The sequence below is a fragment of the Mesorhizobium sp. WSM3224 genome (genome assembly GCF_000427725.1).
In the GTDB taxonomy this organism is placed as follows: Bacteria; Pseudomonadota; Alphaproteobacteria; order Rhizobiales; family Rhizobiaceae; genus Mesorhizobium.
The window spans coordinates 57,672-169,772 of sequence record NZ_ATYO01000008.1; the positions used below are offsets into that span (position 1 = coordinate 57,672).

Annotated in this window: 105 protein-coding genes and 4 tRNA genes (1 of these 109 cut by a window edge); 48 read left to right on the forward strand and 61 right to left on the reverse strand. The window is 63.7% G+C overall.

Annotated features, from left to right (window positions below):
- Positions 1-143, forward strand: the 3' portion of a protein-coding gene (locus YU3_RS0115715) for a VWA domain-containing protein (RefSeq protein ID WP_027167154.1). It extends 2,029 nt beyond the left edge of the window; only the last 143 of its 2,172 coding nucleotides appear in the window; its start codon lies off the left edge, out of view; the stop codon is at positions 141-143.
- A gap of 139 nt (positions 144-282) precedes the next feature.
- A complete protein-coding gene (locus YU3_RS36605) occupies positions 283-561 on the forward strand; it encodes a hypothetical protein (protein ID WP_245273520.1) in 279 nt (92 codons plus the stop codon).
- Positions 562-584: 23 nt separating this feature from the next.
- On the opposite strand, the gene bmt is transcribed toward YU3_RS36605, so the two are convergent.
- From bmt to YU3_RS0115735, 3 genes are all read right to left on the reverse strand, one after another.
- On the reverse strand, positions 585-1,607 hold the full coding sequence (gene bmt / locus YU3_RS0115725) for a betaine--homocysteine S-methyltransferase (RefSeq protein WP_036258643.1): 1,023 nt from the start codon (positions 1,605-1,607) through the stop codon (positions 585-587).
- A gap of 113 nt (positions 1,608-1,720) precedes the next feature.
- Entirely contained in the window at positions 1,721-2,323 is a 603-nt protein-coding gene (locus YU3_RS0115730; protein WP_027167156.1) for an urea carboxylase-associated family protein, read from the reverse strand.
- A 70-nt stretch (positions 2,324-2,393) separates the two neighbouring features.
- Positions 2,394-3,251, reverse strand: a complete 858-nt coding sequence (locus YU3_RS0115735) for a helix-turn-helix transcriptional regulator (protein WP_027167157.1) — start codon at positions 3,249-3,251, stop codon at positions 2,394-2,396.
- 228 nt (positions 3,252-3,479) lie between these two features.
- Here YU3_RS0115735 and YU3_RS0115740 point away from each other — a divergent pair, with 228 nt between their 5' ends.
- Together YU3_RS0115740 and YU3_RS0115745 are read left to right on the forward strand one after the other, a co-directional pair.
- Entirely contained in the window at positions 3,480-4,490 is a 1,011-nt protein-coding gene (locus tag YU3_RS0115740) for a fatty acid desaturase (protein WP_027167158.1), read from the forward strand.
- Between the two features lie 75 nt (positions 4,491-4,565).
- On the forward strand, positions 4,566-5,393 hold the full coding sequence (locus tag YU3_RS0115745) for a PhnD/SsuA/transferrin family substrate-binding protein (protein ID WP_027167159.1): 828 nt from the start codon (positions 4,566-4,568) through the stop codon (positions 5,391-5,393).
- Here the strand turns inward: YU3_RS0115745 and YU3_RS0115750 are convergent.
- From YU3_RS0115750 to YU3_RS0115765, 4 genes are all read right to left on the reverse strand, one after another.
- On the reverse strand, positions 5,358-6,698 hold the full coding sequence (locus YU3_RS0115750; protein ID WP_027167160.1) for a Xaa-Pro peptidase family protein: 1,341 nt from the start codon (positions 6,696-6,698) through the stop codon (positions 5,358-5,360). The genes YU3_RS0115745 and YU3_RS0115750 overlap by 36 nt on opposite strands.
- Before the next feature lie 14 nt (positions 6,699-6,712).
- Positions 6,713-8,221, reverse strand: a complete 1,509-nt coding sequence (locus YU3_RS36610) for a glycosyltransferase family 39 protein (RefSeq protein WP_198021671.1) — start codon at positions 8,219-8,221, stop codon at positions 6,713-6,715.
- Positions 8,222-8,304: 83 nt separating this feature from the next.
- Positions 8,305-10,875 carry an FAD-dependent oxidoreductase gene (locus YU3_RS0115760; protein WP_027167161.1) on the reverse strand — a complete coding sequence of 857 codons (2,571 nt, stop codon included), beginning with the start codon at positions 10,873-10,875 and terminating at the stop codon, positions 8,305-8,307.
- A 113-nt stretch (positions 10,876-10,988) separates the two neighbouring features.
- Entirely contained in the window at positions 10,989-12,566 is a 1,578-nt protein-coding gene (locus YU3_RS0115765) for a trimethylamine methyltransferase family protein (RefSeq protein ID WP_027167162.1), read from the reverse strand.
- A gap of 297 nt (positions 12,567-12,863) precedes the next feature.
- Here YU3_RS0115765 and YU3_RS0115770 point away from each other — a divergent pair, with 297 nt between their 5' ends.
- The 3 genes from YU3_RS0115770 to YU3_RS0115780 all read left to right on the forward strand — a co-directional run bounded on the left by YU3_RS0115770 (position 12,864) and on the right by YU3_RS0115780 (position 17,753).
- Complete coding sequence (locus YU3_RS0115770) at positions 12,864-14,024, forward strand: MFS transporter (RefSeq protein ID WP_027167163.1); 1,161 nt, start codon at positions 12,864-12,866, stop codon at positions 14,022-14,024.
- 73 nt (positions 14,025-14,097) lie between these two features.
- Positions 14,098-16,167, forward strand: a complete 2,070-nt coding sequence (locus YU3_RS0115775) for a prolyl oligopeptidase family protein (protein ID WP_027167164.1) — start codon at positions 14,098-14,100, stop codon at positions 16,165-16,167.
- Between the two features lie 206 nt (positions 16,168-16,373).
- Positions 16,374-17,753 carry an aspartate aminotransferase family protein gene (locus YU3_RS0115780; protein ID WP_027167165.1) on the forward strand — a complete coding sequence of 460 codons (1,380 nt, stop codon included), beginning with the start codon at positions 16,374-16,376 and terminating at the stop codon, positions 17,751-17,753.
- Positions 17,754-18,062: 309 nt separating this feature from the next.
- On the opposite strand, the gene mmsB is transcribed toward YU3_RS0115780, so the two are convergent.
- Together mmsB and YU3_RS0115790 are read right to left on the reverse strand one after the other, a co-directional pair.
- Positions 18,063-18,947, reverse strand: coding sequence for a 3-hydroxyisobutyrate dehydrogenase (mmsB, locus tag YU3_RS0115785; RefSeq protein ID WP_027167166.1), 885 nt, complete (start codon positions 18,945-18,947; stop codon positions 18,063-18,065).
- 22 nt (positions 18,948-18,969) lie between these two features.
- Positions 18,970-20,136: an isobutyryl-CoA dehydrogenase gene (locus YU3_RS0115790; RefSeq protein WP_027167167.1), complete on the reverse strand. Its 1,167-nt coding sequence runs from the start codon at positions 20,134-20,136 to the stop codon at positions 18,970-18,972.
- A gap of 139 nt (positions 20,137-20,275) precedes the next feature.
- On the opposite strand from YU3_RS0115790, the gene YU3_RS0115795 reads away from it, so the two are divergent.
- Positions 20,276-20,881 (forward strand): dimethylsulfonioproprionate lyase family protein, encoded by a 606-nt coding sequence (locus YU3_RS0115795; RefSeq protein ID WP_027167168.1) that lies wholly within the window; start codon positions 20,276-20,278, stop codon positions 20,879-20,881.
- On the forward strand, positions 20,881-22,356 hold the full coding sequence (locus tag YU3_RS0115800; protein WP_027167169.1) for a cobyric acid synthase: 1,476 nt from the start codon (positions 20,881-20,883) through the stop codon (positions 22,354-22,356). The genes YU3_RS0115795 and YU3_RS0115800 overlap by 1 nt, the downstream gene beginning before the upstream one ends.
- A 175-nt stretch (positions 22,357-22,531) precedes the next feature.
- On the opposite strand, the gene YU3_RS0115805 is transcribed toward YU3_RS0115800, so the two are convergent.
- From YU3_RS0115805 to YU3_RS0115820, 4 genes are all read right to left on the reverse strand, one after another.
- Positions 22,532-22,951: a VOC family protein gene (locus tag YU3_RS0115805; RefSeq protein ID WP_027167170.1), complete on the reverse strand. Its 420-nt coding sequence runs from the start codon at positions 22,949-22,951 to the stop codon at positions 22,532-22,534.
- A gap of 85 nt (positions 22,952-23,036) precedes the next feature.
- Positions 23,037-23,870, reverse strand: a complete 834-nt coding sequence (locus YU3_RS0115810) for a helix-turn-helix transcriptional regulator (RefSeq protein ID WP_027167171.1) — start codon at positions 23,868-23,870, stop codon at positions 23,037-23,039.
- Between the two features lie 139 nt (positions 23,871-24,009).
- Positions 24,010-24,180 (reverse strand): hypothetical protein, encoded by a 171-nt coding sequence (locus tag YU3_RS40595; protein ID WP_156913483.1) that lies wholly within the window; start codon positions 24,178-24,180, stop codon positions 24,010-24,012.
- Positions 24,181-24,231: 51 nt separating this feature from the next.
- Positions 24,232-25,017, reverse strand: a complete 786-nt coding sequence (locus YU3_RS0115820; protein WP_027167172.1) for a TSUP family transporter — start codon at positions 25,015-25,017, stop codon at positions 24,232-24,234.
- Positions 25,018-25,214: 197 nt separating this feature from the next.
- Between YU3_RS0115820 and YU3_RS0115825 the strand changes: the two genes are divergently transcribed.
- Positions 25,215-25,646 carry a TerB family tellurite resistance protein gene (locus tag YU3_RS0115825; RefSeq protein WP_027167173.1) on the forward strand — a complete coding sequence of 144 codons (432 nt, stop codon included), beginning with the start codon at positions 25,215-25,217 and terminating at the stop codon, positions 25,644-25,646.
- Positions 25,647-25,732: 86 nt separating this feature from the next.
- On the opposite strand, the gene YU3_RS0115830 is transcribed toward YU3_RS0115825, so the two are convergent.
- From YU3_RS0115830 to YU3_RS0115850, 5 genes are all read right to left on the reverse strand, one after another.
- Complete coding sequence (locus YU3_RS0115830) at positions 25,733-27,355, reverse strand: dipeptide ABC transporter ATP-binding protein (RefSeq protein ID WP_027167174.1); 1,623 nt, start codon at positions 27,353-27,355, stop codon at positions 25,733-25,735.
- Positions 27,352-28,221, reverse strand: a complete 870-nt coding sequence (locus tag YU3_RS0115835; RefSeq protein WP_027167175.1) for an ABC transporter permease — start codon at positions 28,219-28,221, stop codon at positions 27,352-27,354. The genes YU3_RS0115830 and YU3_RS0115835 overlap by 4 nt, the downstream gene beginning before the upstream one ends.
- Positions 28,218-29,165: an ABC transporter permease gene (locus YU3_RS0115840; protein ID WP_027167176.1), complete on the reverse strand. Its 948-nt coding sequence runs from the start codon at positions 29,163-29,165 to the stop codon at positions 28,218-28,220. The genes YU3_RS0115835 and YU3_RS0115840 overlap by 4 nt, the downstream gene beginning before the upstream one ends.
- 37 nt (positions 29,166-29,202) lie before the next feature.
- Positions 29,203-30,684, reverse strand: a complete 1,482-nt coding sequence (locus tag YU3_RS0115845; protein ID WP_027167177.1) for an ABC transporter substrate-binding protein — start codon at positions 30,682-30,684, stop codon at positions 29,203-29,205.
- Positions 30,685-30,814: 130 nt separating this feature from the next.
- Positions 30,815-32,092, reverse strand: a complete 1,278-nt coding sequence (locus YU3_RS0115850; RefSeq protein WP_027167178.1) for an acetylornithine deacetylase/succinyl-diaminopimelate desuccinylase family protein — start codon at positions 32,090-32,092, stop codon at positions 30,815-30,817.
- 262 nt (positions 32,093-32,354) lie between these two features.
- Between YU3_RS0115850 and YU3_RS0115855 the strand changes: the two genes are divergently transcribed.
- On the forward strand, positions 32,355-32,786 hold the full coding sequence (locus tag YU3_RS0115855; protein ID WP_027167179.1) for a L,D-transpeptidase: 432 nt from the start codon (positions 32,355-32,357) through the stop codon (positions 32,784-32,786).
- Positions 32,787-32,810: 24 nt separating this feature from the next.
- Here YU3_RS0115855 and YU3_RS0115860 read toward each other — a convergent pair whose 3' ends face one another.
- The 9 genes from YU3_RS0115860 to YU3_RS0115900 all read right to left on the reverse strand — a co-directional run bounded on the left by YU3_RS0115860 (position 32,811) and on the right by YU3_RS0115900 (position 40,407).
- On the reverse strand, positions 32,811-33,803 hold the full coding sequence (locus tag YU3_RS0115860) for a lipid A biosynthesis lauroyl acyltransferase (protein ID WP_036258648.1): 993 nt from the start codon (positions 33,801-33,803) through the stop codon (positions 32,811-32,813).
- A 6-nt stretch (positions 33,804-33,809) separates the two neighbouring features.
- Complete coding sequence (locus YU3_RS0115865) at positions 33,810-34,838, reverse strand: zinc-binding dehydrogenase (protein ID WP_027167181.1); 1,029 nt, start codon at positions 34,836-34,838, stop codon at positions 33,810-33,812.
- A 38-nt stretch (positions 34,839-34,876) separates the two neighbouring features.
- Entirely contained in the window at positions 34,877-36,148 is a 1,272-nt protein-coding gene (locus tag YU3_RS0115870; protein WP_027167182.1) for a beta-ketoacyl-ACP synthase, read from the reverse strand.
- Between the two features lie 72 nt (positions 36,149-36,220).
- Positions 36,221-37,408, reverse strand: a complete 1,188-nt coding sequence (locus YU3_RS0115875; protein ID WP_027167183.1) for a beta-ketoacyl-ACP synthase — start codon at positions 37,406-37,408, stop codon at positions 36,221-36,223.
- A gap of 74 nt (positions 37,409-37,482) precedes the next feature.
- Complete coding sequence (locus YU3_RS0115880) at positions 37,483-37,764, reverse strand: acyl carrier protein (protein WP_027167184.1); 282 nt, start codon at positions 37,762-37,764, stop codon at positions 37,483-37,485.
- Positions 37,765-37,997: 233 nt separating this feature from the next.
- Positions 37,998-39,143 (reverse strand): slipin family protein, encoded by a 1,146-nt coding sequence (locus YU3_RS0115885; protein ID WP_051333960.1) that lies wholly within the window; start codon positions 39,141-39,143, stop codon positions 37,998-38,000.
- A gap of 348 nt (positions 39,144-39,491) precedes the next feature.
- Positions 39,492-39,561: transfer RNA gene (locus YU3_RS0115890), tRNA-Arg, on the reverse strand.
- Between the two features lie 2 nt (positions 39,562-39,563).
- A tRNA-OTHER gene (locus YU3_RS0115895) sits at positions 39,564-39,637 on the reverse strand.
- A 221-nt stretch (positions 39,638-39,858) separates the two neighbouring features.
- Complete coding sequence (locus tag YU3_RS0115900) at positions 39,859-40,407, reverse strand: histidine phosphatase family protein (RefSeq protein ID WP_027167186.1); 549 nt, start codon at positions 40,405-40,407, stop codon at positions 39,859-39,861.
- A 161-nt stretch (positions 40,408-40,568) separates the two neighbouring features.
- Here YU3_RS0115900 and YU3_RS0115905 point away from each other — a divergent pair, with 161 nt between their 5' ends.
- From YU3_RS0115905 to YU3_RS0115915, 3 genes are all read left to right on the forward strand, one after another.
- On the forward strand, positions 40,569-41,519 hold the full coding sequence (locus tag YU3_RS0115905; protein WP_027167187.1) for an AEC family transporter: 951 nt from the start codon (positions 40,569-40,571) through the stop codon (positions 41,517-41,519).
- Between the two features lie 171 nt (positions 41,520-41,690).
- Positions 41,691-43,148, forward strand: a complete 1,458-nt coding sequence (locus tag YU3_RS0115910) for an NAD-dependent succinate-semialdehyde dehydrogenase (RefSeq protein ID WP_027167188.1) — start codon at positions 41,691-41,693, stop codon at positions 43,146-43,148.
- 99 nt (positions 43,149-43,247) lie between these two features.
- Positions 43,248-44,267, forward strand: coding sequence for an aldose epimerase family protein (locus YU3_RS0115915; RefSeq protein ID WP_027167189.1), 1,020 nt, complete (start codon positions 43,248-43,250; stop codon positions 44,265-44,267).
- 44 nt (positions 44,268-44,311) lie between these two features.
- Here YU3_RS0115915 and YU3_RS0115920 read toward each other — a convergent pair whose 3' ends face one another.
- Positions 44,312-45,229 (reverse strand): sugar kinase, encoded by a 918-nt coding sequence (locus YU3_RS0115920; RefSeq protein WP_027167190.1) that lies wholly within the window; start codon positions 45,227-45,229, stop codon positions 44,312-44,314.
- A gap of 162 nt (positions 45,230-45,391) precedes the next feature.
- Between YU3_RS0115920 and YU3_RS0115925 the strand changes: the two genes are divergently transcribed.
- Positions 45,392-45,835 (forward strand): FixH family protein, encoded by a 444-nt coding sequence (locus YU3_RS0115925; protein ID WP_027167191.1) that lies wholly within the window; start codon positions 45,392-45,394, stop codon positions 45,833-45,835.
- Between the two features lie 7 nt (positions 45,836-45,842).
- On the forward strand, positions 45,843-47,051 hold the full coding sequence (locus YU3_RS0115930; protein ID WP_027167192.1) for a cytochrome c peroxidase: 1,209 nt from the start codon (positions 45,843-45,845) through the stop codon (positions 47,049-47,051).
- Here the strand turns inward: YU3_RS0115930 and YU3_RS0115935 are convergent.
- Entirely contained in the window at positions 47,048-47,500 is a 453-nt protein-coding gene (locus YU3_RS0115935; RefSeq protein ID WP_027167193.1) for an Lrp/AsnC ligand binding domain-containing protein, read from the reverse strand. The two genes, YU3_RS0115930 and YU3_RS0115935, sit on opposite strands and share 4 nt — an antisense overlap.
- A gap of 164 nt (positions 47,501-47,664) precedes the next feature.
- Between YU3_RS0115935 and putA the strand changes: the two genes are divergently transcribed.
- Positions 47,665-51,273: a bifunctional proline dehydrogenase/L-glutamate gamma-semialdehyde dehydrogenase PutA gene (putA, locus tag YU3_RS0115940; protein WP_027167194.1), complete on the forward strand. Its 3,609-nt coding sequence runs from the start codon at positions 47,665-47,667 to the stop codon at positions 51,271-51,273.
- A 177-nt stretch (positions 51,274-51,450) separates the two neighbouring features.
- Here putA and YU3_RS0115945 read toward each other — a convergent pair whose 3' ends face one another.
- From YU3_RS0115945 to YU3_RS0115960, 4 genes are all read right to left on the reverse strand, one after another.
- Entirely contained in the window at positions 51,451-51,765 is a 315-nt protein-coding gene (locus tag YU3_RS0115945) for an antibiotic biosynthesis monooxygenase (RefSeq protein ID WP_027167195.1), read from the reverse strand.
- Positions 51,766-51,814: 49 nt separating this feature from the next.
- Complete coding sequence (locus YU3_RS0115950) at positions 51,815-52,777, reverse strand: energy transducer TonB (RefSeq protein WP_027167196.1); 963 nt, start codon at positions 52,775-52,777, stop codon at positions 51,815-51,817.
- A gap of 128 nt (positions 52,778-52,905) precedes the next feature.
- Positions 52,906-53,370 (reverse strand): hypothetical protein, encoded by a 465-nt coding sequence (locus YU3_RS0115955; protein ID WP_027167197.1) that lies wholly within the window; start codon positions 53,368-53,370, stop codon positions 52,906-52,908.
- Between the two features lie 6 nt (positions 53,371-53,376).
- Entirely contained in the window at positions 53,377-55,500 is a 2,124-nt protein-coding gene (locus YU3_RS0115960) for a TonB-dependent hemoglobin/transferrin/lactoferrin family receptor (protein ID WP_245273521.1), read from the reverse strand.
- A gap of 289 nt (positions 55,501-55,789) precedes the next feature.
- Here YU3_RS0115960 and hemP point away from each other — a divergent pair, with 289 nt between their 5' ends.
- From hemP to YU3_RS0115985, 5 genes are read left to right on the forward strand one after another with little or no spacing between them, the layout of a single operon-like run.
- Positions 55,790-55,996 (forward strand): hemin uptake protein HemP, encoded by a 207-nt coding sequence (gene hemP / locus YU3_RS0115965; RefSeq protein ID WP_027167199.1) that lies wholly within the window; start codon positions 55,790-55,792, stop codon positions 55,994-55,996.
- A gap of 52 nt (positions 55,997-56,048) precedes the next feature.
- The gene (locus YU3_RS0115970) at positions 56,049-57,110 is read left to right on the forward strand and encodes a hemin-degrading factor (protein ID WP_027167200.1); all 1,062 of its coding nucleotides are present in this window, start codon (positions 56,049-56,051) and stop codon (positions 57,108-57,110) included.
- 11 nt (positions 57,111-57,121) lie between these two features.
- Complete coding sequence (locus YU3_RS0115975) at positions 57,122-58,009, forward strand: hemin ABC transporter substrate-binding protein (protein WP_027167201.1); 888 nt, start codon at positions 57,122-57,124, stop codon at positions 58,007-58,009.
- Positions 58,010-58,015: 6 nt separating this feature from the next.
- Positions 58,016-59,116 carry an iron ABC transporter permease gene (locus YU3_RS0115980; protein ID WP_027167202.1) on the forward strand — a complete coding sequence of 367 codons (1,101 nt, stop codon included), beginning with the start codon at positions 58,016-58,018 and terminating at the stop codon, positions 59,114-59,116.
- A gap of 7 nt (positions 59,117-59,123) precedes the next feature.
- Entirely contained in the window at positions 59,124-59,912 is a 789-nt protein-coding gene (locus tag YU3_RS0115985) for a heme ABC transporter ATP-binding protein (protein WP_027167203.1), read from the forward strand.
- Position 59,913: 1 nt separating this feature from the next.
- Here YU3_RS0115985 and rirA read toward each other — a convergent pair whose 3' ends face one another.
- Entirely contained in the window at positions 59,914-60,375 is a 462-nt protein-coding gene (gene rirA / locus YU3_RS0115990) for an iron-responsive transcriptional regulator RirA (RefSeq protein ID WP_027167204.1), read from the reverse strand.
- Between the two features lie 206 nt (positions 60,376-60,581).
- On the opposite strand from rirA, the gene YU3_RS0115995 reads away from it, so the two are divergent.
- From YU3_RS0115995 to YU3_RS0116015, 5 genes are all read left to right on the forward strand, one after another.
- The gene (locus YU3_RS0115995) at positions 60,582-61,877 is read left to right on the forward strand and encodes a DUF445 domain-containing protein (protein WP_027167205.1); all 1,296 of its coding nucleotides are present in this window, start codon (positions 60,582-60,584) and stop codon (positions 61,875-61,877) included.
- Positions 61,878-61,943: 66 nt separating this feature from the next.
- Entirely contained in the window at positions 61,944-62,372 is a 429-nt protein-coding gene (locus YU3_RS0116000; RefSeq protein ID WP_027167206.1) for a phasin family protein, read from the forward strand.
- A gap of 178 nt (positions 62,373-62,550) precedes the next feature.
- Positions 62,551-63,048: a MaoC family dehydratase gene (locus YU3_RS0116005; RefSeq protein ID WP_027167207.1), complete on the forward strand. Its 498-nt coding sequence runs from the start codon at positions 62,551-62,553 to the stop codon at positions 63,046-63,048.
- Between the two features lie 170 nt (positions 63,049-63,218).
- Complete coding sequence (locus YU3_RS0116010) at positions 63,219-63,833, forward strand: hypothetical protein (RefSeq protein ID WP_036258702.1); 615 nt, start codon at positions 63,219-63,221, stop codon at positions 63,831-63,833.
- A gap of 2 nt (positions 63,834-63,835) precedes the next feature.
- Complete coding sequence (locus YU3_RS0116015) at positions 63,836-64,918, forward strand: XRE family transcriptional regulator (protein ID WP_027167209.1); 1,083 nt, start codon at positions 63,836-63,838, stop codon at positions 64,916-64,918.
- A 27-nt stretch (positions 64,919-64,945) separates the two neighbouring features.
- Here YU3_RS0116015 and YU3_RS0116020 read toward each other — a convergent pair whose 3' ends face one another.
- Entirely contained in the window at positions 64,946-66,364 is a 1,419-nt protein-coding gene (locus YU3_RS0116020; protein WP_027167210.1) for a PLP-dependent aminotransferase family protein, read from the reverse strand.
- Between the two features lie 101 nt (positions 66,365-66,465).
- Here YU3_RS0116020 and YU3_RS0116025 point away from each other — a divergent pair, with 101 nt between their 5' ends.
- The gene (locus YU3_RS0116025) at positions 66,466-67,329 is read left to right on the forward strand and encodes a DMT family transporter (protein ID WP_027167211.1); all 864 of its coding nucleotides are present in this window, start codon (positions 66,466-66,468) and stop codon (positions 67,327-67,329) included.
- A gap of 8 nt (positions 67,330-67,337) precedes the next feature.
- Here YU3_RS0116025 and YU3_RS0116030 read toward each other — a convergent pair whose 3' ends face one another.
- Together YU3_RS0116030 and YU3_RS0116035 are read right to left on the reverse strand one after the other, a co-directional pair.
- Positions 67,338-68,378, reverse strand: coding sequence for a zinc-dependent alcohol dehydrogenase family protein (locus YU3_RS0116030; protein ID WP_027167212.1), 1,041 nt, complete (start codon positions 68,376-68,378; stop codon positions 67,338-67,340).
- A 100-nt stretch (positions 68,379-68,478) separates the two neighbouring features.
- Positions 68,479-68,937 carry a helix-turn-helix domain-containing protein gene (locus tag YU3_RS0116035; RefSeq protein ID WP_027167213.1) on the reverse strand — a complete coding sequence of 153 codons (459 nt, stop codon included), beginning with the start codon at positions 68,935-68,937 and terminating at the stop codon, positions 68,479-68,481.
- Positions 68,938-69,033: 96 nt separating this feature from the next.
- Here YU3_RS0116035 and YU3_RS0116040 point away from each other — a divergent pair, with 96 nt between their 5' ends.
- The gene (locus YU3_RS0116040; RefSeq protein ID WP_084508096.1) at positions 69,034-70,263 is read left to right on the forward strand and encodes an MFS transporter; all 1,230 of its coding nucleotides are present in this window, start codon (positions 69,034-69,036) and stop codon (positions 70,261-70,263) included.
- A 6-nt stretch (positions 70,264-70,269) separates the two neighbouring features.
- On the opposite strand, the gene maiA is transcribed toward YU3_RS0116040, so the two are convergent.
- Together maiA and YU3_RS0116050 are read right to left on the reverse strand one after the other, a co-directional pair.
- The gene (gene maiA / locus YU3_RS0116045) at positions 70,270-70,920 is read right to left on the reverse strand and encodes a maleylacetoacetate isomerase (RefSeq protein ID WP_027167215.1); all 651 of its coding nucleotides are present in this window, start codon (positions 70,918-70,920) and stop codon (positions 70,270-70,272) included.
- Complete coding sequence (locus YU3_RS0116050; RefSeq protein ID WP_027167216.1) at positions 70,917-71,615, reverse strand: fumarylacetoacetate hydrolase family protein; 699 nt, start codon at positions 71,613-71,615, stop codon at positions 70,917-70,919. Before YU3_RS0116050 ends, maiA begins: the two co-directional genes overlap by 4 nt.
- Before the next feature lie 225 nt (positions 71,616-71,840).
- On the opposite strand from YU3_RS0116050, the gene YU3_RS0116055 reads away from it, so the two are divergent.
- Entirely contained in the window at positions 71,841-72,524 is a 684-nt protein-coding gene (locus YU3_RS0116055) for a response regulator transcription factor (RefSeq protein ID WP_027167217.1), read from the forward strand.
- A 10-nt stretch (positions 72,525-72,534) separates the two neighbouring features.
- Here YU3_RS0116055 and YU3_RS0116060 read toward each other — a convergent pair whose 3' ends face one another.
- On the reverse strand, positions 72,535-73,872 hold the full coding sequence (locus tag YU3_RS0116060; RefSeq protein ID WP_027167218.1) for a hybrid sensor histidine kinase/response regulator: 1,338 nt from the start codon (positions 73,870-73,872) through the stop codon (positions 72,535-72,537).
- 5 nt (positions 73,873-73,877) lie between these two features.
- Positions 73,878-75,116, reverse strand: coding sequence for an FIST signal transduction protein (locus tag YU3_RS0116065; RefSeq protein ID WP_027167219.1), 1,239 nt, complete (start codon positions 75,114-75,116; stop codon positions 73,878-73,880).
- A 203-nt stretch (positions 75,117-75,319) separates the two neighbouring features.
- On the opposite strand from YU3_RS0116065, the gene YU3_RS0116070 reads away from it, so the two are divergent.
- From YU3_RS0116070 to YU3_RS0116085, 4 genes are all read left to right on the forward strand, one after another.
- The gene (locus YU3_RS0116070; protein ID WP_027167220.1) at positions 75,320-75,820 is read left to right on the forward strand and encodes a (2Fe-2S)-binding protein; all 501 of its coding nucleotides are present in this window, start codon (positions 75,320-75,322) and stop codon (positions 75,818-75,820) included.
- Between the two features lie 119 nt (positions 75,821-75,939).
- A complete protein-coding gene (locus YU3_RS0116075) occupies positions 75,940-78,288 on the forward strand; it encodes a xanthine dehydrogenase family protein molybdopterin-binding subunit (protein ID WP_027167221.1) in 2,349 nt (782 codons plus the stop codon).
- Between the two features lie 102 nt (positions 78,289-78,390).
- On the forward strand, positions 78,391-79,188 hold the full coding sequence (locus YU3_RS0116080) for a xanthine dehydrogenase family protein subunit M (protein WP_027167222.1): 798 nt from the start codon (positions 78,391-78,393) through the stop codon (positions 79,186-79,188).
- A gap of 211 nt (positions 79,189-79,399) precedes the next feature.
- Positions 79,400-80,422 carry an acyltransferase gene (locus YU3_RS0116085; RefSeq protein WP_027167223.1) on the forward strand — a complete coding sequence of 341 codons (1,023 nt, stop codon included), beginning with the start codon at positions 79,400-79,402 and terminating at the stop codon, positions 80,420-80,422.
- Here the strand turns inward: YU3_RS0116085 and YU3_RS0116090 are convergent, their stop codons facing one another.
- The 3 genes from YU3_RS0116090 to YU3_RS0116100 all read right to left on the reverse strand — a co-directional run bounded on the left by YU3_RS0116090 (position 80,423) and on the right by YU3_RS0116100 (position 82,288).
- Positions 80,423-80,905 (reverse strand): SRPBCC family protein, encoded by a 483-nt coding sequence (locus tag YU3_RS0116090; protein ID WP_027167224.1) that lies wholly within the window; start codon positions 80,903-80,905, stop codon positions 80,423-80,425. It abuts the gene before it with no gap.
- Between the two features lie 76 nt (positions 80,906-80,981).
- A complete protein-coding gene (locus YU3_RS0116095; protein ID WP_027167225.1) occupies positions 80,982-81,479 on the reverse strand; it encodes a GNAT family N-acetyltransferase in 498 nt (165 codons plus the stop codon).
- Positions 81,480-81,490: 11 nt separating this feature from the next.
- Complete coding sequence (locus YU3_RS0116100; protein ID WP_084508098.1) at positions 81,491-82,288, reverse strand: copper homeostasis protein CutC; 798 nt, start codon at positions 82,286-82,288, stop codon at positions 81,491-81,493.
- A 161-nt stretch (positions 82,289-82,449) separates the two neighbouring features.
- Here YU3_RS0116100 and YU3_RS0116105 point away from each other — a divergent pair, with 161 nt between their 5' ends.
- Both YU3_RS0116105 and YU3_RS0116110 read left to right on the forward strand, forming a co-directional pair.
- A complete protein-coding gene (locus YU3_RS0116105; protein ID WP_027167227.1) occupies positions 82,450-82,878 on the forward strand; it encodes an SRPBCC domain-containing protein in 429 nt (142 codons plus the stop codon).
- A gap of 118 nt (positions 82,879-82,996) precedes the next feature.
- On the forward strand, positions 82,997-83,452 hold the full coding sequence (locus tag YU3_RS0116110; RefSeq protein ID WP_027167228.1) for a carboxymuconolactone decarboxylase family protein: 456 nt from the start codon (positions 82,997-82,999) through the stop codon (positions 83,450-83,452).
- Between the two features lie 71 nt (positions 83,453-83,523).
- Here the strand turns inward: YU3_RS0116110 and YU3_RS0116115 are convergent, their stop codons facing one another.
- From YU3_RS0116115 to YU3_RS0116135, 5 genes are all read right to left on the reverse strand, one after another.
- Positions 83,524-83,955 (reverse strand): cupin domain-containing protein, encoded by a 432-nt coding sequence (locus YU3_RS0116115; protein WP_027167229.1) that lies wholly within the window; start codon positions 83,953-83,955, stop codon positions 83,524-83,526.
- Positions 83,956-84,009: 54 nt separating this feature from the next.
- A complete protein-coding gene (locus tag YU3_RS0116120; protein WP_027167230.1) occupies positions 84,010-85,614 on the reverse strand; it encodes a DHA2 family efflux MFS transporter permease subunit in 1,605 nt (534 codons plus the stop codon).
- Complete coding sequence (locus YU3_RS0116125; RefSeq protein ID WP_027167231.1) at positions 85,611-86,816, reverse strand: HlyD family secretion protein; 1,206 nt, start codon at positions 86,814-86,816, stop codon at positions 85,611-85,613. Before YU3_RS0116125 ends, YU3_RS0116120 begins: the two co-directional genes overlap by 4 nt.
- A 104-nt stretch (positions 86,817-86,920) precedes the next feature.
- Positions 86,921-87,244, reverse strand: a complete 324-nt coding sequence (locus YU3_RS41270; protein WP_280796676.1) for an SDR family oxidoreductase — start codon at positions 87,242-87,244, stop codon at positions 86,921-86,923.
- A gap of 7 nt (positions 87,245-87,251) precedes the next feature.
- Positions 87,252-88,160: a dihydrodipicolinate synthase family protein gene (locus YU3_RS0116135; protein ID WP_027167233.1), complete on the reverse strand. Its 909-nt coding sequence runs from the start codon at positions 88,158-88,160 to the stop codon at positions 87,252-87,254.
- An 11-nt stretch (positions 88,161-88,171) separates the two neighbouring features.
- Here YU3_RS0116135 and YU3_RS40605 point away from each other — a divergent pair, with 11 nt between their 5' ends.
- The gene (locus YU3_RS40605) at positions 88,172-88,399 is read left to right on the forward strand and encodes a hypothetical protein (RefSeq protein WP_156913485.1); all 228 of its coding nucleotides are present in this window, start codon (positions 88,172-88,174) and stop codon (positions 88,397-88,399) included.
- Between the two features lie 891 nt (positions 88,400-89,290).
- Here the strand turns inward: YU3_RS40605 and YU3_RS0116155 are convergent.
- Together YU3_RS0116155 and YU3_RS0116160 are read right to left on the reverse strand one after the other, a co-directional pair.
- Entirely contained in the window at positions 89,291-90,127 is an 837-nt protein-coding gene (locus YU3_RS0116155) for an alpha/beta fold hydrolase (RefSeq protein ID WP_027167237.1), read from the reverse strand.
- Positions 90,128-90,444: 317 nt separating this feature from the next.
- Positions 90,445-91,089: a hydrolase gene (locus YU3_RS0116160; protein WP_027167238.1), complete on the reverse strand. Its 645-nt coding sequence runs from the start codon at positions 91,087-91,089 to the stop codon at positions 90,445-90,447.
- A 153-nt stretch (positions 91,090-91,242) separates the two neighbouring features.
- Here YU3_RS0116160 and YU3_RS0116165 point away from each other — a divergent pair, with 153 nt between their 5' ends.
- Both YU3_RS0116165 and YU3_RS38655 read left to right on the forward strand, forming a co-directional pair.
- Positions 91,243-92,136, forward strand: a complete 894-nt coding sequence (locus YU3_RS0116165; RefSeq protein WP_027167239.1) for a LysR family transcriptional regulator — start codon at positions 91,243-91,245, stop codon at positions 92,134-92,136.
- Between the two features lie 468 nt (positions 92,137-92,604).
- Entirely contained in the window at positions 92,605-93,213 is a 609-nt protein-coding gene (locus YU3_RS38655; protein WP_210163527.1) for a hypothetical protein, read from the forward strand.
- A gap of 130 nt (positions 93,214-93,343) precedes the next feature.
- On the opposite strand, the gene YU3_RS41670 is transcribed toward YU3_RS38655, so the two are convergent.
- The 5 genes from YU3_RS41670 to YU3_RS0116200 form a co-directional block, all read right to left on the reverse strand.
- Positions 93,344-95,233 (reverse strand): hypothetical protein, encoded by a 1,890-nt coding sequence (locus YU3_RS41670; RefSeq protein ID WP_245273522.1) that lies wholly within the window; start codon positions 95,231-95,233, stop codon positions 93,344-93,346.
- Positions 95,234-95,677: 444 nt separating this feature from the next.
- On the reverse strand, positions 95,678-96,262 hold the full coding sequence (locus YU3_RS40610) for a hypothetical protein (RefSeq protein ID WP_156913487.1): 585 nt from the start codon (positions 96,260-96,262) through the stop codon (positions 95,678-95,680).
- Positions 96,263-96,289: 27 nt separating this feature from the next.
- Positions 96,290-96,439: a hypothetical protein gene (locus tag YU3_RS40615; RefSeq protein WP_156913488.1), complete on the reverse strand. Its 150-nt coding sequence runs from the start codon at positions 96,437-96,439 to the stop codon at positions 96,290-96,292.
- A 444-nt stretch (positions 96,440-96,883) separates the two neighbouring features.
- Complete coding sequence (locus YU3_RS40620) at positions 96,884-97,087, reverse strand: hypothetical protein (RefSeq protein ID WP_156913489.1); 204 nt, start codon at positions 97,085-97,087, stop codon at positions 96,884-96,886.
- A gap of 612 nt (positions 97,088-97,699) precedes the next feature.
- A tRNA-Asn gene (locus tag YU3_RS0116200) sits at positions 97,700-97,774 on the reverse strand.
- Between the two features lie 211 nt (positions 97,775-97,985).
- On the opposite strand from YU3_RS0116200, the gene YU3_RS0116205 reads away from it, so the two are divergent.
- The 9 genes from YU3_RS0116205 to YU3_RS0116245 all read left to right on the forward strand — a co-directional run bounded on the left by YU3_RS0116205 (position 97,986) and on the right by YU3_RS0116245 (position 109,328).
- The gene (locus YU3_RS0116205) at positions 97,986-98,246 is read left to right on the forward strand and encodes a hypothetical protein (protein WP_027167241.1); all 261 of its coding nucleotides are present in this window, start codon (positions 97,986-97,988) and stop codon (positions 98,244-98,246) included.
- A gap of 163 nt (positions 98,247-98,409) precedes the next feature.
- Positions 98,410-98,483, forward strand: a tRNA-Cys gene (locus YU3_RS0116210).
- A 91-nt stretch (positions 98,484-98,574) separates the two neighbouring features.
- On the forward strand, positions 98,575-99,249 hold the full coding sequence (locus YU3_RS0116215; RefSeq protein ID WP_027167242.1) for a protein-L-isoaspartate O-methyltransferase: 675 nt from the start codon (positions 98,575-98,577) through the stop codon (positions 99,247-99,249).
- 185 nt (positions 99,250-99,434) lie between these two features.
- Positions 99,435-100,814: a TolC family outer membrane protein gene (locus tag YU3_RS0116220; protein ID WP_027167243.1), complete on the forward strand. Its 1,380-nt coding sequence runs from the start codon at positions 99,435-99,437 to the stop codon at positions 100,812-100,814.
- A 252-nt stretch (positions 100,815-101,066) separates the two neighbouring features.
- Positions 101,067-101,894 (forward strand): PopZ family protein, encoded by an 828-nt coding sequence (locus YU3_RS0116225; RefSeq protein ID WP_027167244.1) that lies wholly within the window; start codon positions 101,067-101,069, stop codon positions 101,892-101,894.
- 223 nt (positions 101,895-102,117) lie between these two features.
- The gene (locus YU3_RS0116230; RefSeq protein WP_027167245.1) at positions 102,118-104,901 is read left to right on the forward strand and encodes a valine--tRNA ligase; all 2,784 of its coding nucleotides are present in this window, start codon (positions 102,118-102,120) and stop codon (positions 104,899-104,901) included.
- Positions 104,902-105,263: 362 nt separating this feature from the next.
- Positions 105,264-106,499, forward strand: coding sequence for an OmpP1/FadL family transporter (locus YU3_RS0116235; protein ID WP_027167246.1), 1,236 nt, complete (start codon positions 105,264-105,266; stop codon positions 106,497-106,499).
- A gap of 290 nt (positions 106,500-106,789) precedes the next feature.
- On the forward strand, positions 106,790-108,514 hold the full coding sequence (ilvD, locus tag YU3_RS0116240; protein WP_027167247.1) for a dihydroxy-acid dehydratase: 1,725 nt from the start codon (positions 106,790-106,792) through the stop codon (positions 108,512-108,514).
- Positions 108,501-109,328: a tetratricopeptide repeat protein gene (locus YU3_RS0116245; RefSeq protein WP_027167248.1), complete on the forward strand. Its 828-nt coding sequence runs from the start codon at positions 108,501-108,503 to the stop codon at positions 109,326-109,328. Before ilvD ends, YU3_RS0116245 begins: the two co-directional genes overlap by 14 nt.
- Before the next feature lie 320 nt (positions 109,329-109,648).
- On the opposite strand, the gene YU3_RS0116250 is transcribed toward YU3_RS0116245, so the two are convergent.
- From YU3_RS0116250 to erpA, 5 genes are all read right to left on the reverse strand, one after another.
- Entirely contained in the window at positions 109,649-109,942 is a 294-nt protein-coding gene (locus tag YU3_RS0116250; RefSeq protein WP_027167249.1) for a hypothetical protein, read from the reverse strand.
- Positions 109,943-110,014: 72 nt separating this feature from the next.
- Positions 110,015-110,809, reverse strand: coding sequence for an exodeoxyribonuclease III (gene xth / locus YU3_RS0116255; RefSeq protein ID WP_027167250.1), 795 nt, complete (start codon positions 110,807-110,809; stop codon positions 110,015-110,017).
- A gap of 7 nt (positions 110,810-110,816) precedes the next feature.
- Positions 110,817-111,209 carry a VOC family protein gene (locus YU3_RS0116260; RefSeq protein ID WP_027167251.1) on the reverse strand — a complete coding sequence of 131 codons (393 nt, stop codon included), beginning with the start codon at positions 111,207-111,209 and terminating at the stop codon, positions 110,817-110,819.
- A gap of 2 nt (positions 111,210-111,211) precedes the next feature.
- Positions 111,212-111,724 (reverse strand): hypothetical protein, encoded by a 513-nt coding sequence (locus YU3_RS0116265; RefSeq protein WP_027167252.1) that lies wholly within the window; start codon positions 111,722-111,724, stop codon positions 111,212-111,214.
- A gap of 4 nt (positions 111,725-111,728) precedes the next feature.
- The gene (erpA, locus tag YU3_RS0116270) at positions 111,729-112,076 is read right to left on the reverse strand and encodes an iron-sulfur cluster insertion protein ErpA (RefSeq protein ID WP_027167253.1); all 348 of its coding nucleotides are present in this window, start codon (positions 112,074-112,076) and stop codon (positions 111,729-111,731) included.
- Positions 112,077-112,101: the final 25 nt, after the last annotated feature.

Consider the following 112,101-nt stretch of genomic DNA (forward strand, 5'->3'; position numbering starts at 1 on the left):
GCGACGAGGACCAGACGGCGAATTTCGGCTACGGCCGGATCGCGGAGATCGCCAATGCCGCGCGCGGCGCGGATCCGTTCGGCTACAGGGCGGAGTTCCTGTCGCTGGTGCGGCTGGCCTCATCGCTGGACGGAAACAAGTAGACATTGCGAATTGAATGAAGGGCCGGTGGGACAAATCCCGCCGGCCTTTTTGCGATCGTTAAATTGCGTGGCTTTTCCGGAACCTCGTCGCAATGACCCTCTGTTAGTCCATGCTGATAGAGGGGTTGAGGGAATAGCAGTGCATATCACGACAACCGGGAACGCCCATTCGACGGCGACGAGCGCGCCGCTCCAGCGAGAGGCCGCTCCGTCGGCTGAATCCACACGCATCAGAAATGATGTCGACGCGGCCCGCAACACGGCGCTTTCGGCGCTCAACAACGACCGCTTCCGTTCGATGCTGGAGCAGATCAGCGATCCGCGTTCCTCGGGCGCTTTGATGACGATGAGCGCCGAGGGCAGCGCCGGCACCGATCTCAACACCGCGCTGTCGAGCTACGCCGAAAATAGCAAATAAGCAGGCCCGTCAGGAAAACCTTGTCAGGCGCGGTTGCGCCTGCGTTCGCGGCGGCCTTCGCTGGTTTCGGCAGTGTTTGCCGTCGCCACCTTGTTGCGCATCGGGCCGATGCGCTCGACGATCGTCCCGATGGTCGGCCGCTCAGCCTTGGTGTGCGCGTCGAGCGCCTTGCGCATGGCGGCAAGGTGAGCGAACGAGGTGCCGCAGCAGCCGCCGACGATCTTTGCGCCGCCGTCGACCGCCAGCCGGACATAGTCGGCCATCAACTCCGGCGTGCCGGAATAGTGAATCTCGGCGCCGCGGAATTCCGGGATGCCGCAATTGCCCTTGACGATCACGGTCGCCTCCGGCTTCGCCTCAGTCATGTCGAGGAGCGAGGCGAGGATATCGGAAGCGCCGACGCCGCAATTGGCGCCGACACCGAGGGGAGCCTGCGACAGCCCGTCGGCGACGGCGTGGATGTCCTTTGGCAGCAGACCCATCATGGTGCGGCCGGCCGTGTCGAAGGAACCCGTGTAGGTGTAGGGCAGGCCAACGCGGATAGCGGCTTGCGCCGCGGCACGGATCTCGTCGGGCGCCGACATGGTTTCGATCCAGGCGACTTCGGCGCCGCCGGCCTTCAGGCCCTCGATCTGCTCGGCGAAGGCATCGACCGCGTCGTCATAGGTCATGGCGCCGAGCGGCACCAGCAGCTCGCCCGTCGGACCGACGGAGCCGGCGACGATCACCTTGCGGCCGGCCTTGTCGGCGACGGAACGGGCAATCTCGGCGGCGCGCTTGTTCAGCGCGTGGACGCGGTCCTGCGCATGATGCAGCTTGAGCCGGTGGCGGGTGCCGCCGAAGGAATTGGTGAGGATGATATCGGCGCCGGCGTCGACGAAATTCTGATGCAGGCTGACAATGGTCTCGGGCGAAGTCTCATTAAGCAACTCGGGCGCTTCGCCGGCCTCGAGACCCATCGCGAACAGATTGGTGCCGGTGGCGCCGTCGGCCAGAAGCACGCCCTTTTCGGCCAGCAGTGCGTCGATGGGATTGCTCACGGTCATAGCCTGAATTTCCTGCCTCGAATGGCTTTCGTGTTCCGAATTCAAATAACGATATAAAGAAGTCTTTATGTCTAGTCAATGAATTTGCCGCCTCAAATAACGGTCTCTCGCCTCTACGGTCCGGGAGTGATCTCCACCATGATCTCGGTGCAGGCGTCGCCATTGGTCGGATGGTGATCGACCGAGCACGCGGTGACGACAAGCAAGAGGTCCTGTTCGGCGCGCAACGTCACGGAGCCACCCGGTGGATTGATCGAGGCCTCGACCACCAAGGTTCCGTCAGGCTGCGGCAAGGAGTTCTGGAACAGGTCGACCGGATCGGGCGCGAAGGGGAGTTCGATGCCTTCGGAGGCGAGCGCCTTCATCAGATTGTCGCGGCAGTTCGGGTGGTTCGGCAGGCCGGCCCGTTCGTAGAGCGCGCTGTCGCAGGCCGGGTAAAGCATGTCGTGCGGTCCGGGCGAGGCGTCCTCGACCAGCGTCAGCATGATCTTGCCGGCCGCGCTGTAGAAATGGTCGCCAGGTCTCGGAAACAGCCGCTCGGTAATGTCGCGGGTCTGCGATGTGCTCAGCCAGTCGAGCCTGCCCTCGGTCGAGAAGGCCCAGAGGTCGGAGACCTGCCGGCCCTTGGGATCGATGATGCGGACCAGATCGCCGCGCCTGACGCGCATGGAACGGCCCGATTGAGGAGGAACGACGATGCGACCTGGTTCTTGCATGGGTTTCCCTGAAATGATGAGCGGCGGCCAGGATTGTCGCCGACCGTCAAGATGATGTCGATGCGCGCGATCAGACAGAGCCTGACGGGAAGGACATTGCGGCCAGTTTCTGCGCGAAACTCGCCGCCTCGTGCGCGTTGATGTCGGCGGCCCGGATCAGATTGTCGAAATGGCTGGTCAGGGTGCGGATCGGCTGGGTCGCGTTCAACACCAGATACATGTCTCCGACATAGATCGCGGCGCGGTAGGGGCCGAAGATCGTATATGGGATCGAATAGCGCATGCGTCCGTCATAGAGAAACAGGCGGAAGGTCGGGTAAAGATCGTCGAGGAGCGCTGCCATGTGCAGCAGTTGCTCACGGCGGTCGGCTTCGGGGAAACGATCCCAGACGCCGAGACCGCGCGCAAAGATCTCCAGGGTGTGGCGCGGCATGCAGACCTCCATGTCGGTCTCCGGCCGGCGGTTGTAATCGATACGGTACTGCGTTTCGCCGGCCTGTGCTTCGCGGCTCTTGTTGGTGATGCCGGCCTCATATTCGACCAGCGCCTCGGTGCGCAGAAGGTCGGGAATACCGGCGGGCACATAGCGGATCTTCGTGCCGGCCGCCTCCGCATGCCATTTGGCGAGCAGCGTGCGGTCAAAACCGTCGGGCGCCTCCTCGATCTCCAGGCTCTCTCTTATCTCGCCGGTGACGCCCTCGTCCTGGGACAGGCCGAGCAGCCAGTCGAGCGACACCTTGAACTCGGCCGCGATGTTGAGAAGCGTCTCGGCACGGGGCAGGCGGGTCGAGGCGCCCGACAGGAGCTGCGACAGCGCCGAACGGTCAATGCCGACGGCCGTCGAGAAGGCGGACTGGTTCAAGTCGGACCGTGTCAAGAGCAATTTCAGCCGCTCTCGGAAGAGGGTCGACAGATCGCGCTTGTCCATGACGCTGCTCCTGCTTCGGGGAGGAAAAATTTGCGCCGGAGCTGGTCTGAACGTGGCTCAAGCGGAAATGAATCCCCATGTTTGTTTACAATGTATAACATATGCGGCGATAAATGCGCATTCGCAACAGTTTGTGCGCTTTGTCGCGTTGCGACAACGCCAGGCTCCTGACACAATGTTGTCAGGAATCAAAGTGGTTCCGGCGACTGGAAGGCAGTGGTCGATAGCATGACGAGCATGAACAAGAGACGTAGCAGCGCACCGTCGGTCGAATGGCCGACCGTCTTCCTCACCCTCTTCTGCTACGCTGCCTGGCTCGCCACCGGCTTCCTTCTCTGGCCATCCTATCCGCTTCTCGCCCTCATCCTTCTGGCCTTGATCGCGGCACTGCAATCCTCGTTGATGCACGAGGTGCTGCATGGTCATCCGACCCGCAACGCCAGGATCAATGAAGCCTTCGTCTTCCTGCCGATCGGCATGGTCTGGCCGTTCCGCCGTTTCAAGACGATCCATCTTCGCCATCATGCCGACGAGCGGCTGACCGACCCGCTCGACGATCCGGAAAGCTATTACCAGGCGCTCTGGATGCATGAGGAACTGCCGCCGGCAATGAAGTTCCTGCTCAAAGTCAACAATACCATGATCGGCCGCCTCATTCTCGGCCCGTGGCTGTCCTCGATCGGCTTCTTCATCGACGATGCCAAGCAGATCGCCGCCGGCGACAAGGCGATCCGCAAGGCGTGGCTGCTGCACGTCGTCGGCCTCGCCGTGGTGGTGCCGGTGGTGACCTTCGGCTTCGGCATTCCGCTGTGGCTCTATATCCTGGTGCCGGTATGGCTCGGCCAGTCGCTGATCTCGATCCGCACCTATGCCGAGCATCAATGGTCGGAACACCCGGAAGGGCGCACGGTGATCGTCGAGCGCTCGCCGCTCTCCTTCCTGTTCCTGAACAACAACCTGCATTTCGTCCATCACAAGAGCCCGACGATTGCCTGGTACAGATTGCCGAAGCTGTTTCGCGAGCGTCGCGAGGAATGGCTGCGCATGAACAACGGCTATGCCTATCCGAACTATTTTGCGATGCTGAAAGCCCACGCCTTCAAGGCGAAGGAGCCGATCGTCCATCCGGTGCTGCGACGCGCGCCGGAACCTGGCCGCGCCTTCAAGCCGCGTGTCCGCGCGCGCAATGTCAGCGGGTTGGGAACCGCTCCGGTGCCGGCTGAGCCGCCGAAGGAGTAAGTTTGACTTTCCGCGACTGCTTTTTCGTCGCGGCACGCGGGCGCCGATGGCCGCCTGTTTTGAGAGCTATTCGTCATGAGTAAGTTCGTTGCGGCGTTGCCGATGTATGACTGGCCCGAGATGCGCGGCGAGGTCGACGCGCAATGGGCGCGGCTCCGCGACGCCTTCCGGCAAAAGGGCATCGATGCGCCGGAGGCAATGGCGCGCAGCAATCGCGACTTGCCGCCGGTGCCTGGCGGCATCCGCGACGGCGCCGGCGAGGTTATCGCGCCCGATCCGGCCACGTTGCCCCCGGACGAACTCGACTTTCACGAGCTTTGGCTGCATCCGGCACTGCTCTTCGGGCAGACCTGCTGGGGACCGATGGAGATCTGGCTGTCCAGGCATGTTCAGGTGATCGGCCAGCCGAGCTATGACGCGTTCGAAGGCGGGCGGGGCGAACTCTATTCCAGCGCGATCGTCATGCGGGCGGATGGCGGGCCGCATGTCGCATCGCCGGAGGACGGCAGCCCCTCGATCCCGCTCGATCTGATCCGCGGCAAGTGTTTCGCGTTCAACAATCCGGATTCCATGTCAGGTTTGCTCGGGCTGAAACACGATCTGGAAGCAATGGGCAAAAGCCTCGATACCTTCGCGGCGCACTTCGAAACCGGCGGGCATCGCGCCTCGATCGTCGCGATTACCGAGGGCAGGGCCGATGTCGCGGCGATCGATTGCGAAAGCTGGGCGCTGGCGCAGCGTTTCGAGCCGGCGTCGAAAGGCGCGAAGGTGGTCGGCTGGACGGCACGGCGCAAGGGCCTGCCCTATATCACCGCCAGGACGACGCCGGGAAAAATCATTGCCGCGATGCGCGAAGCCATTGTCGGCCTAGCTGACCAGCCGCTCGTCCAGCGGGTAGGTTGAGAGCTTTTCGTTGCCGGTCTCGGTGATCAGGATCTGCTCTTCGATCTTGACGCCTTCGTGCCCGCCAAGCCGGCCGATATAGCTTTCGACACAAAGCACCATGCCGGGTTCGAGCACGCCGTCCGGCGTGTCGGCGGCCCAGTCGCCGGGATGCGGCAGCGTCGGATATTCGTCCGCCAGGCCGACGCCGTGATAGAGCACGCCGTAACGCGCCGGATAGCAATCGCCCGGCGGCACCGCCGAGTGATCGACGAGGTCGCGGAAGGAGACACCCGGCCGCATCAGACCCGTGTTGTGCGCGATCTGGTCGGCCGCAATGCGGAAGAGGTCGCGCTGCTCGTTCGACGGCTTTCCGTCGCCGCAAAGCCAGGTGCGCGAAAGGTCGGCGCAGAAACCATAAGGGCCGACCAGATCCGTGTCGAAGGCGACGAGATCGCCATCTTCGATGATGCGCGAGGAGCATTCCTGGAACCAGGGATTGGTGCGCGGGCCGGACGACAACAACCGCGTCTCGATCCATTCGCCGCCGCGCGCGATGTTGCCGCGATGCAGTTCCGCCCATAGCTCATTCTCGGAGATGCCAGGCTTCAGCACCGCTTCCATCTCGCTCATCGCGGCTTCACAGGCGACGATCGAACGGCGCATGGCGAGGATCTCGTCCGGCGATTTGATGAGGCGCGCATTCTCCATCACCGCCTCGCCATTGCCGACGGAAATGCCGCGGCGGGCGAGTTCTTCCACGCCCTCCGGATTGATGTGGTCGACCGCGATGCGGCGGTTGCCGCCAAGCTCGGCCATGAGCTCGGCGATGCCGGCTCCCCAGCGGCGGACCCTCTCATCGGTCAGTTCGCCGCTGTAGAGATACATCCATGACACCGCCGGCAGCACTTCGTCGACGATGCCCGAATGGTCGGACAGGTGCTCGCAGGAAAAATAATCGAACAGCACCACCGGTCCCTCGGTGGCGACGAAACAATGACGCGTCGGATTATGCGCGACCCAGAGCTGCATATTGGTCGAGTCCGTCGCGTAGCGGATGTTGACCGGGTCGTAGAGCAGGGCGCCGGCATAGTCGCGGCGCTTCAGTTCGGCGCGAATGCGGTCGAGCCGATACTTGCGCATGGCGGGCAGATTGGGCGCTGCGACGCCTGCCTGTGCCCATTCCGCTTCGGCTACCGCGCCATAACCCAGCACATGCTGGTTGAGCGAGGCTGCCTTCTCGCGGGAGGCCTCGCGCAGCGCTTCGACCGAGCCGGGTACGAAAGGCATGATCTTGCGGTGACGGCCGAAGCGTTGCTTGTCCATTTGCCCCCCGAATCTTACTGCGCGGTCTTCTTGTGCAGCCTGGTAAGCGTGACTTGGCGCGGCGGAAGGCCGAGCGCCTGCGGCACCTCGACAGTGCGGTGGACGGTGTCCATTGCGTAGCCGGCCTTTGCTATTTCCAGGAAAACGTCCGAAGACGTTTCCCTGTCGTCGGTCAGGACGAGCACCGCCGGTTCGCGGATCGACTGAGCGAAGTCGGGTATTTCATCGTCGAGCACGATAAGGTCGGCATCGACCAGGCGCAGATTGCCGACCCAGAACCAGCTCGAGACCACGGTGCTGACCGGTCCGTCGGCGGTGATCTGGTCGTAGAGCGACCGGTAGTCCATGCGCACGATGCTGCCGCGGCTGTCGCCGCCTTTCAAGTGCATATACCAGCTTAACGGCAGCACCATTATGGCAAGGACGGCAGCGACGAAGACGATGGTGGCTTGCGTTTTTCGGCCCCTCTGGCCGATGGCGTCGAAACGCATGGCAAGGGCTGCGGGCAGGAGGATAAACACGGGGAGCATCCAGCGGTCGCGAAACTGCGTGATGCCGGCTGCCAGCACGACTGCCACCATAACCACCACGCCCAAGGCGATCGCTCGCCACAACAGCTTTTCCGGCCACCGTACCGGCTCAGGTGGTTGCGTGCGCTTTCCTGCGAGGAAATACGCGACGGCAAGTATCGCGACCGGCAATCCGGCGAAGTTGACGATCGCGTTGGCCAATCTCCGGATGCCGAGGAATGCCGTGCTCACAACGCTCCCGCCTTCGGCGACGCCGAGGCCGCCCTGGTGCGCGAGCAGATCGTCTCGGTGCGTAAGACTCCAATAAAGCGTCGGCAGGCAGGCAAGGATCGCTACGGCCACGCTGATGAGGAAGCGGCGGTCGAAGATCGCCTCGCGCGTTTCGCGAACCGAGAGGGCCGCCAGGAACAAGGCGGCAAGGAAGATAACGATGTTGTATTTCGACAGCATCGCGGCCGCGGTCGCCAGGCCAAACAGCGCATAGGCGATAGCCGATCGGCGTTTCTCAACCTCGACCAGCGCCAAAAGCAGCACCGAGGTGAAACAGAATACGGCGACCGAGTGGGTGAGGGCGTGCTGCATTTCCCAGAAGATCTGGGGAAACAGGAGCAACCCGAACATGCCGGCGGCAGCGGCGCGGTTCGAATAGCCGAGGCGGCGAATGGCGGTGAAATACGCGGTCAGCCCTGCGGCCAGCAGTCCGTATTTGACGATCTTGAGGGCAAGTACGCTGGTTCCGACCAGCGAGGCCGCGAGCATGGCGAGCCAGGTGTATAAAGGTGGCTGCGAACTGCCGTAGCCGGCGGCCAGGAAGCGCATTTCCATCAGCTGCTCGGAATCGTCGACGCCAACGCCCGTGCCCGCAAAATGGGACAGCAGCACCATCACCACGATCTGGGCCAGGCAATAGACGAGGACACACGCGACCGCCGCGCTGAATGGACCAACCCGTTCACCGCAGAGCCAATCGGTCCATTTCTCTAGTTGCCGCAAGGGGATCGTCTTCTCATGTTGATGCGCCGGTAGCGGGCTCGACCATGCCATAGCGACCGGCGCAATCCAACAATTGCCGCGCGTCAGGTCCGCATCTTCTCGCCGCTTGGATCGAAGGGCGGCTCGACATTGATGCGGGCAGGGCGGCGGTGGCCGAGGATCTCGATCTCGAACAAGCCGGCGCTTTCATCCTCGGCAAGGGCCGCAGGGACATAGCCCTGCGCCATCGACTTCTGGACGTAATGCGCGTAGCCGCCCGAGGTCACCCAGCCGACGACGCGCCATTCGCCATCGACGATGCCGCGCACGGCGGAGGCGCCTTCGGCGGCCTTGGAGCCACGCACTTCCTTGCCCGCCGTGTCGAAGCGAGGCGCGCCGTAACCGTGCGGCTTCTCGACCGTGCCATAGTCCTTGCTGACCTTGGCCCAGATCGGCTCGTCGCCCATCACGTCGGCATCGGCGGCGTCGACGATGAAGGAGACGCGGCGCAGTTTTGGCCCTTCCGCCTGCTCTTTGGCTGCGGCTTCGCGGCCAATAAAATCGTTCTTCTCGAGTTTGATGAACCGGTCCATGGAGCCTTCGAACGGCCCATAGATCGGGCGCAGTTCGCGGAACCAGGTCGGGAAGTTCTTCTCCAGGCGCATCGACAAGAGCGCGCGCATGCCGAAATCGACGATGCCGAATTCGGCGCCGGCTTCCTTGATCGCCTTGTAGACCAGGCGTTCATAGGCCGGCGCCATCCAGATTTCGTAGCCGAGGTCGCCGGTATAGGTGATGCGGTTGACCATGCAAGGCGCGCCACCGACCGCCATCTCGCGGAAATCCATAAAGCGGAAAGCCTTGGTCGAGACGTCGACATCGACGAGCTTCTGCAGCAGGTCGCGCGACTTGGGGCCGGCGATGGACAGGCCGACCAGCGTCTGGTCGAAGCGATGGATGCGCACCGATCCATCCTTCGGCAAATGCTTCTCGAACCAGCGCATATGGTATTTCTGCGCCGCCGAAGAGCCCCAGATCATGAAGCGGTCTTCGCCCGACTTGGCGATGGTGAAGTCGCCGATCAGCTTGCCGAACTCGTTGACCATGGGGGTCAGCACGATGCGGCCGACCTTCGGCATGCGGTTGGTCATCAGCCGGTTGAGGAAGTCCTCCGCGCCGGCACCCGAGACCTCGTATTTGGCGAAGTTGGCGATCTCGGTGACGCCGACCTTCTCGCGTGTGGCGCGCACTTCCTCGCCGATCGGGCCGAAGTCGTTGGAGCGGTGGAAGGAGACGATGTCCTTCGGCTCGCTACCCTTCGGCGCGAACCAGAGCGGCGTCTCCAGACCCCACGAGTCGCCCATGACGGCGTTGTTGGCGAGCATGGTGTCGTAGAGCGGCGTGGTCTGTGCCGGACGGGCTGCCGGCAATTCCTCGTTGGGGAAGCGGATCGAGAAGCGGCGCGAATAGTTCTCGCGCACCTTGGCGTTGGTGTAGCGCAGGCTCGCCCATTCGCCGAAGCGGGCGACGTCCATGCCCCAGACGTCGAAGCCAGGATCGCCATGCACCATCCAGTTGGACAGCGCGAGGCCGACGCCGCCGCCCTGGCTGAAGCCGGCCATGACGGCGCAGGCGCACCAGAAATTGGTCAGGCCCTGCACCGGGCCGACCAGCGGGTTGCCGTCGAGCGCGAAGGTGAAGGGGCCATTGATGATCTGCTTGATGCCGGCCTTCTCGATGCCGGGGAAATGCTTGAAGCCGATCTCCAGCGACGGCGCGATGCGGTCGATGTCGGGCTGCAGCAATTCATGGCCGAAATCCCAGGGCGTGTTGACCGGTGACCACGGCTTGCAAGCCTTTTCGTAAGTGCCGAGCAGGATGCCGTTGCGCTCCTGGCGGGTGTAGATCTCGCCCTTGAAATCGAGCACGCCGATCATCTCGCGGCCGGTCGACTTGTTGAATTCCTCGACCTCCGGCATCGGCTCGGTCAGCAGGTACATGTGCTCCATCGCCAGCACCGGGAGCTCGACGCCGACCATGCGGCCGATCTCGCGCGCCCACAGGCCGCCGCAGTTGACGACATGCTCGGCGTGGACCGTGCCCTGTTCGGTGACGACGTTCCAGGTGCCGTCCGGCTGCTGCGTCAGGTCGACGACGCGGTTGCGCAGCACGATCTCGGCGCCGAGTTTCTTGGCCGCCTTGGAGTAGGCAATGGTCGTGCCCGAAGGGTCGAGATGGCCTTCGACCGGATCCCACATGGCGCCGACGAAATTCTTCTCGTCCATCAACGGGAACATCGCCTTGGCTTCCGAAGGCGTGATCAGCTCGGTATCCATGCCGAGATAACGGCCCTTGGCGTGGGCCAGCCGCAGGAAGTCCATGCGCTCCGGTGTATCGGCCATCATCACGCCGCCGGTCAGATGCAGCGAGCAGGACTGGCCGGAAATCTCCTCGATCTCCTTGTAGAGCTGGACTGTATAGGCCTGCAGCTTGGCGACGTTCGGGTCGCCGTTCAGCGTGTGGAAGCCGCCCGCCGCATGCCAGGACGAACCGGAGGTCAGCTCCGAACGCTCGATCAGCATGATGTCGGTCCAGCCGGCCTTGGCGAGGTGATAAAGCACCGAGCAGCCGACAACGCCGCCGCCGATGACAACCGCTTTTACGTGAGATTTCATGTAGATAGGTCCGTTTTATAGAGACTTAATCGAGTGAACGGGATGTGAAAGCAAAGTGTCGAGCGCAGCTCGACGGAGTGGGGTCGACTGTGCATCCAGCCCAACACAAACGATCAGAAATCCGTCGGCGCGCCGCCTTCGGCGCGGCGCTTCTCGACGAAGTCGTTCAGCTCTTCGCGGATGGCCGGATCCATATAAGGCTCGTCGTAGGAGGCAAGACGTTCCTTCCAGACCTTGTTGGTGCGCTCCATCGCCGTCGGCGAGCCCGCCTCGGCCCAGGTCTCGAAGTTGCGCCAGTCGGAGACGATCGGCGAGTAGAAGGCGGTCTTGTAGCGCTCCTGCGTGTGCTGGGTGCCGAAGAAATGGCCGCCCGGGCCGACCGACTGGATTGCGTCGAAGCCGAGCGCGTCATCCGAGAGATCGAGCGGGGTGAGGAATTCGGCCACCATCTGCAGCAGGTCGATGTCGAGAATGGTCTTTTCGTAAGAGCAGCGCAGGCCGCCTTCCAGCCAGCCGGCGCCGTGCATCATCAGATTGCCGCCGCCCTGGATGGCGCCCCACAGCGAAAAGACGCTCTCATAGGCGGCCTGCGCGTCGACCGTGTTGGCGGCGCAGGTGTTGGAGGTGCGGTAGGGAATTTGATAGCGGCGGGCGAGCTGGCCGCCGACGAGCTGCGCCTTCATGTATTCGGGCGTGCCGAAGGCCGGCGCACCCGACTTCATGTCGACATTGGAGGTGAAGCCGCCATAGCCGACCGGCGCGCCCTTCCTCACCATCTGCGCGAAGGCGATGCCGGAGAGCGCCTCGGCATTCTGCTGCACAAGCGCGCCGGCGACGGTGACGGGCGCCATGGCGCCCGAGAGCGTGAACGGCGTGACGATGACGACCTGACCCTTGCTCGACATCTGGATGATCCCTTCCATCATCGGCACGTCGAGCTTGAGCGGCGAATTGGTGTTGATGATGGTGAAGACCGACGGTTGCTCGAGCAGCTGCTCGTGGCTGATGCCGCGCACGATGCGGGCGATCTCGATGCCGTCGACGTTGCGTTCCTTGCCGAGCGAATAGATGTGGAAGACCTTGTCGGTCAGCATGGCGAGGTCGCGGATGCATTCGAGGTGCCGGACCGAAGGATGGATGTCGATCGGCTCCACCGGATAGCCGCCGGTGCAATGCAGGATGTTGTGCATCTGCGCCAGGCGCAGGAAGTTGCGGTAGTCGGCCTGGTTGCCAGGCCTGCGGCCACGGTCGAGGTCGGAGCAGTTTGGCGCCGAGGCCATCATCGACAGGATAACGTTGTTGCCGCCGAAACGCAGATTATGCGCCGGGTTGCGGGCATGCAGCGTGAATTCCGACGGGCAGTGGGAGACAAGCTCGAGGATCATGTCGCTGTCGAAGCGCACGCGCTCGCTGCCTTCGCGCACATCGGCGCCATGCGCTTTCATGATGCGGCGGGCTTCGTCGTGCAGGACGTCGACGCCGATTTCCTTCAGCACGCGCAGCGAGGCGAGGTGGATCGATTCCAATTCGTCGTCGGAGACCAGCCTGGTCGGCGTCAGCGGGTTCTTCAACTGCCGGAAGGCGGGCTGCTCGAAGGCAGCCGAGCCGCCGGCGCGCTTGCCGGCGCGGCCACCACGGCGGGCGCGATCGGTAGCCACTGTCGGTTCGGCTGGATGGAGGGCGGCAGTCATGGGAAGCCTCGTGAGGATGCGAATTGGCGGCATAATGGACTGGCGGCCAGGTTGCCGGTGAGGAGGCGGCGACCACTAGGGCGAGGGAAGCGACATGCCGGAAGGGCAGACGGTTGGCTCGCCAAGTTGCCGCTCCTACCCGGGGCGATTGCTGGACTGCACACGCTGCTGGTGGCCGTTCTTCGCAGCGCAGACGCTCCTGACAGCAAGTGGCTGGAATATGCGCTTTCGCCGCCGGTTGGCTCTTACGGCTGTCGTTGGTAGCGGCTAAGCCTCCAGGCGAATGGAGCAGGAATGATGGCTCTGGCGAAATCACAGACCGGCGAGACGGTGCAGTGGGCCGCGATCACCGGCGTGATCGCGACCGTGTCGGTGTTCGCCATCGCGCAAGGACTTTCCTATCCGCTGCTCAGCTTCATCCTGCAGCGGCAAGGCGTTTCGCCTGCGGTGATCGGGCTGTCGGCGGCGATGACGCCGGTTGGGTTCATCCTGTCTTCACCGCTGATCCCGGGATTGGCGCGCCGGTTCGGGGCAGGGCGGACCGCGCTCATTTGCGCCGCGCTCTCGGCGCTGGTGCTGGCGCTGATCGGCTGGATGCAGGATGTCTATCTGTGGTTCCCGCTGCGCTTCCTGATCGGCGTGGTGACCAACCCGCTTTATGTCTTGAGCGAAATCTGGGTGATCGCGCTGGCGCCCCCGGCGCGGCGCGGGCGCGTCATGGGCGTCTATTCCACCATCATCTCGGCCGGCTTCGCGGCCGGGCCGCTCTGCCTGCTCGCCGTCGGCACCGAAGGCTGGCCGCCTTTCCTGGTCGGCATCTTCGCCTTCCTGTTCTGTGGCGCCTGCCTCGCGGTCGTGGTGCGGCGATTGCCGAAGGTCGAAGAGGCCGAAAACAAGGTTTCGGTGCTGGGCTTCATGCCGCTGGCCTGGCTGCTTCTGTCGGCGGTTGTCGTCGCGGCCGGTTTCGAGCAGGCGATACTGGCGCTGCTGCCGGTCTATGGCACGCATCACGGCATTGCCGAAGCACGCATGTCGGCGCTGCTTTCGGTGATGATCGCGGGCAACATCGCCATGCAGGTGCCGCTCGGCCTGCTTGCCGAAAAGCTGACGGCGCGCCTGGTGCGCTTTGGCTGCGTGGCGGTGACCGTCCTTGGATGCGTGCTGTTGCCGGCGCTGATCGATACGCCGCTGATCTGGGCCTGCGTCTTCATCTGGGGCGCCGTTTCCTACGGCATCTACACGATGTCGATCATCGAGCTCGGCGAGCGTTTTACGGGCTCGGCGCTGGTCGCAGGCAATGCCGCCTTCTCGCTAATGTGGGGTCTCGGCGGCATCATCGTGCCGCCGCTCACCGGCAGCGTGATGGATGTGATCGGTGCCGCGGGGCTGCCGGTCACACTCGGCGCAATCTGCGCGGCGCTGGCAGCGGCGACCATCATTCGCAGGCGGGTTTTGTAATCGATCCGGCCACGGCTCTTGAATATCAACGCGGCGAACGCGATGTAGGCGGGGCCGCGAGATGGAGACCCGCATGACCAGCACAATGACCAAAACACAGACCAAATCGGCGGCGGATGATCCCTTTCTCTGGCTGGAAGACCGCAACAGCAAACAATCTCTCGATTGGGTCCATCGCCAGAATGCGCAGACGGCCGCCGAATTGCAGGGCGATCCTTCCTATCAGCCGGCATTCGAAACGGCGCTCGACTTGATGACCGCCGAGGACAATATGCCGGTTGGGGCGGCGCTGGCCGGATACGTCTATAATTTCTGGCAGGACAAGACCAATGCGCTTGGCCTGTGGCGGCGCACGCCGGTCGCTTCCTACAAGACCGACAAGCCGGACTGGGAGACGATCATCGATTTCGATCAGCTCTCAGCAAAGGAAGGCGTCAAATGGGTGTTCGGTGGAGCAAGCCGGCTCTATCCCGATTTCAATCGCTGCCTGCTCTACATGTCGCCCGATGGCGGCGACGCCAGCGAGATGCGCGAATTCGACATCGCGACCAAATCCTTCGTCGAGGACGGGTTTCGCGCGCCGGCCTCCAAGTCGGGCTTTTCCTGGCTGGACAAGGACACGGTGATCGTCTCGGCGGCTTTCGAGGAAGAAGACGAGACCCAATCCGGCTATCCGCGCGTGATCAAGCTCTGGCGGCGCGGCACCAAGCTTGAGGAGGCGACCCCGATTCTCGAAGGCGAGAAGCAAGATCTCGCGGTCGGCGGCGGCGTCGAATATGACGGCGACAAGCGGCATGTGCTGCTCGGCAAGACCATCGACTTCTTCACCTCGCATAGTTTTCTGCGGCTGGCTTCAGGCGAGAACCGGCGCATTCCGCTGCCCGACGACGCCACCGACACGGCAATCTTCAAGGGCCAGCTGATCTTCGGCGTGCGCAGCCCGTGGACTGCGCCCGACGGCACGCGCTGCCTGCCTGACGGACTCTATTCAGTCGATTTCGACCTCTGGATCGACACCGGTGCATTCGGCCCGTTCCAAACCGTGCTCGAACCGGCGCATCGTGTCTCGATCGCCGGGCTTGCCAGGACGCAGGACCGGCTGTTCATCAACCTGATGGACAATGTTCGCGGCAAGGTCATCGCCTGCGACCGCACCGCCGATGGCTGGTCGCTAAAGCCGGTGGCGCTGCCCGACAACGGCAATGTCGGCATCAGCCATGTCGAGCATTTCGGTTCGAGCGTGTCTTTCTCCTTCACAGACTTCCTGACGCCGAGTTCGATCATCTGGTCGGACGATGATGGCGAGACGCTGCAAACTGTGAAATCGCAGCCGGCCCGCTTCGATGCCTCGCCTTATGTTTCGGAGCAGTTCGAGGCGCGCTCGAAGGACGGCACGATGATCCCGTATTTCGTGGTGCGGCGCCGCGACCAGAAAGGGCCGGTACCGGCGCTGCTCTATGGCTATGGCGGCTTCGAAGTGCCGCTGCTGCCCGGCTATGCCGGCATTCGCGGCAAGCTCTGGCTGGACAAGGGCAACGCCTATGTCCAAGCCAACATCCGCGGCGGCGGCGAGTTCGGCCCGGCCTGGCACCAGGCGGCGCTCAAGGGCAAGCGCCAGAACGCCTTCGACGATTTCGCGGCGGTGGCGCAGGATGTGGTCCGGCGCGGCATCACCACGGCGGCGCAGCTCGGCATCCAGGGCGGCTCGAATGGCGGCCTGCTCACCGGCGCGTCGCTGACGCAGCGGCCGGAACTGTTCGGCGCCGTCATCATCGACGTGCCGCTGCTCGACATGCTGCGCTACACCGAACTGCCGCCCGGCGCCTCGTGGATGGCGGAATATGGCGACCCGTCGAAGCCGGAGGATGCGGCCTGGCTTGGCGCCTATTCGCCCTATCAGCACGTCGCGGCGAATGTTGCCTATCCGCCGGTGCTGCTGATGACGTCCACTGCCGACGACCGCGTCCATCCGGGACATGCGCGCAAGATGGCGGCGCGTCTGCAGGAGGCAGGTCACGGCAGGACGCTGTTCTTCGAGGAGACCGAAGGCGGCCATGGCGGGCGCGGCGACCGCCGGCCGCAGGCGGCACAGACGGCGATGCGCTACATGTTCCTGCAGCGTGCGCTGACCGGAATGGCTTGAATTCCAGGCCTGAGGCGGCATAAGCTGTCGTCATGGTCTATATCAGCACATCTGGCGCCTTCGGGGTCGCGGTGACGCCGTCACCGCGGACCCTTCGCGCCGAGCTGTTGCGGCTATGCGCCCGCATCGGCTATTCGCCGCCCGCCCTCCTCTGACGAATCCGCCCCGGCCGTTGCCGGATTGATTCAAGAGGAAAGATCAAATCCATGACTTATCAGAACTATTCGCTGAAGCAGCTTCAGCAGATCGATGCCGCGCATCACCTTCATCCCTTCACCGACCACAAGGAACTGCGCGAAACGGGCTCGCGCATCATCACCCACGCCAACGGCCCGTTCATCTACGATGCCGACGGCACCGAAATCCTCGACGGCATGGCAGGACTTTGGTGCGTCAATGTCGGCTATGGCCGCGACGAACTGGCCGAGGCCGCCTACGCGCAGATGAAGGAGCTGCCTTACTACAACTCCTTCTTCAAGTGCTCGACGCCGACGCCGGTGCTCTTGTCCAAGAAGCTGGCGGAGTTGGCGCCCAAGCATGTCAGCCAGGTTTTTTACGGCTCGTCCGGCTCGGAGGCCAACGACACGGCGCTGCGGCTTGTCCGCCACTATTGGGCGTTGGAGGGCAGACCGGAGAAAAACCGCGTCATCTCGCGCAAGTCGGCCTATCACGGCTCGACGATCGCCGGCACGTCGCTGGGCGGCATGGAGCCGATGCACAAGCAGCTCGGCGGCGCCGTGCCCAACATCGTCCATGTGATGATGCCCTATGCCTATGAGCTCGCGCTGCCCGGCGAAAGCGACCATGATTTCGGCATCCGCGCGGCGAAGGCGGTCGAGGACGCGATCCTCGAAGCCGGCGCCGACAAGGTCGCCGCCTTCATCGGCGAGCCGGTGATGGGCGCCGGTGGAGTGAAGATCCCGCCGATGAGCTATTGGCCGGAAGTCGAGCGCATCTGCCGCAAATACGATGTGCTTTTGATGCTGGACGAGGTTATCACCGGCTATGGCCGCACCGGCGAATGGTTCGCGGCGCAGACTTTCGGCATCGAGCCCGACACCATCACCACCGCCAAGGCGCTGACCTCCGGCTACCAGCCGCTGTCGGCGCTGCTGGTCGGCGACCGCGTGGCCAAGACGCTGGTCGACAAGGGCGGCGAGTTCTATCACGGCTACACCTATTCCGGTCATCCCGTAGCCTGCGCGGTGGCGCTGAAGAACCTCGAGATCATCGAGCGCGAAGGGTTGGTCGAGCGCGTCAAGAACGACACCGGCCCGTATTTCGCGCAGGCGCTGCAGGAGCATCTTGCCGGCCACAGGTTGGTTGGCGAGGTGCGCTCGATCGGCCTGATGGGCGCGATCGAGATCGTCAAGGACAAGGCGACCAAGGAACGCTATTTGCCGTCGGGAAGTGCTGCGGTCATCGTGCGCGACCATGCGGTCGCGCAGGGCATGATGCTGCGGGCCACGGGCGACACGATGATCTTGTCGCCGCCGCTGATCTGGACGCGCGACACGATCGACATGGCCTGCGAGCGCATCGCCAAGGCGCTCGACCTCGCGGATACCGATTTGCAAAAGCGGTAATTGGACTTCGGGCGCTCTTCGAACCGGGGCGCCCGCTCGATCTTCGATGTTCCAGAAACGCAAAAACCGCGTCCCGACGGGAACGCGGCTTTGCCAGATACACATGGCATTTCGCTACAAGAATACTTGCGAAACTTACGGGCTCCGGTACGCGAGACCTGATCCGGAGCGCCGGGCGGACGCGATGTCCGCCTCGCAATCCGTTTTAAAGGCACATCGTTACCGGTGAGTTAGCGAGACCTTAAGCAAATCTAAATTTGCCGGCTTGGTACCGGCAAATTATGAAAATAACCTTTGAAAAGCAGTGGCTTACGTCAGGTTGCCGCGCAGGAAATTAATAATGCCGGAAAAATCGGCGCCGGCGTGCCCTTGCGCGTTGAACAAGGCATAAAGCTGTGTGGCTTCGGCGCCGAGCGGGGTCACGGCGCCGGCGCCAAGTGCTGCTTCCTGCGATAATTTCAGGTCTTTCAGCATGAGCGCCGCGGCAAAGCCAGGCTTGTAGTCGCGGTTGGCCGGCGAGGATGGAACGGGGCCGGGCACCGGGCAGTAAGTGGTGAGCGACCAGCACTGGCCCGACGAGGTCGAGGCGACGTCGAACAGCGCCTGGTGCGACAGGCCGAGCTTTTCAGCCAGAACGAAGGCTTCGGCGACGCCGATCATCGAGATGCCGAGGATCATGTTGTTGCAGATCTTGGCGGCCTGTCCGGCACCGTCGCCGCCGCAGTGGACGACGCGCCCGGCCATCGGCTTCAGGATCGGCTCGGCGGCCGCGAAAGCATCATCGGAGCCGCCGGCCATGAAGGTCAGTGTGCCGGCCGTAGCGCCACCGGTGCCGCCGGAAACCGGGGCGTCAATCGACGGGAGACCATGTTTGGCGGCAATGGCGTGAGCCTTGCGCGCAGAGTCTACATCGATGGTCGATGAATCGATGAACAACGCGCCTTTCTTCGCCTTGGGCGCGATATCCTCGTAGACCGACAACACATGCTTGCCGGCAGGCAGCATGGTGATGATCACGTCGGCGCCCTTCACAGCGGCGACGGCATTCGCCATCACCGTCACGCCGTGCTCTTTCGCAACTGTAAGGTTCTCAGGCACGAGATCGAACCCCTGCACGGTGTGCCCCGCCTTGACCAAATTGGCGGCCATCGGATTGCCCATGTTGCCAAGGCCGATAAAGGCAATCGTTGCCATTGTTTTCTCCTGAATTAAGCCGTCAGCGCCCAATCAGCGCCCGCGCGACGATGACGCGCATAATCTCGTTGGTGCCTTCGAGGATCTGGTGGACACGCAGGTCGCGCACCAGCTTCTCGACGCCGTAGTCGTGCAGGTAGCCATAGCCGCCATGCAATTGCAGCGCCTGGTTTGCGATGTCGAAGCCGATATCGGTGACGAAGCGCTTGGCCATCGCCGACCATTTGCCGGCGTCCGGCGCCTTGCGGTCGAGCTTCGAGGCGGCGGCGTAAAGGAAGATACGAGCCGCCTGCAGTTCCGTTTCCATGTCGGCCAACCTGAACTGCAGCGCCTGGAACTGGTTGATCTTGGACCCAAAGGCCTTGCGCTCGGCCGTATAGGCAAGCGCCTTGTCGAGCGCCGACTGCGCGCCGCCCAGCGAGCAGGCGGCGATGTTGAGCCGGCCGCCATCGAGCCCGGCCATGGCGATGCCGAAGCCGGCGCCTTCCGCTGCAAGCAGGTTCTCGGCAGGGACCTTGCAGTCCTCGAAGATGACCTGCCGGGTCGACTGCATGTGCCAGCCCATCTTGTGCTCGTTGGCGCCGAAGGAGAGCCCGGGGGCATCCTTGGGCACGACGAACGTGGAGATTCCCTTCGGACCGTCGGCGCCGGTGCGCGCCATCACCACGTAAAGGTCGCTGTCGCCGGCACCGGAGATGAACTGCTTGGCGCCGTTCAGGATATAATCGCTGCCGCTCTTGACCGCCCGCGTCTTCAGCGCCGCGGCATCCGAGCCCGAGCCGGGCTCGGTCAGGCAATAGCTCGCCAGCCATTCCATCGAAGTCAGTTTCGGCAGGAAGCGCTGGCGCTGCTCATCTGAGCCGAAGCGGTCGATCATCGAGGCCGCCATGTTGTGGATGGAAATGAAGGAAGAGAAGGCCGGATCGGCGTGGGCCAGCGCCTCGAAGATCAGCACCGCGTCCAGCCGGCCGAGCGCGGAGCCGCCGACGTCGTCTCGGACATAGATGCCGCCAAGGCCGAGCGGCCCTGTCTCGCGGATCACATCGGCGGGGAAGTGCTTTGCGCGGTCCCAGTCGAGCGCATTGGGCGCGACGCGGTCCGCCGCGAAGGCCTGGGCCATCTCCTGGATGGCGCGCTGTTCCTCGTTGAGTTCGAATTGGCCAGCGCCCGCATCGACTGTCGCGTCCATGGCGTGCTCCCTGTCGTGTCAGGCCTTCTGGCCTGTCGTTTTTGGCTTTGCGCGCCGTTCAATCTAGACCAATGATGCCGCCGCGCAACCCGGCTTGCTGCGGACCGGCTGTGCGTGAAATGACGAACGGAGCTCGTGCGTGTCGACAATTTTCGATGGGTTGCTGGACCGGTTTCGCGATTATCTCGCCAGCATCGACAGCGCAATGGTCGCGGGCGAAGCCGCGCGTATTGGCTGGGATATGCCTGCCCGTTCCCTCGAACCGCGCGCGCTTGGCTGCCTTGGCCTTCTCGACAGCATTGCCGAGCTTGCATCGGCGGACACCAAGCCGCTCACCCAGTTCGTTGCCGACCATCGCAATGAGCTACGCTGGGGGCAAACCTATACCGCCGCCGATTTCGGGCAGGGCTTCATCGACAATTACGGATGGCTGGAAGTGTTCGGCACGCGCGGGCATTTCGTCAATGACGAGGTCGCCGCCGGCCTGCTGATCCTCGGGCCCGACATCGTCTATCCCGACCATCATCACATTGCCGAGGAGGTCTACATTCCGCTGACCGGCGGCGCGGAATGGCGCATGGGCGAGGGCGGCTTCCATATTCGCGCGGCCGGGGAGGTCATCCACCACGCCTCCAACGTCAATCATGCCATGCGTACGGGCAAGGAGCCGCTGATGGCGCTCTATATCTGGCGCGGCGGGCCATTGGCGCAAAAGTCGACCATCGGCTCAGGGGGGCGAGGCTGATGACCAGGGCGATCATGCTGCAGGGCACCGGCTCGGATGTCGGTAAGACCGTGCTGGTGGCGGGGCTTTGCCGCGCGGCGCGGAATCGTGGGCTGAAGGTCAGGCCGTTCAAGCCGCAGAACATGTCGAACAATGCCGCGGTCGCCGACATTCCCGGCGACGACAAGGCCGCCGCCGGTGAAATCGGCCGCGGGCAATGGCTGCAGGCGCTGGCCTGTGGGGTTCGTCCGACGGTGCATATGAACCCTGTGCTGCTCAAGCCACAGAGCGACATCGGCTCGCAAGTGGTGGTGCAGGGCAAGGTTTATGGCGAAGCGCGGGCGCGCGACTACCAGGCGATGAAGGCCGGGTTGATGGACGCTGTTCTCGATTCCTGGACCAGGGTGGGCGAGGGCGCCGACCTGGTCATCGTCGAGGGCGCCGGCTCGCCCGCCGAGATCAACCTCAGGAGCCGCGACATCGCCAATATGGGCTTTGCGACACGCGCCAATGTGCCAGTGATTCTGGTCGGCGACATCGATCGCGGCGGCGTCATTGCCTCTGTCGCCGGCACACATCTCATCCTGCCCGAGGACGACCGGCGCATGATCGCCGGCTATCTCATCAACAAGTTTCGCGGCGATGTTTCGTTGTTCGACGACGGGATAGGCGCGATCGGGAAATTCACCGGCTGGCGCTGCTTCGGGGTCGTGCCGTGGCTCAAGGCGGCCGGTCGGCTGCCGTCCGAGGATTCGGTCGTGCTCGAGCGCCTCGCTTCCGGTGAGAAACGGGCGCTGAAAGTGGCGGTGCCGATGCTGGCGCGCATCGCCAATTTCGACGATCTCGATCCGCTCAAGGCCGAACCACAGGTCGAGGTGGTGTTCGTGCCGCCAGGCAAGAAATTGCCGGAAGATGCCGGGCTGGTGGTCATCCCCGGATCGAAATCGACCATCGGCGACCTCCTCAAATTCCGCGAGAACGGCTGGGATCGCGATCTTGCCGCCCATCGCAAGCGCGGCGGCCATGTCGTCGGCATTTGCGGCGGTTACCAGATGCTCGGCCGCGCGGTGCGTGATCCAGACGGCATCGAAGGCAGCGTGACCGAGGCCGAGGGCCTCGGCCTGCTCGACATCGAAACGGTGATGGAGCCTGAAAAGACAGTGCGCAATTCAAGCGCGCATTCGGTACAGTTCGGCCTGCCGCTCGAGGGCTACGAAATCCATCTTGGCCGCACCACCGGCCCAGACACGGCGCGGCCGTCGGCGATCCTCAACGGCGTCGAGGACGGCGCGGTTTCCGCCGACGGCAAGGTGGTCGGCACCTATCTGCACGGGCTGTTTTCCGCCGACGCTTTTCGCGCCGCGTATCTGGAGAGCCTTGGTGTCAGGGGAGGCGGCATCGACTACCGCGCCGAGGTCGAGAAGGCGCTGGACGAGGTCGCGGCGGAGCTGGAAACGCATCTCGACTGCGACGCGATTTTTGGGCTGGCTCGCTGATTGCTCGATGCAGAGGCTTTGACGAGTCGACTTCGATGTGGCGGCTACCTCCAAGATTAGCCGAAACGTCTATCCCGTCGTCATCCTCGGGTCTGCGCTCCGCTTCGCGTCGCTACGCCCGTGGATGACGAAGTTCAGATGTCCTCGCCAACCTCGAACGCTGGCGATGATAGAGCTACGCCTTCTCTCCGGCCTTCGGCCAATATGTGCCGAAGGACCAGACATTGCCTTCCGGGTCGAGGCAGATGAACTCGCGGCTGCCATAGTCGCGGTCTACCAGTTCCTGGATGATTTTCGCGCCGGCCTTCTTGGCCCGTGCATAGGCGGCATCGGCGTCATCGACGGCGATGTAGATCGACTTGCCGCCGCCACCACCGGGCTCGCCGACTATCTTGCCGTAATCGTCGTCGCGCGCGGTGCCCAGCATGATCATCGAGGAACCGAAGATCAGCTCGGCGTGGTGGACGATGTCGCCCTCGCCATAGCGGGCGCGGACCTCGAAGCTGAAGGCCTCGCAGAGCCAGTCGATCATTGTCGAGGCGTTCCTGTAGCGAAGGGCCGGATAGAGGCGGGGTGCTTCGTTTGCTGCTGACATGACAATCTCCCCTGTGTCGGTTGATGAATGCCAGTCTGCGCGAAGGCGGATTCCGCGTCTTGAAGAAATGTTACCTCGCTCAGGCCTACATCAACGCGGTGAGCGCGGTCGGCGTTTCGCCGGCAAGCTGGCGGAATTCGCGAACCAGATGCGCCTGGTCGGCATAGCCGCAATCGGCGGCGATGCCGACCCAGCCATCTTCTTGCTGTTTGGACAGCGAGAGCGCGCGGTTGAAGCGCACGATGCGCGACAATGTCTTTGGCCCGATGCCGATCGCGTCGGTGAATTTTGCCGCCAGATGCTTGCGGCTCCAGCCGATCTCGTCCGCGATCGCCGTGATGCGCGTGCGGCCGCCCGAGGCGATGACCGTCTTGTAGGCCCAGGCGATTTCCGGCGAAAGCGCATTCGCCGCCGCAAGGCGGCCAGCGATGAAGCCCTCGGCTATGTCGAAGCGCCTGTCCCAATCCGACGCCTCGCCAAGCCGCTCGCGCAGCGCGATGCCTTCAAAGCCAAGCGCATCGTCCAACCCGACCATGCGGTCCCGCAACTCGCTCATCGGAACGCCGAAGAATTGCCTGGCGCCAAGCGGCGTGAAATTGACCTGGACACAGCATGAGCCGCCGAAGGATTTGATCATCACCGGACCGGCATAGAGGCCAGCGGCGAAGCTGGCGTAGCGGTCGTTGTCGCCCGGGGTGTGGCCGAGCCCGATGGCGAAGGCATCGGCAAAACTGATCACCAGCGGCACGGTCAGCGAGGCATATTCGACAATGCGGAAATGGCCAGGATGTATCTCGCGATAGCCGCAGATATCCGTGACGATGCCGTTGAGCGACACAGGAGCAGCGCGCCGGACCATCTCAAAGTGAAGAGCCGGGGACCGATTGTCTAGCCGATGACGCTCTGTCTCGTCGGACATGACGCCAGACTATCAGACTACGTTCTCAAAAATCAAAAGCGCCCGGCAAGGCCGGGCGCTCCGAGTTGCCTGAGATTGCCTAAAGTGATTCACGCAATTCCGGACGGAAAACCGCTGCACACTTTTCCTGGAATTGCTTTCAAGCGCCGCGCATCAGGCAGCCGGCGGCGAGCACGATATAGGCGATGAGCATGATCCAAACGGACGCAAGCGGAATGAATGCAAGAACACCAAGAGCGGCGAGAAGGCCGATGATGGCGATGACCAACGAAATAATGAACACGAGCTGGGTGGGTGCACTGAGATTCATGTCTATCCCTCCAACATGATTCGCAACGCACGAACTGTACCAGGAGGAGCCTCACACACCAATGAGCTGTCGCAGTGGATTGGCCGGGTCGGCCAGCAGCTTGATCGCCAGCGCCACGCACACGATCACCAGCAACGGTTTGATCAGCTTCGCGCCGATCCGGATGGCCAGGCTTGCGCCGACACGAGCGCCGATGAATTGCGCCACGCCCATCATCAGGCCGATCTTCCAGTCGATGACGCCGACGGCGGCGAAGATGATGAAGCCGCCGATGTTGGAGGCGAAGTTGAGCAGTTTGGTGTGCGCCGTTGCCTTGAGCACGCCATAGCCGGCGAGCGTGACGAAGGCGAGCATGTAGAAGGAGCCGGCGCCGGGACCGAAGATACCGTCATAGAAGCCGACCAGCGGCGGGATGATCAGCCCAAACAGGAAGGGCGACAGCCGCTCGGCGCGGTCGACATCGTCCATGTTCGGCTTCAGGGCGAAGTAGAGCGCGATGGCAATCTGAAGCAGCGGCAGCAGGGCGCGCAGGAAATCGCCGGGCACGACCGTCGCCAACAGGGCGCCGACCGCGCCGCCGACAAGCGCGAGCAGCGCCGACGGCAGCTGATGGCGCAGGTCGACCTGGCCGTTGGCGGCATAATGGATGGTGGCCGAGCCGGAACCGAACATGCCCTGCAATTTGTTGGTGCCGAGCGCGGCGACCGGCGAAAAGCCGGCGAGCAGCAGGGCCGGGATCGTGATCAGCCCGCCGCCACCGGCGATCGAGTCGACGAAGCCGGCGGCAAAGGCGGCGGCGATCAGTATCAGGACGGTCTGCAGGGTAAGGTCGATCATCGGGAGGGTCGCGAGGAGGGAGGCCGCAGCTTCCATCACGCTCTCCCCGTTTGCGCAAGAGCGAATCCACGGTTCACCGCTCCACGGAAACGCCGAACCGCTCTATCCTTTGTTTGGCGCAATCCCGGACGCAAAACCGTTTCACACTTTTCCTGGAATTGCTCTAACAATCAGATCGGAATCGCAAAGGGAGCTTGGTGGCGATGGCGCTGCTCGACCAGATACGTTCGATCTTCGACGGCGACCCGGGTGTGCGCAAGGTGGCGGACGACCCTGTGCTGTCGGCGGAACTTTTGATGCTGTTCCGCATGATCCTGGCCGACGGTTCGGTCTCGGAGAGCGAGATGGTTGTGTTCCGTCGTATCTGCAAGGAAGCCTTCGGCATCCCGGAGACCTCGATCGACAGCGTCGTCGAATATCTCAATGATTTTGGCTACGAGACCAACGGCTCGCAGGCGATTGCGCTGTTCCGCGACCTCGATGTCGAGCGTCGGAAACTCCTTGCGCGCCACATGGCCGAGATCGCCAAGGCCGACGCCAAGCTCGCCGAAAGCGAGGTGAAGCTTCTGCGCCGCACGCTTGACCTGCTCGATATCAGCCCCGTCGATTTGGTGAAGCCGGAGGGCTAAAGCAATTCCAGGAAAGTGTGAGCGTTTGGGCTCGGCGACTTCGCCGTAGCCTTCCGTTCGGAATTGCGTCAAACAAGTAGTCTGGCTCACCCCTGTTCCTGCAGGCGCCGTGCGATCGCGCGGTGGAGGTCGGGCATTGCCGAAACAAGCGCCTGCGCCGGTTCAGAGCGCGGATGGTCGAGCACCTCGGCGGCCCGGCCGCGCTCGACGATCTTGCCTTCATGCATGACCAGCACCTCGTCGGCAAACGCGCGGGCGACCGTCAGGTCGTGGGTGATGAAGAGATAGGCGATGCCGAGCTTCTGGTTCAGCTCGGCGAAGAGGTCGAGGATCTGGGCGCGGATCGAGACATCCAGCGCCGAGACCGGCTCGTCGGCGACCACCAGTTTCGGCCGCGTGATGATGGCGCGGGCGATCGACAGGCGCTGGCGCTGGCCGCCCGAGAATTCATGCGGGTATTTGTCCATGTCGCGCGGACCGAGCCCGACTTCGTGCAGCGCATGCGCGACCATTTCGCGGCGCTCAGCCTTCGCCGGCTGTCTTTCGAGAAGATGCAGCGGCTCGGCCACCAGCTTCTCCACCTTCTGGCGCGGGTCGAAGGAGCCGTAAGGATCCTGGAACACGACCTGCATGTCGCGCCGGGCCGGCCTTAGCGCCGACTCCGGCTTGCCGGTGATGGCCTCGCCGCGAAAGCGGATCGTGCCGGTCGTCGGCTTGTCCAATGCGAGGATCATGCGGGCGAGGGTGGACTTGCCACAGCCCGAGCGGCCGACGAGCGCCACCGATTGCGCGGGCTCGATGGTGAGCGAGACATCGTCGACGGCGCTGATCGGTTGCGCCGGCCGGAACAAAGATATGCGCCGGCCCGGATAATCCCGGCCGACGCCTTCGACTTCGAGCAACGGCTTTGCCGACCCGGCAAGGTGTGGTTTGGGACGCGCCGGCACATGCATGGAAGCAAGCGCCAGCTCGCGTGTGTAGGGATGCTGCTGCTCGGACAGTGTGCGGGCAGTGTCGCCGGCCTCCGTCACCTCGCCATGGCTCAGGATGGTCAGGCGATCGGCCATTTCGGTTACCACGGCGAGGTCGTGCGAGATGAGCAGTAGGCCCATGCGGTTTTCGCGGACCAGATCGCGCAACAGATCGAGAATCTGCGCCTGCAGCACGACGTCGAGCGCCGTCGTCGGCTCGTCGGCAATGAGGAGTTTCGGCTTCAGTGCGCAGGCGATGGCGATGACGACGCGTTGGCGCTGGCCGCCGGACAGTTCGTGCGGGTAGCGCGACAGCGGGAATTTGGCTTCAGGCAGTCCTACGCGGTCGAGGATTTTTCGCGCACGATCCTCAGCCTCAGCGCGGTTCGCCCTGGTGTGCCAGCGAATGCCTTCGGCGACCTGTTCGCCGATGGTCTTGACCGGATTGAGGGCCGTCATCGGCTCCTGGAAGACCATGCCGATATCGTCGCCGCGCAACGCACACATCTGATCCTCGGTGGCGCCAAGGATGTCGATGCCGTCGAAGGCGACGCGGCCTTCGGCGCGCGCCAGATACGGCAGCAGCCGCATGATTGTCAGCGCCGTCATCGACTTGCCGGAGCCGGATTCGCCGACCAGGCCGACAACTTCGCCGGGCGCGATGGCGAGATCGACGCCTTTCAGGATCGGTGTGCCGCCGATCGCCAGCGACAGGTTCTCGATTTCGAGCAGGCTCATCTGCGCCGCCGCGATTTCGGATCGAGGATGTCGGCGATGCCGTCGCCGAGCAGGTTCAGTCCGAGCACGGTGATGACGATCGCCATGCCGGGAAAGATCGCCATCCAGGGCGCGGTCACCATGCGCGTCTGCGCATCGAACAGCATGCGGCCCCAGCTCGGCATCGGCGGCTGGGCGCCGAGGCCGACATAGGAAAGCCCGGCTTCGGCCAGGATGCCCAACGCGAACTGGATCGTGCCCTGGACCAGCAGCAGCGTCGCGATGTTGGGCAGGATGTGCTCGATGCTGATCCGCGTCATGCCCTTGCCGGCGGCGCGCGCGGCAAGGATGAATTCGCGCGGCCAGATTGCCAGCGCGCCGGCGCGGGCGACGCGGGCGAAAACCGGGATGTTGAAGATGCCGATGGCGATGATGGCGTTGACGGCGCCCGGACCGAAGATCGCGGTGATCATGATCGCCGAAAGCAACGCCGGAAAGGCGAAGACGAGATCGTTGACGCGCATCAGCGCCTCATCGACCATGCCGCCGCGTGCCGCGGCGAAGGCGCCGAGCGGCACGCCGATGCCCATGCCGATGCCGACGGCGACCAGCGCCACGGCGATCGAATTGCGGGCGCCGACCATGATCATCGACAGGATGTCGCGGCCGAAATGGTCGGTGCCGAACCAGTGCACATGCGAGGGAGACTGCGTCTTGTCGGCGATCACCAGCCTGGTGACGTCGGAAGGCGTCCATAGGAACGAGACGAGCGCGACGGCCACGACCAGCAGCGTGATGACGAGCCCGATCACGAAGGAGCGGTTGCCGAAGGCCTTGGCCAGCACGCCGGCAAGGGTTTCTTCGGGCAGGTCGATGCGCATGGTCATTGCCGGCCTCGCAGGCGCGGATCGACGACGGCGTAGGAGAAATCGACGATGAGGTTGATGAGGATCACGGCGGCGACCAGCAGCATGACGATGCTCTCGACAACGATCAGGTCGCGCTGGGTGATGGCCTGGAAGATCAGCCGACCGAGGCCGGGCAGGTAAAAGACATTCTCGATGATGATGGTGCCGGCGAGCAGGAAGGCGAATTGCAGGCCGAGGATGGTGAGCACGGGGATCATGGCGTTGCGCAGCGCGTGGCGCCAGAGCACGGCGCGATAGGGCAGGCCCTTGGCGCGCGCGGTGCGGATATAATCTTCGTTGAGCACCTCGATCAGCGCCGAGCGGGCGACGCGCGCCAGGATCGCCGCCTGCGGCAGCGCCAGTGCCACGGCCGGCAACAGCAGGGATTTCAATGCCGTCCAGATGCCGGCGCTCCAACCGGGAAAACCGCCTGCGGGAACCAGATGCAGCCAGACGGCAAACAGGTAGATCAGCATCAGCGCGAACCAGAAATTCGGCACGGCGACGCCGAGCTGGGCGGCACCCATGGCAAGCGTGTCGCCGGCCCGGCCCTGGCGGCTGGCGGAGAACACGCCGACCGGAATGGCGATGATGGTCGAGAGCGCCAGCGCAATCAGCGCCAGCGGCAGGGAAACGGCAATGCGTTCGCGCACCAGGTCGATGACAGGCACCGAATAGGTGTAGGAGCGGCCGAAATCGAGGCTGAGCAGCCCGCCCGCCCAATGCAGGTAGCGCAGGACCAGCGGCGCGTTCAGCCCCATCTGGTTGCGCAGCTGTTCAACCTGATCGGCGCTGGCATTCAAGCCAAGCATCAGGCGCGCCGGATCCCCGGGCAGGATCTCCATGACAGCGAACACCACCATCGAGGCCAGCACCAGGGTGAGGGCCGCGATGATGAGGCGTTTTACGAAGTAGGCGGTCATGGGAAGCGATCGGGCGATCGCGCCTGTCGGCCAACCCTCAGTCCGTCCATTTCACCTTGGTCAGGTCATCCGCCTCGATCGGCCAGTTCGTCCACATGCCCTGCAGCTTGGCGTCCCAGACGCCGATCTTCGGCAGCTCGAACAGGTAGATGGCGGGCACGTCGTGCGCGAGAATCTTCTGCGCCGCGCCCAGCAGCTCCAGCCTCTTGTCCTTGTCAACCGTGGCGCCGAGCTCCTTGATGACATCGTTGAACTTCGGATTGTCGTACTGGAAATAGTAGCCGGGCCGCGAATAGATATCGATGTCGTTTGGCTCGACATGGGAAACAATCGTCAGGTCGTAGTCCTTGTTGGTGAAGACCTGGCTCAGCCACTCCGCCCATTCGACCGGAATGATCTGCAGATTGATCCCGATGTCCTTCAGTTGGGACTGAATCACCTGGCCGCCGTCGCGTGCATAGGGCACGGGCGGCAGCTTGATCGTGGCCGAGAAGCCGTTCTCCAGCCCCGCTTCCTTCAGATACTCCTTGGCCTTGGCGATATCGTGCGGATAGACGCCGGTGAGATCGACATAGCCCGCATCGCCTGGCGAGAAATGAGAGCCGATGGGTTTTCCAAGGCCATTCGAGGCTGCGTCGATGATGGCACTGCGATCAATCGCCGAGGCGAGCGCCTGCCGCACCGCAAGCTTGTCGAAGGGCGGCTTCTTGTTGTTGATCGACAGGATCGTCTCGCCCTCGGTCGAGCCGATCACGACGCTGAAGCGCGGATCGGACTGGAGCTGCCCGAGCGCGTCCTGTGCGGGCATGTTGGCGAAAGCCTGGATGTCGCCCGAGAGCAAGGCGGGGACAGCCGCGGCGGCGTCGGGAACGATGCGGAATGTCGCCTTGTCGAGCGCGGCGGGTGTACCCCAGTAGTCCGGGTTCTTGACGAGCGTGATCTCGGAACCCTTGGCCCAGTGATCGAGCTTGAACGGACCGGTGCCGATCGGCTTGTCCTTATTGCCGTCGGCCGATCCTTTCCCCACGATCACCGCCGCAACCTGGCCCATGTCGTAGAGGAAATTGCCCTGCGGACCGTCGAGGGTGACCTTGACTGTCGCTGGATCGACCGCCGTGACATCGGTGATGTGCGCAAAGAGCGGCTTTTGCGGATTGAGCGAATCCTTGGCGCGCGCTCGGTCCAGCGAGAATTTCACGTCGTCGGCGCTGAAGGCTGAGCCATCGTGGAACTTCACGCCGGAATGCAGCTTGAACGTGTAGACCTTGCCGTCGTCGGAGACGGCCCAGCTCTCGGCGAGACCGGGCTGAACCTGGCCGTTGTCGTCGATGCGCGTCAGCCCTTCAAAGACATTGGCATAGGTGATTTCGCCGATGGCCGCGGCCGCGCCGGCGGTCGGATCGAGATGCGGCGGCTCGAGCACGATGCCGAGCGTGAGATCGGTGCGGGCGGCAAAGGCCGACGTGGCGGCGACGAACGACAGGACGGCCGCGGCCAGAATGGTCTTCCACAGTTTCATCGCTGAACTCCCCATCTGCTGAAAATGCGCTCAAGCCCGGCGGATAGAAGCGTGATTTCGCTCGCGAGTAAATTGCGTTTCGTGCTGCCGGATGGTTCCTGGGGGAATGTTTTTTCAGCCGGTACGGAGCTCAGTCCGTCGTACCTCTTAGCAAAACGTTGAGGCCGATCGCCATCACCTTGGCCGATTCCACCATGTCGGCGATACCTACCCATTCGTCCGGCCGGTGGGCGAGGTCGAGAATGCCGGGGCCATAGGCGATGCAGTCATAGAGGTGGCCGATGCGCGCCACATGCTTCTGGTCGTAGGTGCCGGGCGAGATCACGTAGTCGGGCTCGCGGTCGAACACCTCCATGATGCCTCTTGCGACAGCCTTCACCACCGGAGCGTCGCGCTCGGTCATCAGCGGCAGCACCTCCATCAGGTCGCGGATCTCGTAGTCGAATTTTTTCCGCTCCCGCTTCAGCCGCTCGAGGATGCCGGTGACTTCGCCTTTGACGGTGGCGATGTCCTCTTCCAGCAGGAAGCGCCGGTCGATGGTGAGGCGGCACCAATCCGGCACGTTGGGCGAAGGGAGCCCCGGTCGGAAATCCTCGGTCTGGCCGCCATGGATCGAGTTGATGTTCATCGTCGAGCGCTTGGCGCCTTCCGGCACCACCGGCATGCGCGTCATCTTGCGATCGAGCGCCGGGAACAGCTCGTCCTCGAAAGCCTGCAGGACGGCGCCCATATGGCGCACGGCATTGTCGCCGAGGAACGGCATCGAGCCATGCGCGATCTCGCCCTTGGTTTCGATCTCGGCCCACCAGACGCCACGATGGCCAAGGCAGATGCGATCCTTGTTCAGCGGTTCCGGGATGATGACATGGTCGACCTTCGGCTTCGAGAAATAGCCGAGCCCTGCCAGGTGGGCGACGCCGCCGAAGCCGCCCGATTCCTCGTCCGCCGTGCCCGATATCTCGATGGCGCCGGGAAAGTCGGGATAGACTTCCATGAAGGCTTCGGCGGCGATGACCGAGGCTGCCAGACCGCCTTTCATGTCGCAGGCGCCGCGACCATAGACTTTGCCGTCCTTCACCACGCCGGCAAAGGGATCGACGGTCCAGCCGTCGCCGGCCTCGACCACGTCGATATGCGAGTTGAAGTGCACGCAGGCGCCGGGCGAGCGGCCGTCGAAGCGAGCGACGACATTGACGCGCGGATAACGATCGCTGTCGCCGGGCGCGCCTTCGGCACGGATGAACTCGGTTTCGAAGCCAAGCTTCCTGAGACGCGCGCCGAGATACTCGGCGCATGGCCGGTAGGCTTCGCCTGGCGGGTTGACGGTCGGGAAGCGGATCAGGTCAGCGGTCAGCGCAACGAGGTCGTCGACCCTGTCCTCGACCGCCTTGAGAAGTCGTTCATTCATCCGGCGGATTGAAGAAGGAACGCGGCGCTTTTGCAAGCGACCAGTCGTTCATTGCCACACGACGATCCAGGCATGGCCCTACGCTCGTGCCTAAACTCCAGAGGGTGCGTGTCGAGGCGGCAACTATGCCGGGAAAATCGTTCAAATTCGTCGCATTGGATTGGCGAAATCGTCAACGAGTGTGTGGTACTTAACGCCACTGCCGGCAAAAAGATGGAAAAACCGCGCGAATGGCAGGGGGCAATCAAAGGGGTTTGATCGCATGAAAAAGTTCGTTTTCATGGCAACCATGCTGGCAACCGCGTTGTTCGGCATGTCTATCGCAAGTCGGGCCGCCAACCTGGTCGCCAATATCGACGTCTCGTCGCAGACCATGACCGTCACCAAATACGGCCAGGTGCTCTACCGCTGGAACGTGTCGACCGCGCGCAAGGGCTACTTCACGCCGCGCGGCAACTACCGGCCGCAATGGACGGCCCGGATGTGGTATTCGCGCAAGTATGACAACTCGCCGATGCCCTATTCGGTGTTCTTCCACGGCGGCTACGCCATTCACGGCACCGGCGCGGTCAGAAATCTGGGGCGCCCGGCGTCGCATGGCTGCGTGCGCCTGCATCCGGCCAACGCCGCGACCTTCTATGCGATGGTCAAGGAAGCCGGCTTCGGCAACACGCGGATCGTCGTCGCCAATTGATCCCGAGAACGCAAAGCCGGCCAGCTACCGGCCGGCTTTGGCCTTGGCCTGTCCGCGCTTGCGGCGGCGGCCGCTGATTTCCCAGCGCTTGTGGAACCACATCCACTGGCCGGGGTCCTCGCGCACCCAGCGCTCGACGACATCGGTGAGAAGCTGGGTGGCGGCATCGACGTCGACGCTGCCGTCCTGGGTGCGCGGCAAGGTCAGCTTGTCTTCGATTTCCAGACGGAAACGGTTGCCCGGCAGCCGGACGCAGCGCGCGGGGTAGACATCGCAGTCATAGTGGCGGGCGAGTATGCCAAGCATCGGATTGCTCTGGCATGGACGGCCGAAGAAAGTCGTCTCCACACCGCCTGAAAATTTCTGATCGACCAGCACCCCGATATTGCCGCCATTCTCCAGGATCGCGGCAAGGGCGAACGACGCACCGGCGGAGGAGGGCAGCAACGCACCCATCGATGAGCGGCGCGTCGAGTGGATGTAATCGGCGAGGTAGGGGTTGTTCGGCGGGCGAAACAGCGCCGTGATGTTCATGCCGAAAGTGGCCGCGGCCACCGGCAGCAGTTCGAAATTGCCGAGATGGCCGGTGAACAGGATGTGCGGCTTCTTCTCGCCGGCGATTTCGGCGAAATGCCCGGCCCCGCGGACCTCGACCCGGCCCGGCTTCGAAGCGTTCGGATCGAAGTCGAACAGCGCGTCGAGGAAGATGTACTCGGCCGCCAGGCGAGCCATGTTGCCCCACATGTCGAGCGCGATGGCCTCGATCTCGGCGTCGCTCTTTTGCGGATAGGCAAGGCGCAGATTGTTGACCGCGACCCGATGCCGGCCGACCAGCGGACCGATGCGGCGGGCGGCGCGGTCGGCGAAGTTGAGCGCGCTGTCCGGCGGCAAAAGACGCAGCAGCGAGAGCATCACCATGGCCAGCCTGGCGACCAGCCAGTGCTCCAGCTGGCGCAGCCGCCGGCCGTAGCGGAACATGAAGTCCCGGCGGGCTTTCCTGAACACCTTGCCGACCATCTTGCTTCAGGAGACGCGCAGGATGATCTTGCCGAACACGTCGCGGCCTTCCATGCGCTTCAGCGCAGTGTCGATACCGTCGAAGCCGACTTCGGTGTCGATGACCGGCGCGACCTGCCCCGCCGCCATCTTCTGCATGGCATTGGCCATGTTCTCCATGCGGCAGCCGAAGGATCCGAGCAACTTCAGCTGTTGCTGGAAGAGCTGCATTAAATTGACCTGCGTCGACACGCCCGAGGTCGAGCCGCAGGTGACGAGGCGGCCGCCGCGTTTCAAGCACAGCATCGAACCGGCAAAAGTGTCGGTGCCGACATGCTCGAACACAACGTCGACGCCCTTTTTCTTGGTCAGCTTGCGCACTACGCCCTCGAAACGATCCTCGCGGTAGTTGATGACGTGATCGGCGCCGAGCGCCTTCGCCTTGTCGATCTTGTCGTTCGAGCCGACCGTGGTGATGACCGTGCAACCCATCTTCTTGGCCAGTTGGATCGCGGCGCTGCCGATGCCGGAACCGCCGGCATGGACAAGTATGGTTTCTCCGGGTTCCAGCTTCGCGTTGTCGAACAGCATATGCTCGACCGTGCCGAAGGTGACCGGAGCGACAGCCGCGCCGATTTCCGTGACGCCGGGCGGAGCGGGCACCAGGAGGCGCGCGGGCAGGTTGATCTTTTCCTGGGCAAAGCCATCGAGATGGAAGCCGTGGACGCCCGACACATGCTCGCAGAGATTGTCGCGGCCTTCGCGGCAGGCGCGGCACAGCCCGCAGGTGCGCGCGCCGTAGATCGACACCAATTGTCCCGGCAGGAGATTGGAGACGCCCGGTCCGACAGCCTCGACCTCGCCGGCGGCTTCGGCGCCGACGACCAGCGGCAGCTTGCGCTTGGCGAAGGCCATGCCGCGCCAGCCCCAGACATCGATATGGTTGAGCGCCACAGCCTTGATGCGCAGCGTCACTTCGCCGAGCGAAGGCGGCGGGGGCGGCGGCAGGTCCACCGTTTCGAGACGGCGGTCCTCGATAAGTTGCAATGCGCGCATTTGGCCTGTCGGTAATGTGGAAGCGGAAAAACGACCGCTTAGACCGGTTCCCGCGCCATGACAAGGCAAGTGTTCTGGCCGCCGAAGCCGAAGGAATTCGACAGAACCGTGCCGACTTCGGCGTTGCGCTTCTTGTTCGGCACGACATCGAGCACAATGGCGGGATCGGGATTGTCGTAATTGATCGTCGGCGGAATGACGCTTTCGCGCATGGTCATCAGCGAGAACGCGGCTTCCACCGCACCGGCGGCCGACAGCGTGTGGCCGATCATCGACTTGTTCGACGAGATCGGCATCGAGCCGATGCGCTCACCGAACACGGTCGACAGCGACAGGTGTTCCATCTTGTCGTTTTCCGGCGTCGAGGTGCCGTGCGCGTTGACGTAGTCGATCTCGTCTTCGCCAAGGCCCGCATCGGCAAGGGCGGCGCGCACGGCCGCGATCGCTGGCGAGCCGTCGGGCTTGGAGCGGGTGCGATGAAAGTCGTCGGCCTTTTCGCCGCAGCCGCGCATGATGCCGAGGATCGTCGCGCCGCGCGCAAGGGCTGCTTCCAGCGATTCCAGCACCAGCGCGCCGGACCCTTCCGCCAGCACAAAGCCGTCGCGGTCCTTGGAGAAGGGTTTTGATGCCTTCCCGGGGATATCGTTGTGGGTGGAAAGCGCCGAGAGCAGCGAGAAGCGGATCAGCGCCTCGGCGGTGGCCGAGCCGTCGGCGCCGATCGACAGCGCCTTGTCGCATTCGCCGCGCTGGATCGCCTCGACGCCGAGTTGGATGGCGGTGGCGCCGGAGGCACAGGCCGTCGAGAGCGTGATCGGCAGGCCGCGCGTGCCGAAGCGGTCGGCGAGACGGTCGGCGATCGAGCCGAACTGGGTGGTGTCGAAAATGTCGAGTTCCTTCAGGCCGCGCGCGACCCTGAGCAGCCTTTCGGCGCCCGCGTCCTGCTTGTCCGAATTGTAGAGCGAGAAACGGTCGGCCCAGTCGAGTTCGACTGGCGGCGAGGCCAGGAACAGCGGTCCGCCGAAATCGTCCGAATCCAAACCAGCTTCCGAGACGGCCTCCTGGGCGGCGGTTTCCGCCAGTTCGTAGGTGAGGTGACTGGCACCCTTCGAACTTGACGGCAGGAAGTCGACCATGCCGGAAATGCGCGTATTGAGGTGATCGACCGGAAAGCGCGTGATCGGATGGATGCCGGATTTGCCCGAGGTCAGCGCCGCCCAATTGTCTTTTTTGCCGACGCCCAGCGAGGTCACGACGCCGATGCCGGTCACGGCGACGATCGGCCTGCCCATGTGGTCGCGGAGATTGGCCATGCTTTGTCTGCCTCGTTGTCGAGCAATTCCAGGAAGTGTGAAGCGGTTTTCCCGGAATTGCGGAAAACCGATCTAAGCGGCTTTAACCAGCCCCAGGCCCTCGAATTGGTGATAGCCGATCGCGGTTGCAAGGACGGAATTGGGGGCGCCTTCGAATGGGCGCTCCAGTGTGGCATCGAAGACAGGGTAACCCGCTCCGCGGTCGACGGCCATTGCCGCGAGTGCAACCGCAAAGGGGAATTGGGCTTCCTTCATATGGCCGGTCAGCGTCGAGAAGGCGCGTACGGCGAGCGACGGATTGGCGTCGAGCACCGCCTTTTCTGCGGCCGTGGCTGCGTGGGCGCCGGAGGCGGCCGAAATCGTAAGCAGTTCGCCATCGGGAAGGGCCGCCTGCTTCAGCAGCGCGGCGATCTCTGCGTTCAACTCGCCGTGCCGGCGCCTGGCGCGGCCGGACAGGACGGGGCCAAGCTCGGCGTAGATCTTGCGGCCCCGGCTTTTCGCGTGCTCGCGCTGCTCCAGCACCAGGAAGGCGCCGCCGGAGCCCGTCACCACGCCGCCGCCTTCGCTGCCCTGGCGTTGCCAGACCGGCTTCCAGGCGCCGCGATGCAGGTAACCGGCGAGCTCGTAGCCAAGCAGCATGTCGTAATGCGCGGTCTGGAAGGCGCCGCCGACCAGCACATGGGTCGACTGGCCGGAACGGATGCGCGCGGCCGCCGTCTCGACGGCCGAGACGCCTGCGCCTTCCTCGCCCATGAAGGTGCGGGAAGAGCCGGTGACCTTGTGGACGATCGAGATGTTGCCGGCGAGCAGGTTGGAGAGCTGGGCCAGGAATAGCGTCGGCCGCAATTCCGTTGTCAGCTTCTCGTTGAGCAGCACGTCGCGGTCGTTGCGGCTCTCGGAGGCCGCAAGGATCGCGGCGTCCACGGCTTCGTCGCGCTCGCCGCCGCCGGCCGCCACCACCATGTCCATGGTCGCGCAAAGCGCGTCGTTACCCTTGATGCCGGCGTCGTCCAGCGCAAGGCCGGCGACATAGGTGCCGAGGCGCTGCCAGGTTTCCATCTGGCGCTGGTCGCCGCGCTTGGCGATCTGCAGGTTCCAGTCGATCTCGGGCAAGGGATGAATGGTATAAGGCGCGAAGAGCTCAGCCTCCAGGACAGGCTCAAGGCCGGGCTGGGTCAGCTTTTGCCAATGCGCTTCCGGGCCTTCTCCCAGCGAAGAGACAAGGCCTATGCCGGTGATGACGACGTCGTGGGAACTCATGGGCGCCTATTGTGGGGGGCGGCTGCTGTTGTGGGTCAGGCGACAGGGCACGTCAAGACCGCGCCCGAGCCGGCTCAGGCGGCCTTGGCCGCGACCAGGGCGTCGATCTTCGCGCAGAGGTTCTTCATGACGAAGTAATCGTCGGTCGACGCCTTGCCGTCATTGACCTCCTGCGTCCACTTCTCGAGCGGCACCTTGATGCCGAATTCCTTGTCGATGGCGAAGACGATATCGAGGAAATCGAGGCTGTCGATGCCGAGGTCGTCGATGGTGTGGCTTTCCGGCGTGATGGTGTCGATATCGATCTCGCTGGTGTCGGCAATGATCTTGGCGACTTTCTCGAACGTGGTGGACAAGGGCTCTTCCTTCGGTTGCGGGCGGAATCTGTCCGCATCTTGTTTGGGCGCTGTCTAATCGGTTTTTCCCGGCAGGAAAAGGCCTGATGCGCCGGGCGCAGATGGGTAGAGGGCTTGGGAAACGCAAGAAGGGCCGCCGGTCGGCCCGGCGGCCCTTCCATTTAACGTGGCATCAGTCTTTGTTTCGATGCATGTCACTATCCCAAACCGGAACCACTTTTGGGCGACATGCATCAGCTGTCGCGGAGCTTGACCAGGTCGTTGAGCAGCCCGCCCGTCCCGTTGTGGACGGTCAGCCGCTCGATCTTTCCGGCAATGGCTTCGAGAGCCTCAAGCTCCTTCAGCCGCAGCATCACCGGGTTCTCGGCCATCACCCTGGCCGTGTTGAGCAGCGAACGCGTGGCGTTCGTCTCCTCACGGCGGCGGATGACGTTGGCCTCGGCCTGCTTTTCGGCCGAAACCACCTGGTTGAGGATCTCGCGCATATCGCCCGGCAGGATGACATCCTTGAGGGCGATATCGCTGACCTCGACGCCGATCGCGGCCATGTCGGCACGCACCTTGGCCGCCGCCTCATCGTCGACTGTGATCTTCCTGTCGAGGATCTGGTCGAGCGTGAGCGCGCCAAGTGTCTTGCGGAAGGCATACTGCAGGGCGCGGTAGAGGGCTTCCGAGAAGTCCTTCACCGTGCTCACCGCCTTGACCGGATCGACGACCCGGTATTCAGCGGCGATGTTGATACGGATCGTCACGCGATCCCTGGTCAGCATTTCCTGCCCGGCGACATCGAGCGACTGGCGCTTGATATCGACGACCTTCACCTGCACCATGCGGCCGACATTCCAGAAGGCGTGCACGCCCGCTTCAAGCGTGCGGGCAAGCACGCCATCGACGAACAGCAGCCCGACCTGACCGTCGACGACCGGATGGACGGACATCAGTTCCGTCTTCCGGGCCTGGCCGAGGCGGCGCATGACCGGCGGATCGATCGCCAGTTCAGCGACCGTATCGACCAGCGTCACCTTCCACGGACCGGCATCGGTCCACAGCACGAGCTTGCGGTCCGGCGCCAGAACGGCGTGGAGGGCGCCATCGCGCTCGATGACGGCGATGTCGGTGCGCCCGGTGCGAACGACGGTGAAGTGACGCGCGGCCACTTCCGGGAGCTTGTCGAACAATGCCTTCTCGTAGGCCGAAACGAATTCCGGGTTCTTCAGGTCGTGCCTGGAGATTTCCAGGTTGCCGCGCCGGTTGGCGAGCCAATGCTCGCCCGGCATCAGGATCGCCTGGATCTCGCCCTTGTAAAGGGCGACGGCACGTTCGTTTTCCTTCACGAGGACGCGGTGGCGCCCAAGAAGCTTTTCGAGAATGGTCTTCATTGTCTCTACTCCTGTCGGGCATGGCCCCATGCGAGGCGTCACGTCATGCGTCGATCATCCTTTCGTTTCTCGTTTCGCGTCGTCGTACTTCATGCCCCGGGGGCACGAATGATCCGGGGACCGGTGGCATCGATCCACGGCGGGCCTTCGGGAGCGGATCGCGGGGCGGCGAAGCGGGCGCCGGAAGCCGAAGCTTCCTTTGCCGGCATTGCCGCGCCTTGATCGTCACCGCGGGCCTGGCCGCGAGCCGATGGCGCAGGACATCGCGGGCCGGCGAGGCCGAAGCCCTGCCGTCCGTGAAGTCCCCGCATTCCGGTCCCCGGACCGTTTTTCAGATGGCTTAACAGGCCAGTGGAGAAGGAATCGAACCTTCGACAATCAGATTCGGGGTCTGACGCTCTAACCAAACTGAGCTATCCGTGGTGCTGATGAAGGGAGTCGAACCCCTGACCTCCGGACCCAAATCCGGCGCTCTTCCTCTGAGCTACATCGGCGATCCCAACACCCGAAACGGCGCCGTATACAGGGCGGCAAAGCCGCCTGCACGGGCGGAGACGAAAGCTCCAACCGTTGTGCTCGCTTCGGTTTTCGTGACCGGGAGCGCGCCTATAGACCCTGCGACGGGTTGTCGCAAGCGGCATTGTCGCAACGGATTTGCGGCTTCCTTCGACTGTGGCAATTTGGCCACGGCGCTGACCCGTGCAGGCTGATGCCATCAGAAAGTGACACGCCCGAGCACCTTCAGGCCATCGCCTTCCGGCGCCACCACCACGGCTTCGCCCTCGCGTGGCGCTACGCCGGTGAGCGCCTCGATGTCTTCGAGATGCGTCACGAGCACCAGATTGTCGGAACCCGAATAGCCGCGGATCTCCTTCATGATGGCAGCGATTTGCGCGGCTTTCTCTGCGGGGTCGGCTTTCAGCAGATCGAGCGGCGCGAAAGGCTTCGGCTCGGACTCGAAAGCGATGCGGGCGGTGTCGAGGCAGCGGCAGTATCGGCTTGAGAGCACGTGATCGATCGGGGCCGCGCGGGCCGCGAACAGCGCGCCGATGCGGCTTGCCTGCTGCTTGCCGCGCTCCGACAGGTTGAGCTGGGTCCCGCAATTGTCGACGTCGAAATTCGCCGGATCGGTTGCCCCGGTGACGAACGCGTGGCGAAGCAGCACGACATGGCCGCCGTCGCGCAGCAGCGCCCAGCCGGCGTCGGTCGCGTGGGCAAGGCTCGGAGCAGCAAGGAGAAAAAGCGCCAGAACAATTCGCAGCATCAGAAGTCCTTTGGCGGCCCGGCGGGACCAAGGCCGTGATTGGCATATAGGGACCGCAAAGCCGGCCGGAAAACAAGCGGAGGAGCTGGCAAATGGTGCGCGGCGCAATTGCACGGCGGCCAGGGCTCGCCTATCACGGGAAAAATGTCTCCGCCCAAAAGATGACTCCGCTCACAGAAACCGTCCTTTTCGTCTTCAGCCTTGTGGCGCTCGGCTATCTGGCCGGGCGCACCGGCTATCTGAAGCCGGCAAGCGGGGAGGGCATTTCCGAATTCGCCATCAACGTGGCGATGCCGCTGCTCCTGTTCCAGACGATGGTCAAATCGGACTTCCACGGTGTGGCGCCATGGTCGCTGTGGGGCGCTTATTTCGCGGCCGCCGCCATCACCTGGGCGGCGGGCCACCTGGTCACGACGCGCGTCTTCGGCCGGGACGCCCGCGCCGGTGTCGTCGGCGGCGTGTCGTCGGCGTTTTCCAATGTCGTGCTGCTCGGCGCGCCCTTTATCCTCGGCATATTCGGAGCAGATGGCTTTGAGGTACTGTCTCTGCTGGTGGCGGTGCATCTGCCGATCATGCTGATGGCCTCGATTGTGCTGTTCGAAGTATTCGGCCGCGGCAGCGGCGAACCCGTGCATCCTTTGCGCGTTATCCGTAGCTTCCTCAGGCGGCTGTTCATGAATCCGTTGGTCATCGGCATTCTGGCGGGGCTTGCATGGCGCATCACCGGTGCGCCCCTGCCCGATGTCGCCATGCGCCTGGTCGATGCGCTGGCCGGTACGGCGGGGCCGGTGGCGTTGTTCGGCATGGGGCTGAGCCTGCGCCGCTTCGGCATTTCGGGCAATGTCAGGCCGGCGCTGGCGCTGTCGGTACTGAAACTGTTCCTGATGCCGGCCCTGGTCCTGGTTTTCGTCTGGCTGCTCGGCCTGCCACCCTTGACGGCCAAGGTGGCGGTGATGGTGGCCGCGATGCCATCCGGCGTCAATTCCTACCTGATCGCGGTGCAGTTCAACACTGGCCAGGCGCTGGCCTCGAACCAGATGACCCTGGCCACGGCAAGCGCGGTGCTGACCACATCGTTCTGGCTGACGGTGGTCATCCACGTCTTCGGGTAGAGCAGCCGGGACCCGCTCGATTTCGCTGGCCCAACCCCTATATGCCATCTTGTGATTGCTTGCCCGCCTTTCCCTAGGTAAGAGCAATGCGCCGGCGTGCGGCTCTTAAGCACGCTTCAACGCACATTCAGAAAAAACGGCCCAATCAGCGCGCCGAACGGAGGCCAGACCATGCTTCAGAAAACCGCTCATTTCATGCGCCAGGCCAATCTCATCAATGGTGAATGGGTGCAGGCCGACAGCGGCCAGACCATCGACGTCAACAATCCGGCAACGGGCCTGAAGATCGGCACCGTGCCGAAGGCCGGCAGGGCCGAAACCCGCCGCGCCATCGAGGCCGCCGAGGAAGCCTTCAAGAGCTGGCGCAAGACCACCGCGCTCGAGCGCTCGAAGCTTTTGCGCAAGCTGCATGACGCGATGATGGACAATCAGGACGTGCTCGCCGAGCTGCTCACCATCGAACAGGGCAAGTCGCTGTTCGAATCCAAGGGCGAGATCGGCTCCGCCGCGGCCTACATCCTGTGGTTCGCCGAGGAAGGCCGCCGCACCTATGGCGACATCGTGCCGTCGCCATGGGGCGACCGCCGCATCCTGGTGACCAAGGAGCCCGTCGGCGTCATCGCCGCCATCACGCCGTGGAATTTCCCGTCCTCCATGCTGGCCCGCAAGATCGGCCCGGCTTTGGCCGCCGGCTGCACCGCGGTGGTCAAGCCGGCCTCGCAGACGCCTTATTCGGGCCTCGCCTGGGGCGCGCTTGCCGAGGAAGTCGGCTTCCCGAAGGGTGTCGTCAATGTCGTCACCGGTTCGGCAGCCGAGATCGGCGACGAGATTTGCGCCAATCCGCTGGTCAAGAAGATCACCTTCACCGGCTCGACCGAGGTCGGCAAGATCCTGATCCAGAAGTCGGCCTCGACGGTCAAGAAAGTGTCGATGGAGCTTGGCGGCAACGCGCCGTTCCTGGTCTTTGACGACGCCGACGTCGAGCGTGCGGTGGCCGGCGCCATCACCGCCAAGTACCGCAATTCCGGCCAGACCTGCGTCTGCACCAACCGCTTCCTCGTGCAGGCCGGCATCTACGACAAGTTCGTCGAGAAGCTCGCCGCGGCCAGCGACAATCTGAAGGTCGGCTCGGGCCTGGAGGAAGGCGTGCAGCAGGGACCGCTGATCGATGAGAAAGCGGTCGAGAAGGTCGAGGAGCTGATCGCCGACGCAACGTCCAAGGGCGGCAAGGTCGTCGCCGGCGGCAAGCGTCATGCGTTGGGCGGCTCGTTCTTCCAGCCGACCGTGATCGCCGGCGCCACCCCGAAGATGCGCTTCATGAAGGAAGAGATTTTCGGGCCGGTCGCGCCCGTGTTCAAGTTCGAGACCGAGGAAGAGGCGGTGGCTTTGGCCAACGACACCGAGTTCGGCCTCGCCGCCTATTTCTACACCAGCGACCTCGGGCGCGCCTTCCGGGTCATGGAAGGCCTGAAATACGGCATGGTCGGCGTCAATGAAGGCCTGATCACCACGCCCGAGGCGCCGTTCGGCGGGGTCAAGGAATCGGGTCTCGGCCGCGAAGGCGGGCATCAGGGCATCGACGACTATCTCGACACCAAATATGCCTGCTTCGGCGGCCTCGGGCTCTAACAGCCATCCAGAAACAAGGGCAGGCGTCGGGCCTGCCCTTGCCGGACGAGGCGCCGCCGGCCTAAACACGGATCTGCAATCGAGGTTTCGGGCAAAGCGATGAAAGACGGCGAGGTCTTCGGCACGACACAGGCGGGCGAGGCCGTGCGCCGGTTCACAATCCGGGGCGGCGGCCTCACCGCCAACATCATCGGCCTCGGCGCGATCGTCCAGGACCTGCGTCTCGCCGGCCACGATGCGCCGCTGGTGCTGGGCTACGACAGCTTCGAGCCCTACGAGACCGACCGCGCCTTTTTCGGGGCGGTCGTCGGCCGCTTCGCCAACCGCATCGGCGGCGGCCGCTTCACCATTGCCGGCAAGCGCTACCAGACCGAGCGCAACTTTCTCGGCAAGCATACGCTGCATGGCGGCTCTGAAGGCTATTTCCACCGGCCATGGAGCGTCTCGCTGCACGGCCGCGATTTCGTGACGCTGACCTTGCACGATCCGGACGGCGCGATGGGCTTTCCCGGCGCGCTCGATGTCACCTGCACCTACCGGCTGAAAATCCCCGGCACGCTCAGCATGGAGCTGACCGCGACTTGCGAGGAGCCGACGCTGTGCAATCTCGCGCAGCATTCCTATTTCAATCTCGACGATGGCGGAGCCGGCGACATCCTCGACCATCGGCTGATGCTCAACGCCGGCGCCTACACGCCCGTCGATGACGAGATGATCCCGACCGGCGTAGTGAAGCCGGTCGACGGCACGCCCTACGATTTCCGGCAGGCGCGGCCGCTCCGTGTGGAAATGGAAGGCGAGCAGCTTCGCTACGACCAGAATTTCTGCCTGGCCTCCAACCGTGGACCGCTGCACCAGGCGGCCTGGGTGCAAGGCGCCAGTTCCGGCGTCGAGATGGAAGTGTGGACCACCGAGCCCGGCCTCCAGCTCTACATCGGCCAGTATGTCGCGCCGACATCACCGGGGCTCGAAAGCCGCCACTATGAGGCGTTTTCGGGCCTCTGCCTCGAAGCGCAGACCTGGCCGGACGCGCCCAACCGGCCTTATTTCCCGCAGGCCACGCTATGGCCGGGACAGATCTACCATCAGGTGACGGAATACCGGTTCCGACTTCCCTAAGGTTTCCGATATTGAAGTGACATCCGCCTAAGCTTCGACGGCGCTTAACTGTCGAAGGCCTTCTTCAGCGTGTCGAACGGAGCGAGTGCGCCGCGAACCTGCACAACCGCGGCGGCGACTTTGTGCGCACGGCGGGAGGCGTCGGCGGGCGCATGGCCGGCAAGCCTGGCGGCGAGATAGCCGCCGTTGAAGGAATCGCCCGCGCCGGTGGTGTCGACCGGGGCGGCCACATGCACCGCGTCAACAGTCCGTGAAGCGCCGTTCAGCGCAATCAAGGCCGGCTGCTCGCCATTCTTGACCACGACCTCGCCGGTCAGCTTGCCAATGCGCAACGCCGTCGCCTGCGGCGTCGGATCCCCGAACAGCATCTGCTCGTCCGGAAAGGTCGGCAGCGCGATATCAGCGACGGCGAGCGCCTCCAGGATCGCGGCCTGCGCCGCCTCGTGGCTCGGCCACAGGCGCGGCCGGTAGTTCGGGTCGAAGGCGACGAGCGAGCCGGCCTTGCGGGCAGCCGCCACGGCCGACAGGAGGGTTTTGCGCGCCGCCGCGTCCAGAATTGCCAAGGTGATTCCGGAAAAATAGACAAGCGCCTGGCTTTCAAGGCTTTTTGCCAGCGCGGGTGGATCGGAGGCGAGCTGGCGCGCGGCCGCATCGCTTCGCCAATAAGTGAAGGCGCGTTCGGCCCCGGTGAGTGTGATGGCGTAAAGGCCTGGGCGTGCGCCGGCAATGACCGGACTGTTGCCGATGCCTATGCCGTTCTCGGCAAAGAAGGCAATCTGGTCGCGCGAGAAGGGGTCGTCGCCGAAGGCCGACACATAGGTCGCGGGCCGATCCGGGCTCAATGCGTGCAATGCCCAGAGCGTGTTGAAGGTGTCGCCGGCAAAGCCCATGCGCCAGTTAGAACCGGTCTGGCCCGACAGTTCCAGCATGCATTCGCCGATCGACGCGACACCATTGGCCATGCGGCTTATCCCATCCCTTCCTAAGACCTTGTTGCTGTAGCTTTTTGCGGCGGGCAGCGCCATGCTTGGCGAAGGCTGAATTTTGCGCCAGAAGCGATTTCCCACAGGCAGGGCGGGACGCGATACGCGGTCCGTGACGTTAGCAGCCGAAGAGGAACGGGCTTGGCATCGATATGGCGTTACATTCTAGCGGGTCTTGGTCTGGCTGCTCTGCTGGTCGGTATCGTGGCTGCCGTCTATCTGACGCTGCCGCACCAGGCTTCCGGTCCGGACACGTCGCGGTCGAAAAAGACGGCGAACGGCCTTTTCGTCGCGAGCTTCGAGCCGGAACGCGGCGTCATCCGGCAAGGCGAGCTGCAATCCTGGCTGCTGACGCTGAAGACCGCCGCCGGCGCGCCGGTGGAGGGGGCGGCCATCACCGTTTCCGGCGGGATGCCGCAGCACGATCACGGCCTGCCGACCAGTCCGCAGGCGACCGATTATCTGGGCGGCGGGCGTTACCGCATCGACGGCGTGAAGTTCACGATGAGCGGCTGGTGGCAATTGCGCTTCGCCATCTCGGCGACAGCCGGCTCCGATTCCGTCGTCTTCAACGTCGTGTTGTGAGCGGGCAATGAGGCATCCGGCCAGCGTCGTAAGCCTGCTGGCTTTGGCCGCTCTCGCCTTGCTGGGCGGCTGCGGCAAGCCTCAGTTCAGCGATGCCGAGAAGAAGACCATCGCATCGCTGGCGCTGAACACGCTGCCTGCGCTCAAAGCGGACACCACGAACCAGTATGCGGACGTGCCGGCGGCTGCCGCGCTTGGCTCGACGCTGTTCTTCGATGTCGGCATGAGCCGCGACGGCACGGTGTCCTGCTCGACCTGCCACAAGATCGACCGCCAGTTCCAGGACGACCTGCCACAGGCGGTCGGCATCGGCCACACCAACCGGCGCACCATGCCGCTGGCGGGCGTGGCGCGCAATCCGTGGTTCTTCTGGGACGGAAGGCGCGACAGCCTGTGGGCGCAGGCGCTGACGCCGCTTGAAAGTCCGCTGGAGCAGGCCGGCAACCGGGCTGCTTTCGCGCATTACATCAAGAAGCGGTTCGGCGAGCGCTACGAGCGCATCTTCGGACCGCTGCCCGACCTTTCGACCGTGCCGGCCAATGCCAGCCCGCTCGGCAGCGAGACCGAGAAGGCGGCGTGGAACGCCATGCCCGCCAGCCAGCAACAGGACATCAATCGCGTCTATGCCAATATCGGCAAGGCGATCGCCGCCTTCGAGCGGTCGATCGAGCCTGAGCAGACGCGCTTCGACCGCTTTGCCATCGATCTCGCGACCGGCGCAGCGCCGCAAGGTGACGCTGCTTTCTCGCCCGAAGAGATTCTCGGGTTGAAGCTGTTCATCGGCAAAGCCAATTGCGTGACCTGTCACAACGGCACGCGCTTCACCGACAATTCCTTCCACAACACCGGTGTGGCGCCGGTCGAGGGCCTGCCGTTGGACCGTGGCCGCGTGGATGCCGTAGCGCAAGTTCAGGCCGACCCGTTCAACTGTCTCGGCAAATTCCGGGACGGCGATGAAAGCGCCTGCCGCGAGCTGCGTTTCATGGTGAAGGACGGGCCGCAAACCGTGCGCGCCTATAAGACGCCTTCATTGCGAGGCGCCGCAGGCCGGCCGCCTTACATGCATGCCGGGCAGTTCTCGACGCTCGATGAGGTGGTGGCGCATTATTCAAAGGCGCCGCCTGCCGTTGAAGGCGTCTCGGAAGTCCATCCGCTCGATCTGTCCGACCGTGAGCGGGCGGCCTTGGTGGCGTTCCTCAAGACGCTGTCGGATTAGCGGTCCTTCACCGTCTCCATTGCCACGAAGGTCGAGGTCTGGGCGACATGGGGCAAGGCCGAGATGCGCTCGCCGAGCACGCGGCGATAGGCGGCGATGTCGGTGGTGCGGACCTTCAGGAGATAATCGAAGCTCGACGCCATCATGTGGCATTGCTCGATTTCCGGCACAGCTTGCACCGCGCGATTGAAGGCATCGAGCGCTGCCGAGCGCGTGTCGGATAGCTTCACCTGGACGAAGGCGACATGGCCTTCGCCCATGCGTTCGCGGTCGATGACGGCGCGGTAGCCTCTTATGTAGCCGTCCTTCTCCAACCGCTTCACGCGTGCCTGCACCGGCGTCTTCGACAGTCCGACCTTCAAAGCCAGTTCAGACATCGAAAGCCTGCCGTCGCGCCCGAGCGCGGACAGGATGTTACGGTCAATGCGGTCCAATTGGTCTTCGGTCATCGAAATCGCGGTCGAAATGGGAAGGCTTTGACCTATATGATAGATCGATCGGACTATATTGTCGATTTCTTTGGACCGCCTGAAATCCCCAGCTGTGCTAGCTTGCGGCAATCGGTCCGGCAGTGGCCAGACCGCTCCCTAACGCTCGCTTTCATGGACCCGACATGCCGCTCGACGCCATCCGCCAGCAGATCCGTGCCAATTATTTGCCCGACGAAGATGAGGCGGTGAAGCGGCTTTCAGCGGCGGCCGGGCTTTCGGGAGAAGAGCGAAACGCGATCTCGGCCCGCGCGGCCGATCTGGTGCGCGCGGTGCGCGGCTCGACCGACCCCAGGCTGATGGAGGTTTTTCTCTCGGCCTACGGCCTGTCGACCAAGGAGGGCGTGGCGCTGATGTGCCTGGCCGAGGCGCTGCTGCGCGTGCCCGACTCCGAGACGATGGACGATCTCATCGCCGACAAGATCGCGCCGCATGACTGGTCGGCGCATTCGGGCGGCTCAAGCTCGATTTTCGTCAATGCCTCGACCTGGGCGCTGATGCTGACCGGCCGCGTGCTCGACGAAGGCGAGGGCGGCGTCGAAGGCACGCTGCGCGCCATGGTGCGCAGGCTTGGCGAGCCAGTGATCCGCAAGGCCGTGGCGGCCGCGATGCGCGAGATGGGCGAGCAGTTCGTGCTCGGACGCACCATCGCCGAGGCGGTCAAACGCGGTCGGCCGATGACGCAGAAGGGCTATCTCTATTCCTTCGACATGCTGGGCGAGGCGGCCCGCACCGAAGCCGACGCGCTGCGCTACCACCGGGCCTATGCGGATGCAATTTCCTCGCTCGATTCCGGGTCGAACGGCCCTGATATCCGCTACAATCACGGCATTTCGGTCAAGCTCTCCGCGCTTCATCCGCGCTACGAGGTGGCGCAGCGGGAGACGATGCTGCCGGTGATGGCCGAGCGGCTTTTGTCGCTGGCGCTTGCCGCGCGGCATTCGCGCATGGGCCTCAACATCGACGCCGAGGAGGCCGACCGGCTCGACCTGTCGCTGGACGTCATCGAACGCGTGCTGGCCGAGCCGGAACTTGCCGGCTGGGACGGTTTCGGCGTCGTCGTCCAGGCCTATGGCCCGCGCGCGGCCTTCGCCATCGACTGGCTCTATGCGCTGGCGAAAAAATATGACCGCCGGATCATGGTGCGGCTGGTGAAGGGGGCCTATTGGGACACCGAGATCAAGCGGGCGCAGGCGCTCGGCCTCACGGGCTATCCGGTCTTCACCCGCAAGGCCAACACCGATGTTTCCTACCTCGCCTGCGCGAAAAAGCTGCTGTCGATGACCGATCGTATCTATCCGCAGTTCGCCACGCATAACGCGCACACCGTGGCGGCCATCCTGTCGATGACGAAGGATCGCGATAGTTTCGAGTTCCAGCGCCTGCACGGCATGGGCGAGGCGCTGCATGAGACGGTGCGCAAGGCCGAGGGCACGCGTTGCCGCATCTATGCGCCGGTCGGCGCGCATTCGGACCTGCTTGCCTATCTGGTGCGGCGGCTCCTGGAGAACGGCGCCAACTCCTCCTTCGTGCATCAGTTGACCGACGACGAGGTCGAGCCGGAGGAGATCGCACGCGACCCGCTCGAGGCTGTCGAGACACAGGGTCCCGCCGCCAATCCGGCAATTGCGCGCCCCGCCGCGATCTTCGGCGCTGGGCGCCGCAATTCCAAGGGCTTCGACATCACCGATCCGGTGACGCTCGCAGCCGTCGACAAGGCGAGGGCGGAGTTCGCGGGAGCGGATCGCTGGCATGCCAAGCCGGTCACGCGCGCCGCCGGCTACGGCAAGCTGCGCCAGATCGTCAATCCGGCCAAGCCCGACGAGGTCGTCGGCACGGTGCATGAAGCGGCGGCCAAGCAGGTGACGACCGCCGTGCGCATTGCCGTCGACGCACAACCGGCCTGGGCAAAGCGCCCCGTTGCCGAGCGCGCCGCGATCCTCAACCGCGCCGCCGACCTTTACGAGGCCAACGCGGTCGAGTTCTTCGCTCTCTCCACGCGCGAGGCCGGCAAGTCGCTGGCCGACGGCGTGGCGGAAGTGCGCGAGGCGGTCGACTTCCTGCGCTACTACGCGGCCGAGGCACAAAATGCCGAGGTGGGCACGCAAGCGCGCGGCGCGATCGTCTGCATCTCGCCATGGAATTTTCCACTGGCGATCTTCACCGGCCAGATCGCCGCGGCTTTGGTCACCGGCAATTCGGTGATCGCCAAGCCGGCCGAGCAGACGCCGCTGATCGCCTTCCGCGCTGTCGAGATGCTGCGCGAGGCGGGCGTGCCGGAGGATGTCATCCAGCTGCTGCCGGGCGACGGTCCGTCGGTCGGCGCGCCGCTGACCGCAGACCCGCGCATCGCCGGCGTCTGCTTCACCGGCTCGACCGAGGTCGCCAAGCTGATCGAAAAGCAGTTGGCGGAAACCGCGGTGCCAGACGCCATGCTGATTGCCGAGACGGGCGGGCTCAACGCCATGATCGTCGACTCCACAGCGCTGCCGGAGCAGGCGGTGCGCGATATCCTCGCTTCGGCCTTCCAGAGCGCCGGTCAGCGATGCTCGGCGCTGCGCGTGCTCTATGTGCAGAAGGACGTCGAGAAGAAGATGCTGGAAATGCTGAAGGGCGCGATGGAAGCGCTCAAGGTCGGCGACCCCTGGCTGATCTCGACCGATGTCGGTCCGGTTATCGACGACGAGGCTCAAGGCGCGATCAGCGACTACTGCAAGAAGAAGGGGCTGGAGGGACGGCTGATCGCCAGACTGGAGGCCCCGAAGCATGGGCGCTTCGTCGCGCCGCATGTCTTCCGCGTCAAAGGCATCGAGGAGATGGAGCGCGAGGTGTTCGGCCCGGTGCTGCATGTCGCGACCTTCGATGCCGACGGGATCGACGCGGTGATCGCCGCCATCAACCGCAAGGGCTACGGCCTGACCTTCGGCCTGCACACCCGCATCGAGGGCCGCGTCCAGCATTTCGTCGACGGCATCCATGCCGGCAACATCTACGTCAACCGCAACCAGATCGGCGCCGTTGTCGGCTCGCAGCCTTTCGGCGGCGAGGGGCTTTCGGGCACCGGCCCGAAGGCAGGTGGACCGCACTACCTGCGCCGCTTCCGCAAGGGGCCGGAGGCCGGCACCGAGGTCGGCGAGGGTCACAAGGTGACGGCGACCGAGCTTGCCGACAATCTGCCGGATCCGGCGCTGGGCGGCTGGTCGACGCGGCCGGATCGCGTGGCGATCCTGCGCAAGCATCTGCGCGGCAAGGGCGCGGCTGCGATCGCTGCCGCGGCCAGCCTCGATTTCGGCCAAGTCGACCTGCCGGGACCGACCGGCGAGGCCAACACGCTGTCGCTGGCGCCGCGCGGCCGGGTGCTCTGCCTCGGCCCGGATGCCGAGACGCTGCTTTCCCAGACCATCCAGGCCCTCGCGGCCGGCAATGCCGTGCTCGCGGTGGCGCCAGGCGCGCCGGCGGCGCTGTCGGCGCTGACCGGCAAGGGCCTACCGCTCGCGGCCATCGACGGCCGGCCCGATCCGGTGGAGGCGCGCTCGCTGCGTGTCGATGTCGTCGCCTTCTCCGGCACGCCGGAGGTGGCGCGAATCGTGCGCAAGGTGATTGCCGAGCGCTCCGGGCCGATCGTGCCGCTGGTCAGCGAAGTGCTCAACCCGGCGGCCTACGCCCATGAGCGCGCGGTCTGCGTCGACACAACGGCGGCAGGAGGCAATGCGAGCCTGCTTGCGGCTGCTTAGGGTGTATTGATATTCAGGTGATGCCGGCCTGCGAACGGCGGCTTCCTGCGCTTCCGGTGCTCACGTACTTTAAGTACGCTCCGCTCCGGTTCTCGGAAGCCACCATTCTCGACTCGGCCTGACCTGAATCTCAACACACCCTGACCGTTGGCGGAGATTGACTTTGCGCGTCAGAAGTCAGGCGCCTTCGACGACCGAAAACCCCTCGAACTGAGGGTGGCCGAGGTAATGGACCTTCGAGGTGCCGGCATTGCGATGGGCGGCGCGGAAATTCTCCGATTTCGTCCAGGCGACGAAATCCTCCTGGCTTGCCCAGACCGTGTGCGAAGCAAACAGCGTGTAGCCTTCGGTCTCGTTGACCGGACCGCGCAGCAAATGGAATTCTTTGAAACCCTGCATTTCGGAAAGGCTGGAGTCGCGGTTCTTCCAGACGTCCTCGAAGGCTCCTTCCGAGCCGTTCTGGACCTTGAAGCGGTTCATGGCGATGTACATTGGCTTCCTTTCGAAATGGATGAATTCCGACGTTTAGAATGGCGAAGGCCTAAAAAGGGCCGATCCGGGCTCTGAACACCCAACTCGACCTTCCGGTCTCGGGTGGAATGGGAGGGAACGGCGCTTGCTTGCGCACCAGCGTCAAAGCGAACTGATCGAGCTCGGCAGACCCTGAACTTTCGGCAAGCTGCAGGTCGCTGACGCTGCCATCGGCCGCGACGACGAAAACCACCCTGGCATTGTTGCGAGCCTTGGCCTGGATGGATTTCGAAACGCGACGGTTGGCGCGGGCCAGCTTCTTTTGGATTTCGCCGCTGTAGCGGGATTCCAGGGCATTGCCGGCGGCCTGTTTCTTGCCCTTGCTGGCGATGATCGGCGCATCGCGCGCATCGCCATCCGCCGTGCCGCGCTGTTCCATGGTTTCGCTTGGCCCCGCCGATCCGGCTGGCGCGCTCGATGTCGCGCTCGCGGCCGGTGGCTGCTCGGGCTCGGCAGGGGGCGCTTGCGTGCTCTGTGGCTCGATCGCGGGCGTCGGTTCGCTGCCCGTGGGGACACTCTGATCGTCCTGGCGCGGCGCGGCGGCTGCCAGGATATCCGGCGTGGGGGCGGTGGGCTCCTTGACGGCTTCCGGCGCAGGCTGAGGCGTCGGCGGTTCGCTTGCCGGTTGCGCCTCGGCCGGCGGAGCAGGCCGCACGGCCTGGCGTTTCGCCGGCTGCGGATCCGGCACCAAGGTGACATCCACCGCGCCGGGCGCCTGTTCATCCAGGGCGCTGCCGATGACGTTGGCGCCGGATTGGTCGGCGCCCTCGGCTCGTATCGCGTCCGCGGAATCGAATGTTCCGGCGGGCGCGATCAGAAACGCCGCCGCAGCGGCGCCATGGAGCAGGCCGGAGGCAATGATCGCCACCGTCCATCTGCGGTCCCCGGCGGATTGCCGCGCCTGCATGAGCGGCTCGGCCGGCGCGATCGCCAGTTCACTGCCTGCGTCGGAGAGGTTGTTGATGTCCTGCATGTCTCGCGCCGAGACCTGCCGTGCGCGATATGGGGTTGTCAAATCAAGATCGGTTGCCGCCCATTGCGGCGGATCGGACGCAGGCCACGCCACGGCGTCATGCGGGAAGGCCGGATGCAATCCCACCTTTATATGCCGAAAGCGATGGCGGTCCTGGTCGACGTCTTCAGCGCGCGCATGCAGGCCACCGGCTCGAGGCCATTGCCGGCACATTCGGTCGCGCTGTTGATCAGCACGCGGCCGAGCTTGGCGCAGTCGGCGCCGGCAAGGTCGAAGCGCGTGACCTTGGTCTTGCCGGCCGGCAGGTCCTTGAAATCGAGCACGGTGAGGCGGTCGACGACGCCGGCCTCGTTGAACAGCGCGATCTCGAAAGCCGCCTTCGACAGATCGGCGCCGAGCGCGTTGTTGACGACGAAGGTCAGCCGGCAGCCTTTTTCCGAAGGCTGCGCGGCGTTGAGCTCGAGACTCAATGCGGGACCTTGGGCCGGACCTGGGGCAGGGGCCGGCGCGGACTGGGCCCACGCCGGCACCGGGCCCAGCGACATCGCCAGCGCCGAGGTCAAGAGACGAAGCGATGTTGTCAGGCTGCGCATCTCGGCTCAGCCTCCGAAGCGCATGGTCGCCGCAAGCTTCAGCGTGATGCCGGGTTCGTAAAGGACGGCGGTCGTGCTTCCGTTGAGCGGATTGGTGTATTTGACGTCGAACAGATTGTCGGCGCGGAAGTCGAGCTTGAGATTGTCGGTCGCCTGGTAGCTGGCGAAGGCGTTGACCAGCGTATAGTCCTTGGCCACGGCATTGCCCTTGGGCTTGCCGTTGTATTGCACTTCGCCGCCGACGGTCAGCTTGTCCTCGAGGAAGCGGAAGCCAAGCTGGGCCGTCACCTGCGAGGAGGGGATCGTGGCCAGGTCGGCTCGCTCGCCTTCATACGAGATGGTGTGGCCGTTGATGATGGATGCCGACAGTCCGGCATAGCCCCAGCCGGCATCGTAGACGCTTTCCAGCTCGAAACCGTTGATCTTGGCCTTGGCGAAGTTCTGGTATTGGAAGCAGATCGGAATGCCGGGGCCAAACGGGCAGCCGCTGGTCGGGTCGAAGGGCGAGAGCGTCACGCCGTCGATGTAATCGTCGACATTGTTGTTGAAATATGCTGCCTTCAAACGGAATGCGTCGCCGCCCTCGATGATGTCGTTCTGCTTGTAGTTGACGCCGAACTCGACGGTCTTGCCGGTCTCGGGCTTCAAGTTCGGATTGGGCAGGAACGGGAAGCTGACGCCGGCCGGATGGTTGCCGCTGATCAGCGTCTCCGTCAGCGACGGCGAGCGATAACCTTCCGCATAGGTGCCATAGAATTGCAGTCCTGCCAGGCCAGCGCTTTCGAAAGGCGAAACACCGACGGTGATGCGCGGCGAGACCCGGTCACCGGAGGCCTCATTGGTGTCGTCCTTCAGGCTGTAATTGTCGTAGCGCAGGCCCGCTATGACTTCGAGCCATTCCCAGGTCAGCTTGTCCTGAACGTACGCGCCCGAGACGTTGCGCTTGCCCGACGGCGTATAGAAGGAATCACCGCCGGCCGTGCCGCCGGTATCGACATCGTCGCCGACCCAGTCGCCACCATAGGTCAGTTCATGCGCGACGTTCGCCGTCTCGAGGCGCGAGGTATTCCAGATGTCGAAGCCGGTCGTGCCGACATCGAAGGCGGAGGTTGAGCCGACCGGCAGCACCACGGGCAGGCCGGTGACCGGATCGAAACGGTTCTGCGGGACCAGCGTGGTCAGGTCGAGAACCGTCTTGTTGTAGGAGGCGTTGATGTGGAGGTCGAGCCAGCTCTTTGCATCGTCGGTGATGTTGTAGCGGGCGGTAAAGGTGTTCGACTTCAAGTCGACGTCATTGGCCGGCACGGCGCCGCTGGTCTCCGTCCATCCGTCGCTGGAGCCGACCCAGCCGAGCTTCAATTGGCTGTTTTCGGTCGGGCGGATGGTGGTCTTGAGCAGGCCGCTCAGCACATCGAAGCCGGTGCCGGCAACGGTGTCGCCGCCGCCGTTCTTGTAGTCGCCATAGTCGCGGTAGACGATGTTGCCTAGAACGTCCCAGTTCTCGTTGATCCGGTAGGCGCCGGTGGCGCTGGTGGTCCAGCCTTTGCCGTTGCTCTCATAGCGCCCGGTCAGCGACCCGGCCCATGTCTCATCCGGCTTGAGGAAATCCTCGGCGTCCTTGGTGTCGAAGAAAACAACGCCGCCGATAGCGCCGGAGCCGTAGGTGTTGGCGACCGGGCCACGGATGACGTCGACCGACCTGATGAGCTCGGGATCGACATAGAAGGTCGACTGCGTGCCATGGTCGGAGCGCTGGAAATCCTGCCTTGCGCCGTCGACGATTACGGCGACACGGCCGAAATCCTGGAGGCCGCGGATGTTGATGCTCGAACTGACACGCCGAGCGTCGGCCTGCACGGCAACGCCGGGAGCGCCGAGCAGCATTTCGTTCGGCGTGGTTGCCATGCGGCGCTCAAGCTGCTCCTGATCGACATGGCTGGCGGAGGCCAGTGACTGGATCGCCGTTTCGCCGGTGCGGCTGATGACGAGAATCTTGTCGAGCAGGGTGGTGTCGCCGGATGCTTTCTCGTCGGTTTTCTTCTTTTGGTCAGCCCGCTGATCGGTCGGCAGCGCAGCCTGCTGTGCTTTTGCCGCGGGTGCGCCAAGCGCGATTGCCACTGAGCCGGCCATCAATATAGCCATTGCCCGCGCTAACGATCGGAAGTCCGAGCCTGCGCTGTTGCCCGCCAGGCCCGTCCGTCCCCAAGTCACCAACCCCATGCCCCAACTCCAGATTCAGGCTCGTAGCTGGCTGGCCAGGGGCTCGCTCGCATTTTTGATCATATCCGGCGTCTTAAATGTTGACTCATTTAGTCCGGTAATGCACTGACTAGTAAACATGATCATTCTAGTCAAGAAATGAATCGGCATTTTGTGAGGCTGCGGCCAAGGTGGCCGACAGAGGAAAGGGACCGACCCGATGAACACGCACAATCCCAATGATTTCCGCTATCGCGTTCGCCGTCCGGAGGACATGCAGATGCGTTACGAACGGGTGCCGTTGGCGGTGAGGACGCTCTCCAGCAACACCCTGTTCCAGGGCGAGCATGAGATCGGCATCGAGCATCATGGCGCGCTCTACCGCCTGAAGATCACCCGCCAGGGCAAGCTGATCCTCAACAAATGATAGGCACCGGCAGGCGGTAGACGAGCAAACATCAGGCATTACAGGTGACGATATGGACCAGCGCGTGAAGCCGTCGCCGGAGGAAATCCGGCGGGCAAGGCAGGACAATCCGAAAATGCGGGAGCGCGATCTCGCGGTACAATTGGGCATTTCAGAAGCGGAACTGGTCGCGGCGCAATGCGGTGTCGGCGCCGTGCGCGTCGAGCCGCGCGTCAACGATCTGCTGACCGGCCTCGAGGCGGTCGGCGAGGTAATGGCGCTGACCCGCAACGAAAGCGCCGTGCACGAAAAGATCGGCGTCTATGACAAGGTCGTCACCGGCAGTCACAACGCCATGGTGCTGGGCGAAGACATCGACCTGCGCATCTTCCCGAAGGTATGGGCGCATGGCTTCGCCGTCGAGAAACGCGACGGCGGCGACATACGCCGCAGCCTGCAGTTCTTCGACGCGGCGGGCGAGGCCGTGCACAAGGTGCATCTGCGGCCGGCGTCGAACCTCTATGCGTATCAAAAGCTGGTGGCGGGCCTCGAATCGTCGAACCAGGAACCGACCGCCGCGATCCTTCCAAGCGCCGCGGATGGAGAGGGCGAGGCCCAAGGCCCGGCTGCGACGATCGACGACCTGCGCGACCGCTGGAGCCGGCTCACCGACGTGCATCAGTTCTTCGGCATGCTGAAGACGCTGAAGCTCAGCCGCCGCGAGGCGGTGCGCATGGTCGGCCAGGACTATGCCTGGCTGCTCGACAACGACGCGGTGAGCGCCATGTTCCACCACGCGGCCGAAAGCGGGACGCCGATCATGTGTTTCGTGGGCAATCGCGGCTGCATCCAGATCCATTCCGGCCCGATCCGGTCGGTCAAGCCGATGGGGCCGTGGATCAACGTGCTCGACGAGACCTTCCACCTGCATCTGAGGACCGATCACATCCACGAAGTCTGGGCGGTGCGCAAGCCGACCAAGGACGGCCATGTCACTTCGCTCGAGGCCTATGACGCCAATGGCGGGATGATCATCCAGTTCTTCGGCAAGCGCCATGAAGGCGAAAGCGAGCGCGAGGACTGGCGCTTCCTGGCCGAGAACCTGCCCCGTATCCCCAATCCGACCGCTGCATAAGGTAACACCCAATGCGTGTTGTTTCCCGTTTTCGCGCGGCGCTTGCGCCGATGCTCGGTGTTTTGCTTGCTGCCTTGCCGGCCGGCGCCAACGAAAGCGCGCCCGTGTTTTCCGATGCGTCGCGGATCGCATCCATCGGTGGCTCGATCACGGAGATCGTCTATGCGCTCGGCGAGGAAAGGCACCTGGTGGCACGCGATTCGACGAGTTCCTACCCCAAGGAGGCGGTTAAGCTTCCCGATGTCGGCTATATGCGTGCGCTGTCGCCGGAGGGTGTGCTGTCGGTCAATCCGAGCGGAATCCTGGCGTTGCATGGCAGCGGCCCGAAGGAAGCGGTCGACGTGCTGAAGAAGTCGAGCGTGCCTTTCATCGAGGTGCCCGAGCACTACAGCCATGAAGGCATCCTCGAAAAGATCCGTATCGTCGGCAAGGCGCTCGCCGTCGACGCCAAGGCCGAGAAGCTGGCAGCCGAGATGGATGCGAAGCTGACGGCGGCCGAGAAACAGACGGCCTCGATCAAGAAGCGCAAGCGCATCCTGTTCGTGCTTTCGACGCAGGGCGGCAAGATCCTTGCCGCGGGCAGCGATACCGCCGGTGACGGCATCATCAAGCTTGCCGGAGCGGTCAACGCGGTCGAAGGCTTTTCCGGCTACAAGCAGATGTCGGACGAGGCGATCGTCACCGCCAGGCCGGACGTGATCCTGACCATGAGCAATGCCGGGCCGCCGATCTCGGAAGACGAGCTGTTCGCCAACCCGTCGATCGCTTCGACGCCGGCCGGTGCCGCCCGCAAGGCGATCAGCATGGATGGCGGCTATCTGCTGGGCTTCGGGCCGCGCACGGCGGAAGCCATCCACGATCTTGCCGTATCGCTCTATGGCAACCAGGTCACGGACTGAGCGGCCATGGCCGAACAGTCTATTGCCGGCGCGGCGGGCAGGGTGATGACGGCCGATGGCGACCGCTCGGCACGGGCAAGGTTTGTCATCCTGCTGTTGGGCCTGGCGCTCGCGCTCTCCGTTTTCCTGTCGCTAACGTCGGGGGCTTCCGATGCGTCCGCCGTCCGCGTCATCCGCGACTGGTTTACCGGAGCCGTGCCGGTGGACGCGGCGCTCGCGGCGCGCGACCAGCTGATCGTCTATGACATCCGCATGCCGCGCGTCCTGTTCGGTGTGCTCATCGGTGCCGCGCTCGCCGTGTGCGGCGCGGTGATGCAGGGGCTGTTTCGCAATCCGCTTGCCGATCCCGGCCTGATCGGCGTTTCGGCCGGCGCTAGCCTCGGCGCGGTGGCGATCATCGTGCTCGGCACCACATGGCTTGCGCCGGTCACGCTTGCGCTTGGCACGCTCGCGCTGCCGCTGGCGGCATTCTCCGGCGGTCTGGCGGTGACGTTTTGGCTTTATGCCATCGCCACGCGCCAGGGACGGACGTCCGTCGCCACGATGCTGCTCGCCGGCATCGCCATCAGCGCCCTGGCCATGGCCCTTACGGGCGTCCTCATCTTCATGGCCGACGATCGCCAGCTGCGCGACCTGACCTTCTGGCAGCTCGGCTCGCTTGCCGGCGCAACCTGGCCGAAGATCGGCACCATCGGGCCGGTGATCGTGCTGGCGCTGTCGGCGATGCCGTTCCTGTCGCGCGGCCTCAACGCGCTGGCGCTCGGGGAGGCGACCGCGGGCCATCTCGGCACTCCGGTGCAGCGGCTGAAATACACGGCCATCGTCGGCGTATCGGCGGCGGTCGGCGCTTCGGTTGCGGTCAGCGGCGGCATCGGCTTCATCGGCATCGTCGTGCCGCATGTCCTGCGCCTGGCGATCGGCCCGGACAACCGCTACCTGCTGCCGGCATCGGCCCTGCTCGGCGCGTCGCTGCTTCTCATCGCCGACGCGGTCGCCCGCACCATCGTCGCGCCGGCCGAGCTGCCGATCGGCATCGTCACCGCGGTCGCCGGCGCGCCGTTCTTCCTGTGGATCCTGCTGCGCAGGCGCGGCATCGTCGATTTGTGAGTTTGCCATGATCGAAGCTCGCGACATTTCAGTGGCGATCGGCGGCAAGCGCATCGTGTCGCATGTCCACTTCGCGGCGCGACCCGGCGAGGTCTCGGCCATCGTCGGGCCGAACGGATCTGGCAAGACGACTTTGCTCAAGGCGTTGACCGGCGAGCTTGCCTATAGCGGCACCGTCACGCTCAACGGCCGCGACCTGTCGGCCATGAAGCCGGTCGAGACGGCGACGCTGCGCGCGGTGCTGCCGCAGTCGACGGCGCTGTCCTTTCCCTTCACCGTGCGCGAGATCGTGCGCCTCGGCCTGGTCGGCGGGCGCTCGGGCGTGTTGCCGGGAGAGGATGCGCGCCTGCCGGAGCGGGCGCTGGCGCGTGTCGACCTCGACGGCTTCGCCGGCCGCTTCTACCAGGAGCTTTCCGGCGGCGAGCAGCAGCGCGTGCAGCTTGCCCGCGTGCTGTGCCAGGTCTGGTCACCGGTGCTGGAGGGCAGGCCGCGCTACCTGTTCCTCGACGAGCCGGTTTCCAGCCTCGACGTCAAGCATCAGCTCATCATCATGAACATCGCGCGCGATTTCGCCCGGCGCGGCGGCGGCGTCGTGGCGATCCTGCACGACCTCAACCTCACGGCCATGTATGCCGACCGCATCTTCGTGCTGCATCGTGGTGAATTGGCCGCCGCCGGCTCACCTCAAGACGTGCTGAAGGACGAGCTGATTGAAAAGGTCTTCGACTGCCGTCTGAAGGTCGGCGCGCTGCCTGCGGGAAGCGTGCCGTTCGTATTGCCGCAATCGGCCGCTTAAATTAGGCTGCCGGGGCGCGCTGCTCCAGAAGGTCGATGCCGAGCAGATGGCGCACGTTCGGACGAGCGGCGACGAGATCGGCGATCGTGTAGCGGGAAAGCACGGCGAAGAACGCGTTGAGCGCTTCACGCAGCGCCGAATTCAGGGCGCAGCTGTCGACCAGCGGGCATTCGGCCGCGTCGTTCTCGAAGCACTCGGCCATGGCGAAACTCTCTTCGGTGACGCGCACGACATCGAACAGGTTGATCTGCTCGGCCGCGCGGCCGAGACGCACGCCGCCGTTGCGGCCGCGCACGGTTTGGACAAGGCCGGCCTCGACCAGTGGCTGCAGGATCTTGAACAGGAACAGTTCGGACACCGAATAGGCGGCGGCGATCTCGGGGATGCGGCTCAGCCTGTCGGTATTTGCGGCGCAATACATCAGGATGCGCATCGCATAATTGGTCTGGCGCGTGAGCCGCATGGTATCCTCGCGAAAACATTAGCTTGAGCCGAATATGGCCCATAGTTTGGAACAATTCCAGACTGGACCGCCACATAGCTGAACAATCGTGTCAACTTTTTGTGCATGCCGCCTATGGCGATCCCGATATGCCTCCTGAGCTTCAGCGAGCGTTTCGTCGGCGCAGCCACTAGATAGATGCGGGTGCAAACAGGAAACGGCCCTTCATGTCACAGTCAGCTCCGGCCCTCGCGCCGGTCCGTTTCGACGCCGATGCGCAAGCGAAGCTCTCGGCATTGCGACGGACCAAGTTCATCGCCGCCGCGGCGCTCGCCTTCTGCATCCTTGTCTTCGCGCTCGCCAAGTCCTTCCAGGGCAGACATCCATGGCTCGGCTTCGTCGCGGCCTTCGCCGAGGCGGCGACCATCGGCGGCCTCGCCGACTGGTATGCCGTGGTGGCGCTGTTCCGGCGGCCACTTGGCTTGCCCATTCCTCACACAGCCATCATTCCCGAGAACCAGCACCGCATAGCCGACAATCTCGGCCGCTTCATCGAGGCCAATTTCCTGGCGCCGGAGCCGGTGCGCGAAAAGCTGGCCGAGGTCGACTTCGCCGCTCTGGTCGCGGACTGGCTGGCCGATGCCGAGCGCGCCGCCGGCCTGTCGCGATTCGTCGCGCGGCTGGTGCCGCAGACGTTGTCGGCGGTGGAGCAATCCAGCCTGCGCGACTTCGTCACCAGCCGCATGCTGGAGCAGATCGAAAAGGTGCCGCTGGCGCCGCTCGCGGCGGATCTGCTGTCGGCGCTGACCGACGATCGCCGTCACCAGAAGCTGTTCGACGAATTCACCAGGGTCGTTGGGCGTTTCCTCAATGACGAGCGGGCGCTGGCGACAATGCGTGAAAAGATCCGCGAGGAACTGCCGTCGCTGTTCAACCTGTTCCGCGCCGATGCCTATCTCTTGAAGAAGATCGTCGCCTCCGCGGGTTCGCTGCTCGATGAGGTCAGGGCCGATCCCGACCATCCGATGCGCGCCGAATTCGACCGTTTCGCGCTTGGCTTCATCGAGCGGCTAAGGACCTCGAAGCAATATGCAAGGCGCGCCGAGAAGCTGAAGCGCGACTTTCTCGGACGTCCGGAGGTGAGGGCGCTGGCCGGCGATGCCTGGACAAGCCTGCGCCTGTTCATCGAGCAGGACATCGATGCGCCGAATTCGATGATCCGCGAGCATCTCGCCAACATGTTCGTCGAGGCCGGCCGGCATCTGGCCGACGACGCTCAGATCAGGGCCGACATGAACCAGGGCTTTGTCGTGGCGCTGGCCTCGTTCGTCGAGAGCCAGAAGAGCGGCGTCTCGAAATTCATCGCCGACCAGGTCAAGCGCTGGGACCTGGCGCAACTGACGCGGCTGATCGAGATGAACATCGGCAAGGACCTGCAATATATCCGCTTCAACGGCATGATCATCGGCGGGCTTGCCGGCCTGGTTCTCTATACTGCGGAGCTGCTGTTCCTGGTCGATTGACGCGGGCCAGCCGCGCACTATTCTCCTTCAAGGGCGCCGCAAAACGCGGCAATCGGGAGGCATAGTATGGCAAAACAACCGGACTCCGACTCGTTCCTCGACATGTTCAGCAGGTTCGGCCGCGACCTCAAATTGCCGAATGTCGATGTTCAGGCGATCCTCGATCATCACCGCAAGAACCTCGAAGCCTTGGAAAAGTCGGCAAGGGCAAGCGCTGCCGGCACCTCCTCGGTGCTGGCACGACAGCACGAAATGGTGCAGGACGCCCTGCATGAGGTCACGACGATGGCGCAGAACTACCAGACGCCCGGCAATCCGCAGGACCTGATGAGCAAACAGGCCGAATTTGCCCGCAGATCCTTCGAGACGACGCTGAAGAATGCCAGCGAAGTGGCTGACCTTGTGCGAAGATCCAGTACGGAGTCCGTCGAAATCCTGCGCGACCGGATCAGGGACGCGATGGCGGAAATCCGCGCCGGTTACGGGAAGAAGTAGGAAATTCGGCGGTTTCGGCTCCACCGTCGACTGACACGCTATGCAACCCGCCCAAGCGCCGCGCGTTCTCGGCTTGCCGCAAAAGCATCAACTTTGCCGGTGGAAATAGCGAAGCCGCGAATTGACTAAGGCCGCCGCTGCATGGTCGGGAGCAGGCAAAAGTGACGGGAAAGTCGGAATGACGGAAACACGGCGGAGAACGCCGCTGACCTTCGAACAGCTGCGCATGATGTCCGGGCAGGAGCTCGGCGTGTCCGACTGGACGACGGTCGACCAGTTGCGCATCGACCAGTTCGCCGAATGCACGGGCGACCATCAGTGGATCCATGTCGATCCCGAGCGCGCAAAACGGCAGAGCCCGTTCCGCACCACGATCGCGCATGGCTATCTGACGCTGTCGATCACCGGCGCGCTGGCGCTGGAGATGGACATAGCGCCGGAAAACACGCAGGCCGCCTTCAACTACGGCTTCGACAAGGTGCGTTTCCTGGCGCCGGTCAAGGCCGGCGCGCGCATCAGGCTGCGCATCACGCTGCTTTCCATGGAGGATCGCGGCCCCGGCCAGTATCTCATGAAGGCGGCCAACATTGTCGAGATCGAAGGCGAGCACACGCCGGCCCTGACCGCCGAAACGCTGGTGATGATGTATGAGCGCCGCAAACGGGCAGGCGCCTGATATTCAGGTGAGGCCGGCCTGCAAACGGCGGTTTCCTGCGCTTCTGTTCTTGGCCAGGATGGCGGGTGTAAGTCACTGAAGAAAAACGTAAAAATAGAATGTGAATATTTTTTGTTGATTTTGCAAAACGGTTGCGTAAGGTCTTCTTCGAAACAGGGGATCGAATCGAAATGGACCAATATTCGGAGGCGGACGTCCGCGAAGCGCTGGCGCCATACCACGCGCGAATAAGGGCAGTTATCGAGCACGGATTTGCCGAATGGTTGTCGGTGTCGGAATGCCGGGCGTCGAAAGGCTTCTCCCCGGTTCTCTATCCGCGCACCGTTTCGAACTACGTTTTCGATGCCATTGCCCGCTATGCCCGCGCTGAGTTCGCCTTGGATAAATCTGTGCGGACGCTTGATGAGAGTCAGACCGTAAAGTTTTGCTTCGACGGCAAGGTCATCGCCCGGTTCAAGAAGGGTGATGACGACAACCTAGGGCAGAACATTCTTACCTTGGCCGTCTTGGACTTCATTGATCCCCAGATGAATTTGCCGGGGTTTCCGCCACAGGCCGCGAAAGTCGAGTTCGTGTGGTCCGCGAACGACATCGGTACGGCAGTTCAGAGCATGTTGGTGGTGGCGCGAAATAATGATCGTGTCTTGTGGTCCTACGAAATCGATGATGCAGGTGAAAGCGGCGGGAGCGGTGTCGTTATCTTGCCAAGCAGCCGGCCGGACGACGACGGCCCGCTCGTAACGCCGAAGATCAAGACCGACGACGAATCTGCCAAAGGCGAATAGCTATGGCCACATTTGGAGATTTGCTGCGCCTAGCGCGGCAGTTGCGAGGATTCACGCAGAAGAAAGCGTCTGAGGATTTGGGCATCGCACAAGCGGTTCTTTCTCGGATGGAGAACGGCTTAGTCGAGCCCGATCATCAGTTTATGGAACGGGCTGCCAGTGTCTTTGACCTGCCCGTCGAGTTTTTCTCTATTCAAGATACGGTGTACGGCCCACCGGTCAGCGTTCATACAATGTTGCGTGGGAAAAAGTCGGAAGTGTCTGCGCGAGACGTGGATATGATAACAGCCGAACTGAATATTCGGCTCTTTCACCTTCGTCGCTTTATGGAGAATGTGGACCTTAACCCTGTCAATGAACTGCCTGTATTAGATGTCGAAGTGTACGGCTCCATTCCCAAGATAGCGTCGGTGGTGAGATCCCACTGGAAGGTCGTGAACGGCCCCATTAAGAACCTTACACTCCTGATGGAGAAGGCTGGCATCATTGTTGGCGAGTCATCCTTTCACGGCGCGCCTGTGAGCGGTGTCACGTTCGCTGCGCCAGGGCGGCCCCCGCTCATACTCGTAAACCGCGATCATCCGGCCGATAGGCTTAGATTTACCCTGGCGCACGAGCTGGGCCATTTGGTCATGCATCGATTCCCAACTGCTCATATGGAGGACGAGGCAAATCAATTTGCGTCGGCGTTTCTCCTGCCGCCACAAGAAATGGTCGAAGCCTTCCGAGGGCGCAAGGTCACACTGGAACTGCTTGCGTCACTAAAGAAAGAATGGCGCGTATCGATGCAAAGTTTGCTGATGTCAGCGCAGTCACTCAACGCGGTTTCAGACAATCAAGCGAGATACCTTTGGCAACAAATAAGCGCGCGCGGATGGAGAACGAGGGAGCCGGCGGCTCTCGATTTTTCCTTTGATGCGCCGACGGTGCTCCCGAGCATACTTCGGTCTCACGTTGACGATCTTGGTTTTGATGTGGCTGAGCTTGTTAAGATGTCGCGCTTGCGGGAGTGGGAGTTCAAGGAACTATACGGTTCGCTCGACCGGAACGAACCGACACGTCCGCGACTGCGCATTGTAACGTGACCCTTCAAACTGAGGCACTACCCCTGTCTATGCGGCTTTGCGACGAGACGCGGCTATCGCTTTTTCAAGCACCTTGAAGATAAGCTCATCCCCGCACTGGGCGACGTTGAAGCGCATGAACCGGCCGGCGGTGTGCGACAGGCTGAAGGCATTGCCGGGCGCCAGCACGATATTATCCGAGAGCGCATGGCGCGCGACGTCGGCGGCGTCGATGCCGTCGGGCAGGCGGCACCACAGGAACATGCCGGACGGCTGGTCGATCCAGGGCATGATGCCCATCGTTCTCAGCCTGCCGGCGGTCTCGGCCATGGCGCGCGACAGGCGGGTGCGCAGCTGCTCGACATGCTTGCGGTAGCTGCCGTCCTTCAACAAGGTCAGCACCAGTTCCGAGGACAGCCGCCCGCCGCCGAAGGTCGTGGCGATCTTGAGATCGGTCAGGCCTTCCATCCAGTCGGCTGGCGCTGCGATGAAACCGCAACGTACCGAGGCCGACAATGTCTTGGAGAAGGAGCCGATCTGGACGACGCGCTGCAACCCGTCGAAGGCCGCGAGCCTCGGGGCAGGAGCGTGCTCGAAGTCGGCGAAGATATCGTCCTCGACGATGGTGAGTTCCGCCTGGTCGGCGAGCTTCAGCAGCCGATGCGCGGTGACCGGCGACAGGACCGCGCCGGTCGGGTTGTGGATGCCGGAATTGGTGATGTAGAGGCGCGGCCGATGCTCGGCGAGCGCCTGGCCGAAGAGCTCGATATCCGGCCCCGACTGTGTGTAAGGCACCCCGACCACCTTGGCTTGATGGGCGCGCAGCAGCGCGTGAAAGTTGAAATAGCAGGGATCGTCGACCAGCACGGCATCGCCGGGCTCGAGCAGGAAGCGGCACAGAAGGTCGATCGCCTGGGTGCCGCAATCGGTCAGCATGATCTGGTCGGGCGACACCTCGACGCCGTGCCCGGCCATGCGCCGCGCCAGCAATTGGCGTAAAGGCGGCAGGCCGAGCGGCGTGCCGTAATCGGCAAGCGCCACATCGTCCGCGCGGGCCGCGGTTCTCAACGCCCGGCGCAAGGCCGCCTGCGGCATCCAGGACGCAGGCAACCAGCCGCAGCCTGGTTTCAGCATGTCCTCGCCCGCCTCCAGCGATTGCCGCGAGACCCAGAGCGGGTCGACGGCCCGGTCGAGCCGAGGGCCGATCTCGGCCAGCGACAATGGCGCAAGCTGGCCGGCGGCGTAGAAACCCGAGCCAGGGCGCGAGCGGATCGCGCCTTCCGCCGCGAGGCGCTCGTAGGCTTCGACCACGGTCGATTTTGAAACCTGCATGGATTTGGCCATGGCCCGTATCGACGGCAGGCGGGCTCCGGGCGTCAGCGTACGCGCCGCGATCCGCTGGCGGATTGCCGCCATGACGGTTTCGACGAGGGTTGCGCCGCTGACATTTGGGCGGTTTGCGTCCATCCGTACTTCCCCGCAGGCCATTACAGTTCTGCGGAATTGTACTCCATTGTCTCTGGTGGCGCCATGGCCAACCGCGTACGGAAGCGCAAACGGAGCAGATGATGGAAAAGAGTTTTGACGGCTGGCTCAGCGGCTTCATCGGCGTGCTGATCTTCAGCGGGTCGCTGCCGGCGACGCGAGTGGCGGTGATGGATTTCGACCCGACCTTCCTGACGTCGGCCCGGGCGGCTATCGCCGGTCTCCTGGGGATCGCCATGCTGCTGCTGTTTCGCGAGAAGCGCCCGGAGCGAAGGGATCTGGCCTCGCTCGTCGTCGTGGCACTGGGTGTCGTGGTCGGCTTCCCATTGCTGACGGCGCTGGCGCTGAAGCATGTCACCTCAGCGCACTCCATCATCTTTGTCGGCTTGTTGCCGTTGGCGACCGCGATCTTCGGCGTGTTGCGCGGCGGCGACCGTCCGCGCCCGGCCTTCTGGCTGTTCTCATGCCTGGGCAGCGCCTTAGTCGCGGGCTTTGCCCTGTCGCAAGGGGTGACCGCGTCGCCGATCGGCGACGGCCTGATGCTGGGCGCCATCATCGTCTGCGGGCTGGGCTATGCGGAGGGCGCCGCGCTGTCGCGCCGGCTCGGCGGCTGGCAGGTGATCTGCTGGGCGCTGGCGCTGTCGTTGCCGGTCATGCTGGCGCTGACCTTTGCAACGCTGCCGCCATCCTTCGCCGGCGTCGGATCCGGCGCTTGGATCGGTCTTGCCTACGTCTCGCTGTTCAGCATGCTAATCGGCTTCGTGTTCTGGTATCGTGGCCTGGCCCAGGGTGGCATCGCGGCCGTCGGGCAGTTGCAACTGCTGCAGCCCTTCTTCGGCCTGGCGCTGGCGGCGAGCCTGCTGCACGAACAGGTCAGTCCGATGATGATGGTCGTCACGCTCGGTGTCGTGGCCTGCGTGTTCGGGGCGAAGAAGTTCGCGCGGTAGCGCTTACTCTAAAACTTCGTCACAACCCCGATGCCAATCCCTTCGAAACCGCCCATCGCCATCAACGCCACGGGCGCTTCCTCGAGGCTGATCCTCTTGCCGACCAGCAGCTCGGGCTTCAGCTTGCCAGTGCGGATCATGTCCATCATCGCGGAATAGCGGTAAGCCTGCATGCCGTGGCTGCCGAGGATTTCGAGCTCGAAGGCGATCACCTTGTCCATCGGCACTTGCGGACGGGCATGCTCGCCCAGCATCAGCCCGACCTGAACGTGGCGGCCGCGGCGGCGCAGGTTGGCGATCGAGTTGAACGAGGTGGTCGGGTGGCCGAGCGCGTCCATCGACATATGCGCGCCGCCATTGGTGAGCTGCTTGACCGCCTTGACCACGTTCTGCGTCGTCGCCGCATTGATCGTCGCCACCGCGCCGATCTTCTTCGCAAACTCCAGCTTGTCGTCGGTGAGGTCGATGGCGATGACATTGGCGCCCATGGCGCTGGCAATCATGATCGCAGAAAGGCCGACGCCGCCGCAGCCATGCACCGCCACCCATTCGCCCGGCGTCACCCGGCCCTGGTCGACGATGGCGCGAAAGGAGGTGACGAAGCGGCAGCCGAGGCTGGCGGCGGTGGCGAATTCCATTTCCTCGGGCAGGCGCACAAGATTGGTGTCGGCGTGTTCGATGCCGACATATTCGGCGAACGAGCCCCAGGCGTTGAAGCCCGGCTGCGACTGGTGCTCGCAGACCTGATGGTTGCCGGAGGTGCATTCGAAGCAGCGGCCGCAGCCCACGGCGAAGGGGACAGTGACGCGGTCGCCGGCCTTCCAGCGGCTGACCTGCTTGCCGGCGGCGACAACGACGCCCGCCAATTCGTGGCCAGGAACATGCGGTAATGTGATGGCGTCATCATGGCCCATCCAGCCATGCCAGTCGCTGCGGCAGAGGCCGGTCGCCTCGACCTTGATGACGACGCCGTCGGCTGCCGGCTTCGGATCGGGCACGGTCTGGATCGTTGGCGCCTCGCCGAATTTTTCGAAGACCACCGCTTTCATAGGCAACTCCACCCTTCGCTTGTGCGGGAGCGACGATAGCCGATTCCGCTGTCGGTTGACCGGAAATCGATTCTGCCAATGCCGGGATCGACCGATCCCGCTATTGGGGTTGCTGGCGGAAGTCGGCCAGCCGCGTTTCGCCGGGAGCAAGCAGACGGCCGTCTTCCGCATGCACTTCCAGGCGCCGTATCGGCCTGCCGGTCCGGGTGTCGACCATGAAGGTGTAGGGCTCGCCCGGTCCGGAGAAATAAGCCTCGCCCCATTGGCGCAGCGCCACCAGGACGTAGAACAGCCCGCGGCCTCTTTCGGTCAGCACATATTCGTGATGCGCCCTGCCATCCGGAGCCGGGACGGTTTCGAGGATGCCATGCGCGACCAGATTGCGCAGGCGCGCCGAAAGGATGTTCTTGGCCACGCCCAGGCTCTTCTGGAATTCGCCGAAGCGCCGCATGCCGTCGAAGGCATCGCGCACGATCAGCAGCGACCACCAGTCGCCGATGGCATCGAGCGGCCGGGCGATGAGGCAATCCGCGTTTTGATGGCTCGTCCGTTTAACCATGCAATTCGTCCAGATTTCCGATTTGTGGTTGCAAGATAAAACCTTCCTCTCTATTCCGCAATGGTTTCAAGTTGAAACCGATATGGAGCCAGCGAGATGAATCTGCAACTGCAAAGCACCGACCTGCGGCAGTTCGGAGAAGGCGCGGCCGGGAAGGGCAAAGCGGGATTGCCGCGCCTCACCGCGCTGATCTTCGCGATTGCCTGCGGCCTGAGCGTCGCCAATGTCTATTTCGCGCATCCGCTGCTCGACGCCATCGCGCGCGACTTTTCCATCGACCCCGCCTCGGTCGGCATCGTGGTGACGGTGACGCAGATCGGCTACGCGCTCGGCCTGTTCTTCATCGTGCCGCTCGGCGATCTTTTCGATCGCCGCAAGCTGGTTGCCACCCAGGCCGTGCTTTCGGCTCTGGCGCTTGTCCTCGTCGGCGTTTCGCCGAGCGCCGCGGTGCTGCTCGCCGGCCTCGCGGCGGTGGGCGTGCTTGCCGTCGTCGTCCAGGTTCTGGTGGCATATGCAGCCGACCTGGCGGCGCCGGCCGAGCGGGGGCGGGCGGTCGGCACGGTCACCAGCGGGGTCATCCTCGGCATCCTGCTCGCGCGCTTCGTTTCGGGGCTGGTGGCGGATTTCGCCGGCTGGCGCTCGGTCTATCTCGCCTCGGCAGTGCTGACGCTTGCGATGGCGGCGATCCTGTTTCGTGTCCTGCCTCGCCATGAGGCCCGCCGGCCGCGCACATCCTATACGCGGCTGCTCGGCTCGGTGCTGCTTCTGTTCGTGGAGGAACCGCTGTTGCGCGTACGCGCTTTGCTCGCCATGCTGATCTTCGCCAGTTTCAACGTGCTGTGGGCGCCGCTGGTGCTGCCGTTGGCGGCACCCCCGTTTTCGCTGTCGCATACCGAGATCGGGCTGTTCGGCCTGGCCGGTGTCGCCGGCGCGCTCGGCGCGCGCTGGACCGGCACGCTTGTCGATCGCGGACAGGGCCAATTGGTCACCGGCCTCAGCCTGCTGCTGATGGCTGCTGCCTGGCTGCCGATCGCTTTCATGGTCAGGTCGCTCTGGCTGCTGGTGCCTGGCATCCTCATGCTCGACCTCGCCATCCAGGCCGTGCACGTCACCAATCAAAGCCTGATCTTTGCGCGGCGCCCGGACGCCCGCAGCCGGCTGGTCGGCGGCTACATGATCTTCTACTCACTGGGCAGCGCGCTCGGCTCGATCGCTTCGACCATGACCTATGGCGCGTGGGGCTGGAGCGGCGTCTGCCTGCTTGGCGCGGGCATCGGCCTGGCGGCGTTGGCGTTCTGGGCGTTGACGTTGCGGGTTGGGCGCTAAGCCGGCCTATTCGGCATCGATCTGGTTCTGCGGCGCTGCCTTCTGGAACGCCGGCAGCGCCATGCAGGCGGCGTTGATGCGCGCAATCACCGGATAGGGGGTCATGTCGACACCGAAGCGGGCATTGTTGGTGACCTGTGCGGTAAGGCAGATGTCGGCCAGGCCCGGCGTGTCACCATGGCAAAACGTGGCGGTCTCGGGCGAGGAGGCCAGAATCTTTTCAAGCGGCTGGAAACCTTCGTTCACCCAGTGCCGGAACCAGTTGACGACATCCTCGTCCCCGGCGCCGAACAGGGTGCGCAGCGACGTCAGCACACGCAGATTGTTCACCGGGTGGATGTCGCAGGCGATCATTTGCGCCAGCATCCGGACCCTGGCGCGGCCCAGCGCATCCTTCGGCAGCAGCGGCGGCTCGGGCTGGATCTCGTCGAGATATTCGATGATCGCCAGCGACTGCGTCAAAAGCCTGCCGTCATCCAGCACCAGCGCCGGCACCAGGCCTTGCGGGTTGACCGCCAGATAAGCGGGCTCGAGGTGTTCGCCGTGGCGCAAATGGTGCGGCACGTAGGTGTAGCTCAGCCCCTTCATCTCCAGCGCAATCCGCACCCGATAGGAGGTGGAGGAGCGGTAGTAGTTGTGGAGGACGAGATCGCTCATCGCCTCGGCTGCCCGATGGTCACTTCGACGGCGCCGATGCCGTCGACGCCGCCGGTGATCGTGTCACCCGCCTGAACCGCGCCGACGCCAGCCGGCGTGCCGGTGAAGATCAGGTCGCCGGGCCTAAGCTCGACCGCCTCGCTGCAGATCGAGACGATGTCGACGATCGGCCAGATCAATTCGGCAAGGTCGCCGTCCTGCTTCACCGCGCCGTTGACGGCGAGCCAGATGCGGCCTTTGTCCGGATGTCCCGTTTTCGCGGCAGGCACCAGCGGACCGCAAGGCGCGGACTGGTCGAACGCCTTCGACCAATCCCAGGGACGCGCTGCCTTCTTGGCCTGGTCCTGCAGGTCGCGGCGGGTCAGGTCGACGCCGACGCCATAGCCCCAGACATGGGCGAGCGCGTCTTCGCGCCCAATGCGAAAGCCGGCCTTGCCGATCGCCACCACCAGCTCGATCTCGTGGTGGAGGTTCGAGGTCAGCGGCGGGTAGGGGATTTCCGTGCCGCTGTCGACCACCGCGTCGGCCGGCTTGGTGAAGAAGAAGGGCGGGTCGCGCTCGTCATTGCCGAGCTCGCGCGCATGCGCGGCGTAATTGCGGCCGACGCAGAAGATGCGGCGCACGGCAAAGCGTTCCGCCGAGCCGGCAACGGCGACCGAGGCGATTGCCGGCGGCGGAAGGACGAAGTCTGTCATGGACTGTCTCTGCGTTGTCGTGAATCCGCCAGCACATTCGGCCGATTTCGCCAGGTGGGCAAGGCATGACGGCCACGAAAGCGTTGACCCTGTCGTTTCGGCGACAGCGTTATGCCTCGTCGAGGCTGTAGACCATTGGCCGATATACTATTTGGCAATAATCTGGCCATGGTCGCGGGACTATCCTGCGCCGGACCAAACCGAACCGATGCCCGAACCCATGCAATGACCTCCGTCAGCGATCGCGCCCGCTTCCTGATCATCGACGACCACCCGCTGTTTCGCGAGGCGCTGCACAGCGCCGTGCAGATGGCCTATCCGGATGTCGACACGGTCGAAGCACGCTCGATCTCCGAGGCGATCGATCTTCTCGCCGGCGCAAAGCCGTTCGACCTCGCGCTGCTCGATTTGAGCATGCCCGACGTGCATGGCTTCGAAGGGCTGTTGCAGCTTCGGACCCGCTATCCGCGCCTGCCGGTCGTGATCGTGTCGGGCTATGAGGAGCCGAAGATCATTTCCGAGGCGCTGTCCTATGGCGCCGCCGGCTTCATCCCGAAATCGGCGAGGAAGAGCGATCTCGCCGCCGCCATCCGTTCGGTCATGGACGGCGCCGTCTATGTGCCGGAAAATTACGAAGGCCAGCCGCCAGATCCCGACAGCACGGACCGCGCCGACATGGTGCAGCGCCTGGCCAAGCTGACGCCGCAGCAATTGCGGGTCCTGCAGATGCTGCGCCAGGGCATGCTCAACAAGCAGATCGCCTACGAGCTGCAGGTCGGCGAGACCACGGTGAAGGCGCATGTCTCGGAGATCCTGCGCAAGCTCAATGTGTACAGCCGCACGCAAGCGGTGATCGAGGTCTCGAAGCTGGACAATGCGGAGCTGTTTCGGGATCAGGCGGGGTTTTGAGGGTGCAGTTCTAAGCCAGCAGATGCGCCAGCAGCGCCCTTAGCTGCGCCGGTTTCAGCGGCTTGCGCATCAGTTCGATGCCGGCGGCCCGCGCCGCCTTGGCGACGGGCTCGGAGCCGTCGGCGGTGACGATCAGCGCCGGCACGGGACGGCCGAGATAGTCGCGCACCTCGGCAATGGTCGCGGTGCCCAGATCGCCGCCGTCGAGATGCTGGTCGGCGATGACGATGTCGGGCATCCAGTCGGTATCGCCGAGCAGGTCGAGCGCATCGTCGGTCGAGGTCGCGGCGCGCACCAGGCATTGCCAGCGCTCGAGCAGCGAGGTCATGGCGGAGAGCACGTCGGCATCGTTCTCGACCAGAAGCACCTTGGTGCCGAACAGGCCGTAGCCGCGCGGCCGCTCCAGGTCCGCGACCGCCGTCGCCGGTTCGGCCGCCGCCAGGCCGATCGGCACGTCGATGTGGAAGATGGTGCCGCGTCCGACCTTCGAGGAGAAGGTCACCGGGTGGCCTAGCGCGGCCGCCATGCGGCGCACGATGGCAAGGCCCAGGCCCAGCCCGCCGGCGAGCCCCGCATCGGCCAGCGTCGCGGTGCCGCGGTGGAATTCCTCGAACACCGCCTCGCGCTGGTCCTCGGCAATGCCGCAGCCGGTGTCGGCGACGTCGATGCGGATGGTGTCGCCGCGGTGCCTGGTGCCGACCAGCACGCCGCCGGAGCGGGTGTAGCGTAGCGCGTTGGAGAGGATGTTCTGCAGGATGCGGCGCAACAGCGTGCGGTCGGAACGCACGGCAACATTGACCGGCCGGAACTTCAGGATCAGGCCCTTCTTTTCCGCCTCGGGGTGGAAGTCCGAGCGCAGCGAGGAAAACAGCGCCTCCAGGCTGACGTCGCCGATTTCGGGCTGCACAACGCCGGCGTCGAGCTTGGAGATGTCGAGCAGCGTGCGCAACAGGTCTTCCATAGTCTCCAGCGAGCGCTCGACCTGGCGCACCAGCTTTCTGCCTTCGTCGCTGGTCTGGACCTCGGCCAGCGCCGAGACCGACAGATGAGCGGCGTTCAGCGGCTGCAGCACGTCGTGGCTGGCGGCGGCAAGGAACCTGGTCTTGGAGAGGTTCGCCAGCTCGGCGTTCTCCTTCGCCGCGCTGAGGTCGATGTTCGACTGCTCGAGCCGGCGCAGCGTCGCGTGCAATTCCTCGGTGCGGTTGCGCACCCGGTTTTCCAGCGAAATAGCGGTCTGGAACAGCGAGAAGGCGTTGCCCTGCTGGTCCATCGAGCGCTCGACGCGGCTGACAAGCGCCGCGTTGATCTTCTTCAGCTTTTCGAGGTCGTTGATGTCGCGAAGCGGCATCTCGCTCACTCGGCCGCGCGGCGTTCGCCGAAGGCGATGCCGGTAAAAGTCTGGTTGAGGTGCATCGAGCGGTACTGCTCGCCATAGGTGCCGAAGCCGATGACCTTGTTGGTCCGATAGAGCTCGGAAATGTCGCGGAAGACCTGACGGTTGCGCGCGTCGAGCCGGCGCAGCACGCAGTCGAAGCCGAGGATCATGTCGATGCCGCCGAGCCTGCGCTCGACATCCTGGAGAGCGGTGCGCGTCGATTCCACCATGTTCTTCGGCTGGGCGATCGACAGCACCACGCCGTCGTCGATGGCACAGAAGAAGGACAGCGAGCCGTCAGCGTGCATGCGCTGGATCGAGCGGCAATAATATTCGCCGCCGACTTTTAGCACGACGGGGTGCGAGGCAAAGCTGAGCGGCGTCAGCATCTGCGGCAGGATGCCGACGGAGGCTGCATATTCCTCCGCCGCGTTGGTGGCGTTGAATTCGCGCACGACCCGGTGGTCGGGGTCGGACTCCGTCACCACCAGCTTCTCATCGGTCGGGATGAAATTGTCCGTCTTGAAGACGTGGAAGGGGATCTCGGTCGCGACCAGCACGATGATGGCGCAGTCGGATGCAACCCTGCCATTGGCGATCAGACTGGTGGTCTCGAATTTCAGGTCGTCGCCGGCCGAGCCGCCAATCAGCGGAATGTCGTCCAGCCCCCAGTGGATGGCCGAGGTCACTGCTTCCTCGGCATAGGACAGTCCGTCGATGAAGCAGAGCGCGAATATGCCCTTGGAGCGATCATCGCCGACGCGCCCGCGCAGCAGGCGCCGCAGCGCCGCGACCTCTCCGGTGATTCCGTCCATGCCTGACGAGGACAGGTTTTCGACCATGGTGCAGACGGTTGAAAACGACGCCGACGGCAGGAGCAGGGCAAGGATATGCCCTTCCTCCAGTCCCTGCGGCGTGATCTCGCCCGCGGTCGAGCAGCCGGCATAGGCGAGTAATGGCGCATGCAGCTTCAGCGCCTGGGCGAGCGCTGACGCGTCGACCAGGCTTTGGGAGAAGAACAGAAGCGCGAAGCCGGCGTTGACGATCGCGGCTTCGGCCGCGATTGCCCGGGCAAAGGCGCTTGGGTCGGGCTCATCCGTGGTGAGCGCCGAAAGGCCCGATGCATAGCGTGTGCTCGAACTGGCCAGCTGCCTTCCTCCCGCAGTTCCTCCAACGCTGTTTTTATGCGCATGCCGGCGCGCTCGCGTCGAAGGCATTGTTGTCTCGGCGACTCACTTTGGCAATGGGCGCTCCACGTGAGGCGTGACCGAAAGTACAATATGCGGCGTTTCGGGCGAACTGCATTCTCGCATTTCGGGGAGGTCCAAGGCACATTTGCCGTGCATTGGAAACATCGATTGCCGGCATTTAGAACACGCTGGCGGCTGAACGACCAAGGTTGATACCCAGGGAGGGGCTCATGTCTGACGTTTCGTTGATGGTGAACGGAAAGCGGGTCAGCGGGAACGTCGAGGACCGAACGCTGCTGGTTCATTTCCTGCGAGAAAATCTCGGTCTCACGGGCACGCATGTCGGTTGCGATACATCGCAATGCGGCGCCTGCGTGGTGCAAGTCGACGGCAGGGCGGTGAAGTCGTGTACAATGCTGGTGGCGCAGGCTTCGGGCTCGACCATCGTCACAATCGAAGGGCTGGCCAACGGCGCCGAGCTGCATCCGGTGCAGGCCGCGTTCAAGGAACATCACGGGCTGCAATGCGGCTTCTGCACGCCCGGCATGATCATGACGGCGACCGACATGATCGCGCGTCATCCCGAGGGCCTCGACGAGGCGACGGTGCGCGCCGAGCTCGACGGCAATATCTGCCGCTGCACGGGCTACCACAACATCGTGAAGGCGATCCTCGCCGCATCGCAAGCGATGGCGAAGGGGGCCAAGGGCAGGGCGAAACAGGCAGCATAGAGATCAAGGGAGTAGGGCAGTAAGGGAGTAGGGCAGTAAGCAAGTCAGGGGTCGAGGAATTCCCTACTGCCTTATTGCCTTACTGCCCTACTCCCCTCCGTTTCGGGAGGAATTTCCTAATGGGTATCGAAGGCGTCGGCGCCCGCGTGGCGCGCAAGGAAGACAGAAGGTTCATCACCGGCGGCGGCCGTTATGTCGACGACATGGTGGTTCCCGGCATGAAGCATGCCGTGTTCGTGCGCAGCCCGCACGCGCATGCGCAGATCAAGAAGATCGATGTGAAGAAGGCGCAGGCGATGCCTGGCGTCATCGGCGTGCTCACCGGCAAGGAGCTCAAGGCCGACGGGATCGGCAATTTGATCTGCGGCTGGATGATCCATTCCAAGGACGGCACGCCGATGAAGATGGGCGCCTGGTCGCCGCTCGCCGTCGACAAGGTGCGCTATGTCGGCGACGCGGTCGTCATCGTCGTCGCCGACACCAAGGGTCAGGCACGCGACGCGGCTGAAGCGGTCGAGATCACCTACAAAGAACTGAAGGCCGTGGTCGATGCCACGAAGGCGATCCAACCCGGCGCGCCGCAGATCCATGCCGAGGCAGAGAACAACCTGATCTTCGACTGGGAACTCGGCGACGGCAAGGCGACCGACGCGGCGATCAAGTCGGCGGCCCATGTCACGCGCATGAAGATCGTCAACAACCGGCTGGTGCCGAATGCGATGGAGCCGCGCGCCGCGCTGGGCCATTACGACAAGGCCGAGGACCACTATACTTGCTGGACGACGTCGCAGAACCCGCATGTCGCGCGACTGGTGATGAGCGCCTTTTACAATGTCGCGCCGGAAAACAAGCTGCGCGTGATCGCGCCGGATGTCGGCGGCGGCTTCGGTTCCAAAATCTACATCTACCCGGAAGAGATCGTCTGCCTGTGGGCCTCGAAGAAAACCGGCGTTCCGGTCAAATGGGTGGCCGACCGCACCGAGAGCTTCCTTTCGGACGCGCATGGCCGCGACCATGTCTCGACGGTGGAAATGGCCTTCGACAAGGACAACCGGATCACCGGGCTGAAGGTCGACACGATCGCCAATCTCGGCGCCTACATGTCGCTGTTCTCGTCATGCGTGCCGACCTATCTCTATGCCACGCTCTTGTCCGGGCAGTACAACATCCCGGCGATCCACGCCAATGTGCGCACCGTCTACACCAACACCGCGCCCGTCGATGCCTATCGCGGGGCGGGGCGACCGGAGGCCACCTACGTGCTGGAGCGCATGATGGAGACCGCCGCGCGCGAACTCGGCATGTCGCCGGCGGAACTCAGGCGCCGGAACTTCATCACCTCCTTCCCGCACCAGACGCCGGTGATCATGAATTATGACGCGGGCGACTATAACGCCTCGCTCGATGCCGCCATGAAGGCGGCCGACTATGCCGGCTTCACCAAGCGGCGGTCGGACGCCGCCAAGCAGGGCAAGCTGCGCGGCATCGGCATGAGCTGCTACATCGAAGCCTGCGGCCTTGCGCCGTCGTCGGCGGTCGGCTCGCTCGGCGCCGGCGTCGGCTTGTGGGAATCGGCGGAGGTGCGCGTCAACGCGGTCGGCACCATCGAAGTGCTGACCGGCTCGCACAGCCATGGGCAGGGCCATGAGACGACCTTCGCGCAACTGGTCACCCAGCGCTTCGGCGTGCCGATCGATTCCGTCTCGATCGTGCATGGCGACACCGACAAGGTGCAGATGGGCATGGGCACCTACGGCTCGCGGTCCGGCGCGGTCGGCATGTCGGCTATCGTCAAGGCGCTGGACAAGGTCGAGGCCAAGGCCAAGAAGATCGCCGCGCATCTGCTGGAAGCGGATGAGGGCGACATCGTCATCGAGAATGGCGAGGTCAAGGTCGCCGGCACCGACAAGAGCCTGCCCTGGTTCCAGGTGGCGCTTGCTTCCTACACCGCCCATAATCTGCCCGCCGGCATGGAGCCGGGCCTGAAGGAAACCGCCTTCTACGATCCGTCCAACTTCACCTTCCCGGCCGGCTGCTATATCTGCGAGGTCGAGATCGATCCGGAGACCGGGTTGACGGAAATCGTCCAGTTCGTCGCTGCGGACGATTTCGGCAACATCATCAATCCGATGATCGTCGAGGGGCAGGTGCATGGCGGCATCGCGCAAGGCGTCGGCCAGGCGTTGCTCGAAGGTGCGCATTACGACGACAACGGCCAGCTTTTGACGGCAAGCTATATGGACTACACCATGCCGCGCGCCGACGACCTCCCGTCCTTCACGGTGTCGACCTCGAACACACCGTGCCCGGGCAATCCGCTCGGCGTCAAGGGCTGCGGCGAGGCCGGCGCCATCGGTTCGCCGCCGGCTGTCATCAACGCCATCACCGATGCGCTCGGCGTCGTCGACATCGCCATGCCGGCGTCGCCCGCGACGGTGTGGTCGGCGATCCGCGCGACGAAGCACTGAAATGAGTGAGTAGTGAATAGGAAAGCGCTTCATCGACAAGGGTAGCTGAGGCTTCACTACTGACTACTCACTACTGACTAAGCACTTTTAAGTGAGGATCCCATGTACGCAGTCAACTATCACCGTGCTTCCTCCGTCGCCGACGCCGCCAAGCTGCTGAAGAACGGCGACGCCAAGCTGCTCTCCGGCGGCATGACGCTGATCCCGGCCATGAAGACGCGGCTCGCGGCGCCGTCGGACCTGGTCGACGTGTCGCGGCTGAAGGACCTTCAGGGCGTCAAGGTGTCCGGCAAGACGGTCACGATCGGCGCCGCGACGACTCATTACGACGTCGCCACCGACGAGAAGCTGAAGAAGGCCTGCCCGGCGCTTGCGCATATGGCATCGCTGATCGGCGATCCGGCCGTTCGCTACAAGGGCACGATCGGCGGCTCGATCGCCAACAACGATCCGGCGGCCGATTATCCGGCGGCGTTGCTGGCGTTGGGTGCGACGATCATCACCAACAAGCGCGAGATCACGGCGGACAAATTCTTCAAGGGTCTGTTCGAGACGGCGCTGAAGGAGGGTGAGATCGTCACGGCGGTTAGCTTCACCGCTCCGGCCAAGGCGGCCTACCAGAAATTCCGCAACCCGGCTTCGCGTTACGCCATCGTCGGCGTGTTCGTCACCAAGGGCAAGGACGGGGTGAGGGCAGCGGTGACCGGCGCCGGCGAAGATGGCGTCTTCCGCTCCAAGGAAATAGAGGCGGCGCTGGCGAAGACTTTCGACGCTTCGGCGCTCGACGGCCTCAAAGTGCCGGCAAAGGGGCTGATGAGCGATCTCCATGCCTCCGCCGACTACCGCGCCAATCTGATCGCGGTGATGGCGAAGCGCGCGGTTGCCGCGGCCAACGCCTGAACGCTCTCGGCCTGACTGAAAGAAAGGGGTCGTCACGGCCCCTTTTTCTTTTGCAACCGCAATGGCTTGGCCGACGAGCCCTGCCAAAATCGAAGCTTCGCACTTGCACAAAGTTATCCCGCACTGCAAAATAAAGCAGGCGGGAATACGAGGCGGGTCCAAAACGCATGGCGGCTGCCGTGTTTCAGACCTCGAGTTGCGAAAGCACGGCATGACCGACATCTCCGCTGCGTCCGTTGTCCTGCCGCGAGCCACAGCCGACAAAGCGGCACGGACAAGGCTGGCCTATCTCGACGGCTGGCGCGGCCTGTCGATCGCCCTGGTGCTGATCGGCCATTTTTTCCCGGTTCCCGGCATCAATCTTGGCGTTCTCGGCGTCGAATTCTTCTTCGTGCTGAGCGGCCGGCTGATGGGCGAAATCCTGTTCATCGAGCGTTTTCCGCTGAAGAAATTCTTCAAGCGCCGCTTCGCGCGCATCTATCCCGCGCTGCTGGTGTTCGTGGTCGCGGTCATGATCGGCCTCGCCGGCACCTACATCGCCTTCAAATGGAAGGCGGCACTGACGGCGCTGACCTTCACCTACAACTATGCCGGCGTCCTGGTCACCCGCGCCGGCGCGCTCGACCACATCTGGTCGCTCTGCGTCGAAGAGCATTCCTATATCCTCCTGGCGCTGATCAGCGTGCTGGTTTCCGGAAGGACGAATGTGGTGCGGCTGCTCGTGGTGCTGGCGCTGCTGGCGATGGCCAACGGCGCCATTTCCTACGGCGTTCTCGGCATGGGCTACGAGACCAGCTACTGGCGCACCGACGTGCACATCGCCTCGATCCTGCTGTCCGCCGCGATCTGCCTGCTCAAGGCCGACGGCCGCCTGCCGGGTTTCCTGCAAAGCCCGCATGTGGCGTTTGCGGCCGCGGCTGGCGGCGTGTTGCTATTCCTCGATCCGGTGCCGACCACGATCCACTATCTTCTTGGCGTGCCGCTCTTGGCGCTGGCCGTCAACACGCTCGATTTCGCCGGCGGGTACCTGACCGGGCTGTTGTCATCGCGGCCGATGGTGATGCTCGGCCTGTGGTCCTATTCGCTCTATCTCTGGCAGCAGCCTTTCTACAAATTCGTCGATGAGCGTGGCAGCGCGGCGGTGCCGATGGTGGCGGCGGTGTTCGCCTGCGCGCTCGCGAGCTACTACATCGTCGAGAAACCCGCCCGCGGCTGGCTCAACCGCAATTGGTGATCAATCTGGTTTTGCCGCTCGTTGCGCGGCCAGGTAGCGGCGAAGCCCGGCTTCGCCGCGTGGTGTCGTCCAGCGGTGGTTCCAGGCAAAGGCTGGCCTGAGCAGCGGCGCCAGGAATCTGAGGATCGGCCTCTCGACCGTGACCTGCCAGACCAGGTCGACATGCGTGCCGGTTCCCGACGGCGCCAGTTCGGCCCGCCACAGCCCGTCGAAATCGCCGAAGGTCTTCACAACCACCAGCCGGCCGGGCTCGAGCTCCGCGGCCTCGATGATGAAGTTCAGCTCATAGGGCAGGGCGCCGCGCGCCCTGGCCCTGGCGCCGACGACGCCCTTGCCCTTTTTGTCCAGCGGCTCGACCTCTTTATAGGCATCGCCCCACCAGAGCGGCAGAAGCTGAGCGTCCGACAGCACGTCCCACACTTCCTGGGGTGTGACTTCAGGGATGTCCCAGCTTTCGTCGAAGCGGAAGACATTGCTTGCCATGATGTCGCGCCCCAGCCAGCGGAGCGGCTATATTAGCTGCGGCTTGTTTTTCTGGCCAGCAGCGTTCGGAGCGTGCTCAGGCGGCGATGGATTTGGCGTAATAGCGCACGGATTTCTTGCCGCCGTGGATCACCGCGTCGCCGACTTCGGCGAAACCGAGCGTTGCGTGGAAGGCGTCGGAAGCCGGGTTGGGCGGATCGGCATTCACCTCGCAGGTGACGATCGTGTGGCCGCCGCGCCGGGCATGATCGAACAGATCCTCATAGAGCCGGCGGGCATGGCCACGGCCACGCGCCCCGGCTGCGACCACCACCCGGTCGACATAGACGAAGCGCGCATATCGCTCGCGAAACCAGAAGAAGTTCGGGCTGTCGTAGCTTGCGTCCTGGTCGAAGCACATGATGAAGGCTTCGAGCGCACCGATGCGGCGGGTGTAGAAAGCTTCGCCGAGCAGGACTGAAAGCCGTTCCGGCTCGAGCCAGGACAGCTCCGCCGCATGCTCGTTGTTGAGCGCTAGGATGGCGGTCTGGTCGGCGGTCAAAACCTGTTCGATCGGCAGCGGTTCCTTGGTCATCGCACCGGTCATCAGGCTCTCACGGCCGCGATCGTCGCCGCCACCTGGGCTTCATCGGTCACCGTGTTGCGGTATTCGCGGTCGAGGTCGGTGCCGCCCATGCCGACATTCGGGTTGCGGTAGCGCATGGCGCTTGGCACGTCCGCGAGCGCGGCGAAATGCATCTCGGTCAATCCGGTCCGTCTGCGCACTTCGCCGATAATGTCGGGGACCAGGGCGCCGCAGCCGAGGATGATGATGCGCCCGCCCGCCTGGCGAACGAGCTCAGCCAGAAGCTCGATACCTTCGACCGCCGTGTCGCGCTGGCCGCTGGTCAGCACGCGGCCGACCTTGCAGCGGATCAAGGCTTCGAGCGCCTCGGCCGGATCGCGCGTCATGTCGAAAGCGCGGTGGCAGGTGACGTTGAGCGAGCCGGCAGCCTCAACCAGCGCGCTCATGCGTTCCTCGTCGATGGCGCCGTCGGCGGTCAGGCAGCCGACGACGACGCCGGCCACGCCGAGTTCGCGAAGCGCTTCGACATCGGCCAGCATCGAGCGGTATTCGGTCTCGCTGTAGAGGAAATCGCCGCCGCGCGGACGCACGATGACATGAAACGGAATGGTCGCGCGTTCCAGTGCGGCGCGGACCGTGCCGAGGCTCGGCGTGATGCCGCCCTCGATCAGGCTGGCGCAGAGCTCGACCCGGTCGGCGCCGGCGGCTTGCGCGGCAAGCAGGCCATCGATGCCTTCGACACAAATTTCGATCAAGGGTTTTTGCGTGTCCGCCACCGTTTCCATCCATGCTTGCGAGGAGATGGGCAGCCCTAGCATCGTGCGGGCCGGCGCGAAAGCCTGAACGGTAGCCGCTATTTTGGGCCAAGCGGCATTTCAACGCTTGACAGTTTTATAACTGTGGGGTTATGGGTTAAATCCATAGCCGGTGGGTTATTGATTTCGTGGGGGCAACGTGGCCACGACAAGGAGAAGCAACTATGACGCAAACCAAATCGATCGTTGTCGAGCGGCTGATTCCGCATTCGGTGGAGAAGATATGGCGCGCATTGACCGTGCCCGAACTCGTCGCCGATTGGCTCATGCAGAACGATTTCGCGGCGGAGGAGGGGCATCGCTTCACCTTCCGGGCGGCACCGGTGCCGGGCTGGTCCGGGACGACGAACTGCGTGGTGCTGAAAGTCGAGGCGCCGCGCCTGCTGGCCTATAGCTGGGGCGACGGAAGCGAATCCGACAGCGGGCTGAAGACCCTGGTGACCTGGTCGCTCACGCCCGAGGGTGCGGCGACCCGGGTGCGCATGGAGCATTCGGGGTTCCGGCCCGCCGACGAGCGCGGATATGTCGGCATGGGCAGCGGCTGGCCGCGTATCCTCGAGCGGCTTGAGCAGGTAGCTGGCAAACAAGGCTGAAGGCCCACCGTGCGCCCGTCTATGGCGGCCGATAACTGACACACCTGACTGAAGAACAAGTCCTGGATGCGCGGCATCCGGGGCGCTGAAGCACACCCGAAAGACGAAGGAAAATATGATGCAAGCAAGGATCAAGAACCCGGTGATGCTCATTCCCGGCGCGCTGCAGGCGCTCATGGCGCTCGACAAGTCGACCGAAGCCGGCGAAGTGCCTTACGTTACGCGCAAGCTCATTCATCTTCGCGCCAGCCAGATCAACGCCTGCGCCGTTTGCGTCGACATGCATGCGCGTGAGCTGAAGAAAGCCGGCGAGAAGGACGAGCGGATTTTTGCCGTGTCCGCATGGCGCGAAACGCCTTACTTCACGGCCCCCGAACGCGCCGCTCTTGCGCTGACCGAAGCCGCGACGCGCCTTGCCGACCGCTCCGACGCGGTGCCGGACGATGTCTGGGACGAGGCCGCGCGCCACTATGACGACAAGGCGCTCGCCGCCCTGGTGATCCAGATCGCGCTGATCAACGCGTTCAACCGCCTGAACGCCACGACCAAGCAACCGGTAGGCGCCTGGGGCTGAGAGCGGATGATCGGGCGTCCGCCTGCCTTTGGGGCGGGCGCCTTGCTGGTGAAACAGCCTTGCTCGTCAGGTTACTGCTTCAAGATCGTGTTCTTGGCGCCTTGCTCGACCTGGTCGATGACCAGAAGCTTCACCGGATCGGTGCCGATGTTGGTGGCCTGGTGCCACTGACCGATCATCTCGACGATGAAGTCGCCGGTCTTGTAAGTATTGCTGGCCCCGGTCTCGACATTGGTGACCTTGAGCGTGCCAGCCTCGACATAGGCGTAGTGCGGGAAGGGGTGCTTGTGGACGGGCAAGGTCGCGCCTGGCGCGATCTGGTAGGATGAGACCTGGACCTCGACGTTCTTCTGCGGCAGCGTGATCGGCTGGCCGGACGCGGTTGTCGTCTTGGAGGCCAGCGGCGTGACGACGACAGGTGTTGCCGAACTGTCGAGCGCGTTGGCGGTGGTCGTGGAAAATGCCGCCGCCAAAAGCAGCGCCGATGCCAGGATGTTGCGCATTGAGTCCTCCCTTGCCGCCAGCTTGGCGTGGCGGACAACAGGGCGCAAGCGGGATTATCCATGGCTTTTGGTTGCTCCCGGCTTAGGTGATCGCAGCAGCAGGGCGAGCGGCACGAACACTGCCGTTGCCACAGCGCAATAGAAGAAAACATCGACATAGGCGAGCAGCGACGCCTGCCGGCCGATCTCCTGCCCGATCCAGCTCACGGCCTGCTGCCTGGCTTCGACCAGCGGCGAGCCCTCGGCGACGAAATGGTCCGTCACCTGGCGAAGCGTCTGCTGATAGGCCTCGCTCGATTGGGCGGTGTGGCCGACCAGCACCGACTGGTGGAACTGGGCGTTCTGGGCGATCACCGTGTTGGACAGCGATACGCCGATGCTGCCGCCAATGTTGCGCGCGACATTGATCAGCGAGGATGCCTGGTCGGTCTTTTGCGGCGGCAGGCCGACATAGGCGGCGGTCGAGATTGGGATGAACAGGAACGGCAGTCCGATCATCAGGAAGATGCGCGCATAGGCAAAGAAGCCGAAGCTGGCGTCGGGCGTCAGCGAGCTCATGTGCCAGAGCGCGACCGCGACGACCGACATGCCCATCATGATGAGATAGCGCGGCTGAACGAAACCGGCCACAAAGCCCGAGATCGGCATCAGCATGAGCATGGCGATGCCGCCCGGCATCATCGACAGGCCGGAAAGGGTGGCGGTGTAGTCGAAGGTCGTCTGCTGCAGCTGCGGCATCAGCTGCGTGGTGCTGAAAAGCACCGCGCCCACCGCCATCATGACCAGGAACGACATGCCGAACTGCCGGCTGAAAAGCAGGCGGACGTCGACGACCGGATCGCGCCGGGTCCATTCCCAGGGAACGAGCAGCAGGAACGACACCGCCGAGACCACCGCGAAGGTGGTGATGAAGGTCGAGGCGAACCAGTCGTTGCGCTGGCCCTCGTCGAGAAAGACTTCGAGGCAACCGAGCGCCATTGCCACCAGAATGAAGCCGATCCAGTCGACCTTCAGTCCCTTGTCCAGTCGCCCTCGGCGCTCGCGTTCGAGAATGTCGGGTTCGATCACCAGCCATTGCACCAGCGCCAGCGACATGATGCCGAACGGCACATTGATGAAGAAGATCCAGTGCCATGAGAAATTATCCGTCAGCCAGCCGCCGATGGTCGGCCCCACCGTCGGCGCGACGATGACGGCGATGCCGTAGAGCGCGAAGGCCTGTGAACGTTTCTCCGGCGGAAAAGTATCGGCGAGGATCGATTGCTCGCTCGGCGCCATGCCGCCGCCACCGAGCCCCTGCAGGATGCGGAAGGCAATCAGCGTCGGGAGATTGGGGGCCAGTCCGCACAATAGCGACGCGAGTGTGAAGGTCGCGACGCAAAACATGTAATAGCGCTTGCGGCCGATGACGCTGGCGAGCCAGCCGCTGACCGGAATGATGACGGAGTTGGCGACCAGATAGGTGGTGATCACCCAGGTGCTCTCGTCCATGCCGGCGGCCAGGCTGCCCGCAATGTTGCGCAGCGCGACATTGGCGATCGAGGTGTCGAGCACCAGCATGAAGGTCGCGATCGAGACGACGATCGCGATCAGCCAGGGGTTGCGGCCGCCGGCGGCGGAGCGGCTCTCGCCGCCTGGGGCTGTCGCCGCATCCGTCATCGCACCTTGACCGTCGGCACCACCGACATGCCGGGACCGAGATAGACGCCGGGGGGCTCATCGAACACGATCTTGACCGGCACGCGTTGCACCACCTTGACGAAATTGCCGGTGGCGTTTTCAGCCGGGAGCAGGCTGAACGCCGTGCCGCTGCCGGCCTGGACGCTGTCGACGCGGCCATGGAAGGCCTTTTCCGGGTAGGCGTCGATGGCGATATCGACTGGCTGGCCAGGCCGCATCAGGTCGAGCTGCGTTTCCTTGAAGTTCGCCTTCACCCAGACGTCCTTGGGAACGAACATCATCAGCACCTGACCAGGCTGCGCATAGGTGCCTTTTGCCGCCGTGATGTTGGTGGCATGGCCGGCGACCGGCGCCGTGATGGTCGTTCGGGTAAGGGTGGTCCTGGCCTGGTCCTCGGCGGCCTCAGACTGCTGCAGTTTGGCCTCGTCGCTCTTGACCTGTGCCTGCAGAACCGCAACCTGGCTTTTCGCCGCCTCGGCGTTGGCGTTGGCGGTATCAAGCGCGGCCTGGTCCTGGCGCAGGGTTGAAGCGGCCTGCTGCGCCTGTTGTTGCGTGGCCGTGCCTTTGGCCAGGAGCTCGCGGTTGCGCTGGTCCTCGGATTTGGCGAATTCGAGCGTCGCCTGCGCCTGCGCCACCTGTTTTTGCGCGGCGTCGATCTTGGCGTTCTGCGCTTTGATCTGCGCCTGCACATCGGCAATCTCGGCCCGCGCCGCCACCACGCCTGCCACGGCCTGCTTGAGCGAGGCCTGATAGTCGCTGTCGTCGATGCGCAGAAGCACGGCGCCGGCCTCGACCGGCTGGTTGTCGGTGACGGCAACATCGGTGATGCGCCCGGAAATTTCCGCGCTGACCGTCACCGTACGCGCGTCGATGAAGGCGTCATCGGTCCATTCATATTGGCGCGCATTGAGCCACCAGGTCACCACGGCGGCTATCGCCAACAAGACAAGGATCGCGACGGCCGCCGCTACAAAGGGATGGCGCCTCACCAGGCTGGGCTTGTTGCCGTCGGACGGGCTGTCATTCGCCTGGATGTCTTGCGCTCGCTTGTCGTTGCTGCGCTTGTTTTCGACGGGCTTGTCGCCGCTCGGCGGGCGTCGCCGCCGATCGGACCGGGGCCGGGCCCGCGCTTCTTCGGCAGGAGCGGTTTCGCGCCCTTTTCTTTCAGATTTTGCGTCCAAGGCAACGGATCCCAGATATCGTCGACCCCTCGCAACAGGGTCAACGGGCGGTTTCCGCAAAGGTTCCTGTCGCCGGATGCCAGGCAGCGGCCCGTCGGTCGGCGTCAGCCCGCCATCCAGCCGCCATCCACCATCAGGTTTATGCCGGTGACGTAGCTGGCCATGTCGCTGGCAAGAAACAGCGCCGCGCCCGCCACGTCGTCCGGCTGCCCGAGCCGCGGCCAGGGCGTGCGGCGGCGCGAATAGTCGAGCGCATCAGGGTCGTTGGCGACGCCCGGCTTGCCGGTGATGATCTTGCCCGGGGCGATCGCGTTGCAGGCGATGAGATCATCGGCATGGTCGACCGCGATCTGGCGTGTTTCCGCCAGCACGGCTATCGCGCCGGCCGGCTTGTCGGTGTGCAGGATGACGGTTGGGCGCGCCGACATCGCGACCTCAGCTATGGCCGATGTGGTCGGCGGCGCTGCCGAGCGCGGCAAGCAGAGCCTGGCCGCTTTCCAGTGTCACATTTTCATGCGGCGCGCGCAGGTTCAGCCAGCGCCGGTCGCCGGATTTGACCGCGAGCACCGCCTTCATCGCCGGAATGAGGCCGGCGTCCTGGATCACCTTCCGGAACGCCTTGACGGCGGCATCCGCCTCGGCGATGTCCTCGCCTTTGCAAGCTGCGTCGTAGAGGCGGCGGATGGCGGCGGCGTTCAGGTTGACGGTCGCCGAAATGCAGCCGGCTGCGCCGCTCGCCAGACCCCTGGTGAGTTGCGCCTCCGAGCTCGGGAAGACCGCGATGTCGGGCGCGGCGGCGATGACGGCGGCCGTGTTGTTCCAGTCGCCGGCGCTGTCCTTATAGGCGACGACGGTCTCCGGAAACGCCTTGCTCAGCCTGGCCGTCAGCGCGGGATTGACCGGCACGCCCGAGTTCTGCGGGATGTGATAGAGGATCACGCGCATCGAAGGTTTTGCCACCTTCTCGATCAGCTCGCTGTAGTAGCGCGCCTGGCCGTTGTCGCCGGCGCCGGTGTAAAAGAAGGATGGCAGCACCATGACCGCGGCACAACCGAGACCGACGGCATGTGCCGACAGCTCCACCGTTTCGGGAAGCGCGGTGACGCCGGTACCGGGCATCAGTCGGTTCGGCGCGATGCCGGCCTCGACCAGCCATTCCAGCGCCCGCATGCGTTCGCGCAAGGAAACCGACAACGCTTCGCCCGTCGTGCCGAATGGCGACAGGAAATGCGCACCCTGGCCGAGCACCCATTTGGCGTGGGATATCCAGAGATCGCGCGCGATGCGGCCGTCGTTTTCGAACGGCGTCAGGATCGGGGCGATGGTTCCTTGCGGGCGGGTCATGGATGTCCTCTATGCATGATGCTGTCGAAGTGGCCGACCACCGCCGCGACGGCGCGGGCGAAGCAGGCCGAAGCGGTGATGTCGAAGAGTATGTCGAAACCCGCGGGCGAACGGAACGTGACAGCCTCGATATGGCCGACGCGGGTCTGCGCGATATCGTCGGCGCCGAATTTTTGGGGTCTCAGGTCCAGCGCGCAAAGGCCGCTCATCGCTTCGGCAAGGCCTTGGGAGGATCGTAGAGCAGCGCCGAGAGATCGGAGAAGCGGCTGTCGCGGTTGTTAAGCGGCTTGTCGGCAAGGTGTTGTGAAGAGGAAAGCTATGGCACGGCGACAGAGCCGCAAAGCAAAATTCGCCGGCACAATGACTATGGGAATCTGGCCCAAGCGGGGGAGGCGGCGGCGGTCTCTTTCCTCAATCAGCCGGGCCAGCCAGCTTTAGTCGCTATCAGCGTGATCGAGACTGTCATCAAAAGCACGATCAATGTCCAAATCACCACGTTCGCGGACAGGCGCCAGCGGCGACCTTGCCTCATGCGTTTTCGCCAACGATCGGCTTGATTGGCGCCCTCGTATTTCCCCAAGCCATCCCCCCAGCCGCGGCCGAGCGCAAGCAGGAGTAATGTAGCCTGCTCCAGTGGAGATCGGAATAGTGGGAAGGAATGAAGCTCCCCAAAAGGGCGCCACGCGGGCGCCGGTCGGCCAGCGATGGCTACATGTCGTATCGGGGGACCAACTTCGGCGACCGCAGTTCCTGGGCCATCTTTGCCGCTTGGAAGATTGTCATAAGAACGTAGGTCGTTTCACCTTCGGTCGAGTTTATGGCCAAGACCACGCGGCCAATCTCGTCACTCGTGGCGCAAGACCAATCTTTGACTGCAATTGCCCGTTTCCCCGCCATGTGCCCTGCCTTTCCCAGCAAGACGTTATTTGGCGTGATGAAAACCAGCAATTTGGACTGAGTGCCCGACTCCATTGGGCCTAACGTCGCTACTCTCGCTCTGCCTTCCGCGGTGACGCCGGAATAGCGCAAGGGCTGGACGCCACGCACGCGGGCGGCAGCGAGGTGGCCACGAGCCGGAAAAGAAAAAAGTGCACGGTCACCGTAGTAGCAGCTTTCCGCCCGCAACCGCTTCAGTTCGTGACGAATTCCAGAAGGTCGGCGTTCAGCACGTCAGCGTTCACTGTCAGCATCCCGTGCGAGAAACCCGGATAGGTCTTCAGCGAGCCGTGCGGCAGCAGCTTGACCGCCTTCAAAGCCGAGGCGGCGATGGGGACGACCTGGTCGTCCTCACCGTGCAGCACCAACGTTGGCACGGTGATCGCCTTGAGGTCATCGGTCTGGTCGGTTTGCGAGAAGGCCTTGATGCCATCGTAGTGCGCCTTGGCGCTACCCATCATGCCCTGCCGCCACCAATTCTGGATCACGCCTTCATGGACCGTCGTGCCCTCGCGGTTGAAGCCGTAGAACGGGCCTGACGGGACGTCGCGGAAGAACTGCGCACGGTTGCTGGCCAGTGCCGTCCGAAAGCCGTCGAAGACCTCCATCGGCGTGCCTTCGGGGTTGTCGTCGGTCTTCAGCATCAGCGGCGGAATGGCGGCGACGAGGACGGCCTTGGCCACCCGGCCCGCAGGTTCGCCATGTCGCGCCACGTACCGCGCCACTTCGCCACCACCGGTGGAATGCCCGATGTGAACCGCGCTCTTCAGATCCAGCGCTTTGGCGACGGCAAACGCGTCGGCCGCATAGTGATCGATGTCGTGACCGTCGGCGACCTGCTCCGAGCGTCCGTGGCCGCGCCGGTCATGCGCGACGACGCGATAGCCCTTCGACAGGAAGAAAAGCATCTGCGCGTCCCAGTCGTCGGAGCTGAGCGGCCAGCCATGGTGAAAAACGATAGGCTGGGCGTCCTTGGGACCCCAGTCCTTGTAGAAAATCCGCACGTCGTCGTCGGTCGTGACAAAACCCATGGTGTGGTCTCCTTCTGGAGTATCGTGGGTGGCAGGCCCCGCGGTACGCGCAGGACCCAATGGAAAGGCGAAGCTTGCGGCAAGCGCCGGGGCCGAGATCAGGACGTCGCGGCGGTTGAGCGGCAGGCCAAGGGCGAAGGTGGGAGGCATCGAGGAACTCCGCGAGTTATTCAAAAGGCGGCGGGCGGGTCACAGGCAATCGCCGCACATGAGCGGATTTGTTTCGGTAGAAGGCTTCCCTGTGAGGTGAGGGCGGCGATGGCCGGCAAACGGATCGATTCCGACCCTCACCGAAATGCTCGCCATGCCGGCCGGGATCAGCCAGCTACTGGCGTGTTGAGAAGCTGCTGCTCCCAAAGATACGCGATGCCGCTGCCGCCGAAGTGCTGGATGAGAACCTCGGTCAGTTCCTCGACATGCTCGGTGCGCGCCCAATCGCGTTGCCATTCGCCAGCGAGCGCCATCACGGTCATCACGTTCGCGCCGGCCGCGATCATTCGCTGGATGGCAACTTCGTGAGACTCCTTCGAAATCCCGCCCGACGCGTCGGTGATCACGGTCACGTCCCAGCCTTCGCCGGCGGCCTGGATGACAGGCATTGCGACGCAGACCTCGGTCCACAGGCCGGCGATGATCAGCTGCTTGCGGCCGGTCGCCTTGACGACGCTCACCACATTCTCGTCCTGCCAGGTGTTCACCCAGGTGCGATCGATGACTTCCTGGTCCGGAAACACGTCGGTGATGTGCTTAAAGAGAAGTCCACCGCGCGCCGCGATCACGCTGGTGAGAATCGTCGGAACATTGAAGGCTTTTGCCAGCTTCGCCAGCGCGGTCGTGTTGTTGACCACCATGTGCGGGTCGTGGCTGTTCAGATTGGCCAGCTGATAGGGCTGATGGTCAATCAGGACGAGGACGGAATCTTCGGGACGAAGAAGCGAATCGAGGCCGTTACGGGGGGTCATCAAGACTTCCTTTCTCTGCGCCATGGACGGCGATGGGTTCAAGGGAGACATGCGCCAGCTGGCGACGTTGCCTGGACGCAATTTGCTGTTCCTTTTGGTGACACGGTAGCGCCATAGTCAGGCAAGCTGTGTCGCGAAACGGGGAACACCGAATTGGACATCGAAGATCTGCAGACATTCGTCGCTGTGGCCGATGCAGGAGGCGTATCGGCGGCCGCGCGCCGGCTCGGCGTCTCCAAGTCAATCGTCAGCCGGCGGCTCTTTCGGATTGAAGCGGAACTTGGCGCCCAGCTTCTTGCACGAACGACCCGCGGCGCCGCTCTCACCGAGGCGGGGATCACGTTCAGGGACCATGCGGCCCGGGCCAGCGCCGAGATCGACACAGCCAGGGAAACGATCCTCCCGACCGGCGACCTTCGCGGCCGCCTGAGGGTTGCCATGCCGCTTACTTTCGGCCCAACCCACTTCGCCCCGGTGCTCGCGGAAATGGCGCGGCTACATCCGAAGCTTCAAATCCATACCTCCTACAGCGATCGCTTCGTCGATCTCATTGCGGAGGGTTTCGATTGCGCGATCCGGGGCGCCTACCTTCAGGACTCCAACTTGATCGCGAAGCGCGTTGGGCCGATCCATGGAAAGCTCGTCGCAAGCCCAGATTATATCGAGGCGCACCGGTCACCCGAGACCCTGGACGAACTCGTCACCCATCAGGCCCTCATGCAGGGAACAGAAGCCTGGCAGTTCATGGATGGCAGCAAGATTGTCACAGTCCAGCCGCAGGGCCGGTTCAAGGCCGACAGTGCCACGGCGCTGGCCGCGGCGGCGGCGGCAGGTCTCGGCATCGCCTGGCTGCCCGATTGCATCACACATGAATATGTGGCCTCCGGCGCGCTGGTCCCGATCATGACACGCTATCCGGTACCTCCGGGGGCCACGTATATCGTACGCCCGCCGGGTCAGCATCCGACGCGGAAAGTGCGTGTGCTCACGGAAATGCTGACCGAGTATTTCAAACGGAACCCGCAGCTTTGGGGTCTCGACAGCTAGGGCACGAACGGGTGCGAAGCCTCGTCAAGGAACTGGGTCCGACGGTGGCACTATTTCGGCGACATAGCCCGCATGGTCCACTTGCCGCGAGGCAGCTTGACTTATCCAACGGCTAGTCGGGCCAGACGGTCGCGCGCCAGTTTTTGGACATTCAGGATGCCTAGGGCCGGAAGGACGGCGCGCTCCAACTGGAGGCCGGTGGCTTCAAGGGTCCAGGACGCCATCGCTCCAGAGGATGATTGCCCATGACCGCCTTGTGAAATCATCGGGCGGTGGGTGATGCCGGCCATCGTGATGCATGTCCTTGATACGCCGGATTCATCGACTAGTTAATCCCGTGGGCGCCGTAGTCGCAAGTTTGCTTGGGGGCAGCGGCGGTTTCCGACGTTCTGACCGCATGCCGCGGAAGGACGGCTGAGCCGACGCATTTTTTTGGAGGCTGCCATGCGTCAATCCCCTGGAGCCAGCTTGGCATATTTGGCATTTGCCTGCTCGATCGCGATAGCTTGTGCAGGGGCCGCAGCCGGCGGCCAGCACGGCGGAGGGCATGACGGTGGCGGCAATCATGGTGGGGACGGCGGTCATGACCCTGGCAGCCACAACGACGAGGGCCACAATGGCAGCCCGCACAAAGGACTTGGCGATCCCGGCGACCCCACCAGCGATCCACCGTCGGACGATGATGGGATCAGCACCATTACAACGGGGGCAGTGGCACCAACCACGGCTGTCGCCCCGTCCGCAGACGGCGGAGGGTCGCTCGACCTCCCGCCCGCCCTGCAGCCTCCTGAAGACAACATCATTCCACCAGCGGTCAATCCGATCGAAGCGGCGCCGGGCGTTCCCGATGACGTGGTTGGCGCCTGCCATGACGCAATCGAGCAGGCCGCCGCCCCGTTTGGCGCGGCCAGTGTGCGCGTCGTCAGCGCAGGTTCCATGCATCAGTTAAGCCGACATACGATCTCGGCCCCCGTTCAGGTCAGCATCGACTATGTACGTCAAGACAGCGTGGAGACGCGTCAGGCGTCGGTCGGGTGCAAATTGAACGCGAAAGGCAGCGTGATCGGGCTGACGTAGCGCACAGCGCGGCGCCGACGAAGTCGAATTCATCCCGCCTGCTCCCGGTTTTCACAGCAAGAGACCACGTGGTGGTCTCTTGCTGCCTCAAGTGTGGTTGCAAGAGGCTGCGGGGGCACTCGTTTGGAACTCAATCCAACGTCGAGTGGCTCGGCCGGAGCGAAAAGGGAAGCGTGATAGAACGCACGCGGATCACCCGCGACGGGTTGCGAGCCTTGCTGCGCGTGGTCTTCTGGCTGACAGCCTTGACTTGGCCCGTGCCCGCCGATGGACGGCCGGAGCGCGGCTTCAGCGGCGGCTCGATCTGCGCGCTACGGCGGTCAGCCCTAAGTCGGTCATTGTCCGCGCGCGCGGCGGCCAGGTCGCGAGCTAGAGAAACGGTGGATTCACGTTGCTGGTCCAGGGCCTCGTTCAGCCTGGTGACCTGTCCCAAAAGTGCCTGGGCCGCGCCGAGACGGGCTTTATTGAGGTCCTCGGCTGATACAGCGCGTTCCCGTGCCTGGGCCTGCGCCGTCTCGGCCGCGGTCTGCTCGGCACGTTCTCTGGCTGTGACTGCTTTGGTTCGTTCCTGCTCAGCCGCGTCGCGCTCGAGGCGGGCCTTGTTGAGATCTTCACGGGTCGAGGCTGTTGCAGCGCGCTCTCGTGCCAGAGCCTGCGCGGTCTCGGCCACGGTCTGCTCGGCACGTTGTTTGGCCGAGACAGCCCTGGTTCGTTCCTGTTCAGCCGCGTCGCGCTCGAGGCGGGCCTTGTTGAGATCTTCGTGGGTCGAGGCTGTTGCAGCGCGCTCTCGTGCCAGGGTCTGCGCCGTCTCGGCAGCGGTCTGGTCGGCACGCGCTCTCGCTGTGGCTGCACCGGTCCGTTCCCGCTCAGTCATATCCGCGGCTGCGGCCCTGGTCTGCTGCATTTCAGCGAGGTTGCCACGAAGATCCGCCGACTTCCGGCGCTCCTCGTCGAGCATTCCGCTCGCTTGCGCCAGCGAAACCTCGGCTCTGGCGCGGTCCGCGGTGGCCTTGTCCTCGAGCTGTTCAATTTGCTCCCGCGCTTGCGATAGGTCGCGCGCCATCTGTTCGGTTCGCTGACGTTCAAGGCGAGCAGCAGGCATCTGGACAAACACATAGTTCATGGTTTTGCCCAGCAACGCACGGGCGTCTTGAGCAATCCACCGCAATGCGTCGAGTGTGCGAGCTGCCGCGAGTTCGTTGCGCAAACGCTCCTCGTTGGCGTTGTCGGCGGCTGCCATGCTTGTCTTCAGCGCGTCGATCTGTCTGCGCGACTCAAAGAGCGCGCTCTGCAGAGAGGCGCTCCTGGCGCGCTCGCCCTCCATCGCCCGGTGTTCTTGTCCGGCCAATTCCCTCGCGGCGGCTGCTTGAGCAAGAGCTGCCTTGACTTGTGCCTTGGCCGCCGCGGAATCCGGGCCAAGCAATTCGACACGGGTGCGCTCATCTGCCTGCGCTGGTCCACGCATACCCACTGGAGAACTGGCCGGAAGTTCGAAGGGCCGCGAAAGATCGCCCTGGGCATGCGACATGGCGGGAGCGCTTTCGACCTGGTTTTGTCTGGTCATCGCAAAACCAAGCGGCACGACCAGGCAGATTATGGTGACGCCCAGGCGTGTCGCAAGACCGATCTGCCTGCGAACACGAGGCGGTGAGGCCGTAGCGATGTTTGTCGTGGAAGCGATAGCACTGGGCTGGCCCCCGGGCGAGCTCTCGCCAGCTTCGGAGATGTCGAAATGCTCGATTCGCACCCCGAACTGACGGTGGTTGGCATCCCGAGACAGGGCGTCCGGGTCTGAGGGCACGGCACTCTGAGAAGAAGCAGGCCCGCCTGCCAGCTCGACCGGTCGCTCCCAAACCCAGGGAACCTCATCGAGGGGGGTAGGCCTGTATTCGCTCAGATAGGGATTTGGTTTCAGGCGTCGCTGTCGCACTGCGATAAGGATACGTCGGAGCACAAGATAGACGCCCAGCAATACAAATACCGTTATCCCGCCCAGGATGGCGAGATCTGCGTTGTTCATGTAAATTCCGGCAAGATTTGGCATCGCCGTGCTAGCCTTGGTGCTGGCTAAAGCCTCTGCTTACTCTCGAAGCTGTCACTGCTTCGGGTCCTCCAGTGCTGCGGATTCGTTGTTGCATAGCGAAACGCCGGTCGTGCGCTGACAGACATGCCGGCGCTGATGATTTCGGCTTGAAAACGAACTTGAAGATGCCGTGGCCGCCGTTCCCGGTCGCCAAGAGCACGGGTCGCCAAGAGCGCGGCGCTCCGAACAGCCCGACCTGCATTCCTCAACGCCCCGAGAGTCTCCCACGGTGCGCGCCATTCCGCCATTTTCAGAGTCTGGACGGTCCATCGTGAGCTTTAAGCTAGGTCACAGACCGCCGTGGTCAACGATCCCTTCTGCTAATGTAAGACCGCCGCTGTGATGCCCGCTCGTCGTGGCGGGGCTGACTTCGCTCAGGAGTCACCAAAAAGAGAATGTGCAGTGTGCCTCGACTGTGGCTGTGGCCGAGTACGCCATTTGTGTGTGGCTGACAGCCATATGGCGATGTCGTCGGCATGATCGATCTGAGCGACGGTAGCCGTCACTACCACTGCGTTTCGAGTAGATGCTGTTATGCGTTTTGAACCATTGGATCGAGATGGCGAAAGGCGAGCCGCTCTTCACCGAGCCGCGCGCCTTTTGCTTTTGCATGACCGGGTAATCAAGCGCCTCGACCAAATCAACGACGGTGCCGATCTGGTCCTGAAGGCCGCGGCCGAGTTGGTCGAGGCTGCATTGGTCAAGCCTGATCGGCCGCCGATAAGACTGCCAAGGGCCGACTGGCCTCTTGGGCTCTGATTGCCCCGCGCGCGGAGGAAGCGCAAAGAATGCCCGGAAGGAATGTCTTCGTCTGGGTCTGACAGTTCGATCCATCGCTTTGCTCTGCCGGCGGCGATGGTGCAGCAATTCTTCACCGAGTTTGCCGGCGCATCCGACGAGTTGGGCGAGCGTCAACTCGCTTTGCCAAGGCAGAACCGAAGGAGCAGGCCTGAACGGCTCAATCATGGCGCCGACAGGTGCTTTCCCGCGGACCTAGTTCCAAGAAACTTTGACCATGCCCGGGAAGGTCTCGGCTTGCTCAAGGTTTTTCACAAACGCAATTCTATAAGCGCTCTTGTTGGCGAATCCGTCCCAAACGAAGAACGCCGCAATGGCGGCGATGATGAAGAGAACCGGTCGCATCGGACCACCTCCCAAACGGAAGCCCTAAGCATGATCCTGCTTTAGTCTGAATGCAAGCAATTGCTAATATAATAATGTTGGCGCGAGCGCTGCCTTCCGTTGCACGATGCCTGCGCTCGTTCTTGGTGGGGACGAGCCTCAGACCATCGCTCGCCCGCCGCCGTATGGTGGCGGGCTCCTTTTAGTGGCGTCTTCCGCTTTGGCGGGACGTAGCGCGTCACCAGTCTCACCATGTTCGCGAGCAATGAAAAGGCCCCGCTCCGATAGCCCGCTGCGGATGTGCCACCACCACCCGCAACGGGCTAAGGTGGCCGGCGCCTCTCGTTGGGGAGATTGCCTGAAAGCGGGCGCCGGCCTGGCGAACCGTGAGTCCGCCGCACATTCAGATTGGCTAAATTAGGTCGTTTGGACATGGTGTGATCGCGTACCCTCTTGGCAGCAGGGCTAGGCAAGAAGCTGCAGGCCGGAACGGGCCTGCCGGTGGACTGCCTCATCTGCAAGCGCAAGGCGACCCTGGACGTTGCCGAACTGGTGAAGCGGCTCGGGCCGGATCATGGGTGTTTGCACTGGAATCTGATCAAGGTGATCTTCTGTCACGAGTGTCGCGGCGCCGGTCGAGAGGATCGGAACCTGTAGTTCATCAATCACGCCTGACGCCTGAGAAGCGCAGACGCTGGACGCCTTGCCATAGTGCAGCGGCCCGGCCGGCTACGGGGGGAAGCGTGCAGCACGAGCCGGGCCCTGGCCGGCGGGGGGCACACGATACATGGCGCCGGCTGAAGGCGATTATACTCCCGCCCCGGCCATCCATAGGCTGCACAACGAGGTAGGCCGGACAAGCAATGCGTGTATTAGTACGTCCTAATTAGTACCGTGGGGATGGACTGTCTCATATTGGGAAAATATCCATGGCGCAGATCTTGCAAAGTCACCGGGTATAGCTCGGGGGGCGGCCGCACCTCTCCCCTGGCTATGCCCCTTGCTTTGCATGGGGTGCCCACCGCTGCCGTGAATGGGGCGGTGGGCTAAAACTTTGCTCATAAGCCGTGACTTATGCAATGTTCGCCACGTTCTCCTACGGGAAGCAGCGGACCGGCTCCTAGGCAAGTCGCATTCGCCGATAAACTGAACGGTCAATCCTCGGGTTGGCTGGTGGCCCGCTGCCATGGTGGCGGGCTTTGCATCCTAGATCGCCGTACATATACCGTACATCAGCCGATTTTTCGGCCTTTTCGCGTTATGCTAGGTGCTTGGAAAACTTGGCTCCCCGGGCCGGATTCGAACCAGCGACCAACCGGTTAACAGCCGGTTGCTCTACCACTGAGCTACCGGGGAACGGAGGCTCTGATGTGAGTGGCGCAGCCTATAGCAAACACCTTTCACCTTTGCAAAGAAGCAATTCGCAATTTTTCTCCAGTTTTTAATGCGGCTATTTGTGGCATCGTTTCGGCATGCCCACATATGAAGGGCTTCACACCGGCACGGAACAAAGCGGTCGGTTGTCGCCTTTTGGTATGGCTTCGCCAGCAGATGGGATTGGTTTTGAATGACGGCAGCGGACGACAACAGCGCCCCGGCGCGGAAGATCACGGTTTTCGGCCGCGAATTCGCCATGCCCCGGTCACGCGGCTGGCGAATCGCGATCGGCATGCTGCTTACCCTTGGCGGGCTTCTGGGCTTTCTGCCGATTCTCGGTTTCTGGATGGTTCCGCTCGGTCTCCTGGTTCTGTCCTATGAATTCGCGATGATCCGGCGCCACCGGCGGCGTTTCGTCATCTGGTGGGAGCGCCGGCGCCGGCCCGACTGAGAGCCTCGGCGGCTGCGCCGCAGCGATGCCGAACCCGTCTCAACCGATTGGTAAGCACCACTTTCGCCGCTCCATATGAAAGCGTCGGGAATGACGCGCGGGCGCTTGACGACCTTTGAGCACCAACATAATGAGTTCGCTCGGAACGCCGGGAGCATTGCGAGGCCTCGTGGCGGAGTGGTTACGCAGAGGACTGCAAATCCTTGCACCCCGGTTCGATTCCGGGCGAGGCCTCCAGATGCTTGCGGGCTCCAGCGCAACCGCGCCGGAGCGGGGTTCCGGTCGAAATTTAGCCGCGCATTTGGCGCGGGGAGCGGATTGTTGGGACATGAGCGCTGATTTCTCCGAACGCCGCGTGAAAATGGTCGACGGCCAGGTCCGCACCACCGATGTAACCAGCGCGCCGCTCATCGAAGCCATGCTCGCCGTCCCGCGCGAGGCCTTTGTCGGCCCTGGACAGCAGGATCTGGCCTATATCGACGAAGACATCCGCATCTCGGATGGCGCCAATGGCGCCGGCGCGCGCTACCTTATGGAGCCGTCGCCGCTCGCCAAGCTGCTGCAGCTGGCTGAAATCGACGCCGGCGATTCGGTGCTCGACGTCGGTTGCGGCACCGGCTATTGCGCGGCGCTGCTGTCCCGGCTTGCGCGTTCAGTCGTAGCGCTGGAGAGCGATCCCGCGCTGGCGGAGGCCGCGAAAACCACGCTCTCCAGCCTTGGCTGCCAGAATGTCACGGTGGTGACCGGACCGCTGCCGCAGGGACACGCCGCCAACGGACCTTACAACGTCATCTTCATCGGCGGCAGCGTCGAGGAAGTGCCGCCGGCGCTGCTCGACCAGCTCGCGGAAGAAGGACGCCTGGTTGCAGTCGAAGGACGCGGCAACTCTGGCGTGGCCCGGCTGTTTTTCAAGGCAGGGGGGGTTGTAACCGGAAGACGGGCCTTTAATGCGGCAATTAAGCCACTACCGGGCTTCGAACGTGCTCACGCGTTTGAATTCTGAGCGTTTTTGCCTTGCAGCGAAGGCACTTACATGGTCGCTTGCGCCGAACAGTCGTTGCTGATTGGTTAACCGGGAGTTATCGGGATGCCGTCAGCGGGGGAACGATAAACAACGCGGCGCCGGCTGATCTGTAAGGGTGGGCTGACGTGGCGTGGTTCCCATGCAAAACGAATGAGGGATATAACGTGCCGTCCGTACGCAAGAGAATTTTAGCAGCTATCCTCGTTTCCGCCACGGCGCTGTCGCCGTTGGCCGCCTCCGCCGAGACCATTACGGGCGCTCTCGCCAAAGCCTACCAGTACAATTCGCAGCTCAACGCCGCCCGCGCCGGCGTGCGTGTCACCGATGAAGGCGTGGCCATCGCCAAGTCGGGCTGGCGCCCGACCGTCACGGGTTCGAGCAGCATCGACTACACCAGCACCCACGCGCAGGGCGCCACCCAGAACATAACCACGGGCAGTTTCGGCGTGCAGATCAACCAGACGCTGTTCGACGGCTTTCAGACCAGGAACAACGTCGCCGCCGCCGAATCGCAGGTGAAGGCTTCGGTCGAAAGCCTGCGCAACACCGAAGAGAACATCCTGTTCAACGCGGCGAGCGCCTATATGGATGTGATTCGCGACCGCCAGGTCGCGGCTCTGACCGCGCAGAACCTGCAATTCCTGACCGAGCAGGCGCGCGCCGCCCGCTCGCGTTTCGAGGTCGGCGAAGGCACCCGCACCGACGTCGCCCAGGCCGATGCCTCGCGCGCCACGGCCGTGGCGCAGTTGAGCGCCGCCCGCGCGACGGCGCTGGCGAGCGCCGCCACCTATCACCAGATCGTCGGCGACGAGCCGGGCAAGCTCAAGGCGGCCTCGCCGCTGGGTAAGCTGTTGCCGGGGAGCGTCGATTCGGCCCTGACCGTTGCTTCCGCCGAACATCCGGCCATCCTTGCCACGCAGCATCTGGTCGATGCGGCGGCGTTCTCGGTGAAATCCTCGGAAGGCGCGCTGCTGCCGCAAGTGACGGCCTCCGCCGGCATTTCAGACAATTACAGCCACTCCGCTCCTGATATCAGGGGCACCAACGGCACCTCGACCTCAGCCAATATCGGCGCCACGCTGACCATTCCGATCTATTCGGGCGGCAGGACCTCGGCGCTGGTGCGGCAAGGCAAGGAATCGCTGAGCCAGGCCCGTATCCAGGTCGATGTCAGCCGCGACCAGGTGCGCCAGGCCGTTGTGTCGGCTTGGACGCAATATGTCGCCGCGCGCGAAAGCGTGGATGCCAACAGGCAGGTGATCGATGCCGCGCAACTGGCGCTCAACGGTGTCATCGAGGAGCGCAATGTCGGCCAGCGCACCACGCTCGACGTGTTGAACGCGCAGAACGCGGTCATCACCGCCAAGATCAACCAGGCGAGCTCCGAGCGCGACGTGGTCGTGGCGAGCTACGCCATCCTGTCGGCGATAGGCCGGCTGTCGGTCGATCGTCTTGGCTTGGGGGTCACCAAGTACAAGCCAGAAGAGCATTACAACGCCGTCAAGGACAAATGGTACGGCCTGCGCACGCCTGACGGGCGCTGATTTCCGAATACCGGCTTCCGGCGAACGCCGCGTGTCCCATGGACGCGCGGCGTTTGTCTTTGTGGACGGCGCGGCTCATCGGGCCGCACGGCGCCTAATCTGTTGAAATCCAAGGAGTACCCAGATTGGGGATTCTCGGATGCCCATCGGTCGGTTACGCTGTCGATATTGATTCGAATTCCGGCCCGGGCAGGACCGGAATTCTTGAACAGGTCAGTTCTTGACCAGGTCACTAGGGCGGCGGATGTGACGATGGCGACGGCAAGCAGCGCGCAGCGCGAACCTTCCATGGAAGAGATACTGGCTTCCATCCGAAGGATTATCGAAGACAGCGACACCGGGCGCAAGCAGCCGGCCGAGGCCGGTGATCTGCGCCAGGATTTGGAACCGGCCGCCGCGGTTGCCGTGCCCCCCGCTACTTTGCCAAATGTCGAGGTCGACGCCTTTCGTTCCGAATTGCATGCCGATGCCGGCCCCCGCAAGCCGGTGACGCTGGCGGAAGTCCAGGCCCAGCTTGCAGTGGCCGATCCGGTGCCTGCACGCGCCGAGGCTCGCCCCGAGCCGGTGAAAGCCGCGCCGACGACGCTGGCGGAGGTCGGGGCCAGGAGCGCTGCCGAGTCGAGTGCGCCGGTGGCCGCGAGCAAGCCCGCCGCGGCAAACGCACCGCAGAACGCCGAGACCATTGTTGCCGATTGGCGGCGGGAAATCGCGGCAGCAGGCGGCAGCACGGTCACCGCGAAACCGGCCGTCCGGACCCCGGAAGCCGCGCAGCGGGTGGAGATCGAGGAAGAAGAGCCGACGGCGGAGGCTTCCGCGCATGCCGGCGCTCCCCAGGCATCCGCACCGGAGGTTCAGCCGGCTCGACCTGCGATCCTTTCCGAGCATACGGGCAGGCAGGTTGCCGCCGCCTTTGGCGAGCTTTCCGACGCTTTTGCCAGCCGCGGCAAGAAGAGCTTCGATGAAATGGCCGAGGAGATGCTGCGGCCCATGCTGCAGGATTGGCTCGACAACAACCTGCCGACGCTGGTCGAAAGGCTGGTGCGCGAGGAGATCGAGCGCGTGGCGCGCGGGGCGCAGTAGGCTGCCGCAATACGCAGGCCGAAAAGCACCGCCTTCGGGGCGGTGCTTTCGTTCAACTGCTCGGGGGAGCGGTGCTGCCCGCTCGGTCGGCGCCGCTCGTCCGGCATTGCCGCTGGTCGCGCACAGGCCTATCTGTGGGAGCGATCGCTGCTCTCGCGGTTGACTCGGCCAAGGCCTTCCGATTTACACCGGACGCTTGTTCCCGACAGTTCGGACTTCCTCCATGCTTGAAAAGACCTACGACGCCAAAACCGTCGAGCCGAAGATCGCCAAAATCTGGGAAGAGGCCGATGCCTTCCGGGCCGGCGCGGGCGCGGAGGAGGGGGCCGAAGCCTTCACCATCGTCATCCCGCCGCCGAACGTCACCGGTTCGCTGCATATGGGGCATGCGCTCAACAACACGCTGCAGGACATTCTCGTGCGCTTCGAGCGCATGCGCGGCAAGAACGTGCTTTGGCAGCCCGGCATGGACCATGCCGGCATCGCCACGCAGATGGTGGTCGAGCGCCAGCTCATGGAAAAGCAGATCCACCGCCGCGATCTCACGCGTGAGCAGTTCATCGAGAAAGTCTGGGAGTGGAAGGCCGAATCCGGCGGCGCGATCTTCAACCAGCTGAAGCGGCTCGGCGCCTCGGCGGATTGGTCGCGCGAACGCTTCACCATGGACGAAGGCCTGTCCAAGGCGGTGCTGGAAGTCTTCGTCACGCTCTACAAGGAAGGCCTCATCTACAAGGACAAGCGCCTTGTGAACTGGGACCCGAAGCTGCTCACCGCCATTTCCGACCTCGAGGTCGAGCAGCACGAGGTCAACGGCAATCTCTGGCACTTCCGTTATCCGATCGAAGGCGAGGCGTTCGACCCGCAGAATCCTAAGACCTTCATCACGGTCGCGACGACGCGCCCCGAGACGATGCTCGGCGACACGGCCGTGGCCGTGCATCCCGACGACGAGCGCTTCACCGATCTGGTCGGCCGCAACGTCGTGCTGCCGATCGTCGGCCGCAAGATACCGATTGTCACCGACGAGTATTCCGATCCGGAAAAAGGGTCCGGCGCGGTCAAGATCACGCCGGCGCATGACTTCAACGATTTCGAGGTCGGCAAGCGCCACAAGCTGCCGGCGATCAACATCCTGACGGTCGAAGCGGCCGTCAAGCTGAAGGACAATGAGGATTTCCTCGCCGGTCTCGAGGTTACGCCGGAGCGCCAGGCCGTCTGGGACGAACTCGACGGGCTCGACCGTTTCGCCGCGCGCAAGAAGATCGTCGAGCTGATGGAGGCGGGCGGGTTCCTCGACAAGGTCGAGCCGCATCGCCACACGGTGCCGCATGGCGACCGCGGCGGGGTGCCGATCGAGCCGTTCCTGACCGAGCAATGGTATGCCAACGCCGCCGAACTCGCCAAGCCGGCGATTGCCTCGGTGCGCGAGGGCCGTACCAATTTCGTGCCGAAGAACTGGGAAAAGACCTATTTCGACTGGATGGAAAACATCCAGCCCTGGTGCATTTCGCGCCAGCTCTGGTGGGGTCACCAGATCCCGGCCTGGTACGGGCCGGACGGACGTGTCTTCGTCGAAAAGACCGAGGAAGAGGCGCTTGCCGCCGCCATTGAATATTACCTGGCGCTGGAAGGGCCGTGGAAGGCCTGGGTCGAGGACAGGCTGGAGAATTTCCAGCCGGGCGAAATCCTGACCCGCGACGAGGATGTGCTCGACACCTGGTTCTCCTCGGCGCTTTGGCCGTTCTCGACGCTCGGCTGGCCCGACCAGACGCCGGAGCTCAAGACCTATTACCAGACCGACGTGCTGGTGACCGGGTTCGACATCATCTTCTTCTGGGTCGCCCGCATGATGATGATGGGCCTGCATTTCATGCACGAGGAGCCGTTCCACACCGTCTATGTGCACGCGCTGGTGCGCGACAAGAACGGGCAGAAGATGTCGAAGTCGAAAGGCAACGTCATCGATCCGCTCGAGCTGATCGACGAATATGGCGCCGATGCGCTGCGCTTCACGCTGACCGTGATGGCGGCGCAGGGCCGCGACGTGAAGCTCGATCCGGCGCGCATCGCCGGCTACCGCAATTTCGGCACCAAGCTGTGGAACGCGACGCGCTTCGCCGAGATGAACGAGGTGGCGCGCAACGACGAGTTCTGGCTGAACGACGCCAAGCTGCCGGTCAACCGCTGGATCCTGACGGAACTGACGCGGGCGGCGCGCGCGGTCACCGAGGGCATCACCAGCTATCGTTTCAACGAGGCGGCGGGAGCGGCCTACCGCTTCGTCTGGAACCTGTTCTGCGACTGGTACCTGGAACTGCTGAAGCCGGTGTTCATGGGCACGGACGAGGCCGCCAAGGCCGAGAGCCGGGCCTGTGTCGCCTTCGTTCTGGACGAGATCTACAAGCTTCTGCACCCGATGATGCCGTTCATGACCGAGGAGTTGTGGGCGCAGACCGCGGGCGAGGGCAAGGAGCGCTCCTCGCTGCTTTGCCATGCCGCCTGGCCGTCGCCGGACTTCGAGGACGACGAGGCGGCCGGCGACATCAACTGGCTGGTCGATCTGGTTTCGGGCATCCGCTCGGTGCGTTCGGAAATGAACGTGCCGCCAGCGGCGATCGCGCCGCTGATGGTGATCGGCGCCAACACCCTCACGCAGGAGCGGCTGGAGCGTCACGCCCAGGCGATCAAGCGGCTGGCGCGCGTCGGCGATATTGCGCTCGTCGATGCGCCGCCCAAGGGCTCGGCCCAGATCGTGCTCAACGAGGCGACGGTGAGCCTGCCGCTCGGCAGCTTGATCGACCTCCAGGCAGAGGCCGCGCGGCTGCAGAAGGAACTGGCCAAGGTGACCGAAGAGATCGCGCGCCTGCACAAGAAGCTTTCGAACGAAAAGTTCGTCGCCAACGCGCCGGAAGAAGTGGTCGGGGCCGAGCGCGAGAAACTCGCCGAATACCGCGAGGCGCAAGAGAAGCTTTCTGTGGCTTTGACCAGGGTCCGCGACGCCGGCTGAGCGGCGGGATTCGCGTGCCGGCGGAGAGGCGCTTTCCGGTACGTTAGCTGCCTCGAAAACAGGCGTGCCGCTACGTTAATTTTGACGTAAACGGAAAGTTTGCGCCCATTGTTGCCATAATGTAACAATGGGGCCTCTCAGCCCTAAAATCGACTATTTTTGCCCTGTTTTGGGTGGTTTTTTCGGATTTCTTCGACCGTTTGGCATCGGTTGTCGCGATTTAGGCGCTGATTGCGGCGCCGGTCACCACGGCAAAAATACGCCCTGTCAAGATGTACATGTACAGCCCTTGAAAACATTGTTGCGTCGTTAACCCGAATTGGTTCTAGCTTGAGCCACTTGTATTTCGGGGAGGGATTTCCATGAACATTTTGCGGCTCAAAGCTCTGGCGGGGGCAGGCTGCTTTTCGATCGCCCTGATCGGCGCCGCGGTGCATCCCGCGCATGCCGGCGGCCTGGAGCGCGGCGGCTACGACATCGATCTGCTGTTCGATCCGGCGCCGGTCGCGACGGAAGCGGAAGCGACCTATGTGATGCCGGACCGCAAGTACAAGAATGCACTTGGTCCGGGAGGCGTCAATCTAGGCTTGAGCAGCACGGCAGATGGAGCGGAGCCTTATTGGGTGCCGCGCATCGGCGTCAAAGCCCAGGTTGTCCAGGGCGTCGACTGCATGGTCGACTACTCACAGCCTTGGGGTGCACATACTGCGCCGGGTAGTAACTGGAACGGCGCGGTTTCGAACATTGAAACTGACATCAAGAGCGACAACTACGCCGCGACCTGCTCCTACAAGTTTGACGCGGGCAAAGGCCAGCTTCGGTTCCTCGGCGGTGTCTTCTACCAGAAGGTCTACGGCTTCAAGGAAGGTCTAACCGACATCGGCTTTGGCCCCATGGTCGGGCGTGTCGATCTTGACAGCAGCGGTTGGGGGTGGCGTGCGGGCATCGCGTATGAAATCCCAGACATCGCATTGCGCGCTAGCCTGGTTTACAATTCGCAGGTGAAGCTCGACAACATTACCGGCACCTTGGACATCGGTGGCATCGTCTCCACCCCGATCTACGGTCCAACCGAGTCCATGCCGGACTCGCTCGAACTGAAACTGCAGTCGGGCATCGCGCCCGGCTGGCTCGCTTTCGGCTCGATTAAATGGGTGAATTGGAGCGTTCTGCAGATTGTTCCGATTTGTACAGAGCAGTCGAAGGCGCTAGGTGCCGCCTGCAACAGTGGAGTGACGAACCCGGCTATCAGGCCGACTTCGCTGGACCTGATGTATCGTGACGGCTGGACTGTTTCGGGCGGCATTGGCCACAAATTCAATGACGAATGGAGTGCTGCCGGCCAACTTACTTGGGATCGCGGCACCTCGCATGGCTATGGGGTCCAAACTGATACCTGGACTCTCGGCGGCGGTGTTGCCTACACGCCTCGGCCAAACATCGAGCTTCGCTTGGCCGGTGCTATCGGCGTTATGACCAGCGGCCATTCTGGAACGCTTACCGACGAAAATGGCTTCGTCGCGGGCGAAGACGCTACCTATGACGTCGGCAACGATCTGGTCACGGCGCTTTCTGGTGGAATCAAGATCAAGTTCTAAGTTTCGGAAAATTCAACGAAAAGGCCGGCATCGCCCGGCCTTTTTTCGTTGTGTGACTGATGCTTTGGCCTCGTCTCTCCGCTCGCTGTTGCAGATTCGCCGCGCAACCGGCGCCTCATACGATTGTGATGTTTTGGCAACAGTTTATGAACAACCCCCGCGCTAAAGGTCAGGCCGAGGGAACCGCCCATTTCCCGCCATAAACCCGGAGCAACCCGGAGAGGTCTCGGGATGCGCGCCAGTTTGGCCCGGCGATGGGACCGGCCGCGGGGTGTGCGGCAAGGACGATGATGGACGCCAAGGTAATCTCCAAGGCCAAGCTGCCCAGCCGCTACGTGACCGAAGGTCCGGCACGCGCGCCGCATCGCTCGTATCTCTATGCCATGGGCCTGTCGGCGGCCGAGATCGCGCAGCCGCTCGTCGGTGTCGCCAGCTGCTGGAACGAGGCGGCGCCCTGCAACATCTCGCTGATGCGCCAGGCGCAAGTGGTCAAGAAGGGCGTGGCGGCCGCCAACGGCACGCCGCGCGAGTTCTGCACCATCACCGTCACCGACGGCATTGCCATGGGCCACCAGGGCATGAAGTCGTCGCTGGTGTCGCGCGAGGTGATTGCCGATTCGGTCGAGCTCACAATGCGCGGCCATTGCTACGACGCCCTTGTCGGGCTTGCCGGCTGCGACAAGTCGCTGCCCGGCATGATGATGGCGATGGTGCGCCTCAACGTGCCGTCGATCTTCATCTATGGCGGCTCGATCCTGCCCGGCAGCTATCGCGGCCGGCAGATCACGGTGCAGGACGTGTTCGAGGCGGTCGGCCAGCATTCGGTCGGCGCAATCTCCGATGCCGAGCTGCTCGAGATCGAGCAGGTTGCCTGTCCTTCGGCCGGCTCTTGTGGCGCCCAGTTCACCGCCAACACCATGGCGACCGTTGCTGAAGCAATCGGCCTGGCGCTGCCCTATTCCTGCGGCGCGCCGGCGCCATACGAAATGCGCGACCGCTTCAATTTCGCCTCCGGCGAAAAGGTCATGGAACTGATCGCCAAGAACATCCGGCCGCGCGACATCGTTACGCTGAAGGCGCTGGAGAATGCCGCGACTGTCGTGTCAGCCACCGGCGGTTCGACCAACGCGGCGCTGCATTTGCCGGCGATCGCGCATGAGGCCGGCATCAAGTTCGACCTGTTCGACGTGGCGGCGATCTTCGAGAAGACGCCTTATATCGCCGACTTGAAGCCGGGCGGCAAATATGTCGCCAAGGACATGTTCGAGGCCGGCGGCATTCCGTTGCTGATGAAGACGCTGCTCGATCACGGCTATCTGCATGGCGACTGCATGACGGTCACTGGCCGCACTTTGGCCGAAAATATGGAGCACGTTTCCTGGAATGAGAGCCAGGATGTTGTGCGTCCCGCCGATCGGCCAATCACCAAGACAGGCGGCGTTGTGGGCTTGAAGGGCAACCTTGCCCCCGAAGGCGCGATCGTGAAGGTCGCGGGCATGTCGGAGCTGAAATTCACAGGCCCGGCGCGCTGCTTCGATTCGGAAGAGGAGTGCTTCGAAGCGGTCACGCAGCGCAACTACCTTGAAGGCGAGGTTCTCGTCATCCGCTATGAGGGGCCGCGCGGCGGTCCGGGCATGCGCGAGATGCTGTCGACGACGGCGGCGCTCTACGGCCAGGGCATGGGCGGCAAGGTGGCGCTGATCACCGACGGACGCTTCTCCGGCGCCACGCGCGGCTTCTGCATCGGCCATGTCGGGCCGGAGGCTGCGGTCGGCGGACCGATCGGGCTGATCAAGGATGGCGACGTGATCTCGATCGACGCCCTGAAAGGCACGATCGAAGTGGCCCTGTCGGACGCCGAGCTGGCGGCCCGGGCAAAGAGTTGGAAGGCGCGCAAGACCGACTACCAGTCCGGCGCGATCTGGAAATATGCGCAGACCGTAGGGTCGGCCCGCGATGGCGCGGTGACCCATCCGGGTGCCGCCAAAGAAACGCACTGCTATGCGGACATCTGAGGTGTTGAGGTCGTTTGTCTTGCCGGCACTGGTCGCGATTGCGACCTTGGGAGCCGCCGGGCAGGCCATGGCCTTCGACGACAAGGTGTTCGACGACAAGACCGGCGTGAAGCCGCAGTCGAGTCCGTGGGCGGTGTTCCAGTTCGGCTTTTCCGCCTACAAGAACGGCCACAAGGACCAGGCGGTCGAGGCCTATAAATATGCCGCCGAGAATGGCCAGATCGGCGCCACCTGGAAGCTTGCGCGCATGTATGCCCAAGGCGACGGAGTGGCGCGCGACGACTATGCGGCCTTCAAGTTCTTCTCGGAGATCGTCGACCAGGATGTCGAGCCCGGCTCGCCGGAGGAAAGCTATGTCTCGGACGCGCTTGTCGCGCTCGGCGACTATCTGCGCAAAGGCATTCCAGGCAGCCCGGTCGAGGAAAACGAGGTCGCCGCGCAGGAATATTACATGCGCGCCGCCGCCAACTACCGCAACCCGAACGCCCAGTTCGAGATCGGCCAGATGTTCCTCAAGGGCGAGGGCGGCGTGAAGGCCAGCGTCAAGCAGGCCGGCCGCTGGCTGCAGCTGGCGGCCGAGAAGGGCCATGCCGGCGCGCAGGCGACGCTCGGCAATCTTCTGTTCCAGAGCGGCAAAGTCGTGCGCGGCCTGGCGATGATGACGGCGGCGCTGCAGCGGGCTCCGGTGGCCGACCAGCCCTGGATCCGCAACATGCAGGAAGAGGCTTTCGCCGCGGCCGGCGAGGCCGATCGCCGGACCGCGATCTCGCTCGCCGACGACATCCTGACCAAGGGCAATAACGGCGACCAGTGAGCGCAGGTTTGGCGATAGCGTGCGTGGTAGCTTGGCGCATGCATTGTCTAGTGTAGCGCTGGTCAACCCCCACTCCGTCTCGGCTTCGCCGAGCCACCTCTCCCCCGATCGACGGGGTAGAGGAAGGCGCCAAGCTTTTTGCCGTCAACGCTCCGTCCAGCAATGCTCCCTTCCTTTCCGTCCGGAGGGGGAAAGGTGGCGCTGCGAAGCAGCGACGGATTGGGGGAACCACGTGGCAATCAAGCAGAGGCCCGATCAGTCACACCTGCCACAGAAGGTTTGTGTATAGCGCAACCTGGATGGGCGAGATCGGCAGCGCCTCAGTTCTCGCTCGGCTCCGTTGGCGTTGGGCCGGGCGTCGGGGTTGAGAGCGATGTCGGGTGCGGTTTTGGCGCTTCTCCCGGACATTGGTCCTTGATCCTGGTCCAGGACGTGTTGTTGAGGACCATGTCGCAGCGGGCGAGATGGCTCTCGCCGGCCAGTGTCAGGCACGCCGTCTCGCCGACATTGTAAGACTTGCCATTGGCAAGGCAGGTCGGAGCCGCCAGCGATGGCGTCGCCACGGCAAGCGCCAAAGCAAGGCCGACCGGCCAGAAAAGAAATCGGATCGCCATTCAACCCCCACAGCAACCCGCATCAAAAACGGGATTTGTGGCGATATCAGGGTCCAGGGAAGCCTGAACTTCTCAGGCCGGCCGCAGGCTGAGATCGATCGCGACCGGCACGTGGTCGGAAGGCTTTTCCCAAGCGCGGACATGCTTTTCCACCGAGGCCGACGAGAAGCGGTTGGCGGCCTCCGGTGAGAGCAAGAGGTGGTCGATGCGGATGCCGTTGTTCTTCTGCCAGGCGCCGGCCTGATAATCCCAGAAGGTATAGACGCCGGCCGAGTCGGTCACGGAGCGCACCGCTTCGGTGAAGCCGAGATTCTTCAGCCGGCGGAAGGCCTGCCTCGTCTGCGGCTGGAACAGCGCGTCCCCCAGCCAGTTTTCGGGAAAACGGGCATCGGCAGGTTCCGGAATGACATTGTAGTCGCCGGCCAGCACCAGCGCCTCTTCGAGGCGCAGCCGTTCCTCCGCCCAGCGCTCCAGTCTGGCCATCCAGGCAAGCTTGTAAGAAAACTTCCGCTCATCGTCGATCGGGTTGCCGTTCGGCAGATAGAGCGAAGCGACGCGCAAGGCGCCCTGGTCGGTCGAAAAGACGCCTTCGATAAAGCGGGCATGGTCATCCGCATCGTCGCCCGGCAGGCCGCGATTGACCTCGTCGAAGGGAAGCTTCGACAGGATGGCGACGCCGTTGAAGCTCTTCTGGCCGTTGGTCTCGACATTATAGCCCAGCGCCTCGATCTCGGCGCGCGGGAACTGGTCGTCGACCGTCTTGATCTCCTGCAGGCAGACGATGTCCGGCGCGCTCTCGGTCAACCAGTGGGTGAGGTTGCCAATGCGGGCGCGAACGCCGTTGATGTTCCAGGTGACGATCTTCATGGCAACCTCAATGCGGTTCTGACGGAAGGCGTTCGACGAGGCCGATCGTATTGCCTGCGGGGTCCTTTAGAAAGGCCATCCATTCGCTTTCCCGCGCCGGACCGAACCGGCCGTCGGTATCGCGATGGACGAGCGTCGGCGGCGCGGTGAAGGGGACGCCGGCGGCTTTCGCCTCCGCGTGGAAGGCTTCCAGCCCGGCAATATCGAGATAGACAGTGCCAGCCGGAACGCCGTCGGTGAAGAGCAGGCGCACATCACCGGCCAGGATGAAGGCGATGCCTGGCGGATCGTAGCGCGCATGCACCTTCATGCCGAGGACGCCCTGCCAGAAGGCAAGCGTTGCATCGAGATCGCGCCCAGCCGACAGCGCGACCTGTCGGACCGCGCCAATGGCAGGCATTTTCAAAAACCCCCGTTTGCCAGGTTCTCGGTGTTGTCTGCGAGTATTCGTTGGATTGCATCCCTAAGATGCGGTGCCTGCTCGCGCGTCGTGTGCTCATCCGTCCAGTCACAAGCGCTATAGAGATCGCCAAGCCAATGCGGGAATTCGTATCGACCCTCGATGGGAGCAACCATTCGGCAGACGTGGAAGGGGTCGACGTCGTCCTTTAAGTAGGTGCGCAGGCGTCGGAGGAACATCTCGCGCGCTATTTCACTGGCCTCCATAGAAGTATCGCTGAAATCGGGAAAAAGCCGCTTGATCAGCGATCTCAGATGGCCGTGGGCCCTCCCAAGGGTAGTGGCATTTCGTGAGTTGCATCGGACAAGCCACAAATAGTCGATATCTTCGGCGTAGCTTTGCGGCGCCGCGTGACGGTTCGCCCAGTTAATGATGTCGGCATCGGAAATTGCGCCTATCTCGCGAGCGATAAGAACCGACCTTGGATCCTCATTGCCCTCGAGAAGCGACTTCATATCTTCATATGGAAAAACTGGTGCCGCAGCCGCAGGAGGCGACCGCGTTCGGGTTCCTGATCTGGAAGGACTGGCCCATCAGGTCGTCGACGAAGTCGATCACCGAGCCGCCCATATAGACCAGCGACAGGTCGTCGATCAGGATGGTCGCGCCGTCCTTCTCGATGGCGACATCGTCATCATTCGCACCTGCGACGAGATCGAATTTGTAGGAAAAGCCGGAGCAGCCACCGCCTTCGACAGAGACACGCAGAGCCGTCTTGCCCGGTTCGCCGGCAACGATCCTGGCGATCCGCTTTGCCGCGGCATCGGTCATTTCGACCTTCATGGCAGTCTTGGCATCCGCGCCCATCGGCGTCACCTTGCTTTCGGTTTCA

Bases quoted from the DNA above. Each gene is read 5' to 3' on its own strand.
- bmt (WP_036258643.1), bottom strand. From the start codon at position 1,607: ATGACCGTGAGCAATCCCATCGACGCACTGCTGGCCGAAAAGGGCGTG.
- YU3_RS0115730 (WP_027167156.1), bottom strand. From the start codon at position 2,323: ATGCAAGAACCAGGTCGCATCGTCGTTCCTCCTCAATCGGGCCGTTCC.
- YU3_RS0115735 (WP_027167157.1), bottom strand. From the start codon at position 3,251: ATGGACAAGCGCGATCTGTCGACCCTCTTCCGAGAGCGGCTGAAATTG.
- YU3_RS0115740 (WP_027167158.1), top strand. From the start codon at position 3,480: ATGACGAGCATGAACAAGAGACGTAGCAGCGCACCGTCGGTCGAATGG.
- YU3_RS0115745 (WP_027167159.1), top strand. From the start codon at position 4,566: ATGAGTAAGTTCGTTGCGGCGTTGCCGATGTATGACTGGCCCGAGATG.
- YU3_RS0115750 (WP_027167160.1), bottom strand. From the start codon at position 6,698: ATGGACAAGCAACGCTTCGGCCGTCACCGCAAGATCATGCCTTTCGTA.
- YU3_RS0115760 (WP_027167161.1), bottom strand. From the start codon at position 10,875: ATGAAATCTCACGTAAAAGCGGTTGTCATCGGCGGCGGCGTTGTCGGC.
- YU3_RS0115765 (WP_027167162.1), bottom strand. From the start codon at position 12,566: ATGACTGCCGCCCTCCATCCAGCCGAACCGACAGTGGCTACCGATCGC.
- YU3_RS0115770 (WP_027167163.1), top strand. From the start codon at position 12,864: ATGGCTCTGGCGAAATCACAGACCGGCGAGACGGTGCAGTGGGCCGCG.
- YU3_RS0115775 (WP_027167164.1), top strand. From the start codon at position 14,098: ATGACCAGCACAATGACCAAAACACAGACCAAATCGGCGGCGGATGAT.
- YU3_RS0115780 (WP_027167165.1), top strand. From the start codon at position 16,374: ATGACTTATCAGAACTATTCGCTGAAGCAGCTTCAGCAGATCGATGCC.
- mmsB (WP_027167166.1), bottom strand. From the start codon at position 18,947: ATGGCAACGATTGCCTTTATCGGCCTTGGCAACATGGGCAATCCGATG.
- YU3_RS0115790 (WP_027167167.1), bottom strand. From the start codon at position 20,136: ATGGACGCGACAGTCGATGCGGGCGCTGGCCAATTCGAACTCAACGAG.
- YU3_RS0115800 (WP_027167169.1), top strand. From the start codon at position 20,881: ATGACCAGGGCGATCATGCTGCAGGGCACCGGCTCGGATGTCGGTAAG.
- YU3_RS0115805 (WP_027167170.1), bottom strand. From the start codon at position 22,951: ATGTCAGCAGCAAACGAAGCACCCCGCCTCTATCCGGCCCTTCGCTAC.
- YU3_RS0115810 (WP_027167171.1), bottom strand. From the start codon at position 23,870: ATGTCCGACGAGACAGAGCGTCATCGGCTAGACAATCGGTCCCCGGCT.
- YU3_RS40595 (WP_156913483.1), bottom strand. From the start codon at position 24,180: ATGAATCTCAGTGCACCCACCCAGCTCGTGTTCATTATTTCGTTGGTC.
- YU3_RS0115820 (WP_027167172.1), bottom strand. From the start codon at position 25,017: ATGATCGACCTTACCCTGCAGACCGTCCTGATACTGATCGCCGCCGCC.
- YU3_RS0115830 (WP_027167174.1), bottom strand. From the start codon at position 27,355: ATGAGCCTGCTCGAAATCGAGAACCTGTCGCTGGCGATCGGCGGCACA.
- YU3_RS0115835 (WP_027167175.1), bottom strand. From the start codon at position 28,221: ATGACCATGCGCATCGACCTGCCCGAAGAAACCCTTGCCGGCGTGCTG.
- YU3_RS0115840 (WP_027167176.1), bottom strand. From the start codon at position 29,165: ATGACCGCCTACTTCGTAAAACGCCTCATCATCGCGGCCCTCACCCTG.
- YU3_RS0115845 (WP_027167177.1), bottom strand. From the start codon at position 30,684: ATGAAACTGTGGAAGACCATTCTGGCCGCGGCCGTCCTGTCGTTCGTC.
- YU3_RS0115850 (WP_027167178.1), bottom strand. From the start codon at position 32,092: ATGAATGAACGACTTCTCAAGGCGGTCGAGGACAGGGTCGACGACCTC.
- YU3_RS0115855 (WP_027167179.1), top strand. From the start codon at position 32,355: ATGAAAAAGTTCGTTTTCATGGCAACCATGCTGGCAACCGCGTTGTTC.
- YU3_RS0115860 (WP_036258648.1), bottom strand. From the start codon at position 33,803: ATGGTCGGCAAGGTGTTCAGGAAAGCCCGCCGGGACTTCATGTTCCGC.
- YU3_RS0115865 (WP_027167181.1), bottom strand. From the start codon at position 34,838: ATGCGCGCATTGCAACTTATCGAGGACCGCCGTCTCGAAACGGTGGAC.
- YU3_RS0115870 (WP_027167182.1), bottom strand. From the start codon at position 36,148: ATGGCCAATCTCCGCGACCACATGGGCAGGCCGATCGTCGCCGTGACC.
- YU3_RS0115875 (WP_027167183.1), bottom strand. From the start codon at position 37,408: ATGAGTTCCCACGACGTCGTCATCACCGGCATAGGCCTTGTCTCTTCG.
- YU3_RS0115885 (WP_051333960.1), bottom strand. From the start codon at position 39,143: ATGAAGACCATTCTCGAAAAGCTTCTTGGGCGCCACCGCGTCCTCGTG.
- YU3_RS0115900 (WP_027167186.1), bottom strand. From the start codon at position 40,407: ATGCTGCGAATTGTTCTGGCGCTTTTTCTCCTTGCTGCTCCGAGCCTT.
- YU3_RS0115905 (WP_027167187.1), top strand. From the start codon at position 40,569: ATGACTCCGCTCACAGAAACCGTCCTTTTCGTCTTCAGCCTTGTGGCG.
- YU3_RS0115910 (WP_027167188.1), top strand. From the start codon at position 41,691: ATGCTTCAGAAAACCGCTCATTTCATGCGCCAGGCCAATCTCATCAAT.
- YU3_RS0115915 (WP_027167189.1), top strand. From the start codon at position 43,248: ATGAAAGACGGCGAGGTCTTCGGCACGACACAGGCGGGCGAGGCCGTG.
- YU3_RS0115920 (WP_027167190.1), bottom strand. From the start codon at position 45,229: ATGGCCAATGGTGTCGCGTCGATCGGCGAATGCATGCTGGAACTGTCG.
- YU3_RS0115930 (WP_027167192.1), top strand. From the start codon at position 45,843: ATGAGGCATCCGGCCAGCGTCGTAAGCCTGCTGGCTTTGGCCGCTCTC.
- YU3_RS0115935 (WP_027167193.1), bottom strand. From the start codon at position 47,500: ATGACCGAAGACCAATTGGACCGCATTGACCGTAACATCCTGTCCGCG.
- putA (WP_027167194.1), top strand. From the start codon at position 47,665: ATGCCGCTCGACGCCATCCGCCAGCAGATCCGTGCCAATTATTTGCCC.
- YU3_RS0115945 (WP_027167195.1), bottom strand. From the start codon at position 51,765: ATGTACATCGCCATGAACCGCTTCAAGGTCCAGAACGGCTCGGAAGGA.
- YU3_RS0115950 (WP_027167196.1), bottom strand. From the start codon at position 52,777: ATGCAGGACATCAACAACCTCTCCGACGCAGGCAGTGAACTGGCGATC.
- YU3_RS0115955 (WP_027167197.1), bottom strand. From the start codon at position 53,370: ATGCGCAGCCTGACAACATCGCTTCGTCTCTTGACCTCGGCGCTGGCG.
- YU3_RS0115960 (WP_245273521.1), bottom strand. From the start codon at position 55,500: ATGGCCGGCTCAGTGGCAATCGCGCTTGGCGCACCCGCGGCAAAAGCA.
- hemP (WP_027167199.1), top strand. From the start codon at position 55,790: ATGAACACGCACAATCCCAATGATTTCCGCTATCGCGTTCGCCGTCCG.
- YU3_RS0115970 (WP_027167200.1), top strand. From the start codon at position 56,049: ATGGACCAGCGCGTGAAGCCGTCGCCGGAGGAAATCCGGCGGGCAAGG.
- YU3_RS0115975 (WP_027167201.1), top strand. From the start codon at position 57,122: ATGCGTGTTGTTTCCCGTTTTCGCGCGGCGCTTGCGCCGATGCTCGGT.
- YU3_RS0115980 (WP_027167202.1), top strand. From the start codon at position 58,016: ATGGCCGAACAGTCTATTGCCGGCGCGGCGGGCAGGGTGATGACGGCC.
- YU3_RS0115985 (WP_027167203.1), top strand. From the start codon at position 59,124: ATGATCGAAGCTCGCGACATTTCAGTGGCGATCGGCGGCAAGCGCATC.
- rirA (WP_027167204.1), bottom strand. From the start codon at position 60,375: ATGCGGCTCACGCGCCAGACCAATTATGCGATGCGCATCCTGATGTAT.
- YU3_RS0115995 (WP_027167205.1), top strand. From the start codon at position 60,582: ATGTCACAGTCAGCTCCGGCCCTCGCGCCGGTCCGTTTCGACGCCGAT.
- YU3_RS0116000 (WP_027167206.1), top strand. From the start codon at position 61,944: ATGGCAAAACAACCGGACTCCGACTCGTTCCTCGACATGTTCAGCAGG.
- YU3_RS0116005 (WP_027167207.1), top strand. From the start codon at position 62,551: ATGACGGAAACACGGCGGAGAACGCCGCTGACCTTCGAACAGCTGCGC.
- YU3_RS0116010 (WP_036258702.1), top strand. From the start codon at position 63,219: ATGGACCAATATTCGGAGGCGGACGTCCGCGAAGCGCTGGCGCCATAC.
- YU3_RS0116015 (WP_027167209.1), top strand. From the start codon at position 63,836: ATGGCCACATTTGGAGATTTGCTGCGCCTAGCGCGGCAGTTGCGAGGA.
- YU3_RS0116020 (WP_027167210.1), bottom strand. From the start codon at position 66,364: ATGGACGCAAACCGCCCAAATGTCAGCGGCGCAACCCTCGTCGAAACC.
- YU3_RS0116025 (WP_027167211.1), top strand. From the start codon at position 66,466: ATGGAAAAGAGTTTTGACGGCTGGCTCAGCGGCTTCATCGGCGTGCTG.
- YU3_RS0116030 (WP_027167212.1), bottom strand. From the start codon at position 68,378: ATGAAAGCGGTGGTCTTCGAAAAATTCGGCGAGGCGCCAACGATCCAG.
- YU3_RS0116035 (WP_027167213.1), bottom strand. From the start codon at position 68,937: ATGGTTAAACGGACGAGCCATCAAAACGCGGATTGCCTCATCGCCCGG.
- YU3_RS0116040 (WP_084508096.1), top strand. From the start codon at position 69,034: ATGAATCTGCAACTGCAAAGCACCGACCTGCGGCAGTTCGGAGAAGGC.
- maiA (WP_027167215.1), bottom strand. From the start codon at position 70,920: ATGAGCGATCTCGTCCTCCACAACTACTACCGCTCCTCCACCTCCTAT.
- YU3_RS0116050 (WP_027167216.1), bottom strand. From the start codon at position 71,615: ATGACAGACTTCGTCCTTCCGCCGCCGGCAATCGCCTCGGTCGCCGTT.
- YU3_RS0116055 (WP_027167217.1), top strand. From the start codon at position 71,841: ATGACCTCCGTCAGCGATCGCGCCCGCTTCCTGATCATCGACGACCAC.
- YU3_RS0116060 (WP_027167218.1), bottom strand. From the start codon at position 73,872: ATGCCGCTTCGCGACATCAACGACCTCGAAAAGCTGAAGAAGATCAAC.
- YU3_RS0116065 (WP_027167219.1), bottom strand. From the start codon at position 75,116: ATGCCTTCGACGCGAGCGCGCCGGCATGCGCATAAAAACAGCGTTGGA.
- YU3_RS0116070 (WP_027167220.1), top strand. From the start codon at position 75,320: ATGTCTGACGTTTCGTTGATGGTGAACGGAAAGCGGGTCAGCGGGAAC.
- YU3_RS0116075 (WP_027167221.1), top strand. From the start codon at position 75,940: ATGGGTATCGAAGGCGTCGGCGCCCGCGTGGCGCGCAAGGAAGACAGA.
- YU3_RS0116080 (WP_027167222.1), top strand. From the start codon at position 78,391: ATGTACGCAGTCAACTATCACCGTGCTTCCTCCGTCGCCGACGCCGCC.
- YU3_RS0116085 (WP_027167223.1), top strand. From the start codon at position 79,400: ATGACCGACATCTCCGCTGCGTCCGTTGTCCTGCCGCGAGCCACAGCC.
- YU3_RS0116090 (WP_027167224.1), bottom strand. From the start codon at position 80,905: ATGGCAAGCAATGTCTTCCGCTTCGACGAAAGCTGGGACATCCCTGAA.
- YU3_RS0116095 (WP_027167225.1), bottom strand. From the start codon at position 81,479: ATGACCAAGGAACCGCTGCCGATCGAACAGGTTTTGACCGCCGACCAG.
- YU3_RS0116100 (WP_084508098.1), bottom strand. From the start codon at position 82,288: ATGCTAGGGCTGCCCATCTCCTCGCAAGCATGGATGGAAACGGTGGCG.
- YU3_RS0116105 (WP_027167227.1), top strand. From the start codon at position 82,450: ATGACGCAAACCAAATCGATCGTTGTCGAGCGGCTGATTCCGCATTCG.
- YU3_RS0116110 (WP_027167228.1), top strand. From the start codon at position 82,997: ATGCAAGCAAGGATCAAGAACCCGGTGATGCTCATTCCCGGCGCGCTG.
- YU3_RS0116115 (WP_027167229.1), bottom strand. From the start codon at position 83,955: ATGCGCAACATCCTGGCATCGGCGCTGCTTTTGGCGGCGGCATTTTCC.
- YU3_RS0116120 (WP_027167230.1), bottom strand. From the start codon at position 85,614: ATGACGGATGCGGCGACAGCCCCAGGCGGCGAGAGCCGCTCCGCCGCC.
- YU3_RS41270 (WP_280796676.1), bottom strand. From the start codon at position 87,244: ATGTCGGCGCGCCCAACCGTCATCCTGCACACCGACAAGCCGGCCGGC.
- YU3_RS0116135 (WP_027167233.1), bottom strand. From the start codon at position 88,160: ATGACCCGCCCGCAAGGAACCATCGCCCCGATCCTGACGCCGTTCGAA.
- YU3_RS40605 (WP_156913485.1), top strand. From the start codon at position 88,172: ATGCATGATGCTGTCGAAGTGGCCGACCACCGCCGCGACGGCGCGGGC.
- YU3_RS0116155 (WP_027167237.1), bottom strand. From the start codon at position 90,127: ATGGGTTTTGTCACGACCGACGACGACGTGCGGATTTTCTACAAGGAC.
- YU3_RS0116160 (WP_027167238.1), bottom strand. From the start codon at position 91,089: ATGACCCCCCGTAACGGCCTCGATTCGCTTCTTCGTCCCGAAGATTCC.
- YU3_RS41670 (WP_245273522.1), bottom strand. From the start codon at position 95,233: ATGAACAACGCAGATCTCGCCATCCTGGGCGGGATAACGGTATTTGTA.
- YU3_RS40610 (WP_156913487.1), bottom strand. From the start codon at position 96,262: ATGATTGAGCCGTTCAGGCCTGCTCCTTCGGTTCTGCCTTGGCAAAGC.
- YU3_RS40615 (WP_156913488.1), bottom strand. From the start codon at position 96,439: ATGCGACCGGTTCTCTTCATCATCGCCGCCATTGCGGCGTTCTTCGTT.
- YU3_RS0116205 (WP_027167241.1), top strand. From the start codon at position 97,986: ATGACGGCAGCGGACGACAACAGCGCCCCGGCGCGGAAGATCACGGTT.
- YU3_RS0116215 (WP_027167242.1), top strand. From the start codon at position 98,575: ATGAGCGCTGATTTCTCCGAACGCCGCGTGAAAATGGTCGACGGCCAG.
- YU3_RS0116225 (WP_027167244.1), top strand. From the start codon at position 101,067: ATGGCGACGGCAAGCAGCGCGCAGCGCGAACCTTCCATGGAAGAGATA.
- YU3_RS0116230 (WP_027167245.1), top strand. From the start codon at position 102,118: ATGCTTGAAAAGACCTACGACGCCAAAACCGTCGAGCCGAAGATCGCC.
- YU3_RS0116235 (WP_027167246.1), top strand. From the start codon at position 105,264: ATGAACATTTTGCGGCTCAAAGCTCTGGCGGGGGCAGGCTGCTTTTCG.
- ilvD (WP_027167247.1), top strand. From the start codon at position 106,790: ATGGACGCCAAGGTAATCTCCAAGGCCAAGCTGCCCAGCCGCTACGTG.
- YU3_RS0116245 (WP_027167248.1), top strand. From the start codon at position 108,501: ATGCGGACATCTGAGGTGTTGAGGTCGTTTGTCTTGCCGGCACTGGTC.
- YU3_RS0116250 (WP_027167249.1), bottom strand. From the start codon at position 109,942: ATGGCGATCCGATTTCTTTTCTGGCCGGTCGGCCTTGCTTTGGCGCTT.
- xth (WP_027167250.1), bottom strand. From the start codon at position 110,809: ATGAAGATCGTCACCTGGAACATCAACGGCGTTCGCGCCCGCATTGGC.
- YU3_RS0116260 (WP_027167251.1), bottom strand. From the start codon at position 111,209: ATGCCTGCCATTGGCGCGGTCCGACAGGTCGCGCTGTCGGCTGGGCGC.
- YU3_RS0116265 (WP_027167252.1), bottom strand. From the start codon at position 111,724: ATGAAGTCGCTTCTCGAGGGCAATGAGGATCCAAGGTCGGTTCTTATC.
- erpA (WP_027167253.1), bottom strand. From the start codon at position 112,076: ATGGGCGCGGATGCCAAGACTGCCATGAAGGTCGAAATGACCGATGCC.